The following is a 111357-nucleotide window of genomic DNA, read 5'->3' as shown; positions in this document are numbered from 1 at the left end:
GGCTTCCACGACCTGCTGTCGATGGTCACCATCGTGGTGGCGATCGCCGTCGGCCTGCTGCTCGGCTCGGTCCTCGCCCAGCGCCCGCGCCCCCTGCCGGAGTCCTGAACCGCCCGCCGGCCCTCCACCCCCGGCCTGTCTCCCTACCAGCCCCCGCCCCGGTAGTGGGGCAGGTCGAGCGCGGCCGGGTCCATCGCCGCCAGCCACTGGCCGCCGCGGCGCAGCACGGGCGTCAGCACGATCTCCGGCCCGCCCCCGTCCCGACCGTCCCCACCGTCCCCGCCTGCCCCGCCGTCCCGTACCAGGGCGTCGTAGCGGACGGGCCGGTGCGGGGCCGTCGCGGGCGTGGGGTGCTCGTGGCGGCGGGCGCGGGCCTGCGCGTCGAGGGCCCGGTAGGCGCGGTGCAGGTGGGGTTCCCAGCCGGGCAGGTGGTGCGGGTCGGCGGGGACGAGGTAGCGGGCGCCGCGGTCGATCAGCAGGGTGATCAGGCGGCCGAGCGCCTCGGTGCGGTCGAGTCCGTCCGGCAGTTGGTCGAGGGCTTCGGCGAGCGGGCGGGTGACGCGCAGCAGGGCCTCGTTGAAGTCGAGTCCGTGCTCGCCCTCGGCCTGGACGAGCAGGGCGCGCTGTTCGCCGGTGAGGTTGAGCAGGCAGGGGTAGGAGCCGCCGTCGGTGAGCAGTGCGGGCTGTCCGTGCCAGGCCACGGGGGTGTCGCCGAGTGCGGCCCATGCGGGCCAGCGCACTTCTCCGCCGGGCTCTTTGACGGCGTGGCCGAGCGGGTGCTCGCCGACGGTGAGGATCTCGATCCGGGCGCCGACGACCTGTCCGGGCGCGGGGTGCGCGGTCAGCCGCCGGGTGGTCTCGTCCCAGGCGAGGCCGCCGGTGCGGACGTCGACGGGTTCGGTGGCGGCGAGGGCGAGCGGGCCGTGCGGGTGGGTGTCGTGCAGGTGGGCCGGGGTGACGGGGACGAGGACGGCCGCGCGGAGGACGGCCTGCCGGTCGGGGAACGGCCGGGGCTGGGGCGTCTCGGTGGTGGCGTGCTCCGTCATGATGCGTCGTGCCCTTCCCGCGCCCGCGCGGCGCGCGCCCCGGCGGGCGCCGACGCGTCCGGTCGGCCGCCCCGCGGTCTGTCCCGCCGGCCGCTCGGGCGGCCGGGAGGGAACAGCGTACGGGTCGCCGGCCGGTGGGGGAACGCGGGCGACGGGGGCGGTGGCGAATCGTGACCACCGGCCCCGCCGGTCCGCGATCCCCTTGGGGTCAGCGGTCGTTGGGCGCGATCGCCCAGGCCAGCAGGACGACCAGGAAGGACGCGGCGCTGAACCCGGTGCACCACCAGGCGGTGGCGGTCTGGCCGCGCATCCAGGCGTTGGTCGCGGTGTTCAGCGCCCACAGTTGGCCGATCACGATGGTGACGGCCAGGCCGACCCGGGCGGACAGGATCGCCGACCGCTCGGGCTGCTGGTCGGTGCCCGCGCCGGGCCCGGGGCCGGTCGCGGAGACCCGCGGGTCGGCGTAGCCGGAGGTGGCCCGGATCTGCGGATACCGTTCGTGGACGGGCCGGTTGAGCCTCGGCTCGTCGCTGCCGGGGTGGTAGCCCTCCGGGTAGTGGCCCTCGGGAACGCTCATCAGGCACCTCCACAGGCGAATTGACCTGCCGTCAGTTCGCGGTCGGCCGCCCCGCCGAACGCCCTTTCCACCGGCTTCACTTGCCGCTCTTGCGGGTCGCGCAGCCGGCCGCTTCGGCGAGTGCGGGGTTGCGGTCGCGCAGGCCGCGGCAGAGTCCGGCCTCCTCGCTCTCGCCGGAGCGGGCGGTGCCGACCGCCCAGACCGCGCCCTGGGCGTCCTCGACCATCACCACCTTGGGCAGCGGGCGGGGCGGCGGGCCGCCGGTGACCTCGCCGGTGCGGGAGTCGAACTGCCCTTCGTGGCAAGGGCAGTAGAGGTCGCCGTCGGTGCCGTGGTCGCGCCGCCAGAGCACGCCGCAGGCCAGGTGGGTGCAGACCGTGGAGTAGCCGACCAGGGTGCCGTCGGGCAGCCGGATCGCCATCGCCCGGTCGTCCTCGCCGGGGTAGTCGAAGCTGACCGCCTCGCCGCGCTCCAGCCGGTCGGCGACCTTCAACGGGCCTGCGGTGCCGTCCCCGTGGCGGTGCAGCACGCCGGCCGAGACCACCGTGGAGCCGACCGCCAGGCCGCCGGAGACGGTGGCGACGATCCGCAGGTAGTCGCGCCGGGTGGTCAGCGAGTCGGCGCTGATCCGCTCCTTGAGCGCGGCCTGTTCGGCCCGGTGGTCGCCGGGGCCGCCGGGGTGGTCCGGGTGGTCCGGGTGGTCGAAGCCCTCCAGGCTCTCGGGGCCGCGGCCGCCGGAACCGGAGTGGCCGCCGGGGCCGGGGTGGCCGCCGCGGCCCTGGTCGCCGTGCGGATCAGGGGAGTTGACGGGGCTGGTCACGCCCTCGCTCCGTTCCCGGGCGTGGGCCGCCCGTTGACCTCGATCAGGTTCAGCATTCCGCCGGGGACGGGTGCCCGGCGCTCGGCCGGCACCACCATGGCGACGCCGGTGGAGACCACGGTGTCGCCGAACGCGAACATCGTGGAGACGTCCACGCCGGGCCGTTCGGCCTGGAGTTCCTCGACGGTGCCGTAGAACAGGGCACCGGTCGGGCAGACCGTGGCGCACATCGGCGCCAGGCCGTAGGAGGTGCGGTCGTAGCAGAGGTTGCACTTCATCTGGAGCTTGGCCTCCAGGTCGATCTTGGGCACGCCGAACGGGCAGGCGTTGACGCAGTTCGCGCAGCCGATGCAGCGGGTCGGGTCGGCTTCCTGCACCACACCGTCGGCGGTGATCAGGATCGCCTCGGCCGGGCAGACCTCGGCGCACGGGGCGACCGGGTCCTCGCAGTGCATGCAGACGGTCGGCAGCGAGGCGACGGTGTGGCCCTCGTCCGGGTAGTCCAGGTGGATCATCGACTTGCCGCGGTGCGAGTCGCACTCGCGGCAGGCCGACACGCAGGCCTGGCAGCCGATGCAGCGGCCGGGGTCGATGAAGATGGTGCGTCCCAGCATCCTCGGTCAGCCCCTCTCGGCGGTGCCGCGGCCCTGCGGCGAGGTCGGCGGCAGCGGGTCGGTGCGGGAGACCTGGGCCTCCGGGTAGGCCGCCCGGCCGGGCGGCACCGGCGGCGCGGGCACCGGGTCGATCCGCTCGGCCCGTTCGATCCGCACCGCGCACACCTTGTACTCGGGGATCTTCGAGCGCGGGTCGAGGGCGTCGATGGTCAGCGCGTTCGCGGCGACGGGGTACGGCCAGTGGTAGGGCACGAACACGTGGTCGGGGCGGATCGCCTCGGTCACCAGCGCGGGCAGCACCTCGCTGCCGCGCCGGGTCACCACCCGCACCGCCTCCCCGTTGCGGAACCCGTGCGAGGGGTGCACCTCGACCCACGGCCGGGGCGTCTGCTCGACCAGGCCGCCCAGGCGCCGGGTCTGGTTGCCGGACAGGAAGTGCGCGACGGTGCGCCCGGTGGTCAGCGTCATCGGGTACTCGTCGCTGTACGGGTCGGCCGGCGGGTGCCACTCCACCACCTGCATGTGCACCTTGCCGTCCGCGTGGTACGTCTTGCCGCCCTCGAACAGCCTTGGGGTGCCCGGGTGTTCGAGGCTCGGGCAGGGCCAGGCGATGCCGCCGGTCTGCTCCAGCCGCTCGTAGGTGATGCCGTAGTAGTCGATGACGGTGCCGGCCGAGGCGCGGCGCAGTTCGTCGAAGACGTCCTTGGAGCCCTCGAAGGCGAACTTGCTTCCCTCGCCGAGGCGTCGGGCGATCTCGCACATCACCCAGGTGTCGGTGCGCACGCCGGGCGGCGGGTCCTGGGCCTTGTTGTGCTTGACCACCCGGGCCTCGGCGTTGGCCATCACGCCCTCGTCCTCGGCCCAGGTGGTGACGGGGAAGACCACGTGCGCGTTGGCGGCGGTCTCGGAGAGGAAGAAGTCGAACTGGGCGTGGAACTCCAGCTTGTCGTAACCGTCCTTGACCACCGCGTAGTTGGGCAGCGAGACGAAGGGGTTGTTGCAGACTCCGATCAGGCCGCGGATCTCGCCGCGCTGCATCTGCCAGACCATTTCCATCATCGAGGTTCCGGCCTGCGGGAGTTCGGACTCCTCGATGCCCCAGATCGCGGCGACCTGGCGGCGGTGCGCCGGGTCGTTGATGGAGCGGCCGCCGGGCAGCAGGTCGGACTTCTGGCCGTGTTCGCGGCCGCCCTGGCCGTTGCCCTGGCCGGTGATGGTGCCGTAACCGGCGCCCGGGCGGCCGAGGTTGCCGGTGGCGGTGCACAGGTTGATGACGGTGAGGCAGTTCTCGACGCCCTGGGTGTGGTGCTCGATGCCGCGCGCGTGCCAGGCCATCGCCCGCTCCGCCCGCCCGAACACCCTCGCCACCTGGACGATCTGCTCCGCGGGGACGCCGCAGATCTCGGCGGCCCGGCTGGGCGGGTAGGCGGCGACGGTGGCCTTGACCTCGTCCCAGCCGGTGGTGTGCTCGGCCAGGAACGCCTCGTCGGTCAGGCCCTCCGCGACGATGACGTGCAGCACCGCGTTGAAGAACGCCGCGTCGGTACCGGACTTGAGCGCGACGTGGATGTCGGCGGTGCGGGCGACGGCGGTCTGCCGCGGGTCGACGATGATCAGGGTGGCGCCGCGGTCGCGGGCCCCCCACACGTACTGGGTCATCACCGGGAAGCACTCGCCGACGTTCGACCCGGCGATCAGCAGGCAGTCGGTCTGCAGGATGTCGGCGAACGGGTTGGCGGCCCGGTCGATGCCGAAGGCCAGCTTGTTGGCGCCGGCGGCGCTCACCATGCACAGCCGACCGTTGTAGTCGACGTGCCGGGTCTTCAGCGCGACCCGGGCGAACTTGCCCACCAGGTAGGTCTTCTCGGAGAACAGGCTGGCGCCGCCGAGCATCCCGAACGCGTCCCGACCCCGCTCGCCCTGGATCCGGCGGATCTCGGCGACGGTGTGGTCCAGCGCCTCCTCCCAACTCGCCTCGCGGAACGGCTCGTCGCGGCTGCGGCGGACCAGCGGCGCGGTCAGCCGGTCCGGGTGGTTGACCTGCTGGTAGGCGTTGATGCCCTTGGGGCACAGGCGCATCCGGTTGATGTCGTGGTTGCGCGGCTCGACGCCGAACACCTTGCCGTGGCCGTCCACCCGCAGGTACATCCCGCACTGCACGCCGCAGAAGCAGCAGTGCGTGGGGACGAGGGTCTGCTCGGTCTGGTCGGCCCGCCAGGCGGCGGCGGGCAGGCCGCCCGCGTCGCGGAAGTCGCGGGTGCCGAGCGGGGCGACGCTCGGGTCCAACGGGACGTGCTCGGTGCTCACTTGAACCCCCGCTTGACGTTCGACAGATAGGCGTTGCCGCGCAGCACCCGCTTGCAACGGGGGCAGTACTCCGCCCACTCGTCGAAGCCCAGCTTCAGGTCGCGCATGGTGGCCCGCAGGTTGTCCACCGCCGCGACGGTGTCGATCGGCTGGCCGCAGCGCTTGCACGCCTGGAGCTCCTGGGCGTCCGAACCCTTGCGCCGCGCCGTGTACTTGAACAGCTGCATGCCGACCGCGGCCGGGCGCTGCACGATGTGGAAGAACTTGCCGAACGGCAGGTAGACCAGGGTCAGGACGACCGAGGCCATGTGCAGGATGGCCAGGAACTCGTAGCCGCCGCCGTGCAGGAACATCTCGGAGAAGGTCAGCAGCAGGCCGGTGACCGAGATGGTGAGCAGGGCCAGCAGCGGCACGAAGTCGTAGCCGAAGCGCTGGCCGGTGGTGGCGGCGCGGTCGCGCATCCGCCGCCACAGGAAGTAGCCGGCGCCGCCGATCACCATCACGGCGGCCAGGTCGAGGCCGTGGTAGAGCGCCCAGCCGAGGAAGCTGCCGGAGTCGAAGCCGAACAGCTTGAAGCCCCACAGGCGCATCTCGTAGCCGGGGCCGGCCGCGCTGGAGGAGGTGAAGGTGAACCAGCCCCAGGTCAGCGGGAAGGTGATCGCGGCGGCCAGCAGGCAGCCCCAGAAGATCAGTTGGTGCGCGGCCCAGCGGGCGTGCGAACGGGCGCCGAGGAACTTCTGGAAGCCCAGGTAGGTGGCGATCATCTTGGGCAGCGCGGCGGGCGAGCGCTTGAGGTTCTCCCAGGAGAGCGCGGCCTTCCAGCCCTGCACGAAGAGCCGGCGGGCGGCCGGCGCGGAGACCCACACCACGTAGCGGTAGACCACGCCGAAGGTGAGGAACACGCTGGCCACCGCGTACGGGACCAGGGCCGAGTCGAAGTCCCGCAGCAGCCTGCTGCCCAGCACGATCGCGACCACCAGCAGCAGGCTCGCGGCAGCGGCGACGGCCGAGGCGCGGACCGCCGTCGACCTGGTCGCCGAGGCCACCACCCCGGCGACCCCGCCCCCGCCCGGACCGCCTCCGGTCGGACCGCCCCCGGTCGGGCTGCCCCCGGCCGGTCTGCCCTCCCAGGGCGGCGCTGTTCCGGTCACGCCCACTCTCCTCGGCGCTCGACAAGCACTTGGTCTGACGTTCTCTCAGCCGGACGTTAGCGATCGCCCCCGCCGTACGCCCGGCGCGCTGCCCCGCCTGCGGCGCGCCGCTGGGCCGGACGGGTGAGCGGGCGGCGCGCCCGGCCCGGCGGCACGGGGGTGGACTGATGGGGCGTCAGCGATTACGGTAGTGCTTCATGTTGAAGGACGTACATAATTCCGCCCCGGCCGAGGACACGGACGGCCACCTCTACGACCCCGGCGTGCGCGCCGCGATGGGCGCCTTCGCGCTCGGCGGCGACACGCTCGCCCTGGAGGCCGCCGCCTCCGTCCGCTCCGCCGCGCAGGCGATCGACCGGCTCCGCTCGCACGGCGCCGGCGGGCGCGGCCTCAGCTCCGGGGCGCTCGACGTGCTCGCCCGGCTCGGCAACGCCGGGGAGGCCGGGCTGAGCATCGGCGAACTGGCCCGGGCCGGCGGCGTCAGCTCGCGCAACGTGACCGGACTGGTCGACACCCTGGAGGGCGAGCGACTGGCCCTGCGCGCCCAGGACCCGGACGACCGGCGCTCCGTCCGGGTCACCATCACCCCCGAGGGTCACGCCTGGCTGGAGTCCTTCCGCGCGCCGACCCAGCGCGCCATGGCCGCGGTCTTCCGCAGCTTCACCCCCGGGGAACTGGCCGCCTTCCGGCACCTGTGCCTGCGCGTGGTCGCCAACCAGCGGCAGCTGGAGCAGTACCTGGGGCAGAGCCGGGCGCCGGAAACGGAGGTCTCCCCCACCTGACCGCACCGCCGCCTTGCCGCCACCCGGTTGACCCGCCACCCCGTTAATCCGTTGCCGGGCGCGCGTGCGCATCGGAATGATGTTTCACATGGCATCCCACGTGCACGACGCGCCCGGCCCCACACCCGCCCCGCCCGCCGACTGGGCGGAGATCAACCGCGCCAACTGGGACGAGCGGGTGCCCGTCCACGTCGGCGGGAAGTTCTACGACCTCCCGGGCTTCGTCGCCGGGGCGGACACCCTGCTCGACTTCGAGCTCGCCGAGGTCGGCGAGGTCACCGGCAAGCAGCTGCTCCACCTGCAGTGCCACCTCGGGCTGGACACCCTCTCCTGGGCCCGGCGCGGCGCCCGCGTGACCGGGCTGGACTTCTCCGCCCCCGCGGTCGCCGAGGCCGCGAAGCTCGCGGAGCGGATCGGCGCCGACACCGCCCGGTTCGTCGTGTCGGACGTGTACGCGGCGGCCGAGGCGCTGGCCGGGGAGAGATTCGACGTGGTGTACACCGGCCGGGGCGCGCTGCCCTGGCTGCCCGACCTGGCCCGCTGGGCGCGGACGGTCGCGGCGCTGCTGCGCCCCGGCGGCTTCCTGTACCTCGCGGAGTTCCACCCGCTGGCGGACCTGGTCGAGGAGGATCCCGGCGTCCTGGTGGAGGACTACTTCCAGCGGGCGCCCCAACTGGTGGAGGACTCGGGCAGTTACGCGGACCAGGACGCCGCGCTGGCCTCGTCCCGGACGGTGCAGTGGCAGCACGGCCTGGGCGACGTGGTCAGCGCCCTCGCGGCGGCCGGCCTGCGCCTGGAGTTCCTGCACGAGCACGCGCACGGCCACTTCCGCCTCCCGGCCGGCCCGCGCCTCCCGCTGGTCTACTCGCTGCGGGCCGTCCGCCCGTCCTGACGGCCCACCCGGTCAGCCGCCCGGTGGGAAGCCGCCCGATGGGAAGCCGTCCGGTCAGCCGATCGCGTCGACGGCGGCCCGGACGGCTTCCGGGTGGGCGAGCAGGTCGGTGCCGTCGGCCCACTGGTCGACCGCGCCGGTCAGCGGCCGGTCGCGCAACTCCGGCGCGGTGACGGTCTGTTGCAGGGCCCGGGCGAAGCGGTCGGCGTGCAGCACGAGGTACGGGCGGCCGTGGTAGCGGCGGCGGGCCGGGTCGAGCGGCGCGGTCAGGCCGAGCGCGTTGTGGGCGCGGGCGGCGGCCCGGTACGCGTCGCACAGGTGCCGTTCGCGGGCGGCCGGGTCGGCGGCGGCCAGCGCGGCGCGCAGGTGCGGGGCCAGCGCGGGGGCGGCGTCCAGGCGGTCGAAGGCGGTGCCGAGCCACTTGCCGTACGGGGCGTAGCGGCGGCTCATCAGGAAGGTGAGCCGGATCAGGTCGCGGACCAGGCGGGCGGTGGTCAGGGCTGCGCCGAGGTCGTCGCCGGCCTCGGCGCAGCGGCCGACGAAGGCTTCCTCCTGGGCGATCCGCTGCCACTGGCAGGCCAGCAGGTGGCGCCACACCTGGTCGGGGTACCAGCGCAGGCGGGCGCGGGCGGCGGTGAGGATGCCGGGGCCGTCGTGGAAGACCGCGCCGGCGGTGAACTCGGCGAGGCGCTGCTGCGGGAGGGCCAGCCAGTCGGTGGGGCCGGGGTCGGTGGCGGCCCAGGCGGCGGCGGGCGGGCCGAGGTGTCCGGCGAGCCAGGTCGGCAGGTCGTGGACGGTGACGCGGTGGTCGACGAGGCCGGCGGGGGCCGGTTCGAGGTGGCTGACCGGGTCGTGGGGGTCGCCGCTGCGGCGGTAGTGGGTGGACCAGCCGCGGATCCGTCCGGGCAGCCGCTCGGCGAGCAGTTCGCGGATCGCGGGGCCGTGTCGGCGGGCGTCCGCCGGGTCCAGGAAGAGTTGCAGGCGCGGCCCCCAGTCGTGGTCGGTGGAGCGCGCGGTGTCGAAGCCGAGCACCTCCGAGCCGGGGCCGATCCGGGCGGCCGCGTGCCGCAGCCCCGGGTGGGCGCGGGCCAGGATCGGGCGGACGGCCTCCTCGTACAGGGCCCGGGCCAGGTCGAGGCCGGGCACGAAGGGCGGATCGAGCGGGACGGGCGGGTCGGGCGGGTCGGTGGCGGTCATGCGGCCCACTGTGGCGGCGCGCGACGGGCGGGTCCACCGTTTATCGCCCGCCCGCCCGCCCGCCCGCCCCGCGCCGCGCCGTCCCGTTCCTCCCCGGTGGTCAGCCGACGGCGGCCGGGCGCCTGCCGAGGGCCTTCGGGGCGGCCGCGGTGGCGGGTGCGGCGGGGTGCGCGGGCGGGTCGGGGTGGTCGGGGCGGTGCCGGATCGGTACGGCGATCAGCAGGCCGAGGCTGACCAGGGCGTACGCGCTGCCGCCGAACAGGGTGCCGAGGTCGCGTCCGTCGGGGCGCCAGAGCCACACCATGCCGCTGGAGACGACGAGTTGGAGCAGCCAGCAGAGGGTGAGCCACCAGCGCCGGCGCCGGGTGCGGTCGAGGGCGGCGTCGGCGAGGACGACCAGGGCGGGCAGCATCCAGACCAGGTGGTGCACCCAGGTGATCGGGCTGACCAGGCAGCAGGCGAGGCCGGTGAGGCTGTACGCGGCGAGGCTGTCGCCGGCCCGGGTGGCGCGGTGCAGGCGGTACGCCCAGATCGCGAGGACGGCCAGCGAGGCGGCCACCCACAGGGTGCGGCCGGGGAGTTGGGGGCCGAGCCGGGCGATCAGCCCTTGCAGGGACTGGTTGGACATGTTGGCGAAGCCGCCGACCCGGTTGGTGTCCCACAGCGTGGCGGTCCAGAACTGGCGGGAGACCTCCGGGCCGATCAGGAAGCCGACGCCGGTGGCGCCGAGCGCGGTGGCGGTGGCGGTCGCGGCGGCCCGCCACTGGCGGGTGAGCAGCAGGTGGACGATGAACAGCGCCGGGGTCAGTTTGATCGCGGCGGCCAGCCCGGTGCCGACTCCGGCCAGCAACCGCCATCTGCGGCTGGTGATTTGACGGCTCGTCAACTGCCGGTCGGCGAAGACCAGGGCGACCAACAGCAGGTTGACCTGGCCGAAGCTGAAGGTGTCGCGGACGGGGTTGGTGAGGCCGCACAGGCAGGCCGCCAGGCCGTACGCGTACCAGCGGCACCAGCCGCGGCGGCGGGCGATCGGGTCGACCAGCCAGTACAGCAGCAGCGCGGTGGCGGCGGCGGAGAGCGCGACGCTGACGGCGATCGCCGGGTGCCAGCCGAACAGCCGCATCGGCAGCATGCAGACGGCGGCGAACGGCGGGTAGGTGAACCCGTAGACGGTGCCGGGCCGGACGTAGTCGTAGAGCCGGCCGGTGTCGGCCCAGTGCCGGACGGTGCCGTAGTACACGCCGACGTCGAACCAGCCGCGGTGGCCCGGGATGAACGCCAGGACGAGCGTGGTGGCGAGGACGGCGGTGGCGAGGACCGCGCTCCTGGCGGTGGTGGTGCCGCGGGTCAGCAAGCCGGCTGCCTTTCCTGGAACGACATCTGACGTTCGGTCAGCATGATGGTGGCCGCCCCGGCCGCGATGCCGCCGGCGGCGAGCACCAACTCGGCGGAGTCAGGCCCGAATCCGTCCGGCATGACGGTGAACGCCAGCGCGGCACAGCAGAGTTCGGCGGCGAGACGGGCGTGCGGGGTGCGCGCGGCGAACGCGGCGGGCAGCACGCACCACAGCGCGTACCAGGGCCGGAAGGCCGGGCCGAGCAGGATCACCGCGCCGAACCCGAGCGCCAGGGCCGCCGCCGGCTCGCTCCCCCGCCGCACCACCCCGGCCGCCAGTAGGCAGACCACGGCGGCCGCGACGGCCAGGCCGAGCAGCCGGACGGCGCCGACCAGCCGCTCCGGGTCGGCCCCGGCCAGGGCGGCGAGCAGCCGACCCAGGCTGCTGGTCGGCGACCAACTGCTGCTGGTGGCCGGGGTGGTGAGCGCGGCGACCCAGCCGTAGCCGGTGCCCGCGGCGGCGGTGACGGCGACCGTGGTCGCGGCGGCGGCCAGCAGCGACGTCCCGGCGGTGCGCAGCCTCGCCCGGCCCGGCGCGGGCGGGCCGGAGCCGGCGCGCGGGGTGCCGGCGCGCGGGGTGCCGGCGATCCACCAGGCGGCGGGGAGGGCGAGGGCGGCGGGGGCCTTGGTGAGGGCGGCGAGGGTGATCAGGGCGGCGGCGAGGTGCGGGCGGCGGTGGGTGGCGGCGAGCAGGCCGGCCAGCATCAGGGCGAGCGGCGCGGCGTCGTTGTGCGCGCCGGCCACCAGGTGCAGCAGGACCAGCGGGTTGAGCGCGCCCAGCCGCAGCGCGGCGGCGGGGTCGGTGCCGAGGCGGCGGGCGAGCGCGGGCAGCAGGGCGGTCAGCGCGGCGACCGCCAGGACGGCGGCCAAGCGCAGCAACAGCGTTCCGGCGTAGGGGTGTTGGGCGAGCGGGGCGACGGCCCGGGCCAGCAGCAGGAAGCCGGGCCCGTACGGGGCGGGGGTGTGCTGCCAGACCTGGGGTATCTGCTGGGCGGCGGGGCCGCCGAGCAGCGCGGGACCGTCCGCGTAGACGTCGAACCCGCCCGCCAGCATGGCGCCTTGGGCCAGGTAGCTGTAGACGTCGCGGCTGAACAGCGGGGGCAGCAGCAGGAGCGGGGCGGCCCACCAGGCCAGGGTGGCGGTCAGCCAGCGGGTGCCGGGCGGGCGCTGTCCGTCGGTGGGGCGGCCGAGCAGCAGCCAGGCGGCGGTGAGGACGGTCAGGCCGGCGAAGACCAGGACGGTGCCGGCGCCGCCGGAGGCGCGCAGGGTGGGGCCGGTGGCGGTGGCCGGCAGAGCACCGGAGGTGAGTCCGCCGGCGGCGAGGGCGAGCGAGCCCAGGAGTCCGAGCCACCGGTACCGGCTCGGGTAGGCGTTCGCGCCCGTGTTCGGCATGTCGGGAACGCTCGCAGAACGGCGTGGCCCGCGGGGGAAGAGTCGGCGTCCGCCGGGTGTCCGCGGGGCGTCCGGATCATGCCGTGCGCAGGCCGGGACGGGTGTGCCCGCCGAGACGCCGTGGCGGGGCCGAACCGGCCATTCAGCATGTGCACATCTGGTCTCCCACGGACGTCCACCCGGGGGTTGTCCGGGTCGGGGAGACATACGGGGGCCGCCCGTGGCCGGTGCCGCCCGACCGGCGGTCCGGGTACGAGCGCTCGTGTCGTTGCGTGTCGTCCCGTGCCGTCCGTCGCCACCCTATCGCGCCCCGAGAGACCGGAGAGTCCCGCCATGACCACCGCCCCCGCCCGCACCGGAAAGTTCCCCGCCCAGGCCGCCTCCCGGCTCTCGTCGAGCCGGCCGTCGGAGCCCCAACAGCCCACCTACCAGCTGGCGTTCGCCCGGACCGCGGAGGAGGTGCGGGAGGCCCAGCGGCTGCGCTACCAGGTGTTCGCCCAGGAGATGGGCGCGGTGCTGGACACCCCGCTGCCGGGGCTGGACGCCGACCCGTTCGACGAGTTCTGCGACCACCTGCTGGTGCGCGAGCAGCCCACCGGCGAGGTGGTCGGCACGTACCGGCTGCTGCGGCCCGAACAGGCGCGCCGCGCGGGCCGGTTGTACTCCGACACCGAGTTCGACCTGGCCCGGCTGGGCGGGCTGCGGGACGGCATGGTGGAGGTCGGACGGTCCTGCATCGCCGAGGCCCACCGCGGCAACGGCGCGGTGATCAACCTGATGTGGGGCGGCATCGCCCGCTACATGACCGCCACCGGCAACGCCTGGCTGGCGGGCTGCTGCTCGGTGCCGCTGGCCGACGGCGGCACGACGGCCGCCGGGGTGTGGGACGCCGTCTCCGCCAAGCACCTGGCCCCGCAGCAGTACCGGGTCGCGCCGCTGCGCCCGTGGTCGGCGGAGGGCATCGCCCGGCAGGGCCGCACCCCCGTCCCGGCGCTGCTGCGCGGCTACCTGCGGCTGGGCGCCTGGGTGTGCGGCGAGCCCGCGTACGACCCGGACTTCAACGTGGCGGACCTGTACGTGCTGCTGTCGCTGGAGCGCACCGACCCGCGCTACCTGCGGCACTTCCTGGCCGCGGCGGCGGACCTGCCGGTCTCCGCGGTCACCGGCGGGACGGGGGCCGGCCAGGACGCCGACCCGGCTTCCGGCGGCGGCACTCCGCTCGGGACTTCTCGGGGGACTTCGCCGGGGGCTTCGCGCGGAACGGCGACGGCGGCATGAGTGCCTGGCTGCCGACCGCGCCGTGCACGCCCGGCGACTGCGTGACGGTCGCCGGGCCCCGGGCCGGCCTGCCCCGGCGGGTGCTGCGGCTGGCCGCCTGCCTGGCGGTACTGGCCGCCGGACTGCTCGCGGTACCGCTGGTGCGGGCGCTGGCCTGGCTGCCGACGGAGCGGCTGGTGCGCTGCTGGGCGCGGCTGCTGCTGGCCGCGCTGGGCGTACGGGCGCGCGCGCTGGCCGTCCCCGGCCCCGCCCGGGGACGGGGACGGGACTGGGGACGGGGATGGAAGTGGACGCGGGGCCGGGACCGGGCGGCGGGGGGCTCGCTGGTGGTGGCCAACCACGTCTCCTGGCTGGACATCCTGCTGGTGGCCTCGGTCCGCCCGGGCCGGATGCTGGCGAAGACCGAGGTCGGCCGCTGGCCGGTGCTCGGCCCGCTGACCTCCTGGGGCGGCACGATCCTGCTCGACCGGGACCGGCTGCGGGCGCTGCCGGGCACCGTCGACGAGATCGCGGCGGCACTGCGCGCGGGCGGCCGGGTGGTGGTCTTCCCGGAGGGCAGCACCTGGTGCGGACACGGCGGCGGCCGGTTCCGCCCGGCGCTGTTCGAGGCGGCCGTCCGGGCCGACGCTCCCGTGCAGCCGCTGGTGCTGCGCTACCGCACCCCGGACGGGCGGCCCAGCACGGCACCGGCGTTCGTCGGCGAGGACGGCCTGCTGGCCTCGATGTGGCGGGTCGTCTCGGTCCGGGCACTGACCGCCGAGGTCGAGTTCCTGCCGCAACTGCCGCCCGCGCTGTTCCCGAGCCGCCGCCACCTCGCGGCGGCGGCCCAACGGGTGGTCGACCGGCGGCGCCACCCGGACGGCACCTCCGGCACGCGGGCCTGTCCGGGCTGCACCCACCCCGTCGAGGGGCCGGTGCGCGTCCCGGGCGAGGACCGGGCCCCCGCCACTACCGCCCTGCGAGTGCCGCACCGGAGCGGCACCGCCACTCCGGCTCCCTCCCCGACTCCTCCGGCCGTCCCGGTGCGGGCCGGGCGGTAACCGGACCGGTCGGCGCCGATCCGCTCGGCCGTCGCGCGCGGGGCCCGGGTGCCGCGACCGGGGGCGGTGGCGGCCGGGGCGGGCCCGCGGAGTGCCTCCCGTATGATCGGGCGAGTTCAGAAAAGGGCGAGGAGGTGCTCGATGCAGGTGGACGAGGAGGCCGTCGGCGCGGTGCTGAACCGGCTGCGCCGGGCACAGGGCCAGCTGGCCGGCGTGATCGCGATGATCGAGGCCGGACGCGACTGCAAGGACGTGGTGACCCAGCTCGCCGCCGTCTCGCGCGCGCTGGACCGGGCCGGGTTCAAGATCCTCGCCAGCGGCATGCGCCAGTGCCTCGCCGAGGCCGAGGAGGGCGGGGCACCGATGAGCGAGGCGGAGCTCGAAAAGATGTTCCTCACCCTGGCCTGATCCGTTCCGGCCTGGCCCCGCCCGGCAGACCCGCACGGGCTTCGCGTAGCGCACGTGACGCAACACGCATGACGCAACACGCATGACGCAACACGCATGACGCAACACGCATGACGCAACACGCATGACGCAACACGCATGACGCAACACGCATGACGCAACACGCATGACGCAACACGCACCGCGCTGGAGCGCGGTGCGTGTTGCGTCGCGGGTGGCTCAGGCGAGCGCCAGGAAGAGCTTCTCCAGCTCGGCCTCGCTCATCGGCGCGCCGCCTTCCTCCGCCTCGGCCATGCACTGGCGCATGCCGCTGGCCACGATCTTGAACCCGGCGCGGTCCAGGGCCCGGGACACGGCGGCGAGCTGGGTCACCACGTCCTTGCAGTCGCGTCCGGCCTCGATCATCGCGATCACGCCGGCCAGCTGGCCCTGTGCCCGGCGCAGCCGGTTCAGCACCGCGCCGACGGCCTCGTCGCCCACCTGCATCGGGTCTCCTCCTCGTCCTCGACGGGGCGGCCGGTCGCCGCCCGTCCCCGTGTTCCGTACCGGGCACGGAACACCCGGTGACGTTCTGCTCATACCCCCTCCCGTATCAACCTGACCGGCGGACGGCGCATTCCCCGCCCACCCGGCCCCGCCCGGCCCCACCCCGCACGCCCCCGCGCGATCCGTCCGGCGGTCAGGCCGCGGTTTCCCAGGCGCCGTAGCCGCCGAGCAGGTCGGAGGTCTGCGGGTGGCCGTGGTGGCGGAGCAGGCTGGCGGCGATGGAGGAGCGGTGGCCGCCGGCGCAGTGCACGACGACGGCGCGGTCTCGCGGTATCTCGGCGAGGCGGTGCGGGAGTTCGGCGAGCGGGAGGTGGACGGAGCCGGGGATGTGGCCGTCGGCGCGCTCGCCCTCGCCGCGGACGTCGAGGACCAGCGGGGGTTCGGCGTCGGTGAGTTCGGCGCGCAGGTCGGCGACGGTGCGGCGGGGGGCCTGGCGCATCTGCTCGGGGACGGCGCGGAAGGCGGTCTCGGGGTCGGCGAGGTAGCCGGCGACGCGGTCGAAGCCGATCCGGGCGAGCCGGGTGACGGTCTCCTGTTCCCGGCCCTCGGGGGCGATCACCAGCAGCGGCCAGGCCGGGTCGAGGACGGTGCCGGACTGTTCGGCGAAGCGTCCGTCGGCGGGGACGTTGATGGCGCCGGCCAGGTGTCCGGCGGCGAATTCGAGCGGGTCGCGAGCGTCGACCACGACGGTGCCGGTCTCGGCGCGGCGGCCGAGGAAGGCGTCGGCGTCCAGCGGGGCGGCCAGCGCGGCGGCGTCGAAGAGTTCGCGGTCGCGGCGGTTGAGGTCGGCGTCGTAGCCGAAGTAGCCGGGGGCGGTGGGCTGTCCGGCGGTGACGATCGCCACGAACTCGTCCTCGGTCATCGGCGCGCAGGCGTAGTTGGTGGCGCGCTGCTGCCCGATGGTGGACTGCCGCTCGGTGGAGAGGTTCTTGCCGCAGGCGGAGCCGGCGCCGTGCGCGGGGAAGACCCGGACCTCGTCGGGCAGTGCCATCAGCTTGTGCTGGACGCTGTCGTACAGCATCCGGCCGAGCTGGTCGGCGGTGACGCCGGCGGAGGCGAGCAGGTCGGGGCGGCCGACGTCGCCGATGAACAGCGCGTCGCCGGTGAGCACCCCGTACGGGACGGTGTCGTCGGCGCGCTCGCGGACCAGGACGCTGATCGACTCGGGGGTGTGGCCGGGGGTCTCGACGATCTCCAGGACGACGTCGCCGAGGCTGATCCGCTCGCCCTCGGCGAGCTTGCGGATCGGGTACTCGGTCTCGGCGCGGCGGCCGTAGCCGATCCAGGCGCCGGTGCGGTCGGCGAGTTCGAGGTGGCCGGAGAGGAAGTCGGCGTGGAAGTGGGTGTTGATGACGCCCTCGACCGTGAAGCCGCGGGCCTCGGCCTCCGCGAGGTACTCGTCCACGTCCCGGCGCGGGTCGACCACCACGGCGCGGCCGGTGGTCTCGTCCGCGATCAGGTACGAGGCCTGGGAGAGGCAGTCGAGGTAGTACTGGGCGAAGAACACGGGGGTCCTCTTCCTCTGGGTGGGCCGGGCGCGCCGCCGAGGCGTGCCGGAGGGGGTCCGCGGCCGGGGGCGTCCTGATCGGACGCCGCTCCCGGCCCGGGCGGGTTTCGATACCCCCGTAGGTATTATTACAGGCAGTTCGCGGCCATCGGCCTGGCCGGTCGATACCGGTGGGGGTATATGCTCGGTACCAACGATATACCCCCGCCGGTATCTTCCCCAGGACGGCCCGCCGTCCCGGAACCCGCCGGCACCCCACCCGCACCGCACTCCCACCCCCAGGAGGTCACCGTGGCCTGGACCCCTCAGCCGCCCGTGCCCGCGCAGATCGACCCCACCGAGGCGCACCGCCTGGCCGCCGCCGGCGAGGCGCTGCTGCTCGACGTCCGCGAACCCGAGGAGCACGCCGAACTGCACGCGCCCGGCGCGGTCCTCGTCCCGCTCGGCGACCTGGACGGCGCCGCGGGCCTGGAGACCGTACGGGCGGCGGGCGACGGACGGCTGGTGCTGGCGGTGTGCCGTTCCGGGAACCGCTCGCAGGCGGCCACCGAACTGCTCAACGCGCACGGGCTGCCGACCGTCAACGTGGCCGGCGGGATGCGCGACTGGCTGCGGGCCGGACTGCCCGCGCACGACGGCGCGTGTCGCTGCGGCGGCGCGGTATGAGCATCGCCCTGCTCGCGCTGGTCGCCGGCGCGGTGGTCGGCATGGCGCTGGGCGGGCTCGGCGGCGGCGGCAGCATGCTGGCCGTCCCCGCGCTGATCTACCTGATCGGGCTGACGCCCGGCACCGCGACCACCGCCAGCCTGCTGATCGTGGCCGTGACCTCGCTCACCGGCCTGGTCGCGCACGCCCGGGCCGGCCGCGTCCGCTGGCGCGAGGGGCTGCTGTTCGGCGCGGCCGGGCTCCCGCTCGCCGCGCTCGGCGGAGCGCTCTCCCGCCACCTGCCCGGCGCCGCCCTGACCGGCGCGTTCGCCCTGCTGGCCGCGCTGGCCGCCTGGCGGATGCTGGCGGGCGGACGGCGGGCGGCCGCGGAGGCGGACACCTCCGTGCGGCTCCCCTCCGCGCTCGGCTCGGCGCTCGGCTCGGCGGCGGTCGCCACGCTCGTCCCGTCCCCCGCGCTCGTCCCGTCCCCCGCGCTCGTCCCGTCCCCCGCGCTCGCGGGGGTGCCCGGCGGCGGCGCGGTCTCCGGCGGTGCGGCCGGGGCAGCGGCGGTGACGGAGACGGAGACGGAGACGACTCCCGCCGGGGTGAGCCTCGACGCGTGCCCGCTCCCGGTCGCGTCCGGGGCGGCGGGCCGGGTTCCGGTGTCGGCCCGGCGGTCCGCGCTGGCGGGCGCGGGGCTCGGGGCGGCGACCGGGGTGCTGGGCGTCGGCGGCGGGTTCCTGGCGGTTCCCGCGCTGGTGTCCTTCCTGGCCTTCCCGATGGCCGAGGCGATCGGGACCAGCCTGCTGGTGATCACCCTGAACTCGCTGGCGGCGCTGCTGCCCCGGCTCGGCGCGGCCGCCGAGATCCCCTGGACCACCGTCGGCCCGTTCGCGGCCGCCGCGGTGCTCGGCGCCTGGGACGGCAAGCGGCTCGCGTCGAAGCTGTCCGGCCGCACGCTGCAGCGCCTGTTCGCCGGCGCCCTGCTCGCCGTCGCCGCGCTGATGCTGGTGGACGCCGTGCTCTGACGCCCGCGCGCCCCCGGCCCCGAGCCGCCTCCCGCCCCCGTCCGTGGTGGCGCCGGTCACGGCCCGGTTCCCGGCCCTCCGGTTTCCGGCACCACTCGGGCATCCTTGGACATTCCCCCCACCTCCCCGCCCGGCCCGTCCACACGCGCCGGGTCCGTCTCCTCCCGAAGGGTTCGACCCGCTCCATGACCACTCCCCTCAGCGTCGACCAGCTCCAGCCCCGCCTGCATCAGCTGACCGTGATCGACGTCCGCTCCCCCGGCGAGTTCGCGGGCGGCCACATCCCCGGCGCCCACAACGTGCCGCTCGACCAGCTGGCGCAGGCCCTGCCCGCGCTGCGGGCGGCCGCCGAACGCGGCGAACTGGCGATCGTCTGCGCGTCCGGCGCCCGGGCGTCGAACGCCTGCGAGCAGCTGTCGGCGGCCGGCATATCGGCGCTGCTCGTCGACGGCGGGACGTCCGCCTGGAGCGCCAACGGCGGAGCGCTGAACCGGGTGCCCGGCCAGAAGGTCCGCTGGGCGATGGACCGGCAGGTCCGACTGGTGGCCGGTTCGCTGGTGCTCGCCGGCATCGTCGTCGACGTGGCCGTCCCGGGCGTGCGCTGGGTGTCGGCCGCCGTCGGCGGCGGCCTGCTGTTCTCGGCGGTCAGCAACACCTGCGCGATGGGCTCGCTGCTGGGCAAGCTCCCGTACAACCGCCCGCGCAACTCCGGTGCGGCGCTGGACGCGACGCTCACCGCGCTGCACAGCGGCGGCAAGTGACCTCCGACGGACGGTAGTTCGACCACCGGGCGAGCGCCGTTCCTGGCCCTCGGGGCCCGCTCGCCCGCATCACGGGCGGGCCGGCCCCGGAGGTGTTCGGCGCGGTCGGACGGGGCGCGGCGCGGGGGTCAGCGGCCGGCGGCCGCGCCCTGGGGGCTGGGGGTGGCCGTTCCCGCCGTCGGGGTGCAGGAAGCGGCGGGGGCCGCGGTGTTGTAGTGGCTGGCCAGCCAGAAGCCGGCCAGCAGGCCGACCGCGCCAAGTGCCTTGTGACGGTTGCGTTTCCACCACGAGGGCGTACCTGCGGCCATGAACCGCAGTTGGGTGAAGTCCGGATGTTCGCTCGGGGGTGCGTCCTTGAACATTCCCATCGCGGATGATCCTCCTCTCGCGTCGGGGAGTTCATGACCATACGCCCGGTTCCGCCCCGGCCGCAGGCAATTAATCCCGTTTCACGGGTCTGCGCGCGCCCCCGCGCGCCCCCCTCCGCGCCCGGCGATCGGCCCGACGGGCGTGTTCACCCGTCGGCCCGGCGATCGGCCCGGCAGGCGCGTTCACCAGTGCGCGGGGCGGGCTAGGCCGGCGCCCAGGCGGGTCGCCGAGTCGCCCTTGGCGGCGTTGAGTTGGGCCTGGGTGAGGTACAGCGCACCGGTCAGGTCGGCACCCCGCAGGTCGGCGTCGCGCAGGTCCGCGCCGATCAGGTCGGCGTCGCGCAGGTCGGCGCCGGAGAGGTCGGCCGCGATCAGGTAGGCGCCCCGCAGGTTGGCCCCGCGCAGGTCGGCTCCGCGCAGGCGGGCGCCGATCAGGTCGGCGCCGCGGTGGTTGCGCTTCTTGCCGGGCAGCGCGTTGCGGGTCAGTTCGCTGGCCTGGAGCAGGAGTTCACTGGTCTCGGCCCGGATCGCGGGCACGTCGGCGGCGATCAGCCCGGCGGCGTCCCGCAGGGTCAGCTCCTCGATCCGGTCGAACGCCCGGCGCAGCTCGGCGTGCACCGGCTTGGCCTTCGGCAGTTCCAGCGCCTCGGCCAAGTACCAGAGCAGTTCGTGCAGTTGGCGCATCACCGGGAACGCCTCGAACATCTGCCGGGCGCGGTCCGGGTCTTCGCGCCAGCTCCGCCCGTCGAAGGTGTGCCGGGAGATCTTCTGGCCGGCCCCGAAGCAGTCGAAGACCGTGCAGCCCTGGTAGCCGCGCTCGCGCAGGGCGGGGTGGATCCCGCAGCGGTAGTCGGTCTGGAGGTTGCGGCAGGGCGTGCCCGCGTTCTTGTTCGCCGCGAAGTCGGCGGACTTGGCGAAGGGCAGGGCGACACAGCACAGCCCGAAGCAGGCGGAGCAGTCGGCGAGCAGGTCGAGTCGACGGCCGGTCGGGGCGGAGTGCTGCTGGTCGGTCACGGTACGGGGTCTCCTGCGGCAGGTGGTGGTCGCTCCATTCTCCCTGCCCGGTCGGCCGCCCCCGACCTGTGCCGCGCTGGCGGTCCCCGACCGGGGCAGCCCGGGCGGCCGTGCCGCGCTGGCGGCCGTGCCGCGCGGGTGGCGTACCGCGCGGGTGGCGTACCGCGCGGGTTTACTGGAACACGAGGACAAGGATCGGCCAACAGACCCGCCGCGTCCGTCGTTCCCCCGTGTCGGGTTCAGCCGGGGCCGGTGCGCCGAGTAGGGTGTGCGGTCCCCGGGTGCGGATCACCCGGGCGGGTGGGACACCGAGCTGTGCGGTCCGGCGGTGTGCCGGGTCCGCCGACGGCCCCACGGGGGACGTGGTGAGGGAGGAGTCAGGGGTGCGGCCCGAATCGCCGGGCGGCGGCTCGACGGATTCGCTGCTCGCGGCTGCCTCCGCGGCGCTGCGGGTGGACCGCGACGCGCTGGCGGACGCCCTGCTCGACCAGTTGCCCGTCGCGTGGGCGGTGCTCGACGAGCAGTTGTGCTGGCGCTACCTGAACCCGCCGTTCCAGCAGGTCACGGGCGTGTCGCCGGCGTCCGTACTGGGGCGGCAGGTCGAGGGGCCGGACCGGGCGGTGTGGCGGGTCCTGGCGGACGGGCGGCCGCGGTCCGGGGTGTTCGCCGGTCGGCCCGCCGACTTCCGCCGGCTGGAGGTCGGCGGCGCGCCGACCGGGGTGCTGGTCGCCCTGCCGGGCGGCGCCGACCCGCACCGGGCCGAACTGGAGCGCGTCCGGGCCCGCTTGGCGCTGCTGGAGGCCGGGTCGGAGCGGATCGGCACCACCCTCGACCCGGACACCACCTGCGCGGAACTCGCCGCGTTCGCCGTCCCCGACTCCGCCGCCCTCGCCCTCGTCGACGTCCTGCCGCTCGACACGCCCGACGCCATCGGTGGCGCGGCCGCCGGCGGGAGCGCGACACGCCCGGACCCGTCCCCCGCCCCGACGGCCGACCCGGCCCGGCCCCGCCTGCGGCTGCGCCGGGCCGCCACCGCCTGCGAGAAGGGGCTGGCCGACTGCCCGACGTCCGGCCCGGCCGCCCCGTCCGGCCCGCCCGGCTCGTTCGGCGGGGCGGTGCGGCACCGTCCGGGGTCGGTCACCGCGCGGGCGCTCGCCGAGGGCCGGCCGGTGTCGGCGAACCTGTTGTCCGCCGAGGAGTTGACGGCGCTGGCACCGGACGAGGACGCGCTGGCCACCTGCCTGGACGCCGGGGTCGACTGCCTGCTCGCGATACCGCTGATCGCCCGCGGCCGACCGATCGGGGTGCTCACCCTGGCCCGGGCGCACGGCAGTTCGCTCGGGTTCACCGACGAGGACGCCGAACTGCTCGCCGCGGTCGCCGGGCGCGCCGCGCTCACCCTCGACCACGCCCGGCGCTACGCCCGCTCGCAGAACACCGCCCTGGAACTCCAGCGGGCCCTGCTCGCCGAACCCGGCAGCCCGCACCCCAACCTCGAACTCGACTCCCGCTACCTGCCGTCCGGGATCACCTCCGTGGTCGGCGGCGACTGGTACGAGACGGTGCGGCTGCCGTTCGGACGGACGCTGCTGGCGATGGGCGACGTGATGGGGCACGGGGTCGAGGCCGCCGTCGACATGAGCAACTACCGTTCGACGCTGCGCTACGTCGCCGCGATGGACCTGCCGCCGCACCGGATCCTGCGCCAGCTCGACACGCTGATCGCCGAGCAGGAGAACGCCCGTCCGGCGACCTGCGTACTGGCCCTCGCCGACCCGGCCCGCGCCCGCTGGACGCTCGCCAGCGCCGGCCACCTGCCGCCCGCGCTGCTCACCACGCACGCCACCGAACTGGTCGAAGTGCCGACCGGCCCGCCGCTGGGCACCGGCGTCGGCGGCTACGAGCAGACCACCCTGGAACTGCGCGCCGACCACGCCCTGCTGCTGTACACCGACGGCCTAGTGGCAATACCGGTGACTTTGGTCCAGTTGGGTCGTTGGGCTGGGTATGCCAAGGCCTGGACAGCTGAAGTCGTCGGTGGGTGACCGGTTCTCGGATCGGATCGCGTTGGGGGTGCTGACGCGCGCCTATCCGCCGGAGTTGATCGACGAGGTCGTTGCCGCGTGCGGTCGGACCGAGCAGCGGAGTCGACTGCTGCCCGCTCGGGTGGTGGTCTACTTCGTCCTGGCGATGTGCCTCTTCTTCGGCCAGGGATACGAGGAGGTGGCCCGGCTTCTCGTCCAGGGGCTGGAGCGGGAGAGCCGCTGGGCGAACGGTTGGCGGGTGCCGACGACGGCGGCGATCGGACGGGCCCGCCTGCGGCTGGGCCCGGAGCCGCTACGGGCCCTGTTCGCCCGGGTCTGCCGGCCGGTGGCGGCCGAGCATACGCAGGGCGCCTGGTACCGGCGGTGGCGGCTGGTCGCGGTGGACGGCACGACGTTCGATCTGCCGGACACGGCGGCGAACGCCGAGTTCTTCGGACGGCCCGGCACCAGCCGAGGGCAGGGCCGAAGCGCCTATCCGCAAGCGAGAGTCGCGGCGCTGGCCGAATGCGGCACCCACGCGATCTTCGCAGCGGAAGTCGCCTCGCTGTCCGTCCACGAGACCGCCCTGGCCGAGCGGCTGTTCCCCGCCCTGGCCGAGGACATGCTCGTGCTCGCCGACCGGGGCTTTTGCGGCCTGGACCTGTGGCGGTCCGCCCGGGCCGGCGGGGCCGACCTGCTGTGGCGGGTCAGGAGCGTCGCCGTGCTGCCGGTCATTGCCCCGCTCCACGACGGCTCCTACCTGTCCGAGATCGTCGCCGCCCGCGACAGGAACCGGCGGGAGGACCCGGAGCGGGTGCGGGTCATCGAGTACACGATCGGCTCGCGCGGTGGCGACGGCACCGTCTACCGGCTGATCACCAGCATCCTTGACCCGGCCGACGCCCCGGCGGGCGAGCTCGCCGCCCTCTACGCCCAGAGGTGGGAGATCGAGAACACCCTCGACGAGCTCAAGAACCACCAGGGCGCACCCGGGCTCGTGCTGCGTTCCCAGCACCCGCGCGGAGTCGAGCAGGAGATCTTCGCGTTCCTGCTCGTCCACCACGCCCTGCGCGACCTGATGCACCAGGCCGCCATGCGAGGCGGGCACGATCCCGACCGGATCTCCTTCGCCCGCACCCTTCGAGTCGTCCGCCGCCACGTCACCGGGCAGGCGGCCCTTTCCCCCCTCCCGACTGGCCCGGGCACTCACTCAGAGCCTGCGTGAGATCACCGAACGGCTGCTGCCCGCAAGGCGGTCACGTTCCAATCCCCGCGTCGTCAAACGCAAGATGTCGAACTGGGCACTCAAACGAGCCGAGCACTACAGCCCACCCCCACCCGCGGCCCCCACCGTCCGGCTTGTCGGGCCGACCAAGACCAGCCCAACCCGCCGGAAATCAACCTAAATCACCGGTATTGGGCCTAGTGGAGCGGCGCGGCGAGGACATCGACGTCTCGCTGGCCCGCCTCTCCGGCCTCCGGCTGCCCGCCGACGGACCGCTCGACTCACTGCTGGACGGCACCCTCGCCGCGATCGCCCCGCAGGACGCCGAGGACGACATCGCGCTGCTGGTGGCCCGGGTCCGGCACCGGCCGTCCTGAACCCGCGCGCCACCTCGGCGGCCGGGGCCCCGGTACTCCGGCGTTCCGGTACCCCGGCGTCACGGCGTCACGGCGCCCCGAATCGGGCGGGTCACACCGGCCAAGCGGGTCGCGGGCCGTCGTCCGCCGGGTGTGGCGCCGGGCGGCCCCGGCGCGCCCACGAGACCAGGGCGGCGGTCAGCACGCCGAACGCGACGCCCCAGACGACGAACACGGCCCCCGCCGACTCGTTGACGTGCCCGCCGTTGCCCTGCGGGGCGGGCGCACCGCCGGACACCACCACCGGCAGCAGGAGCAGGCCCGCGCCGGTGAGGGCCAGCAGCGGCCAGTTCAGGGACTTCGGCCGGGCGCGCCGGGCCGAGAACCGGGCGCCGGCGGTGAGCAGCAGCACGCAGACCAGCGCGGGCAGCACGGTGTAGGTCAGCCACTCGGCGAGCAGCGGCGTCCCGTACCACTCGGCGTCGGGGCGGGGCTGGTCGTAGTAGTACAGGGTCCTGGGCTGGGGCGTCCCGAGGAAGTCGCGGATGCTGCCCGGGGCGAGGCCGCCGAGCAGCGCGCCGACGGCCATCGGGGCGACGGGGCGGCGCTCCGGGGCGGCAGGCCGACGCTTCGGGGCGGCGGTCAGGCGGAGGGCCAGGGCCGCGCACCAGCCGGCCAGGGCGCCGAAGAGCACGCCCTTCGCGGCGCCGTAGCCGATCGGGGTCCAGGCGTTCCACGGGTAGTCGTCCGTGTGCGCGGCGCGCCAGGCGCCCGCGAGACCCCAGGCGAGCGCACCCGCCGCCACGCCCCACGGCACCACGCCCGCGATCGCGATCCGCTGCGGCGGCCGGGCCGCCCCGTTCGGGCCGTGCCCCGCCGAGCCGTGCTCCGGGGTGCCGGTCCCGGCACCGTCCACCGTCTCGGCCATCGTCGGCCCCACCTGCCCGTCCTGCCTGCCCTGCCGCGCCGGGGCGCGCTTTCGTGTCGTACCCGGCCGGTTGGCCGCGCTCGGGTACCCAGTAGCCGGGACGCGGCCGCCGATCACCCGGTTCCGAACGGTGCCGGACGGCGCGCGGGCGGTGCCGGGCTGCTACGCCTTGCCGGCGGGGGCGGGGGCGGGGGCTGCCGGGCGGGCGGCGGTGGGCCAGTCGCGGCGGTAGCCGGCCGAGAGCGGGCCGCCCGCCAGGTCGAGCACCTCGGCGGCGGCGGCCAGCAGGGCGGCGGGGTCGCCGGTCTCGGACAGGGCGCGGTGGGCGTCCAGGAGGCGGGCGCCGAGGTCGGGGGCGGCGGCGAGCAGGCGGCGCGGGAACCACTTGCCGGTGCCGATCCAGGCCAGGTGGTGGTCGCACAGCAGATCGGCGGCGGACCGGACGGTCTCGGTGCCGATCGCCAGCGCCTCCAGCCGGTCGGGGGTGTCGCCTAGATCCTCCAGCAGGTCGGTCAGCGCGTAGCGCAGGGCGTCACGGCGCTCGTCCCCCAACGGGGCCGGGCCGGCCAGCAGTTCGGCCCGGCAGTCGGCGGCGAGCCGGGCGGCGTGGCCGTCGCGGTCGAGCAGGACCAGCCCGGTCGCGTACATCTGCTGGATCACCACGCGGCGGGAGGCCGCGTCGAAGGCCCGCAGTTCGGCGAGTCCGGCCAGGGTGTGCGCGAACACCTCGACCAGCCGGCCCTCGTGGCGCAGCGTCTCGCGGTGGGTGGGGTGCCCGTCCGGCAGCAGGACGGCCAGGTCGAGGTCGCTGCCCGCCCGTTCGCGTCCGGCCGCGACGGATCCGGCCAGCACCACGGACCACGCCTCCGGGTAGCGCTCGGCGGTGAGCCTTCTGGCCTGGTCGATCAGTGCGTCTCGCATGCGGACAGCCTTCCACGGCGCGGCCCGGCTCCGGTATCGCTTTTACCAGCGCCGCCCCGGACTGCGGGCCGAGGGCTGCGAGCCGACAGCGCCGGGGCCGGAGTCGGCGCCACCGATTTGTCAGCCGCCCTGGCAAATCATCGGCCGGACGCGCCACCCGCCGACCCGCCCTTCGACCGCCCCTCCGGCCCTCGCGCCTCCTGCGGCTCCCGCCGCTCCCGGGGTCCGCGCGACCCGCGGGCCCGGCGGGCCCGGTCGGCGGCGTAGGCCGCGCCTGCGGCGAGGGCGACCAGCGCGGCGGTGGCCAGGCGTCCGCCGACCAGGTCGAGGCCGAGGAAGAGCACGAACAGGAAGGCGGCGACCGGGAGCAGCAGGGCGAGCAGGGTCTGGCCGAGGACGGCGATGGTGGCCGTGCGGGCGTACACCTCCTGGGGCGGCCGGCCCGCACCGGTCCGGTCGGCTTCCTCCGGCCAGTAGAAGGCGGTGGCGCGCTGGGCGAGCGCGGTGGTGCCGCGCACGTTGGCCCGGCCCATGACGGGGATCCACACCACGGGGAAGGCGAGCCCGAAGGCCACCAGGAGGGCGGTGCCGGTCCAGTCGAGGATCCGGCGGAACCGGCTCCGGTGGTCCTCGCCGATGGCGACCAGGCCGAGCAGGTAGATCATCCGTCGCACCATGTCGAACCGGGCGACCCGAGACGCCTTGGGCGGTGGCCCGGCCGGGCCTGCGGCCTCGGCGACCGCGGCGGCTTCCGCGACTCCCGCGGCTTCGGCGGCCACGGCGTCCTCGGCAGCGGTGGCGGCCAGGGCGGCGCGGGCGTCCTGGACGGTGGGGTAGACGCCTTGCAGGACGAGGAGTTCGGCGGCCCGGTCGTCCTGGTCGCCGTCCGCTCCGGCGAGGGCGGCGAGCGCGAGGACCATCCGGGCCTGGGCGAGCATCCCGGCGCAGAACGCCACGGGGACGAGGAGGATGAGCGGCCCGCCGACCACACAGCCCTCGACCAGGGTCAGCCGGATGCCGTGGGTGACGACGGCGGTGCGCTGCTCGGCGACCGTGCCGGAGAGCCTGCCGACGGCCTTCGCGGCCGGGCCCGACTCCTGGTGCACGGCGAGCACGGCCAGGTGCTCGGGCAGCCGCACCGGGTCGTGCCGGACGGCCCGCCACAGCTCGCCGGCCGTACCGCCGCGGATGCCGCCGTCGTCGATCGCACCACCGTCGGCGCCGAGGCCCCCGCCAGCGCCACCGAGGCCGCCGCCACTGCCACCGTCGCGGGACGCCGGTGGCTCATCGGCGGGCCGGGCCGCCTCCCCTCCCGCATGCTCCATTCCGCCAGCCTACTCGGGCAAAAAGTGACACAACACGCATAGCCTGCCATTTCCCCGCCGCACGGGCCTCCGCGCCCTCCCGGAGGGGCCGTCGCCGGGCCGGAGCCGGTCCATTCACACGCTCGTGCGGAAATGGCGGCAAACGTTCGCCTCCGGTAAAGATCCCTTTGACTGGCCGCACGCCCGGATTGGCAACAACGTTGGCATGCGAGTCGCCATCGTCACCGAGTCCTTCCCGCCCGAGGTCAACGGCGTGGCCCACAGCGTGCTGAGGGCTGCCGAACACCTCGTCCGGCGGGGTCACCAGCCCCTGGTGATCACCCCCGCCCCGGCCCGGGGCGCGCACTGCCCGCCGCAGTCCTTCGGCCCGGACCGGGAGCCGCTGCCGGTGGTGCGCGTCCCCTCCGTCCCGCTGCCGCGCTACCCGCAGGTACGCATCGCGCTGCCCAGCCGCAAGCTGGCCGCCGCGCTGACCGCCCACCAGCCGGACGTGGTGCACCTGGCCAGTCCGTTCATCCTCGGCGCGCGGGCCGCCCGGCTCACCGAGCGCCTCGACCTGCCGACCGTGGCGGTCTACCAGACCGACCTCGCGGGGTACGCGCAGGCGTACCGGATGGGCCGGGGGGTCGGTTCGGCGATCGCCTGGGCGCGGATCCGCTCCGTCCACCGGGCCGCCGCCCGCACGCTCGCGCCGTCGACCCCGGCCGCGCAGGACCTGACGGCGCACGGGGTGCGCCAGGTCCGGATCTGGGCGCGCGGGGTGGACTCGGTGCGCTTCCACCCCGAGCACCGCGACGAGGCGCTGCACCGCGCGCTGGCACCGGGCGGCGAGGTGCTGATCGGGTACGTCGGGCGGCTCGCCCCGGAGAAGCGGGTGGACCTGCTGGCGGAGGCGTCCCGGCTGCCCGGGGTGCGGGTGGTGGTGATCGGGGACGGTCCGAGCGCGCCCGCGCTGAAGGCCGCGATGCCCGGCGCGGTGTTCCTCGGCCGCCGCACCGGCGCCGAACTCGCCCGCTGCTTCGCCTCGTTGGACCTGTTCGTGCACACCGGCCCGCTGGAGACATTCTGTCAGACCATCCAGGAGGCGATGGCCAGCGGCGTCCCGGTGGTCGCCCCGGCAGTCGGCGGCCCGCTCGACCTGGTCGGCCACCGACGCACCGGGCTGCTGGTCGCCCCCCGGGACGCGGGCGCCGTCGCCCGCGCCGTCGCCGAACTCGCCGCCTCCCCCGAACTGCGCGCCCGCTACGGCGCGGCGGGCCGGGCGGACGTCACCGACCGCACCTGGGAGGCGGTCGGCGACCAACTGATCGAGCACTACGAGGAGGTACTGGCCGAGCACCGCAGCCGCGGCCGCGGCCGCTCCGCCGCCCCATCCCCCGCAGCGGCCGCCCTCGACGCCCTCGGTACGCCGCTCCCGACCGCACAGCCGCTGCTCGCCGGGATCCCCGCGCCCCGCCCGGCCGAGGCCCCGGACAGCCCCGCGGCTCCCGACTCGACCCCCGCCCCTACCACTCCCTCCGCCCTCGCACCCGCACCCGCACCCGTTCCGCTCTCGGTCGAGGAGCTGCCCGCGTGAAGCGTGAAACGGCCCGCTCGGACGGCGGGTTGTGCATCGTCCGGGTGGCGAACTTCGTCACCCCGGTGTCGGGCGGCCTGCGAACCGCGCTGCGGCACCTCGGCGCCGGATACCTGGCGGCGGGCCACCGGCCCGTCCTGGTCGTGCCGGGGCCGGAGCACCGCGACGAGTGGACCGAGCAGGGCCGGGTCGTCACCCTGCCCGGCCCGCGCGTACCGGGCACCGGCGGCTACCGGGTGCTCCGCGACAGGCGGCGACTCGCCGCGCTGCTGGAGGAGTTGGCACCGGACCGGCTGGAGGTGTCCGACCGCACCACGCTGCGCTGGACGGGCGCCTGGGCGCGGGCGCACGGGGTGCGGTCGATGATGGTCTCGCACGAGAGCGCCACCGGTGTGCTCGGCGCCTGGGGCGTGCCGGACGGCACCGCGCGGCGGCTCGCGGACCGGCTCAACTCCCGTACCGCGCGGGACTACGACACGGTGCTGTGCACGACGGCGTGGGCGGCCGAGGAGTTCGAGCGGATCGGCGCCCGGAACGTCGAACGGGCGCCGCTGGGGGTGGACCTCGCCGTGATGCGGCCCGAGTGCCACGACCCTTCGCTGCGCGCCGAGTTGGCCGATCCGCAGCAGGTGCTGCTGGTGATGTGTTCGCGGCTGTCCGGTGAGAAGCGGCCCGAACGGGCCCTGGAGGCGCTGGCCGAGCTGCGCCGCCGGCACCGGGTGCCGGCCGTGCTCGCGGTCGCCGGAACAGGCCCGCTGCGCGCCCGACTTGAGCGCCAAGCGGACGAACTCCGGCTGCCGGTCCGCTTTCTGGGACACCTGGCCGAACGCTCCGAGGTGGCAGCCCTGTTGGCCACGGCGGACGCGGTGATCGCCCCGGGCCCGGTGGAGACCTTCGGCCTGGCCGCGCTGGAGACCCTGGCCTGCGGCACTCCCGTCGCGGTCAGCCGCTCCTCCGCGCTGCCCCAGGTGATCGGCCGGGCCGGTCTCGCGGCGGCCGACACCGGGGACGGATTCGCCTCCGCCGTACGGGAGTTGCTGGACCGCCCGGAGGCGGAACGGCGGGCCGCCGCCCGTGCCCGGGCCGAGGAGTTCAGCTGGGACGCCGCCACCGCCGCCTTCCTCACCGCCCACCGGGCAGCCCGGCACTCTCCCGTCCCGGCCTCCACCCCCGCCCCCACCGACGCACCGGTCCCCACCGACGCACCCGTCCCGGCGGTGCCCGCAACCGGGTGACCAGCGACCCACCGACGCCCCCGCCTTGCTACCCCGCCGCCCCCACCATCCCCTGCCCGCAGTCCAGTTCCAGCACCTTCCCAGCCCCACCGGAGGGACGTGATGACGGTTCGATTCGCTGCGCTCGGCGACTCCCTCACCGAGGGTGTCGGTGATCCGGTACCCGGGGGGTGGCGGGGCTGGGCGGCACTGCTCGCGCCCGCCCTCTCGCCGGAGCCCGTCGAGTTCCGCAACCTCGCCAACAGCGGCGCGCTCTGCCGCGACCTGCTGGTGTCCCAACTGCCCACCGCCCTCGCGCTGCGCCCGGCGTTCGCGGGGGTGCTGGTCGGCGGCAACGACACCCTGCGGGCGTCCTTCAGGCTGGAAGCGACCGCCCGCCAATTCGCCTCCGCACTCAGCTCGTTGGCGTCGATCGGAACCGTCCCGCTGACCGCCTGCCTCCCCGATCCCGGGCGGCTGCTCGGCCTGCCCGCCCCGCTGGCGCGGCCGTTGGCCCGGCGGATGCGGGGCGTCAACGCGGTGGTGCACGCGCTGTCGGCGCACTACGGGGCGGTGCACCTGCACCTCGCCGAACTGCCCTGGACGGAGCAGCGGGCGCTGCTGAGCGTGGACCGGCTGCATCCGAGCGCGGCGGGGCACCAGTTGATCGCCCGGGAGTTCCACGCCCTGCTCGCCGGAGCCGGGCACCCGGTCGGCCGAGCGCCCGCCCCGCTGGCGGCGCGGGCCCCCGGCCGCGGGGCGGACCTGTGGTGGATGGCGACCCAGGGCACCCGCTGGGTGGCGGCCCGTTCGACCGACCTGCTGCCCGGCCTGGTCGCGCTGGCCGCCCTGGAGGCCCGCCACCTGCTGCGCGGCTCCACCCGGCGGCTCGACCTGGCCGAGGACCGGGCCACCGCCGCGCTCATCGCCCGCCTGACCGCCGAGCCACCCCCGAGCCCCACCCCGGGCCCGGGGCGGGAACCGAGCCCGCCCCCGGCCGGCACGGCGGCTCCCGTACCGACCGACGGACACGCCCAACAGCGCTGAGCGCCACGACCGTGCGACCGTGCGACCGTGCGACCGTGCGACCGCCAAGGCGACGGCGGTGGCACCCGAGACCGCCGACGCGGTCGGGGACTGCCCGACCGGGACGGTCGCGGTCACGCTGTCGCCGCCGGTCAGGCCGTAGGCCACCAGCGCGCCCTCGGGCCGGTCGACCAGTCGCTCAGTCGGCCGGGAACAGTCGTCCGAGGCGGTAGCGCAGGACGGCGGTCGCGTCCTGCGCACCGCGCTGGCCGAGCAGGACGCTGAGGCGGAGGCCGGCCGAGAGGGCCAGCAGGACGACGGTCTCCTGTCGGGCGTCCAGGCTGGGCGCGGTCTCAGTGCCCTGCCGGGCGGCGGTGAGCTGGGCCGCCAGGAAGGTCTCCATCTCGTTCGGCGCGGCGAGGAAGGGCTGCCCGGCGAGCGCCGGATCGGTGACGGACAGCACGGCGTACTCGGTGTAGACGAGGTGGAACGTCCGCCCCTCCTCGTCGGTGGGGACGGACTCCAGCAGGACCGCCTCGACGATGTCGCACGGACGCCCGGGAGAAGTTCCTCACCGCCTACGACCGCGCGATGGAACCGTGGCCGCGGCCCCGCCGCGCGCTCGACGTGGAGACCTCGTACGGCACCGTGCACGTCCACCACTACGGCCCGGAGGCCACCGGGCGGGGCGCCGGCGATCCGGTCGTCCTGCTGCACGGCCACGCCGGGCACGCGTCCAACTGGTACCCGCAGATCGCCGCGCTCGGCGCGCACCACCCGGTCTACGCGGTCGACACCCTGGACGACCCGGGACGCAGCGTGCAGCGGAAGGTGGCGACCGGGTCGGCGGAGAACGCGGCCTGGCTCGGCGAGGTGTTCGCCGGGCTGGGACTGGAGCGGATCCACCTGGTCGGAGTGTCGTACGGCGGCTGGCTGGCGCTGAACCAGGCGGTGCACGGGCCCGATCGGCTGGTATCCGTCACGGCGCTGGACCCGGGCGGGATCGAGAAGGTGCCGGCCCGGTTCTACGCGCACATGATCGGCGGCCTGTTCGGGATGCTCGCGCCACGACGGCTGCGTCCGGCGCTGGGGCGACTGCTGGCGAACCCCGCGCTGAGCGCGCCGCCGGAGATGATCGCCCCGCTGATGCTGGCGATGCGGACGTACAAGCCGAACGCCCGTCCGGCCGCCCGGCCGTTCGACGAGGGGGAGTTGGCGTCCGTCCGGGTACCGTCGCTGTTCCTGGTGGGCGCCCGCAGCGCGCTGCTGCGGCCGCGCCGGGTGGTCGAGCGGGTGGGCGCGCACGTCCCCGGGGCGCGGACGGAGATCGTGCCGGGCGCCGGACACGGACTCAACCTGGAGCGCCCGGAGTTGGTCAACGAGCGGCTGCTGGAGTTCTTCGCCTCGTGCCCGCAGGGGACGCCCCGCTGAGACCCGGCGAGGCGCCCCCGGTCGGCGTCGGGGTGCCCCCGATTCGGCCTCGGCTCACCACAGGTCGCCCTCGCGCCAGTCGCAGACCAGGTCGGCTCCGGTGTCCAACTCCCTCTCGCCGCCGAGGAGGTAGATCCCGCCGTCCTCCTCCTCGGTGCGCTGCCGCCCCTCCGGGCCGAGGGCCCAGGTGGGACCGGGCCAGGGGCGCCAGCCCCTGGCGAGGTAGAACGGGACGCCGGCCTCGCTGGCGCCGAGCGCGCCGAGTTCGTGGGCGGCGCGGACGATCCGCTCCGCCTCGTCCATCAACTGCCCGCCGATACCGTGCCGTTGGAGATCCCGGCGGACGACCACGCCCTCCAGGTAGCCGGTCCGCAGGACCCGGGCACCGTTCAGCAGGCGGCGCTGGACGACCGCCGCGTGCCCGACCAACTCGCTTCCGTCCCAGGCGAGTACGTGCAGCCCGCCGAGGCAGTGCGACCAGTCCTGCTCGGTCATGTCGTCCGGGCCGAACACCTCGAACAGCAGCGCCCGGGCCGCCTGCCGCTCCCCGGCGCCGAGGTCCGCCGTGTGCACCGTCCGCACCGTCACCATGCCGGGCATCCTCGCAGGACCGGCGGCACGGGGCGACACCGCGCGTCGCGTGGACGCTTCCGAGCCCCGGTCCGCCCGCGCCGTACCATCGCCCCCGAACCACCCAACGAGTACCACCGGACAAGATCCATCGGCGGGGCCGCCCGGACGCGGGCCCGCCGGGAGCTGGGAGGCAGTGCGCATGGACGTCGGTTTCATCGGCCTGGGAGGCATGGGGCGGGCGATGGCCCGCCGGCTGCTGGCGGCGGGCCACACGGTGCGGGTGTGGAACCGCTCGCCGGGGCCGGTGGCCGAGCTGGTCGCCGAGGGCGCCACGGCGGCCGGAACGCTCGCCGAGGCGTTCGGGGCGGAGGTCGTGGTGTCGATGCTCGCGGACGACCGGGTGGTCGAAAGCCTGCTGCTGAACGAGGAGCTGCTGTCCGGTGCGCGGGCCGCCGCGCACGTCAACATGGCCACCGTCTCGCCCGAACTGTCCCGTCGAGCCACCGAGTTGCACGTCCGACACGGCATCGGGTACGTCGCGGCGCCGGTGCTGGGCCGCACCGACGTCGCGGAGGCCGGGAACCTGAACATCCTGGCGGCCGGCCCGGCCGCCGAACTCGACCGGCTGGCACCGCTGTTCGAGGCGATGGGGCGCCGCACCTGGCCGCTCGGGGAGGATCCGGCGGCGGCCAACGTGGCGAAGATCAGCGCCAACTTCCTGCTGGTTTCGGCGATCGAGGCGTTCTCCGAGGCCGCCGCGCTCGCCGAGGCCAACGGGCTGGACCCGGCGGCACTGCTCGACGTGCTCACCAACTCCCTCTTCCCCGGCCCGGTGTACGCCGGCTACGGGACGATGATCACCCGGCAGAGCTTCGAACCCGCCGGATTCCGGCTGGCACTGGGCCTGAAGGACGTGAACCTCGCCCTGGAGGCCGGGACCGCCGCCCGCGTCCCGCTCCCGCTCGCCTCCCTGCTGCGCGACTCGCTCCTCCAGGCCGTCGCCCACGGCCGCGGCGAACAGGACCTGGCCGCGATCTCGACCACCTCCCGCACCCGCGCCGGAATCTGACGAGCCGTCACAACAGGCGCCGGGCGCCGGGCGCCGGACGCCGGACAGCCAACCGGCCAAACCCCCGACCCGGCGCCCACCCGACCCCCGACCCCCGCCCCGCCACCACCTGCCCGCCCCCCGCCGACCCTCTCCCCCACACCCCCTTTTCGTCGTATTGACGACAAGGGGCGCCTCCACTTATCGTCATAACGACGAAAAGAAAGGACGGCACGACTCCCATGGCCGACATCACCCGCCGCTTCGGCTTCCGCCACCTCCGCTCCAACCCCACCAGCCACATCCGCCACCTGCGCGGCGGCCAACTCGCCCACGAGGGCACCGGGCTGGCGTTCTGGTTCCGTCCGCTCAGCGCCGCGATATCCGAAGTGCCGGCGGACGACCGCGAGTTGGCGATGATGTTCCACGCCCGCACGGCGGACTTCCAGGACCTCGCGGTGCAGGCCACCGTCACCTACCGGATCAGCGACCCCACCACCGCCGCCACCCGGCTGGACTTCGGCATCGACCCGGACACCGGCGCCTGGCGCGCCGAACCGCTGGCCCAGCTCGGCACCCTGCTGACCGAGACCGCCCAGCAGCACGCGCTCCAGCTGATCGCCCGGACGCCGCTCGCCGACACCCTGGTGGACGGCGTGACGGCCGTCCGCGAGCGGATCGCCGAGGGCCTGGCGGCCGAACCCCGGCTGGCCGAGATCGGGTTGACGGTCCTCGCGGTGCGCGTCACCGCCGTCCGCCCGGAGGCCGAGCTGGAGCGGGCGCTGCGCACCCCGGCCCGCGAGCTGGTCCAGCAGGAGGCCGACCGGGCGACGTACGAGCGCCGGGCCGTCGCGGTCGAGCGGGAACGCGCGATCGCCGAGAACGAGCTCGCCAGCCAGATCGAACTGGCCCGCCGCGAGGAGGAGTTGGTCTCCCAGCGGGGCACCAACGCGCGGCGCGAGGCGGAGCAGAAGGCCGCCGCGGACGCGGTCCGCACCGACGCGGAGGCGGCCCGCCGCACCCGGATGGCGGTCGCCGAGGCCGAGGCCGCCGGCACGCTGGCCGCCCAACAGGCCGAGGCGACACGCTCGTTGGGCGAGGCTAAGGCCGCCGGCGAGGCCGCCTGGCTGGCCGCGCACCAGCAGGCCGGGCCGGAGGTGCTACAGGCACTGGCCCTGATCCGGCTGGCCGAGCACCTGCCGCGGATCGACAGCATCACCCTCACCCCCGACGTCCTCACCGGCCTGCTCACCCGCCTGACCGCCCCCGGTACCCCGCATCCCACCAACGCCGTTGCGGAGAACGGGCGGTGAGCCTCTCCCCGCGCGTGGTGCTGGTCCACCGGCGCACCGAGTACGAGGAGCTGATCGCCCGGCACGGCACCCGAGGCCAGGCCGAGTTCTTCCTCTCCCGGCGCGGCCGCTCGCTGGCCGAGGCCGAGCAGCGCCACCACCTGGCCCGCGCCGCGGTCGCGGCGGTGTCCGCGGCCGTGCCGCTGGACTGGCGGCAGACCCGGGTCGAGCGCACCGACCTGGACCGGTTCCTGTTCGGCCCGGAGGACGTGGTCGTGGTGGTCGGCCAGGACGGCCTGGTCGCGAACGCCGCGAAGTACCTGGCCGGGCAGCCGGTGATCGGCATCGACGCCGAGCCGGGCCGCAACGCGGGCGTCCTGGTCCGGCACCGGGCCGAGCAGGCCGGGGCGCTGCTGCGGGCGGCCGTGCTGCCGGGCGCGGAGCGGCGGCTGGAGTTGCGCACGATGGTGGAGGCGGTCGCCGACGACACCCAGCGGCTGCTCGCGCTGAACGAGGTCTACCTCGGGCAGCCCGGCCACCAGACCGCCCGCTACCACCTGGCGGCCCCCGGCGGCGCGGCCGAGTCGCAGGCCTCCTCCGGGGTGCTGGTCGGCACCGGCACCGGCGCCACCGGCTGGTGCCGCTCGGCCTGGCTGGAACGCGGCAGCCGGCTGGAGCTGCCCGCCCCGACCGCGCCGCGCCTGTCCTGGTTCGTCCGCGAGGCCTGGCCGTCCCCGGTGACCGGCACCTCCCGCGTCGAGGGCCTGCTGGACGCCGACCAGCACCTCGCGCTGACCGTCGAATCCGAACTGCTGGTCGCCTTCGGCGACGGCATCGAGTCGGACGCCCTGCACCTCACCTGGGGCCAGACCGTCCGGATCGGCCCGGCCGCCCAACGCCTCCACCTACTGGCCTGACCCCCAGACGCTCCCGCACGCCCCCGCCTGCACGCCCTGCTCGCACCCCCCGAACCGAACGGCCCCCGCCTTCCGGCCGCCGCCCGGGGCGCCAGCTCGCGACCGTCCGCCCCGGGCCCGCCTACGATGGAACGACGCCGATGCAGCCACGCCGACGGGAAGAGGGCCCGGCCATGACTCGACGATTCGCACTCACGTTCCCCGGGGAGACCGGCGGCCACGCCGAGCAGGACGTGGTGGTGGTCGAGGCGACCGGCACCCGGGGCCCGGGCGGCCATCCGGTGTACGCGGACCCGTCCGGCATCGTGCAGGCCGAGATCAGCGACCTGGGCGAGGTCCGGATGCTGGCCAGCGGCGGCCACCAGGCCCCGCGCACCCCGCTGCACGCCGAGCCGCTGCCCTGAGCGCGGCCGGGAAGACGACGGCGGGGCCGCCGCAACCGCGGGCCGGCACCCGCGCACGCGACCCCGCACGCACCGTCCAGCCGGCTACCAGCGCGAGTGCACCTGTGCGCGCAGCCGCCGGTCGTACAGGTCGCGGACGGCCCGCAGGGTCGGCTCCGGGAGCGGCGGCAGCGCCATCGTCTCGGCGTTCGCCCGCGCCTGCTCGGGGGTGCGGGCGCCGGGGATGACGGAGGTGACGCCGGGCTGCTGGACGATCCAGCGCAGCGCGGTCTGCGCGGAGCTGGCGCCGGGCGGGGCGAGCCGGGCGAACTCGTCGGCGGCCTCGACGCCGGTCCCGAAGTCGATGCCGGAGAAGGTCTCGCCCTGGTCGAACGCGGCGCCGTCCCGGTTGTAGGTGCGGTGGTCGTCCGCGCCGAACAGGGTCTCCTTGGTGTACTTGCCGGACAGCAGGCCGGAGGCCAGCGGCACCCGCGCGATGATGCCGACGCCCGCCTTCTCGGCGGCGGGCAGCACCGCGTCGAGCGGCTTGAGCCGGAACGGATTGAGGATGATCTGCACGCTGGCGACGCCGGGCCGGGCGATCGCGGTCAGCGCCTCGTCGCAGGTCTCGACGCTGACGCCGTACGCGGCGGTGCGGCCCTCCTCGACCAGGGTGTCGAGCGCGTCGAACACCTCGTCACTGGAGTAGACGGCGGTCGGCGGGCAGTGCAGCTGCACCAGGTCGAGCCGCTCGACGCCCAGGTTGCGGCGCGAACGGTCGGTCCACTCGCGGAAGTTGGCGAGGGTGTAGTTCTCCGGCAGCTGCGGCAGCCGACGGCCGAGCTTGGTCGCGACCAGCGGGAGGTCGCCACCGGCGGCCGCGCGGTCCTTCAGGAAACGGCCGATCAACTGTTCGCTGCGGCCGTCGCCGTAGACGTCCGCGGTGTCGAAGAAGGTCACCCCGGCGTCCGCCGCGGCGTTCAGCACCGCGAGCGCGTCGTCCTCCAGCACCACGCCCCAGTCCGCGCCGAGCTGCCACGTTCCGAGACCGATCACCGAGACCGGGCGGCCGGTCCTGCCAAGTACACGCTGTTCCATGCGCCGAGCCTGCCACAGCCCGCCGCGTCACCCGAACGCCGACACTCCCGAACCCCGCACCCGCGCCCACCCGCGCCCACCCGCCCGGCACGCGCACGAACCGCCCGGCACGCGCACGAACCGCCCGGCACGCGGACGGGCCGCCCGGCCACCCGCGCGCAGGCGTACGCGGGTGAGCGGGGCGGCCCGTGCGATGCAGCGCGGCCGATCGGACGATCAGACGTTGACGCCGTAGTCGAGCGCGATGCCCCGCAGGCCGGAGGCGTAACCCTGGCCGATGGCACGGAACTTCCACTCGCTGCCGTAGCGGTACAGCTCGCCGAAGACCATCGCGGTCTCGGTCGACGCGTCCTCCGAGAGGTCGTAGCGGGCGACCTCGCTGCCGTCGGCCTCGTTGACGACCCGGATGAACGCGTTGCGGACCTGGCCGAAGCTCTGGTGGCGGTTCTCCGCGTCGTAGATCGACACCGGGAAGACCACCTTGGCGACCTGCGGCGGAATGGCCGTCAGGTCGACCTTGATCTGCTCGTCGTCGCCGTCGCCGCCACCGGTCAGGTTGTCGCCGCTGTGCTCGACCGAGCCCTCGGGGCTGCGCAGGTTGTTGTAGAAGACGAAGTGCTGGTCGCTGAGCACCCGGCCGCCCTCGCCGCACAGCATCGCGCTGGCGTCCAGGTCGAAGTCGGCGCCCGTGGTGGCCCGGACGTCCCAGCCCAGGCCGACGATGACGTTGGTGAGCCCCGGGGCCTCCTTCGTCAGCGAGACGTTTCCGCCCTTGGCGAGCGAGACTCCCATGTGTGCCCTCCTGTGTTCTCCCCGTACCGGGCCCGGCAGTTCGGCCGGTTCCGGCGCGGCGGCGGTCACCCGGCCCCCTCGGTCGGGCTCGACCCCCGAATGAATCTACAGCACTGTAGATCCGGACGGAATCCGCCTCCGCACCACGGGTTTCCTTCCCCCCGGAACGCCACGCCACCCACACCGCGCCACCATCCCGACCACCGCCCGACCGGCCCACCGCCCCCGCCGCGCCGACCCGTCGCCCCAGCCCCACCGGCCGGGCGGCCCGCCGCGCCGGACCGGCTTCCGCCGCGCTCGCAGCGCCCCGGGCATACCCTGGCCAGGGAGGTTCCACGATGAGCGACGACACGACGATCCCCGGTATCGACCCCAGCGTCCCGCCGAGCGGCGACGGCTGCGTGGAGTGCCTGGCGGGCGAGGGCCAGGGCTGGTGGTTCCACCTGCGCCGGTGCGCCGCCTGCGGGCACATCGGCTGCTGCGACTCCTCGCCGTCCCAGCACGCCACCGGGCACGCCCGCACGGCCGGACACCCGTTCCTCACCAGCTTCGAACCCGGCGAGGACTGGTTCTGGAACATCGAGACCGAACAGTTCTACGAAGGCCCGCCCCTGGCCGGCCCGACCGCCCACCCGGTCACCCAGCCCGCCCCCGGCCCGGTCGGCCACGTCCCGATCGACTGGCAGCAGCGCCTGCGCTGACCGCGTGTCAGCCCCCGCCGGTACGGTCGGACCCGTCCGGCGCGCGGGCGGGCCGTCCGGCCCGCCCGCGGACGGCCGGCGGCGCGACAGGGTGGCGGTGCCGGGTGGACGAGCGGCAGTGGGAGACGGTGCGGCGACTGGCCGACTGGCTGGCCGAAGGCAGCACCCAGAGCCCGGAGATGCAGCGGGTGCTGCAGTGCCTCAAGCTCGGCGAGGAGGCCGGCGAGGTCGCCGAGGCGGTGATCGGCGCGCTCGGCCAGAACCCGCGCAAGGGCTTCTCGCACACCTGGGACGACGTCGCGGACGAACTGTGCGACGTGGTGATCAGCGCTCTGGTCGCCCTGGTCCGGATCCACCCGGACCCGCCCGCCGCGTTCGACGCCCACCTGGCGAAGGTCGCCCGCCGCGCCTTCCCGGCCGGGCGCCCCGAGAGCCGGGACCAGCGCTAGCGCGTCAGTGCCGGCCGCCGACCGCGAACAGCAGGATCACGAACCCGGCGAACAGGTGCGTCCCGGCGATGTAGATCAGCGCCCGGGTCAGCATCTGCTTGCGGCGCGCGCCCTCCTCGCGCACCCCTTCGCCGACCGCCGCCGCCTCGCCTACCGCGACCGCCTCGCCTACCGCCCCCGTGCCGGTCGCCACGCTGGTCGCCGCCGCCTCGCCGGCCATCGCCGTTCTCCCGTCCTCGCCCTGTCCCGCGCCGCTCCGCTCCGCCCGCCGGAGCCCTTGCAGGGTAGCGGCCGCAGGGCCGTGGCGGAGATCACGCTGCGCCACCGGGCACCTACGGTGGCGTAGGTCACTTCACAAGGTGAAACATCTGCTGCATGTCCGACTACCAGGAGACCCTTGACCTCGGTTCGTACGCCGCCCTCGGTGACAGCTTCACCGAGGGCCTCAACGACCCCGGCCCCGGCGGCCGGCACGCCGGCTGGGCCGACCGCCTGGCCGGGATGCTGGCGGAGCGCCGGCCGGAGCACGACTTCCGGTACGCCAACCTGGCCGTCCGGGGGCGGCTGCTCGACCAGATCGTCAGCGAGCAGGTCCCGAAGGTCCGCGCGCTCCGGCCCGACCTGGTGACCCTGTGCGCGGGCGGCAACGACATCCTGCGGCCGGGCAGCGACCCGGACCTGATCGCCGAGCACTTCGAGGCGGCCGTCCTGGAGCTGCGCGAGAGCGCCGGGACGGTGCTGATCTGCACCGGATTCGACACCCGCAACGTGCCGGTGCTGCGCCACCTGCGCGGCAAGATCGCCACGTACAACGCGCACCTGCGGGCGGTCGCCGACCGCAACGGCCTCGCGGTCGGCGACCTGTGGTCGCTGCGGGCGGTGCACGACCGGCGGGCCTGGTCCGAGGACCGGCTGCACCTCTCGCCGGAGGGCCACCAGCGGGTGGCGCTGCTGGCGGCGCGCGCGCTCGGCCTGCCCGTGGAGGCCGATCCGGAGGCCGCCTGGCCGCCCGCGCCCGTCCTCACCGCGGCCGACCAGCGCCGGGAGAACCTGCAGTGGGCGCGCACCTTCCTGCTGCCCTGGGTGGGCCGCCGGCTGCGCGGGGAGTCGTCCGGCGACCACGTGGAGGCGAAGCGCCCGGAGCTGCTCCCGCTCTGACCCGCCGCACGCCCGCCCGCACGCACAGGCCGCCGCTGCGGACGGACGGCCGCGGACAGCGCTGCGGGCCGCCTCCACCCCCACGTGGACGCGGCCCGCAGACCCCATGCGAGACCCCTGCCTCGCCTTATTCGACGATCAGCTCCACCGGAATGTTCCCGGCGGTGGCCTTGGAGTACGGGCAGACCTGGTGGGCCTGCTTGACCAGCAGCTCACCGGCCTCGCCGGCCAGCTCCTGCGGCAGCTCGACCCGCAGCACGACGGAGAGGCCGAAGCCGCTGTCGTCCTTGCCGATGGTGACCTCGGCGGTCACCGAGACCTCCGAGACGTCGACCTTCTGCTGCCGGGAGACCACGCCGAGCGCGCCCGCGAAGCAGGCCGCGTACCCGGCGGCGAACAGCTGCTCGGGGTTGGTGCCGACGCCGTCGCCGCCGAGCGCGGGCGGCGGGGAGAGCTGGAGGTCGAGCTTGCCGTCCGAGCTGACGGCGCGGCCCTCGCGGCCGTTCGCGGTGGCGACCGCGGTGTAGAGCGGGTTCATCCCGGTTTCCCCTTGCCTCTTCTGCTTCTGCTTCGTCTTCTGGTTCGTCCCGCCGGTGCCCGGCGAATCCTGTGTGCCGGTCGGCGCGCGGGCCCGGTTCCCGTCGGGGGTGCGTCTCCGTACGGGTCCGGGCTCCGCGTGCCGCCCTGTCCTGCTCACCACTACAACACACAATTGAGTTGCGCACAACTAAGTTGGGCACAACTCAATGGCTCGCACGACACCCGCTTGCTACCCTTGCCCCATGACCAGGCACGGCGCGAACCCCCGCCCCCCGCACGGCGAGGACGCGGACCTGCTGCTGCTCGACCAGCAGATCTGCTTCTCGCTGAACGCCGCCTCCCGCGCGTTCGGCGGCGTCTACCGCACCGCGCTCAAGGACCTCGGGCTGACCTATCCGCAGTACCTGGTCATGCTCGTGCTCTGGGAGGACGGGGCACTGCCCGTCAAGCAACTCGGCGAGCGCCTGCGCCTGGACTCCGGCACCCTCTCCCCGCTGCTCAAGCGCCTGGAGGCGGCCGGGCTGGTGACCCGCGAGCGCAGCCCGGAGGACGAGCGCTCGGTGATCGTCGACGCCACGGCGGCCGGACGCGAGCTGCGCGAGGGCGCGCTGGCCGTCCCGCGCCGGATCCTGGCCGCCGCCGGCCTGCCGCTGGACGACCTGCGGGCGCTGCGCGGACTGCTCGACCGCGTCACGGCCAACCTGGACGCCGCCGCCGGAGCCTGACGCCCGAAAGCGCCGGAAGGCGGCGGAAGGCGGCGGCCGGGGTCACGACTCGTAGCGCTCGACCTCGTCGACGCTGCGCACGCTCGCGCCGTCCGGGTCCTCGCCCGCGCGGACCCGGGCGCGGCGCTGGCGGAGCAGGTCCCAGCACTGGTCGAGCTGCTCCTCGATGTCCTTGAGCTCACGGTGCTCGGTCGACTGGTCGATGCGGCCCTCGGCGAGGGCGGCGCGCAGGCCGCGCTCAGCCTCGACCATCTCGTTGATCCGCTCCAGGATGCGGCGGTCGGCGCCGGCGCCCTGCCCACCGCCCCGCCCCCCGTGCTGCCCGTCGTCCTGCCCGCTGCCCGGGGACTCGCTGATCGAGCTCATCGGAAGGTCTCCTCGCGGTCGGTCCTTCCCTCCACCCTAGGCAGCGGCGGGGGCGGCCGCGAGCCGGGCGGCGCGGGGGTGTTGCACCGAACGGGGGAGGGTGTTTGACAGGGCGTCAGGGGAGCGCCAGGATCACTTATTGAAAACGAATCCCAGTATCACTAACTCGGAAGGTTCGGTTCCCCCCATGTCGCTGGACGTCTCCCCCTCCCTGCTGGCCCTGGCCGAGCGCGACGAGGTCGCCGACGCCGACTTCCTCGCCACCGTCCGCACCTCGCTGCCCTACGCGTACCGCCTGGTCAACGACCTGACCGCCGAACTGGAGATCACCGACGCCGAGTTCGCCGACAACACGGTGGCCCCGAGCGAGGCCGAGCGGGCCCAGTTGCTGCGCGCGCTGGCCAGCGACTCGATCCGCGGCGCGCTGGAGCGGCACTTCTCGGTGAAGCTGGCCTTCCAGAACTGCCACCGCCTCGCCGCCTTCCACCCGCACGCCGAACACACCGCCGCCTACCGGGAGTTCACCTCGCCGCGGGCGCAGCTGCTGAACCAGTCGCCGGAACTGCGCGACTGCTGAACCCCTGCGTCCACCCCGCCCGGCGGCTCGCGGTCAGCGGCCGGGCAGGGTGGCGAGGAAGGCGGCCAGCCGGCGGGCGAACTCCTCCGGCCGCGTCAGGTTGACCAGGTGGTCGGCCCCGGGCACCACCTCGGCCCGGGCCCGGGGCAGGCCGGCCGCCAGGCGGCGGAAGCAGCCGTGGCCGTAGGGGGCGTCGTGCTCGCCGACCAGCACCAGCGCGGGGGTGTCGATCCGGTCGAGGTGGGCGATGCCGGGGCGCTCGGGCTCCAGCGGCTCGTACGGCAGGCCGAGCAGGAAGCCCGGCGAGGCCCGGTAGTGGTCGGCGAGCGCCGCGGCCTCGGCGTTCAGCCTCACCAGGTCGACGGCGTGCAGCGTGCCGCCGGGCACCCGGGCGCGGAACTCCTCCCGCTGCCCCTCCTGCTGCGGCTCCGCTGCGGCATGCGGCACCCCGGACGGGCGTCCTCTGAGTGGAATGTCCTGCTGCACGAGCCGGGCCCGGACCGCCACGCGGTGTTCCGGACCCGGCTCGTACGGCGCCGGTCAGCTGCCGAGCAGCCGCCGCCCGCCTCCCGTCACACCTCGGCGCGCTCGGCCGCCGGAGCCGTGGCCGCAGTCGCGGCCGCGGCCACGACCGGGGTCGCGGCCCGGCGGGCCGGGACGAGCAGGGCGGCGAACGCGGCGGCCAGGCAGAACGCCGCGAGCAGCGCGAACCCCTGGGTGTAGCCGGTCTCGGCGGGGCGTCCGTCGGCCAGCAGGTGGCTGGTGACCAGGCTGCTCATCAGCGCGGCGCCCATCGAGCCGCCGATGGTGCGGATGTTGGCGTTCATGCCGGTGGCGGCGCCGGTCTGGGCGGCGGGGACGGCGTGCACGATGAGGTTGCTCATCGAGGCGAAGGCGAGTCCGATGCCGAGGCCGAACACGGCCGCGGCGACGGCCACGTCGGCGGGGCTGCCGTGCCGGGTGGCGAGCAGCGCGCAGGCGACGGCGCCGAGCAGGGCGCCGGTGGTGAGCTGGGCCTTGGCCGGGAAGCGGCCGGCCAGTCGGCCGCCGAGCACGCCGGCCACGAACATCGCGGCGACCATCGGCAGCATCAGCAGCCCGGCGCCGGTGACGTCGGCGCCGAAGCCGTAGCCGGTGCTGGACGGCGCCTGCACGAAGCCCGGCAGGAAGGCCCACACGGCGTACATGCCGGCGCCGAACAGCAGGGCGGCGGTGTTGGTGGTCCACACGGCGGGCAGCCGCATCACCCGCAGGTCGATCAGCGGGTTGCGGGAGCGGGACTCCTGGAACAGCCAGACCGCGAACAGCACGACGGCGACGGCGAGCAGGCCGAGCACCTTGGCCGAGCCCCAGCCCCAGTGGGCGGCCTGGCTGACCGGCAGGAGCAGGGCGACCAGCCAGCCGGAGAGCAGCACGGAGGAGAGCCAGTCCACGCCGCCCTCGCCGCGGGTGGGCGACTCGGGGACGTAGCGGTGGGCGAGCAGGATGATGCCGGAGAGCACGATGACGGGCAGCCAGAACAGCCAGCTGTAGTCGAGCGCGCCGACGATCGGCCCGGCCAGGACCATGCCCAGGCCGCTGCCGACGGCGATCACGGCGGACATGTTGCTGATGCCGCTGGAGACCCGTCCGGGCGGGAACTCGTCGCGGATGATGCCGAAGGAGAGCGGGAACAGCGCGCCGGCGATGCCCTGGATCACCCGGGCGACGATCAGCACGGTGATGTTCGGCGCCAGCGCGGCCACCAGGCAGCCGACCAGCAGCGCGACCAGCGCGCCGACCAGGGTGCGCTTCTTGCCGACCAGGTCGCCGATCCGGCCGAGGATCGGGGTGAAGACCGAGGCGGAGAGCAGGTAGGCGGTCATCACCCAGGTGACGGCGGACTGCGAGGTGTGCAGTTCCCGCTGGACGATCGGCAGGGCGGGCGTGATCAGCGACTGGAGCAGCGCGTACACGCCGGCACCGGCGGCGAGCACACCGAAGGTCAGGCGGGGGGAATGGCGGTTCATCGGACCCTCTCGGGGGTTCGGACGGGGCACGCGGGCAGCACGGGGCGCACCGCGGCGGCGTGGCGGCAGGACGGCGGAGCGGAGGAACGGTGGGACGGCAGGACGGTGGGACGGTGGGACGGATGTCGCGGAGGGTCGCCGCACGGGCGCCGGGCGTCGTCGCCGGGCGGGCGTGCGGGTCTGCGGCGTACGGGCGTGTGGGCGTACGGGCATGGTGGAGCGGCGGATTCCGCGGGGTGCGGACAGGCCGAAGTTCACGCCCCGGTGCTAAAGTCGAGGCATGCCTCCAGATTAGCGGAGGCACACCTCCGGTTCAATCCGGTTTCCCGGATCCACCCCCGCAAGCCCCCCGCAGGCTCCCGCGAGCCCCCGCAGGCTCCCGCCGACCCCGCCCAGCCCAAGCCCAGCCCCGCCCGGACGTGTCGAGAACGAGGTCCCCGTGTCGGATCAGATCGTGGTGAGCGAGTTCCTCGCCGCCCAGCGCCCGCGCCGCGCGGACGCCGCCCGCAACTTCGACGCGCTGCTGCTCGCCGCCCGCGAGGCTTTCGCCGCACACGGCGCCGAGGCCTCGCTGGAGGACATCGCCCGCCGGGCCGGCGTCGGCATCGGCACCCTCTACCGCAACTTCCCCACCCGCCGGCACCTGTTCGAGGCGGTGTACGCCGCCGAGGTCGACGACCTGTGCCGGGTCGCCGCCGAGGTCGCCCACCTGCCGCCGTGGGAGGCGCTGGCCGCCTGGCTGCGCCGCTTCGTGGAGTACGCGATGACCAAGCGGGCGATCCGCGAGGCCATGGCGGGCGAGGAGTCCGGCATCTTCCTGGCCTGCCTGCAGTCCATGTACGCGGGCGGCACCCCGCTGTTCGTCCGGGCCCAGCAGGCCGGCGAGGTCCGCGCCGACATGGGCATCGACGACCTGCTGCGGATGGTCTCCGGCATCACCTCGGTGAACTACCCGGACGAGGGCCAGCGCGACCGGGTGCTGGCCATCGCGCTGGACGGGGTGCGCGGCCCGCGCCGCTGAACCGGCGTCAGCGCCGCCCCAGCGGGTGGGCCGGGTCGCGGCCGACCAGGCCCAGCAGCCGGGTCGCGGCATCCGCGTCGGCCGGCACCGGCACCGGGGCGGCGAACACCCCGGAGGCAGCCAACGCATCGGTGTGCGGGGTGAGTTCGGCGAGCGCGAACTCGGCGGCGACCGGGTCGACGGTGGCGTCCGCGCCGATCCCCTGGGCCAGGTCCCAGGCGTGCACGACCGCGTCCACGGTCATCTCGCGGGCGTACCCGGCAGCCTCCCGGTCCCCGTACGAGAGGTGCACGGTGCGTTCCAGCGCGCCCGGTTCGGCGAGCGCGGCCAGCGCGCCGGTCGCGGCGGCGGCCCAGGCGGCGAGCGGGTCGGCGCCCAGCACGTCGCCGTCGAAGCGGTCGCCGACCTCGGCGACGGTGGCGCCGGCCAGCAGCGCGGGCACCCAGAGCTGTTCGGCCGCCAGGTGGTTGACCAGTTGCCGGACCGTCCAGTCGGTGCACGGGGTGGGCGCCTGCCAGGCGTCGTCGGGGACGGCGCGGACCAGGTCGCCGAAGTGCGCCAGGGCCCGGGCGTGCAGCGCGAGCAGGGCCGGTCCGTCGAGGTGATCTGCCATGGGGTACACGCTTGCCCGCCCGGGGCCGGGCGGGCAAGGCGACACCCCGGCGCGGGGCCGGTTACTCGACCGGGGCCTTCTCGCGCAGCAGCTTGACGAAGGCGCGCATCCAGGACGGGTGGTCCGGCCAGGCGCGGGCGGAGACCACCGTGCCGTCGACCACCGCGTCGCCGTCCACGAAGTCCGCGCCGCCCGCGGCCACGTCCGGCTCCAGCGCCGGGTAGGCGGCGGTGCGGCGGCCGGCCAGCGAGCCGGTCCGCAGGGTGATCAGCGGGCCGTGGCAGATCTGCGCGAGCGGCTTGTCCTCCTCGACGAACGCGGCGACGATCCGCTGCACCTCGGGGTCGTTGCGCAGGTACTCGGGCGCCCGGCCGCCGGGCAGCACCAGCGCCACGTACGCGGCGGGGTCGACGTCGGCGAACGCCAGGTCGGCGGGCCAGGTGTAGCCGGCCTTCTCGGTGTACGTGTCGTAGCCCGGGACGAAGTCGTGCACCACGAACTGCAGGGTCTTCTTGGTCGGCGCGGCGATGTCGACCTGGTAGCCCTCCTCCAGCAGCCGCTGGTACGGGTAGAACACCTCCAGCGACTCCGCCGCGTCACCGGTGATGATCAGGATCTTCGCTGCCATCCGGGGATTCCGTCCCTCTCGTCGTGCCAGAACACCGCCCGCGCCCCCGCGGGGCCGGGCGCAGCCCACCCTGCCCGCTGACACGGAGTCAATCAAGGGGCGCGCGGGGCACGGCGCGCCGCCGGGGCGTGCGCCCCCTGTGCGGGGCGACGGGTCCGCCCGGCCGGGGGTACTCCGGGGGCGACCCGCCCGGGGCGCGCCTACCGTGCTGGCAAGGTCCGCCCGTTCGCCGGGATCCAGCACCTGGGAGGCCGTCCCATGCAGCACTCGCACCTCGTGGACTCCGCCACCGTCGCCAACCTGCGCGACCTCGGCGGCATCGACCTGCCCGGCGGGGGCCGGGTCCGGCCCGGAATCGCCCTGCGCTCCGGCCAGTTGGACCGGCTCGACCCGGCCGCCGACCCGATGTTCGACGCGCTGGGCGTGCGCACCGTGGTCGACCTGCGCACCGCCGCCGAGCGGGCCGCCTTCCCCGACCGCGTCCCCGGCGGGGCGCACCTGCTGGTCGCGGACGTGCTCGCGGACGAGGCGGGCAGCGGCGCGACGGCCGCGCTGGCCGCGGCGCTGGCCGACCCGTCCGGCGCGGACCGGGCGCTCGGCGGGGGCCGGGCGGCGCAGGCGCTGCGCGCGGACTACCGGGCGTTCGTGACCTCGGCCTCCGCCCGGCGGGCCTACCGGCTGCTGCTCACCGCGCTCGCCCACCAGGGCGGCGGGCCGGTGCTGTTCCACTGCACGGCCGGCAAGGACCGCACCGGCTGGGGCGCCAGCCTGGTCCTGCTGCTGCTCGGCGCGGACGAGGAGACCGTCCGCACCGAGTACCTGTCGGTCGACCCGGCGGTCCGCGCGCGGTACGCCCCACTGGTGGAACGTTTCGTCGCGGCGGGCGGCGACCCGGAGGTCGCGGACGCGGTGCTCTCCGTCCGCGCCGAGTACCTGGCCGCCGCGCTGGAGGCGCTCGCCGAGCAGTGGGGCGACGCCGAGAGCTACGCCCGGGCCGGGCTCGGACTCAAGGACGACACCCTGGACAGCCTGCGCGAACGGCTGACCGCCTGAGCCTCCCTCCCCCGCTCCCCCGCGCTCAGCCCGCCGCGCCCGCCGCGCCGACGCACGCCTCGTTGCCCTCCGGGTCGGCCAGCACCCAGTGGTTCGGGGCGTGCTCGTCGGTGACCAGGCGGCCGCCGGCCGCGATCGCGGCGGCGATCCGGGCCTCGGCGAGGTCGTGCGGGACCCAGACGTCCACGTGCACCCGGTTGCGCTGCGGGCGGGGCTCGTCCATCTGCTGGAAGTAGAACGGGGCGCCGCGCCGGGCCGGATCGATCAGGTCCTCCGGGCTGCCCGCGCGGTCCCGGTAGCCGAGCAGCGCCCGCCAGAACGCGACCACGGCGGGCACGTCCAGCGCGTCGACGGTGACCTGGACGGTCTGCAGGCCGGCCGGATCGGCGACCGCGCCGAGCTCACGGGCGGCGGCCGAGACCAGCCGGGCCAGCTCGACGTGACGCTCGGTCAGGCCGTAGTACTCCCCGCCGGCCTCGATCAGCCGGACGGTCACGCCCTCCGGCCGCAGGTCGACGTCCGCGGTGCCGACGCCCTCCAGCGCCTCCCCGATCGCCCCGACCAGCCGGGCCCCGGCCCCGAACGACCCCGTCCGGAAGAACGCGCACGCCCCCTCCCCCAGCACCCGCCAGTCCTCGGTCCCACCCGCCGCGTGGAACGCCAACGGCCTGATCCTCACCACTTCGTGCACGTCAGTCATCCGCGCAGCGTAACGCCCCGCACTGACACCCCCTCACCGCGCCCCGCCACCCGAGCCCGCCACAGGCGCCCCCTCAGCCCGCCCCCGTCCACGCCAGCAGATGGTCCACCGACCACGCCGTCACCACCCGCTCCGCGTCCAACCCCAGAACCACCGCCCGCCCGCAGCCGTCGAGCTGCCCCCTCCCCTCCCCCCCTTCCCAAGCCCGCCGCAGGCGCCCCCTCAGCGCGCCCCCGTCCACGCCAGCAGATGGTCCACCGACCACGCCGTCACCACCCGCTCCGCGTCCAACCCCAGGGCCGCCGCCCGCCCGCAGCCGTCGAGCTGCCAGTCGAGTTGGCCGGGGGCGTGGGCGTCGGTGTCGATCGCGAAGAGGCAGCCGAGGTCGGCGGCGCGGGCCAGCAGGTCGTCGGGTGGGTCGCGGCGGTCGGGGTGGCAGTTGATCTCGACGGCGGTGTCGTGTTCGCGGCAGGCGGTGAAGACCGCGTCGGCGTCGAACTCGGCGGGCGGGCGGGGGTGTTCGCCGAGTCGGCGGCCGGTGCAGTGGCCGAGGACGTCGACCAGTGGGTTGCGGGCGGCGGCGAGCAGTCGGCGGGTGGTGGCGGCGGGGTCGTCGCCGGGGTCGGTGTGGACGGCGGCGACGACCACGTCGAGTCGGCGGAGCAGGTCCTCGTCCTGGTCGAGCGTGCCGTCCGGGAGGATCTCGCACTCGGTGCCGGTGAGCAGGCGGAACGGGGCGAGCCGGGGGTTGAGCTGCTCGATCAGGTCGAGTTGTTCGCGCAGCCGGTCGGGGGCGAGGCCGCGGTCGGTGAGGGCGGCCCAGTGGTGGCCGAGGGCGCGGGCGGTGCGGGCCATCCGCTCGGGCGAGGCGGTACCGACGGACCAGTCGGAGTGCAGGTGGCAGTCGCCCTGGAGTTTCTCGCGCAGGCGGATCGCGGCGGCGGTCGGGGCGGGTCCGGCGGCGGCGCGGGCCTCGGTCTCCAGCAGGTACTGGGGGCTGCGGCCGACCGAGGCGTCGGCGATCACCCGGGCGGTGACGGCGTCGACGCCGGGGAGGCGTGCGGCCTGGGCGGCGTCGATCGGTTCGGGCGGCAGCGCGGCGGCGGTCTCGGCGGCGGTGCGGAGCGCCTCGATCCGCTGCGGGTCGGCGAGTTCGCGTTCCAGCAGGAAGGCGATGCGTTCCAGGGCGGTGACCGGGTCCATGCGGCCAGTCTGCGGGGGGCCGGGCGGGGCCGCACCCGGGCGGGGGCGGGCGCTGATCTGCCCGAACCCCTTGTTGACACTCTGTCTCATTGGTTTACTCGTCCCGGAGCCCCTCGCCGCCCCCACCCTCCGGAGCCCGCCCGTGTCCGACACCGCCGCACCGTCGCAGCACCCCCTCCCGCCGCTCCCCGCCCGGCAGCGCAACGCCGACCGCGAGCTGAACGCCGCCCGCCTGCTGCGCGCCTCCGCGAAGCACTCGCACGACCCGCTCACCGAGATCGACTGGTCCGCCCCCGTCGACCCGGACCACTACGCGCTGCCCGCGCACCGCGTCGCGCTGTACGGCACCCCGCTGTGGGAGCGGCTGGACGAGCGCGGGCGGGCCCGGCTGAGCACGCACCAGTTCGCGTCCACCACGGCGGCCGGGATCTGGTTCGAACTGGTGCTGATGGAGGGCCTGATCCGGCACGTCTACGCGGGCGACCTGACCACCGGGCACGCCCAGTACGCGCTGACCGAGGTCGCGGACGAGTGCCGGCACTCCACCATGTTCGCCCGCTACATCACCGCGACCGGCTACCCCTCGGCCCGGCCGACCCGGCGCGCGGACCGGCTCGGCAAGCTGCACTTCCTGCTCAACGACACCACGATGACCTTCGCCGGGGCGATCTTCGTCGAGGAGTTCACCGACGCGATGCAGCGCGAGATGGTCCGCGACGAGTCGTTGCAGCCGCTGGCCCGCTCGGTGGCCCGGATCCACGTGGTCGAGGAGGCCCGGCACATCGGCTACGCCAAGCCCGAGCTGGAGCGCCGCTGGGCGGCGATGAGCCCGGCCCGGCGGGCGGTGTTCCGGCGGGCGCTGGCGCTGCTGGCCCGGCAGGCGGTGGACGAGGTCGTGCACCCCCGGGTGTACGCGCTGTCCGGGTTCGACCCGGCCGAGGCCCGGCGCGCCGCCGAGGCCAACCCGCACTGGCGGCGGGCCCGGATCGACTGGGCGCGCAAGGCGCTGGAGTTCTTCGCCGAGCTGGGGATCCTCACCCCGGCCACCGCCCGCGCCTGGCGCCGCGCCTCACTGCTGCCCTGACCGTTCCGTGCAGCCCTGGCCGTTCCGTCCGCGCGCCGGTCTGCCGTCCCCGGCCCCGCTGCCCGAGACTCGGAGCGTGAGCGACAACGGGAGCGGCGGCAGGAACGGCGGCGGGAACGGCGGCGGGATCCGCCTCGGCACGGGTCGCGGCCGGTGGGTGGTGGCGGCGACGGCGCTGGGCTCCGGCATGGCGATGCTGGACGGCACGGTGGTGAACGTCGCGCTGCCGCGGATCGGCGAGGAGCTGGGCGCGGACCTGTCCGCGCTGCAGTGGACGGTCAACGCGTACATGCTGACGCTGGCCGCGCTGATCCTGCTCGGCGGCTCGCTCGGCGACCGGTACGGGCGGCGGCGGGTGTTCCTGCTGGGGGTGTGCTGGTTCGCCCTCGCCTCGGCCGGCTGCGCGGCCGCGCCGAACGTCGAACTGCTGGTGCTGGCAAGGGCGTTGCAGGGGGTGGGCGGGGCGCTGCTGACGCCCGGCTCGCTGGCGATGCTGCAGGCGGTGTTCGCCGAGGAGGACCGGGCGGGCGCGGTCGGGGCCTGGTCGGGGCTGGGCGGCGTCGCGGCGGCGGTCGGGCCGTTCCTGGGCGGCTGGCTGGTGGACGGGCCGGGCTGGCGGTGGATCTTCCTGCTGAACGTGCCGCTGGCCGCGGTGGTGGTCGCGGTCACCGCCCGGCACGTCCCGGAGAGCCGCGACCCGGACGCGTCCGGCCGCTTCGACGTCCCGGGCGCGCTGCTCGCGGCGCTCGCGCTGGCCGGGATCACCTACGCGCTGACCGAGGCGGGCTCCGGCCTGACCCCGGGCGCGGTCGCGGCCGGGCTGGCGGGCCTGGCGCTGGCCGGGGCGTTCGTCCTGGTCGAGCGCCGCTCGGCGAACCCGATGCTGCCGCTGTCGCTGTTCCGCTCCCGGCTGTTCGCCTCGGTCAACCTGGTCACGCTCTGCGTGTACGGGGCGTTCAGCGCGGTGTTCCTGCTGCTGACCGTGCAGTTGCAGATCGTCGCCGGGTTCACCCCGCTGCTGTCGGGCGTGGCGCTGGTGCCGATCACCGTGCTGATGCTGCTGTTCTCCGGCCGGGCCGGGAAGCTCGGCCGGGCGGTCGGGCCCCGGCTGCCGCTGACGGCGGGGCCGCTGGTGGTGGCCGCCGGGGTGCTGCTGATGCTGCGGATCGGGCCCGGCGCGAACTACTGGCTGGACGTGCTGCCCGCCGTCACCGTGCAGGGCGCCGGGATGACCCTGCTGGTCGCCCCGCTGACCGCGACCGTGCTGGCCGCCGTGGACGTCCGCCGGGCCGGCATCGCCTCCGGCGTCAACAACGCGGCCGCCCGGGCGGCCGGCCTGTTCGCGGTCGCCGCGATCCCGCCGCTGGCCGGGCTGACCGGCGACGCCTACCGCGTCCCGGCCGAGGTCGACTCCGCCTTCACCACCGCGATGCTGATCTGCGCCGCGCTGCTCGCCACCGGCGCCGTGCTGGCCTTCGCCACCGTCCGCTCCGACGCCCTGGCCCCGCCGCACCCGGTCGCCGAACCGGACTGCGACTGGTACTGCGCGCCGACCACGCCCCCGATCCACCCGGGCGGGGCGGGTCCCGAGCCGGGGCGGGACGGTTCCTGAGCCGGGGCGGTCGTGCAGGGCGGTCAGGTGCCGGGGGCGTCGAGGCCGGCGACGGCGAGCCGGAAGGCGCGGTCCGCCCGCGCGGCCGGGTCGGCGTAGTCCTCGGTGGCCAGGGCGATCCCGACGACCAGCACGAGCAGGTCGTCGATGGTGACGTCCGCCCGGACCGTCCCGTCGTCGACGGCCTTGCGCAGCAGCGGGGCGGCGGCGGCGCCGATGGCCGGGGCACAGGAGTCCTGGGCGGCCCCGTCCTGGAGGGGTTCGTAGGAGAGGACGTCCGCCAGGCCGCGGGCGGCGAGCGCGTAGGCGAGCAGTTCGCGCAGCCACCCGACCAGCGCGGAGCGGCTGTCCGGTTCGTCGCCGAGCGCGCGGGCGCGCTCGCACAGGTCGTGGACGCGCTGCTGGAAGACGGCTTCGAGCAGGGCCTTGCGGGTGGGGAAGTGGCGCCGCACGGTGGCCGATCCGACGCCCGCGGTGCGGGCGATCCGCTCCAGGGACGCCGCGGCTCCCCGGGCGGCCACCTCGGCCTCGGCCACGGCGAGGATGTGGGCGCGGTTGCGGCGGGCGTCCGAGCGCTGGCCGGTCATGGTCTCTCCAGCATTGTCCGGTGGCGGGCCACGTCGTATCGTAGCGAGCACGAAACGGCGGACCCCGCCGTTTTCGCCGCCCGCGACCGCCAGGAGACGCCCGCATGAGCACTGCCGCCGCACCGGTCCTCGTCACCGGCGCCACCGGCCGCCAGGGCGGCGCCACCGCCCGCGCCCTGCTCGCCGGAGGGACGCCGGTGCGCGCCCTGGTCCGCGACCCGGACGCGCCGCGCGCGCGGGCCGTCGAACGGCTCGGCGCCGTCCTGTCCGTGGGCGACCTCACCGAACCCGCGACCCTCGAAGCGGCCCTGGACGGCGTGCGGGCCGTCTTCTCCGTGCAGATGCCCGCGCACACCGGGCGGGGGTTCGACTTCGACGGCGAGGTCCGGCAGGCGGAGCACCTGATGACGGCCGCGCGGGCCGCCGGGGTGGAGCAGTTCGTCCAGTCCTCCACCAGCGGCGTGGACCGGCACGTCGAGGCGCCCGGCTGGGCCGAAGGGCGGTGGGCGGCGCTGGAGGCCCCGCTCGGCGCGAAGGCGGCGATCCAGGCGCGGCTGCGCGAACTCGACTTCCCCTCCTGGACGTTGATCAAGCCGTCGTTCTTCATGGAGAACTTCGAGCCGTCCATGGGGTTCTACTTCCCGCGCGGCGTCGCGGGCGGCCTGGTCACGCTCGTCAAACCGGGCACCCACCTGGCCCTGGTCACCACCGAGGACGTCGGCCGGGCCGCGGCGGCCGCCTTCGCCGACCCCGCCGGGTTCCACCGGGTGGAACTGGAGCTGGCGGGCGACCACCTGACCATGACCGAGATCGCCGAGGTCCTCTCCCGCGCCCTCGGCGTCCCGCTGACGGCTCCGGACATGACCGAGGAGCAGGCCCGCGCCGCCGGCATGGGGGACATGGGCGCCACCCACGCCTTCATGGAGGCGTTCGACCAGCCGGCCCGGCCGCGGTTCGCCCGCGCGCTGGGCATCGACCCGACCGGCTTCGAGGAGTGGGCGCGCACCCGCCTGCGGACCGCCGCCTGAGCCGCCCCGGGGGCACCGCTCCGGGGCGCCGCTCCGGACAGACCGCGGCGGCCCGCCCCGGAGCAGTGCTCCGGGGCGGGCCGCCGTCAGCGCTGACGGATCGTCAGAGGATGTCGCCGGGCGTGTACTTGGCGGCCTCCGGGTGGGCGGCGGCCACCTCCTCGATGCGGCGGACCAGCTCGCCGACCTGGGCGGCCGCGGCCCCGGTGAAGGAGAGGCGGTCGGCCAGCAGGGCGTCGAGCGCGGCGTGGTCGAGCGGGATGCGCGCGTCGGCGGCCAGCGCCGGGACGAGGGTGTTCTCGCGGGCGCCCTCGCGCATGGCGAGCGCGGCGGCGACCGCGTGCTCCTTGATGACCTCGTGGGCGGCCTCGCGGCCGACGCCGGCCCGGACCGCGCCCATCAGGACCTTGGTGGTGGCCAGGAAGGGCAGGTAGCGGTCGAGCTCGGCCTCGATGACGGCGGGGAAGGCGCCGAACTCGTCGAGGACGGTCAGGAAGGTCTCCAGCAGGCCGTCGAAGGCGAAGAACGCGTCCGGCAGCGCGACCCGGCGGACCACGGAGCAGGAGACGTCGCCCTCGTTCCACTGGTCGCCGCCGAGCTCGGCGGTCATCGAGGCGTAGCCGCGCAGGATGACGGCGAGGCCGTTGACGCGCTCGCAGGAGCGGGTGTTCATCTTGTGCGGCATCGCCGAGGAGCCGACCTGGCCGGCCTTGAAGCCCTCGGTGACCAGCTCGTGGCCGGCCATCAGGCGGATGGTCTTGGCCAGGCTGGACGGGCCGGCGGCGAGCTGGACGAGGGCGGAGACCACGTCGTAGTCGAGCGAGCGCGGGTAGACCTGGCCGACCGAGGTGAAGACGTTCTCGAAGCCGAGGTGGCCGGCCACCCGGCGCTCCAGCTCGGCGAGCTTCTCCGTGCCTTGGCTGCCCCCTCCCAGCAGGTCGAGCATGTCCTGGGAGGTGCCGACCGGGCCCTTGACGCCGCGCAGCGGGTAGCGGGCGATCAGCTCCTCCAGCCGGACGTAGGCGACCAGGACCTCGTCGGCGGCGGTGGCGAAGCGCTTGCCGAGGGTGGTGGCCTGGGCGGCGACGTTGTGCGAGCGGCCGGCCATGACCAGCTCGCCGTACTGGGCGGCGAGGCGGCCGAGGCGGACCAGCACGGCCACCGTGCGGTCGCGGACGTGCTCCAGCGACTGGCGGATCTGCAGCTGCTCGACGTTCTCGGTGAGGTCGCGCGAGGTCATGCCCTTGTGGATCTGCTCGTGCCCGGCGAGCTCGGAGAACTCCTCGATCCGGGCCTTCACGTCGTGCCGGGTGACCTTCTCGCGGTTGGCGATGGACGCCAGGTCGACCTGGTCGACGACCCGCTCGTAGTCGGCGATCGCGGTGGCCGGCACCTCGATGCCGAGGTCCTGCTGCGCCTTGAGGACGGCCAGCCACAGGTGGCGCTCCAGGACCACCTTGTGCTCGGGGGACCACAGCTGGGCCAGGGTCGCCGAGGCGTACCGGGAGGCCAGGACATTGGGGATCTTGGGCTTCGCGCTCACGTTTCGCAAGCCTAACAGTCCAGGTCGGGCGAGGACGAAGCGCGTCCGGAAACCGGGATGAGCGCGGCGGACCCCGCGGGTTAGGGTCCGGGCATGACCAAGCGCACTTTCCGGATCATGGTCCGCGGCTCCTTCGACGCCCTGACCGACGAGCAGCGGGCCGAGCTGCGGGCCGCGGCCGCCGAGCACGACGTGCTGCGCGCGGAGTTCACCGAGGAGGGGCACCTGACGTACGACCTGGCGGCGCGCCCGTTCTTCACCTTCCGCTTCCTGGAGCACGGCGAGGCGGAGGAGGACGTGGTGGCGGCGTCGGTGCGGGCCGAGACCGCGGCGGAGCTGTGGCTGACCGACCGCGGCTACGGCTACAAGAACCTGAAGTCCCAGGCGCAGGACATGACGCTGGCGGCGCTGGGCGCGCGGCAGAAGCAGGAGGCCCGGAGGAAGAGCTGAGGGCCGCGGCGGGCCGCCCGCTCAGAACAGCGTGTCCTGTTCGGCGGCGGGCCTGGTCCTGGGGAGCAGGGCCAGGCCGTCGCAGCCGGCGGTGTCGGGGGCGGGGTGCAGGGTCCAGCCGGTGAGCAGGCGGGTGTCGAGCAGCAGCGGGGGGCCGTCGGGGCGGTCGACGAAGAGGTGGCCGCCGATCGGGCGGCGCAGCCGGCCGGCCAGGTGGGCGCCGTCGGTGAGGGCCTTGACCTGCTGGTAGTGGTCGGGGGCGCCGTCGGTGAGGCCGTAGAGCTCGACCTGGTCGACGACGGGGTGGTCGGTCAGCGGGGTGAGCCCGTCGTGGCCGCGCTCGGCGAGCAGCCGGTGGGCGCGGGCGCGGGCGGCGGTGAGGTCGGCCGCTCGCTGGCCGGGGGCGGGCAGGCTCCACCAGGCCGGGTACTTGGCGGCGGCCGGGATCCTTTCGCGGGCCAGCCTGGCGTGGGCGAGGGCGAGTTCGGCCCGGCGGACGGCGGGCAGCGGGCCGTGCGCGATGAACGTCCAGGCGAGGGCGGCCTGTTCGAGCAGGCGGACGGTGCCGCGCTCCTCGGCGGTGAGGCCGACCTTGAGCAGGCCGGGGGCGAACCAGGCGAGGTAGAGCCGGTAGGCGCGGCCGTCGTCGACGATCCGGTCGCGGGCGAGTTGCAGGCCGCGGTCGGCGTTCTGGCAGCCGGGGCACTGGCTGACGGTGCCCTCGGCCGGGACGGTGGCGCGGTGCGGGCAGGGGCGGTGGCCGCGCTCGGTGTGCGCGCCGGTGCAGCGGCGCGGGCCGGTGATCCGCCAGGCGACGGGGGTGCCGTCGGCGAGCGGCCGGTCGTGCCGCTCGCGGCCGTCGGTGGCGGTGAGCCGGGGCGCGCCGTCCTGCCAGCGCAGCCCGGTGGCGGTCCAGCCGCCGCTGCCCTGCTCCTGCTCCTGGTGCATCCGGTGAGCGTACGGCACGCGACTGACGGTCACGGGCGGAGCAGCAGCGGCAGCACCTGGTCGCAGAGGCCGGCCAGGGCGGTGCGCTGCTCCGGGTCGAGGCTGTCGAAGGCGGTGCGGGCCCGGGTCATGTCCTCGCGGATCCGGTCCAGGACGTCGCGGCCCTGGTCGGTGATGGCGGCGATCTTGACCCGGCGGTCGGTGGCGGCGGGCTCGCGGCGGGCGTAGCCGAGTGCTTCGAGGCGGTCGACGATGCCGGTGACGTTGGAGGCGTCGCAGCCGAGCCGGCCGGCCAGGGCGCGCATCGGGACGGGTTCGAGGACCTCCTTGAGGGCCTTGGCCTGCGAGGAGTTGAGGCCGTGGCGGGCCGCGGCGGCGGCGAAGTCCTGGAAGTAGGCGGTGCCGACGGCGGCGACGCGTTCCATCAGTTCGTGGGTGGAGGGTGCGGTGCCGGCGGCGGCGCCGGTGCCTGTGCTGCTGCCCATGGCGGTCAGGGTACGCCCATTCGTTTCGGTGGCTCCAGGGTCGGTTCCGGCACGTGGTGCGCCGGTGCGGGCCGGGGGCCGTCCCGGGACGGCCCCCGTCGCTCAGAGCACCAGCCGGTCGAACAGGTGGTGCAGTTCCGCGTCCGGGTCGGCGGTCAGCCCGGTGTGCACGGGGCCGGGCTGGACGACGGCGCTGCGCGGGGCGGTGAGCCAGCGGAAGCGCTGTCCGGCGCCGTCCCGGGCGGCCGGTCCGGCGGCCTCGCCGCCCGCGCAGACCGCCTCGATGCCGCGCAGCGCGCGCCGCACCCCGGCGACGTCGGCGAGCGCGTCCAGGGCGAGCAGCCGCCCCTGGTCGAGGTGGGTGCGGGCGCCCAGGTACTCGGCGTTGCGGCAGTAGAGCAGGACGCCGATGTTGACGCACTCGCCGCGCTCGACCCGGGGGACCGCCCGGATCAGCGCGTACTCGTAGTCGTGGCGGGGCTGTTCGTGGTCGGGCCCCATCAGGACGCCACCTCCGGGAGCCAGTCGCGGGGCCCGGCGAGGCGGGCGGTGAGCTGTGCGGTGTACGCGGCGCGGACGTCCGCGGGGGTGGCGAAGCCGGGCTCGTCGGCCAGCCAGACGTCGGGGACGGCGGCGACGGCGGCGGGCAGCGCCCGTTCGGCGAGCGCGGCGAGTTCGGCGTCGACGGCCGGCAGCAGGCCGGCGGCGTGCCGCAGCGCGTGGTCGGAGGCGTCGTACGGCTTGCGGCGCCACTTCTCGGCGCCCGGCCAGCTGTGGTGGAAGACCAGGCTGGCGCCGTGGTCGATCAGCCGCAGGCCGCCGGGCGCGACCAGCAGGTTGGGGTTGCGCCAGGAGCGGTCGACGTTGCTGATCAGGGCGTCGAACCAGAGCACCCGGGCGGCGAGGTCGGTGTCGACGTCGAAGCAGAGCGGGTCGAAGTTCAGCGCCCCGGCGACGTGCGCCATGCCGAGGTTGGTGCCGCCGCTGGCCCGCATCTGCTCCTGGATCTGCACCTCGGGCTCGCTGCGGGCGAGCACCGGGTCCAGGTCGACCAGGGCGAGTTCGGGCACCGGCAGCCCGAGCCGGCGGCCGAGTTCGCCGGCCAGCACCTCGGCCACCAGCGCCTTGCGGCCCTGGGCCGCGCCGACCCACTTCAGGACGTAGAGGCGGCGGTCGTCGGCCTCGATCAGGCCCGGCATCGAACCGCCTTCGCGCAGCGGCGCCGCGTAGCGGACGGCTGTCACTTCGGAGAGCATCCGGACAGCCTAGCGGCCCCGCCGGCGGGGCCCGGGCGGGGTGCGCGCTCCGGCGGCGGGCGGGGCATGGTCGGGCGGCGGGCGGGCAGGCGCGTGGCGGACGTTGGAGATGCACCCGCCGTTACCCCGTGCGAGTGTGTCCAACAGTCGTCCTTGCTACTCACGGACCTGCACGGACCCGCACACCGTAGGGGATGAAGATGGAACGACCTCGGATCCTGATCGTCGGCGGCGGCTTCGCCGGACTGGAGTGCGCGCGCCGTCTGGAACGCAAGCTCGCTCCCTCCGAGGCGGAGATCTCCCTGGTCACGCCGTTCTCGTACCAGCTGTACCTGCCGCTGCTGCCGCACGTCGCGGCCGGGGTGCTGACCCCGCAGTCGGTGGCGATCTCGCTGCGGCGCTCGCTGCGGCGCACCCACATCGTGCCGGGCGGGGCGATCGGCATCGATCCGCGGTCGAAGGTCGCGGTGGTCCGCAAGATCACCGACGAGGTGGTCGCGGAGAAGTACGACTACCTGGTGCTCGCGCCGGGCAGCGTCACCCGGACCTTCGACATCCCCGGGTTGACGGACTACGCGCGCGGCATGAAGACGCTCGCCGAGGCCACCTACATCCGCGACCACGTGATCGCCCAGCTCGACCTGGCGTCCGCGTCGATGGACGAGCAGGAGCGGGCCTCCCGGCTGCAGTTCGTGGTGGTCGGCGGCGGCTACGCGGGCACCGAGACGGCGGCCTGCCTGCAGCGGCTGACCACGGCGGCGGTCAAGCGCTACCCGCGGCTGGACCCGCAGCTGATCAAGTGGCACCTGATCGACATCGCGCCGAAGCTGATGCCCGAACTCGGCGACAAGCTCGGCACCACCGCGATGGAGATCCTGCGCAAGCGCGGCGTGGACGTCTCGCTGGGCGTGTCGGTGGCCGAAGTCGGCCCGGAGAACGTCAAGTTCACCGACGGGCGGTCGCTGCCCTGCCGGACCCTGATCTGGACGGCCGGGGTGGCCGCCTCGCCGCTGATCGGCACGCTGGACGCGGAGACGGTGCGCGGGCGGCTCGCGGTGACGGCGGAGATGCGGGTGCCGCAGTTCGAGGGCGTGTTCGCGCTCGGCGACGCGGCGGCCGTCCCGGACCTCGCCAAGGGCGACGGCGCGGTCTGCCCGCCGACCGCGCAGCACTCGGCCCGGCAGGGCAAGCGGGTCGCCGAGAACCTGGTCGCGGCGCTGCGCAACCAGCCGCTGGAGCCGTACTTCCACAAGGACCTGGGCCTGGTCGTCGACCTCGGCGGCAAGGACGCGGTCTCCAAGCCGATGGGCGTCGAACTGCACGGCGCGCCCGCCCAGGTGGTGGCCCGCGGCTACCACGTGATGGCGATGCGCACCAACAGCGCGAAGTACCGGACGGCGGCGAACTGGCTGCTCAACGCGACGGCGGGCGACGACTTCGTCCGCACCGGCTTCCTGGCCCGGCAGCCCGCCCGGCTGCGGGACTTCGAGTACACCGACGCGTACCTGTCCCGCGACCAGGTCCGCGAGCACGCGCAGGCGCTGCTGGCCAAGGGCTGAGCGACGCGCCCGCGCGGAAGGGCCCCCGGCCGGAAGGCGATCCGGTCGGGGGCCCTTCCGCGCCGTCGGCCCTGGCCGCGCCGTCAGCCCTGGCGGGCCTTGAAGCGCGGGTCCTTCCGGTTGATCACGAAGGTGCGCCCGCGCCGGCGGACCACCTGCGCGCCGGGCTTGGCCTTCAGCGAGCGGAGCGAGTTTCGGATGCGCATGGACGGGTCCTCTCCTGGTCGTTGCCTGGTCGTTCGGCCCCCGGGGACTGGAACCGGGGTGGGCCACCGGTTATTCCGCGCGGACCCGGCCCGGGCGCGCCCGGCCCGGGTCAGGTGAGCCGGGAGCCGGCCGCCGGGGCGTGCAGGACGGCGGCGACGGCGGCGGCCAGGGCGGGGGCGTCGGCGGGGTCGAGGGTGGAGACGGTGATCCGGATGCCGGGCGGGGAGTCCTGCCGGAAGCGGGCGCCGGGGGCGGTGACCCAGCCGCGCTGGAGCAGCGCGGCGGCGGCGGCGGTCTCGTCGGGGACGGGGATCCAGACGTTCAGCCCGCTGACGCCGTGCGCCCGGACGCCGTGCGCGGCGAGGGCGGCGAGCAGGGCCTCGCGGCGGGCCCGGTAGACGGGGGCGGGGGCCGGGCGGTGGCGGCGCAGTTCGAGGACGGCGCGCTGGAGCAGGTGGCTGACCCAGCCGGCGTCGAGGCGCTGGCGGCCCAGCACCCGGGCGACGGTGTCGGCGTCGCCGACGCAGACGGCGACCCGCAGGTCGGGGGCGAGCTCCTTGGCGGCGGAGCGGACCAGCGCCCAGTGCGTGACGGTGCCGGTGGCGAGGGACTGGAAGGGCTGGTCGACCATGCCGTGCCCGTGGTCGTCCTCGATCAGGACGGTGGCGGGGCGGGCGGCCAGCACGGCGCGCAGGGCGGCGGCGCGCCCGGGGGTGAGGGCGGCGCCGGTGGGGTTCTGGGCGCGGCTGGTGACGATCAGCGCGCGGGCGCCGTGGTCGAGCGCGGCGGCGACCGGGTCGGGCAGCGGGCCCTGGTCGTCGACCGGGACGGGCACGGCGCGCAGGCCGAGCGCGGGCAGCAGGTCGAGCACGCTGCCCCAGCCCGGGTCCTCGACGGCGACCGCGTCGCCGGGGCGCAGGTGGGCGCTGAGGACCCGGGCGATGGTGTCCAACGCGCCCGAGCAGACCGCGAGTTCGCCCTCGGGGGCGCCGTCGGCGCGGAACTCGGCGCGGTAGCCGGCGAGCAGTTCGGGCTCGGCGACCGGGTCGCCGTACAGGACCGGCGGACCGGCGGCCGCGGCGGCCAGCGCGGGGCCGAGCGGCGGCAGCAGGGCGGGGTCGGGGTTGCCGGCCGAGACGTCCCGGGCGCCGGGCGGGACGGGCAGCCGGGCCTGGTCGCGGGGGGCGGTGACCGGCCGGGGGCGGATCCGGCTGCCGCGCCGCCCGGCGGTCTCGATCACGCCGCGTTCGCGCAGCAGGCGGTAGGCGGCGGCCACCGTGTTCGGGTTGATCCCGAGCTCGGCGGCCAGGTCGCGCAGCGGGGGCAGGGTGGCGCCCGGGGCCAACTCCCCCGCTGCGACGGCGCGTTCGACGTCGGCGGCGATCTCGCTGGCCCGCCGACCGGTGATCCGATACTCTCCTAGCACAAAGAAGATTATGCACTAGTGCAGAGGATCTGTCATGTCGGACCGCACCGGCGGGTCGTACACCCGCGACGAGCTCACCACCCCCACCCGCTCCAAGGAGCGCGCCGCCTGGGACGAGGAGACGGTGCACGCGATCCTGGACGCCGGCTACCTGTGCCACCTCGGCTTCGTCCGGGACGGCGCCCCCGTGGTGCTGCCCACCCTGTACGCCCGGGTCGGCGACCGCCTCTACCTGCACGGCTCCACCGGCAGCCGGCCGCTGCGCGGCGCGAAGGACGAGCGGGGCCTGCCGGTCTGCGTGACCGTCACCCACGTGGACGGGCTGGTGCTGGCCAAGTCCGCCTTCCACCACTCCGCCAACTACCGCTCGGTGGTGGCCCACGGCACCGCGTACCAGGTCACCGACCCCGCGGAGCTGCGCCTGGCGCTGGACGCGATCGTCGACCAGGTGGTGCCGGGCCGCTCCGCCGACTGCCGCCCGGGCAACGCCAAGGAGGTCGCGGCCACCGCGGTGATCCGGCTGGAGCTGGACCGGGTCTCGGCCAAGACCCGCACCGGCGGCGTCAACGAGGAGCCCGAGGACCTCGACCTGCCGTACTGGGCGGGCGTCGTCCCGGTCGCCCCCGCCTACGGCCCGCCCGCCGCCTCGCCGCACACCGCGGCCGGCACCGAGCCGCCCGCCTACCTGTCCGCGCTGCGCTAGCCGGCCCGCCCCGACCGGCCGGGGCGGGGCGGGCGCTGCGGCGGATGGCGGTACCGGCGGCGGGCGGTGGGCGTTCGTCGGACTGACGGTTCATCGGCTGCGGGCGTGTCGGACGCGGACGACGGGGTAGCCGCTGGTCGAATTACCTCCGGATATTTCCGCCCTTACCGGGACGGATCGTCACGTAGGGAGAGACCACTGGGTACCCACTCCGCCACCAGGGACGAACACCTCGGGCACGTGGTGTTCATCTCCGCCGCCGCCGCGATGGGCGGCTTCCTGTTCGGCTACGACAGCGCGGTGATCAACGGGGCGGTCACCGGCATCCAGAAGCACTTCGGCGTCGGCAACGGCGAGACCGCGTTCGTGGTCGCGATCGCGCTGCTCGGCTCGGCGGCCGGTGCCGTGGCGGCCGGCTGGCTGGCCGACCACTACGGGCGGGTGCGCACCATGCTGCTCGCCGCGGTGCTGTTCGCGATCAGCGGCGTCGGCTCGATGTTCCCGCCCAGCATCGAGGTGCTCGGGGTGTGGCGCGTGCTGGGCGGCATCGCGATCGGCATCGCCTCGGTGATCGCCCCGACCTACATCGCCGAGGTCGCGCCGACCGCGTACCGGGGCCGGCTGGCCTCCTTCCAGCAGATGGCGATCGTGCTCGGCATCACCGTCTCGCAGCTCGTCAACTGGGCGCTCAACCAGGCGGCCGGCGGCGAGTCCACCAACCACCTGGCGGGCGTCCAGGCCTGGCAGTGGATGCTCGGCGTGGAGGCCGTGCCCGCGATCGTCTACGGCCTGATGGCGCTCTCCATCCCCGAGTCGCCGCGCTACCTGATCTCCGACGGGCGGGAGGCGCAGGCCCGCAAGGTGCTGGCCGAGGTCGAGGGCGCGGACGTCGACCTGGACGCCCGGGTCGCCGAGATCCGGCAGGTGCTGCACAGCGAGCACAAGCCGCGGCTGAAGGACCTGCTGGGCGGGCGGTTCGGGCTGCTGCCGATCGTCTGGATCGGCATCGGCGCCTCGGTGTTCCAGCAGTTCGTCGGCATCAACGTGATCTTCTACTACTCGTCGTTCCTGTGGCAGTCGGTCGGCATCGACGAGTCCAACTCGCTGCTGATCTCGCTCTCCACCTCGATCGTCAACGTGGTCGGCACCGTGGTCGCGATGCTGTTGGTCGACCGGATCGGCCGCAAGCCGCTGGCGCTGGCCGGCTCGGCCGGCATGGCCGTCTCGCTCGGCCTGGCCGCCTGGGCGTTCTCCTTCCGGCAGGGCACCGGTGACAGCGCGACCCTGGACGACGCGTACGCGACCACGGCACTGGTCGCCGCGCACGTCTTCGTGTTCTGCTTCGCCTTCTCCTGGGGCGTGGTGGTCTGGGTGCTGCTCGGCGAGATGTTCCCGAACCGGATCCGGGCGCTCGCCCTGTCGGTCGCCGCGTCCGCGCAGTGGATCGCCAACTGGGCGATCACCGTCACCTTCCCCAACCTCTCCGACTGGAACCTGTCGGCGACGTACGTCATCTACGCCTGCTTCGCGCTGCTGTCGATCCCGTTCGTGGCGTTCTGCATCAAGGAGACCAAGGGCAAGTCCCTGGAGGAGATGGGCTGAACGGCACCCGTCCGACTGCTGACCGGCAGTCGACGGGTCGGGCGGAGGCGGGTGGCGGGCGTGGATGCCGCCACCCGCTGCGCATAGAGTGCGCCCGGAACGTCCGGAACGTTCAGTCGAACCCGCTGCCCGCCGCGCGCCGCCACCCGCTGCCGCGAGCGGCCGTCCCGACGGAGAGGCCATGGGCGCCGCCCGCCAGAACACCAGTTTCCCCGGCCCCGCCGGCACCGGGAGCACCCTGCACGGCCACCTCGCCCTGCCGCCCGCCGGCCTCGGCCCCGGCGTCCTGGTGGTCCAGGAGTGGTGGGGCCTGACCCGGCACGTCGCCGACCTCACCGACCGCCTCGCCGCGGCCGGCTTCACCGCCCTCGCGCCCGACCTGTACGGCGGCACCGTCACCCACGACCGGGACGAAGCCGCCCGGATGAAGCGGGAACTGCCGGTCGAGCACGCCGCCGAACAGCTCGCCGCCGCCGTCGACCACCTGCTCGCCCACCCCGCGACGGTCGGCGACGCGATCGGCGTCGCCGGCTTCTGCATGGGCGGCGGCCTCGCCCTCCGGCTCGCCGTCCGGGAGGGCGACCGGATCGCCGCCGCCGTCCCCTTCTACGGCCTGCCCGACCCGGACTACCGCTACGACGGCCTCACCGCCCACGTCCTCGGCCACTTCGGCGAACAGGACGCCTCCCTGCCCGTCCCGGTCGTCGACGAAGCCGCCGCCCGGATCGGCGAGGCGACCGGCCGCCGCCCCGAGATCCACTTCTACCCGGCGGGGCACGCCTTCCTCAACGACGAGAAGACCCCCAGCACGTACGACCCGCTGCAGGCCGAGATCGCCTGGCGGCGCACGCTGAGCTTCCTGTGGGGCCACCTGGGCTGAGGCCCGGCCCCGAACCGGCTCCGGCGGAACCGGCTCCGGCGGGGAAATCGGTGGTGCGGGTGGGGCGCGCGGTGCTAGGAAATGTCACATGCTACTTGGTGAGAAGGTTGTGCTGCGGGCCCGGGTCGAGAGTGACGTGGCGGTGCTGCACGAGGAGTTGTACGGGGACGTGGAGACGCGGGCGGGGGCCGATTCGCGGGCCTGGCGGCCGGTGCCGGTGGAGTCGGGGCAGTCGCCGTACCGGGTGGAGGGGCCGGTGGAGGACGCGGCGGTGTTCTCGGTGGTGGAGCGGGCCGGGGGCGAGCTGGTCGGGGAGGCGGTGGTGTGGGGGATCGATCAGCACAACCGGGTGGCGCACCTGGGGCTGGCGCTGCGGCCGGCGTTCCGCGGGCGCGGGCTGGGGGCGGACGCGGTGCGGGTGATGTGCCGGTACGGGTTCGAGGTGCGGGGGCTGCAGCGGCTGCAGGTGGAGACGCTGGCGCGCAACGCGGCGATGATCGCGGCGGCGGAGCGCTCGGGCTTCGTCCGGGAGGGGGTGCTGCGCCGGTCGGCGTGGGTGCTGGGGCGGTTCGAGGACGAGGCGGTGCTGGGGCTGCTGGCAGCCGAGTGGAGCGGCGGCCGGGGATAAAACCGCTGGACAGCGGGGGTGCGGCGGGTCCATGGTCGGGCGGTGAGCTTCCTCGATCCGGCCTGGGCCGGCCGCAACTACCGCATCCAGACGGCGGCGACGGTGGTGAGCGGGCTGGGCAACGCCGCCGCCCCGATCGCCACCGCGTTCGCCGTCCTGCACTCCGGCGCGGGCTGGGGCGGCACCGAGGTCGGCTACGTCGCCCTCGCCCGGACGGTGCCGCTGGTGGTGCTGCTGCTGGTCGGCGGCGCGGTCGCGGACCGGCTGCCGCGGCACCTGGTGATGGTCGGGGCGAACCTGTTCAACGCCGGTTCGCAGGCCGTGCTGGCCGCGCTGGTGCTGTGCGGGCAGCCGAGCCTGTGGGCGCTGGTGCTGCTCTCGGCGGCGGGCGGCGCGGGGCAGGCGTTCTACGCGCCGGCCGCCGAGGGCGTGATCCTGCAGGCGGTGCCGCCCGAACACGCGGCGAAGGCGTTCTCGGTGTTCCGGATGGCGATGAACGGCGCCTCGATCGCGGGCGCGGCGCTCGGCGGCGTGCTGGTCGCGGTGGTCGGGCCGGGCTGGGTGCTGGCGGCGGACGCGGCCTGCTTCGCCGTCGCGGCGGCGCTGCGGGTCGGCCTGGAGGCGTCGGCCGTCGAGCGCGGCCCGGCCCGGCCCGGCCTGGTGCGTGAACTGCTGGTCGGCTGGCGGGAGTTCACCGCCCGCCGGTGGCTGTGGGCGATCGTGGCGCAGTTCTCGGTGCTGAACGCCTGCGTGCTCGCCGTGGAGGCGGTGTACGGGCCGGTGGTGGCCGAGCGGCGGATGGGCGGCGCCGGGGCGTGGGGCGTGGCGATGGCCGCGCTGAGCGTCGGCATGGTGGCGGCCGGTCCGCTGATGTCGCGCTGGCAGCCGCGCCGGCTGCTGCTGGTCGGCAACGGCGGGGTGTTCCTGTTCGGGCTGCCGCCGCTGGCGCTGGCGCTGGGGTGGCCGCTGCCGCTGGTGGCGGCGGCGATGTTCCTGGCGGGCGTGGGCACCACGGTGTTCCTGGTCGGCTGGATGGTGGCGCTGCAGCAGGAGGTGCCGGAGGAGCTGCTGTCGCGGCTGTCCGCGTACGACTCGCTCGGCTCGTTCGCGCTGCTGCCGCTGGGCACCGGACTGGCCGGTCCGGCGGCGGCGGTGTTCGGCCTGTCCGGGGCGCTGTGGGGGTGCGCGCTGGTCTGCGCGGCGCTGGCCGTCCTGGTGCTGCTGGTGCCGGAGGTGCGGCGGTTGGAGCGGGCGGTTCCCGAGGCGTCCACGCGGGGCCGCGAACCGGAGTCCGTCACTTCCGGGTGACAGCGGCTGACAGCTTGCAACCTCCCGGGGCCTCGGTTCGTCCGATCAGGTAACTGGCCGCGACCCCCGGGAGTTTGGCGCATGGGCAAGCCTCTGCTGTACCTCGACGTCGACGGGGTGCTGAACCCGGTGTTCCCGCACCCCGACGACGATTTCGACACCCACACGCTGCTGGGCTACTCCGTGCTGCTGTCACCTCGGCACGGCGACTGGCTGCGCGAACTGGCCGACCGCTACGAGATCGTCTGGGCCACCACCTGGGAGGACAAAGCCAATCTGCACATCGCGCCGCTGCTCGGACTGCCCGAGCTGCCGGTGGTGGTGTTCAGCGGGTACGTGCCGCAGCCCGGGGACCCGCGGGTGCCGCTGATGGAGCTGTTCTCGGCAACCAAGTGGGCGCCGATCCTGCGGCACGCGCAGGGCCGCCCGTTCGCCTGGGTGGACGACTGCATCCCGCCGCGGCTGGTGCGGCGCAGCGTGCTGCGGGCGGACCGGCTGCTGGTGCCGGTCGATCCGGCGCAGGGGTTGCAGCGCGAGCACGTGGACCGGCTGCTGCGGCGGCCGCCGTCGCGGGCCTGGCCGAACCCGTGGGCCTGCTGAGGGCGGGCCGGGCGGGTTCAGTCCTGCGGGGGCGCGGGGCGGTCGGCGATCTCGACCCAGACCCGCTCCCAGCGGGCGTTGTCGCTGTGCCCGAAGCGGTCGCCGAGGCTGAGGACGCGGAGCACGGCGAGGGCCTGGGTGGCGTCGGGCTGCTCGGAGACCCGGACGGAGAGCCGGGTGGCGCCGGTGCGGGTGCGGTCGACGACCGGCGGGCGGCCGGTCAGCTTGTGCAGCGCGTCCGCGATCCGGCTGACCCGCTCGCCGTGCTGGGCCGACTGTTCGTCCATGCCGCCCTCCCCCGTTCACCGTACGCCCGTACCGCCGTTGTCGGAGGCCAGCCTACCGCCGGTCGGTGACACCCCGTCAGGCGTACCCCCGGCGCGGGGGCCGGTGTCACGGGGGCCGGTGCTACGGGAGCCAGCTGACGTGGCCGGCCAGCAGGGCGTAGCCGACGAAGGCGGTGGTGTCGATCAGGGCGTGGGCGGCGACCAGCGGGCCGACCCGCTGCCAGCGGCGGTAGAGCAGGCAGAAGACCACGCCCATCACCATGTTGCCGACCAGGCCGCCGACGCCCTGGTAGAGGTGGTACGAGCCGCGCAGGACAGCGCTGGCGGCGACCGCGGCCGGCCAGCCCCAGCCGATCTGCTGGAGGCGGCGCAGCAGGTAGCCGAGCACGATGACCTCCTCCACGATGGCGTTCTGCCAGGCGGAGGCGATCAGGACGGGGATCCGCCACCAGACCTCGGGCAGGCCGGAGGGGGCGACGGCGAGGTTGACGTCGGCGGCCTGGGCGATCAGGTAGAGGGCCAGGCCGGAGCCGCCGATGGCGGCGGCGACCAGGGTGCCGCGGCCGAGGTCGGCGAGCTTGTGGCGCAGGTCGAAGCCGAGCACCCGGAGCGTGGTGCCCTCGCGGACCAGCAGGTAGCCGACCAGGACGACCGGCATCAGGCCGCGGGCGACGTAGTAGAGCTGCCAGGCGAGGTCGAGCCAGGGCCGGCCGGGGGCGCGGGAGGCGTTCAGGGTGGCGACCTGGCTGCCGAGGTGGGCCGGTTCGGTGAGCGAGCCGAGGAAGCTGATCAGCGAACTGACGCCGCTGGCGCCGAGGGAGAGCCCGAGGACGATCAGCAGTTCGGCGGCGAGCAGCCGGCGCGAGGGGGTCCTGGGGGTGGTGGCGGGTTCGGCCGAGGCGGTGGTCACGGGTCTCCCGGGGGGCGGACGGTCGGCCCGGGGCCTTGCTGCCGCCCCGGGCCGATCATCCTTTCACAGGAAGATGAGGCGTCCGTGAAACGCCGCAGGTGGTGCGGGGACAGGCGCGGGCGCCCGCGCGGGCGCCGGTGCCGCGGGCAGGGGCAGGGGCGGGGGCGGGGGCGTCAGCCGACCGGCCAGGTGTGCACGGGTTCGCCGCCGCGCATGTGCTCGACGTAGCGGCGGGTCATCGCGGCGATCGCCTCGTTCGGGCCGAGGCTGTGCTGCTCGCGCAGCCGGTGCACGGTGGCGGCCTGCCAGGCGGCGCCGTTGGTGCGGCGCAGGCAGCGCTGCTCGATGATGCCGAGGTAGTGGTCCCGGTCGCGGGCCTCGATGCCCCACTCGTCCAGGCCCTGGTGGGCGAGCGGCAGCAGTTCGTTCAGCACCAGGTCGGTGGCGGGGAGTTCGACCAGGCCGCGGCCGCCGCGGCCGGGCCGCGGCCACCACTGGACGGCCTCGATGCCGTGCCGGGCGCCGTGCTGGAAGTTCTGGTCGGCCTTGTCGAACGGGAGCCTGCCCCAGATCGGGCGGGGCTGTTCGGCGAGCACCCGCACTAGGCCGTAGAAGAAGGCGGCGTTGGCCAGGGTGTCGGCCACGGTCGGGCCGGCGGGCAGGCAGCGGTTCTCCACCCGCAGGTGGGCGACGCCGTCGGCGACGTCGTACACCGGGCGGTTCCAGCGGTAGATGGTGCCGTTGTGCAGCCGCATCTCGCCGAGCCGGGGGACGCCGCCGGAGGAGAGCACCTTGACCGGGTCCTCGTCGTCGCAGATCGGCAGCAGCGCGGGGAAGTACCGCAGGTTCTCGGCGAACAGGTCGAGCGCGGAGTCGACCCAGCGCTCCCCGAACCAGGTGATGGGGCGCACGCCCTGCGCCTTGAGCTCGGCCGAACGGGTGTCGCACGCCTGCTGGAACAGCACCGGGCGGGTCTCCCGCCACAGCTCGCGGCCGAACAGGAACGGCGAGTTGGCGCCGAGCGCGAGCTGGACGCCGCAGATCGACTGGGCCGCGTTCCAGACCGAGGCGAACCGGGCCGGGGTGACCTGCAGGTGCAGCTGCACCGAGGTGGCGGCGGCCTCGGCGACCATCGAGACCGAGTCGACGGACAGCCGTTCGACGCCGTCGATGTCGAGCGCGATGTCCTCGCCGCGGGCCGCCAGGATCTGGTCGTTGAGCAGGCCGTAGCGGTCGTTGCTGCTCATCGCGTCCAGCCCGGCGTGCTCCAGGTCGAGGGTCGGCAGGATGCCGACCATCACGATCCGGGCGCCGGCCTCGGCGGCCCGCCGGTCGGCGTAGCGCAGGCCGGTGTCGAGCTCCTCGCGCAGGTCCTCGAAGACGTGGCCGGTCAGGCGGCGCGGGGCGATGTTCACCTCGATGTTGAACCGGCCCAGTTCGGTCTGGAAGTCCGCGGAGGAGATCGCGTCCAGCACCCGTTCGTTGCCGAGCACCGGCAGGCCCTGGTCGTCCGCCAGGTTCAGCTCGATCTCGACGCCCATCATGGCCTTCGGGCGGTCGAACCGCTCCTCCCCGAGCATCCGTTCCAGTACGTCCAGACAGGACTGGAGCTTGCGGCGGTACAGCTGCCGGTCGGCCAGCTCCGCCCTGGTCGCCACGACCTTCTCGCCCACGGGTGCCTTCCCTCCCCTCGGTCGACAGTGCCCAGGCATCATGCCCCGGCCGAAGATCGATAGCCCACGATGCGAACACCAGGACGAGGCACGGTTTCTGACGGAAAGTCAGCGACTCCTCGACTTGTGCGACGCAACCGAACGTGATATGAAGGTCACCCTGCGCACCTGTTCGAATGGAATTCGCACGCGCTCAGGCCCGGTCCAGGCCGTCCGAGACGCCCACGATGTCGAGGGATCTCGTCGACGACCCGCCCACCCCATTCGGCGCCCATGCACAACCGGACACGGCCAGACCCCCCTCAGAGTCGACGCCGTGCCGGTATGCCGCATCGACCCGCCGATCTCGCACGGAGAGGCGACTCTGCCATGACCCTGCACCTGTCCCCGCCCCCGGCCGGCGCCCTGCGCGCCGTGCTCTCCGCCCTCGCCTCCGGAGCGGCACTGCCGCCACCGGCGACCGCCGGACCGGGCCGGCCCCGCCCGCTGCTGGCGCTGCCCGTCCACGCCCTGCGCGGGCCCGCGCCCCGGCTGGCCGGCGCCGAGTGCACGGGCTGGCGCTTCCTGCTCTCCGAGCGCGCCGACCCCGCCGCGCCCGCCCCCTGCGGGCACGGCGGCTGCGGCGCGAACGGCGCGAACGGCGGGGGCGGCGGTGACGAGGCGCGGGAGTACGGGCCGCTGGCCGTCGGCGAGTTCACCGCGGACGGGCTGGACGGGGTGATAGCGGCAGCCGAGGTGGTCAACGGCCCGGACGGGCCGGTCTTCTCGCACCTGAGCGCCGGGCCGTTCCTCGACTCCACCGTCCGGGCGCTGCGCGAAGCCTGGCAGCTGGCCCGCGGCGGGCCGACGCGCTACCAGCCCCGACTGCTGCCGCTGCCCGAGCACTACGCCTCGGCGCTCTGGCTGCACGGCGGCCGGCCCGGCGACGACCTGCTGATCCCGCTGGCCCCCGCCCCGCTCGGGGTGGCCGCCCACCAGGCGCTGCCGGCCGCCGAGTTGCTGGCCCGGCTGGAGCGTTCGCCGGCCGCCCGGGCGACCGCGCTGATCGGCTGAACCGGGGCCTCCGGCACCCGTACCACCCAGGCGGGCCATGCCGCACTGATCCGAACCGGTCAGTGCGGCATGGCCCGTCCGTGCGCGGATCGGGCCCCGGCCCGCCCGGTCGGGTGATCTCGGCGCTCGTTCTGTGGCGCATGTCACCAAATGGCTGCGCGAACGGCCGCGGAGTCGGACACTGGTGACGGTCGGGTGAAGGACCAATCGTCCTACCCGGCTGACGCCGTTTCACACCTGATCCGGTGCAATATTTCAGCGAAGCGAGGTACAAGGATGTGCCAGCACCGAACCGAGTGTCCGTCCGCCGAGTCGGCCGACCACGAAGCCGCCGTCCCGGTCGCGTGCCACCCCGAGCAGGGCTGGAGCCTGCTCTGCAACGGGGTGCTGCTGTTCGACGACACCGGTGAGCTGCTGCCGGACGGCCGGGTGGTCGCCCCGCGCCGGAGCCTGCTGATCGCCGCCTGAACTCCCGCCTCGCGCCTGCCCGTTCACTCCCCCTCGTACCGTCCCGATGCCCGCCCGGAGCCCGTGCTCCCGGCGGGCATCGGCGCGTCCGGACGGCTGCCGCGAGGTCAGGAACCGCCGGGCGGGCGGCCGGTGGGGGTGGCGGGGTCGTACCAGAGACTGGCCATCGGGGAGCGGAGCGTCCAGCCGAGGGCGGCGTACAGGGCGCGGCCCTCGGTGGTGCCGACCAGCAGGGCGGTGCGCGCGCCGGCCGCGTGCGCCTCGTGCTGGAGGGTGCGCATCAGCAGCGAGCCGAGGCCGCGGCGGCGGTGCTCGGAGGCGGTCTCGATCTGGTCCGCGACGGCGATCAGCGGGGCGTCGACCCGGCCGCCCAGCGGGGTGCCGGGACCGAGCCCGACCTGGCCACGGGCGGCGAACTCGCCCGCGGTGGTGCGGACCAGAGCCCGGACGGTACCGCCGCGGTGCCAGGTGGTGATCCGGTAGCCGGCCGGGACGACGGGGTGCTCGGGGCGCAGCGGGAGGGTCATCAGGAAGCCGGGGCCGTCCTGGTGCCAGCCGGGGCCGACCCAGGGCAGCACCCGTTCCTCCTCGCCGAACAGCTTGAGCCACGTCCAGGGCGCGGCGGGGCCCTCGGTGAGCTTGCGGACGTCCGCCTCGGTGGGGGCCGGCAGGACGTGGCGCCAGACCTGGCGGGCCTGGCCGACGTCGACGCTCCAGCCCCAGGGCTCGGGGACGGGGTCGGCGGCGCCCCGGGAGGTCGTCCAGCCGCTGATCCAGGCCCGGACGAGTTCGGGGACGGTGGCGTCGTCGGGCATGGGCGCACTCCTGGGCATGTAATGGTCTCTACTGGCTTCTGAAGCTTACCTCCCGGGTTTCGTCGGTGTCACCGGGGTGTGCGGCGGCGGCGCGGACCGCCGCGCGCAGGGCGGCGGCGAGGGCGGGGACGTCGACCGGGCCGGTGGTGTCGACGCGGTGCACCGGGCCGAGGACGAGCGGTCCGGCGGTGAGCGCCCAGGCGTCCCAGCGCGGGTCGGGCTCGCCGGGGCGCTCGGGGTGCACGGGGTGCCGGTGCGGGACGCGCTCCTCGAAGCGGCGGCGGGCCAGCGCGACCGGGACGTCGCACCAGACCTCCTGCGGCACGCCGACCCCGGCCGAGTCCAGTTCGGCCCGGACGATCCGGCGCAGCGGGTCACCGAGCCAGGGCGCCTCCAGCACGGCGGCGCCGCGGGCGTCGCGCAGCAGCGTCCAGAGCGTCTCGCCGGCGGCGGCGCCGAGCAGCCGGCTCCACTCCCAGCGGTCGGCGGGGCACAGCGGGGCGAGCCGGTCGGCCAGGGTCTCCTTCACCGCGTCCTTGCCGAACAGCGGGAGGCCGAGCTCGGCGGCCAGCGCGCGGGCGAGGGTGCTCTTGCCGGCCCCGGGCAGGCCGTTCACCAGTACGGTCATCATCCTTCCAACATAACGGCGCTGACGTCCCGTCCGGGCGGGGGACGTCCGGCCCATGGTGGTGCCCATGCGGGAGAACCGGGCGTTCGGCCACTACTTCGGCACGCTGTCCGGCGCACGCGGCCCCGCTCCCGCCGTGGCGGTTTCCGGGGGCGGGGGTCGGGTGGATTGGCGGATCCGGGCGGGCTACAGTCCTGCGCATGCTGATCACGGAGGCCTTCAACGTGCTGTCCTCGCCCGAAGGCCGGCGCGATCCCTACCCCGGGTACGCCGCGTTGCGCGCGCACGGGCCGATCGTGCGGCTGCGGCCCGGCTTCTACGTGGTGACCGGGTACGACCTGATCAGCAGGCTGTTGCGGGACCCGCGGCTGGAGGTGCGGGGCTGGCCCGAGGGGGCGGCCTCCCGGCTGGTCGGGGACTCGATGCTGAAGGCGAACGGCGCCGACCACGCCCGGGTCCGGCAGTGCGCGCGGGACGCGTTCTCGCCGCGCAACGCCGACCGTCTGCGCGGGGTGGTCACCGAGCAGGCCGCCGTCCTCGTCGAGTACGTCGCCCACCTCGGCCGGAGCGATGAACCCGTCGATCTGATGGACGAGTTCGCCTACCCGCTGGCCGTCCGGGCGGTCAGCGCGCTGCTCGGGATCCCGGTCGCCGAGCAGCAGTGGTTCCGCGAGCGGGCGCAGGAGCTGACCGGCGCGCTGGAGCCGTTCCGGGCGCCCGGTCCGTCCACGGCGGCCGACCGGGCGGCCGGCGAACTGGAGGAGTACGTCACGGCCCTGGTCCGGCGCCGCCGGGCCGAGCCGGGCGAGGACCTGGCCAGCGCGCTGGTGCGGGCGCACGACCGGGAGGCGGGCGCGCTGTCCGCGCGCGAACTCACCGCGAACCTGGTCCTGTTGACCCTCGCGGGCTTCGAGACGTCCGCGAACCTGATCGGCAACGGCCTCGGCCTGCTGCTGGACCGTCCCGACCTCGCCGCGGACCTGCGCGAGGACGACGGCCTGGCGGACCGCTACGTCGAGGAGGTGCTGCGCTTCGACGCGCCGCTGCAGCTGACCAGCCGCTGGGCGACGGAGCCGGTGGTACTCGACGGGATCGGCACGGTCGAGGCGTCCAGCCACCTCCTGCTCCTCCTCGCGGCGGGCAACCACGACCCCGCCCGCTTCACCGACCCGGAGCGCTTCGACCCGTTCCGGGAGTCCCCGCCGCCGCTGTCGTTCGGGGCCGGCGCGCACTACTGCCTGGGCGCGGCGCTGGCCCGCACGGAGGCCCGGATCGCGCTGCCGCTACTGCTCCGGCGCCTGCCCGGCATGCGGCGCGCGGGCGAGGCACGGCGGCGCGACCGGCTGACCTTCCGCGGCTTCAGCAGCCTGCCGGTGACCTGCGGCGGCTGAGCGCGGAGCGATCTTGTGCCGGGCCGCTCGGCGCTGAGAGGATGCGACGCGCGCCGCACGCCAGTGCAACCAGCCGTCCGCCACTTGAGGGGGAACCCATGAGCACCGCCAGCACCGCCACCGGCCTGCCCGCCGACGCCCGGGACACCGAGTCGCTGCTCGCCGACATCGAGCGGATCGAGTCCTTCCTCAACGGCACCGAGCCGGTCCGGGCCGCCGACGCCACCGCCGCCGACGCCGCTGCCGCTGGTGGCGACGCAGGCGCCACGATCCCCTGCGCGTCCTCGGACGACGTGACGATCCTCATCGGCGGCACCTACTGCTGACCCGGGCTCCCGAGCCGCAGCACCATGAGCGACGAGTCGGCCGCCGAGCCGGTCATCCCCACCGCCGGCCCGGCCCTTCCCGCCGACACCGTCCTTCCTGCTGACACCGTCCTTCCCGCCGCCGCCTGGTCCGAGCGGGCCGACCGCCTGGCCCGGGCGGCGGTGGCGGAGACCTGCCGGGACCACCCCGGCCCGCTGCCGGACGGGATCCACGCGCTCCTGGACCGCTACCCCGGCAGCGTCCAGTGCCGGCTGTTCGCCCCGGCCGTGGCCGGGGCCCTGTCGGCCCCGCCCGAGGACGCCCTGCCGGTCGCCGCCGCCTCCCGGCTCTGGTGGGCCGGCGCGCAGATGCTGGACGACCTCGCCGACGGCTCCACCGGCGACGCGCCGACCGCCCGGACCGGCGCCGAGCGCGTCCTGCTGGCGATGGCCTGCGGCACGCTGCTGCCGTTCGCCGTCATCGACCGGCAGCCGCTGCCCCCGGCCACGGCCGCCCACTGGCGGGCCGCCCTGCTGGACGCCTCCCTGCTCGCCACCGCGGGCCAACTCGCCGACCTCGCCTCGGCGCAGGGCCCGCCCACCGCCGCGAGGGTGATGGCCGGCTACCGCGGCAAGAGCGGCGCCCCGTACGGGCGCGACGCCGTGATGGCGGCCCGCCTCGCCACCGACCACCCGACGCACCTGCGCGGCTGGCGCGCCTTCGGCGAACTCTTCGGCGTCCTACGGCAGTTGGCCAACGACGCGCCGTACGAGGACGCCGTCCTCGACACCGACCTGGGCAACGGGACGCTCACCCTGCTGCTGGCCGACGCCCTGGAGGGCGCCGACCCGTCCGGACGCGAGCGGCTGCTGCGACTGCGCGAGCGCGCCCGGCTGGAACCCGACGCGCGCGCCGAACTGCGGGCCGCCCTGCGGGACTCCGAGACCGCCCGCACCTACGCGGACCGCGTCACCACGCTCCGGCAGCGGGCCTGCGCACTGCTCGACCGGCTGGCCGGCGCCTCCGCGTACCGCGACCTGCTGCACGCGCTGCTCCACGAGTCGGCGGCCCAGGCCCTCGGCCCCGCACCGGCCGCCTGAACGCCGCTCTCGCCCCGCCGGGGAGGCGGATCGTCGACGGTGCGGACGGCGGCGGCGCGGACGGCGGTGGCGGTGACCGTCAGGCGGAGCGGGTGTAGAACGGTGGCTGCTCCGGGGGGCGGGCCAGGAAGGCGAGCTGGAGGCCCTGGTCGAGGCGCAGCCGCAGGGCCGGGTCGGCGGCGAGGGCCGGGCCGAGGCGGGCGGCGAGGGCCTGGAGGGCGGCGGGGTCGGTGGCCGGGCCGGCGAGGACGAGGGCCAGGGTGGCGTCGGCGTCCGGGGCCGGGGCGAGGTGGGCGGCGCTGACGGCCGGTTCGGCGGCGAGCAGGTCGCGCAGGGCCTGCTGGACCTCCGGGTCGCGGTGCGGGGGCAGGTAGCGGCGGTTCTCCGCGACGGCGCGCAGCCGGGCGCCGGACAGCTGGTAGGCGACCGGTCCGGCCGGGTCGACCAGCAGGGTGTCGGCGCGCTCCCCGAAGGCGACCATCGCGGCCTGCGGGGCGGCGACCGGCGCCGGGCGGGCGTCCGCGCGCCAGCGGGCCATGGTGGCGAGCGAGGTGAACGCCGGCAGCGCGCGGCGCCCGTCCGGGGCCTCCACCACCGGGACGGCCATGTCGCTGGTCTTCTCGTGCCGGTGCCCGTTCGCGTCGACCTCGACCTCGCCGAGCAGCGCCACGATCGGCACCATCAGCCGGCTCGGCGTGAGGGCGGCGAGCAGCTCGGGCTCGGCGGCCGGGTCCTGCTGCCAGGCGGCGAGGGCCGCGACCAGGACGGGATCGGCGGTGCCGTCGTCCTCGGCGAACCCGGGATTGGGGATGTTCTTGCGCTCCACCCCGTGAGCGTATGCCACGTTTACTCCGGGAACGGCAACGGAGCTGGAGGTCACGCGGTGGAGCGGCGCGGACGGTTGGCGGTGGCGGCCGAGGCGGAGCGGCGCGGACGGTTGGCGGTGGCGGCGGTGGTGCCCCGGACGGGGGCGGCGGCGGTGCGCGGCGGTGGGCGGTTCGTGACCGCGAGCACGGTGAAGGTCGACCTGGTCGCGGCGCTGCTGCTGCGGGCGGGCGGCGTGGAGCGGCTGACCGGCGCAGAGCGGGAGTCGGCGCGGGCGGCGATCGTCCGCAGCGACAACGCGTCGGCGAGCGAACTGTACGAGCGGGTCGGCGGCGCGGACGGGCTGGACGCGGCCTACCGGGCGCTCGGCCTGCCGGAGACCACCGCCGGACGGGACGGCTACTGGGGCCTGACTACGACCACCGCCGGCGACCGGGTCCGCCTGCTGCGCCGGATCTTCACCGCCGGGGACCCGCGCGCGCTCCCCGGGCGGGCCTGGCTGGCCGGACTGATGCGGGAGGTCGTGCCCGCGCAGGTCTGGGGCGTCTCGGCGGCGGGCGCCACCGCGCTCAAGAACGGCTGGCTGCCGCGCACCGCGACCGGCCTGTGGGTCGTCGACAGCTTGGGCGCCCGCCCGGACGGGACGCTGGTCGCGGTCCTCTCCGACGGCTGGCCGGACCTGGCGGCGGGCGTGTCGGCGGTGGAGGCGGCGGCCCGCCGGGCGGTGGCGGCGATCGGCGGCCCGTCGGGCAGTGGCGGGAGCGGCGAGGGCGGCGGGGCGGCGGGGCCGGAGGGGGGCGGGGCGGATTCGGGGGCCTTCGGATCTACCGCCCGGTAGGGGGATGTGGCAGTCTGCGGCCATGGCACTCCTCGACACCCCCGCGACCAGCGGCACTGTCTCCGACCGGGCCCGTTACGACCGGGCGACGGCGCACCTGGACGCGCCGCTGGCCGTCGTCGACCTGGCGGCGTTCGACGCGAACGCGGCGGACCTGGTGCGGCGGGCGGGCGGGAAGCCGATCCGGGTGGCGTCGAAGTCGGTGCGGTGCCGGGCGCTGCTGGAGCGGGTGCTGGGCATGGACGGGTTCGCGGGGCTGATGAGCTTCACGCTGGCGGAGTCGCTGTGGCTGGTGGAGTCGGGTCTCACCGACGTGCTGCTGGCGTACCCGTCGGCGGACCGGGCCGCGTTCGGTCGGCTGACCGCCGATCCGGAGCTGGCCCGGCAGGTGAGCGTGGTCGTCGACGACGTCGCCCAGCTGGACCTGATCGACGCGGCGCGCGGGGGTTCGGCGACCGTGCGGGTCTGCCTGGAGCTGGACACCTCGCTGCGGCTGCTGGGCGGCCGGCTCCGGGTCGGGGCGCGCCGCTCGCCGCTGCGCACGCCCGAGCAGCTCGGCCGGTTCGCCGAACTGGTGAACGCCCGGCGGGGGTTCGAGGTGGTCGGCCTGATGGCGTACGAGGGCCACGTGGCGGGTGTCGGGGACGCGGTGCCGGGCCGGCCGGTGCGGTCGGCGGCGGTGCGGCTGATGCAGGCGAAGGCGCGGGCCGAGCTGGCGGTGCGGCGGGCCGAGGTGGTGCGGCGGGTGCGCGAGGTCGCCGAGCTGGAGTTCGTGAACGGCGGCGGCACCGGCAGTGTCGAGTCGACGGTGGCGGAGCGCGCGGTGACCGAGGTGGCCGCCGGTTCGGGCCTGTTCGTTCCCCGGCTGTTCGACAACTACCGCGCGTTCCACGGCCGTCCGGCCGCGCTGTTCGCCCAGCCGGTGGTCCGGCGGCCCGGCGTCGGCGTGGTGACGGTGCTCGGCGGCGGCTATCCCGCCTCCGGTCCGGCGGGCGCGGACCGCTCCCCCGTCCCGTACCTGCCGGCCGGGCTGCGCTACGACCCGCAGGAGGGCGCGGGCGAGGTGCAGACCCCGCTGCTGGGCTCGGCCGCGGACGACCTGCTGATCGGCGACCGGGTGTGGTTCCGGCACGCGAAGGCGGGTGAACTGTGCGAGCGCTTCGAGCGGTTGCACCTGATCGAGGGCGACGCCGTCACCGCCACCGTCCCGACCTACCGGGGCGAGGGGCACACCTTCCTCTGACCCCGGCCGGCCGCCCGACCTCGGTGTCCTACCGGCGGCGGAACAGCGCCGTCCACAGGAACGGCACGCCGAACAGCTCGGCTTCGTCCGGCAGTTCGCGCATCCGGCGGAGTTCGACCTCGGTGAGGTCGCCGAAGATCCGGCGCAGCGCGGCGGGGGTGTAGGCGAGGCCGCCGGCCAGGTCGCGGGTGCGGTAGAGGTCGGCGTCGGGGAGTTCGGAGCCCATGCCGCCCTCGCCGGCGGCGAAGCAGGTGAGGGCGAGGTGTCCGCCGGGGGCGAGGACGCGGTCGAGCAGGGCGAGGTAGCTGATCCGGCGGTGCGGGGGCAGGTGGTGGAAGCAGCCGGAGTCGACGACCAGGTCGTACGGGCCCTCGAACGCGCCCGCGGGCAGGGCGAAGGCGTCGCCCTGGTGCAGCCGGACGGTGGCGCCCGCCGCGCGGGCGCGTTCGGCGGCCCAGGCGAGGGCGACCGGCGAGAGGTCGACGGCGTCGACGGTGAACCCGCGGGCCGCGAGGTGGAGCGCGTTGCGCCCGGCGCCGCAGCCGAGGTCGAGGGCGTGGCCCGGGGCGAGCAGGCCGCTGTCGAGGTGGGCGGCGAGGTTCTCGTCCGGTTTCGCGGCGAAGAACGGGACGGGGCGGGAGCGGTCGCTGTAGAAGCGGTCCCAGAAGTCCCGGCCGTCACCGGTACCGAGCCGCCCGCCCGCGGCGGGCGGTGGCGCGGGTTCGGTGTGGAACAGGCCGTCCAGGAGTGTGAGGACGTCCTCGACGGTGCGTGCGGTCCGGTCCATCCGGCCCCCCTTCCGAATCCCCTCGATCCTAGGGAGGATGGAGGAATAAGGCCAGGTCAGCGAGTGTGCGGCGAGGTGCTGGGCGGGCTCGTGGCGGCTGCCCGGGGCGCGGGTGGGGCCGAGGGGTCCGGCGGTGGGGTCCGGGGCGGCCGGGGGCCGTGGGGGGCCGGGGTGGGGCTGCTCCGGGCGGGGGCGGCGGAACTTTTTCCGAGGAATTTCGCCGGACCGTGTCGAGAACCCGGCAGCGGCTCCGTCCCAGGGGTGTGAGCGGCCAGAATGGGCCGCATCCGCACGGAGGAGTGAGACCGATGGCCAAGTACCTGCTGCTCAAGCACTACCGCGGCGCGCCGGAGCCCGAGGGCTTCGTCCCGATGGACCGCTGGACGCCCGCGGAGGTCACCGCGCACATCCGGTACATGCGCGACTTCGCCGCGAAGCTGGAGGGCACCGGCGAGTTCGTGGACGCCCAGGGGCTGGCGCCGGAGGGCACCTGGGTGCAGTACGGGGGCGAGGGGAAGCCGCCGGTGACGGACGGGCCGTTCGCCGAGACCAAGGACCTGATCGCCGGCTGGATGATCATCGACGTGGACAGCCGGGAACGGGCCCTGGAGCTGGCCGGCGAGCTGTCGGCGGCGCCCGGCGCGGGCGGGGAGCCGATCCGCGAGTGGCTGGAGCTGCGTCCGGTCATGTCCGAGCCGCCGACCGTCACCGAATGACCGGGCCCGCCCGGCCCGGCGGGGTCGACGAGGCGCTGCTGCGCGTGCTGACACCGCAGGTGCTGGGCGTGCTGGTGCGGCGCGGGGCCGACTTCGCGGCGGCCGAGGACGCCGTCCAGGAGGCGCTGCTGGAGGCGGTCCGGCACTGGCCGGACGAGCCGCCCCGGGACCCGAAGGGCTGGCTGGTGACCACCGCCTGGCGGCGCTTCCTGGACGCGGCGCGGGCCGACAGCGCGCGCCGCCGCCGGGAGGACGCCGTCGACGAGCAGCCCGCGCCCGGACCGGTCCCGGACAGCGACGACTCGCTGCGGCTGTACTTCCTGTGCGCGCACCCGTCGCTGACGCCGTCCTCGGCGGTGGCGCTGACGCTGCGCGCCGTCGGCGGGCTGACCACCCGGCAGATCGCCGCCGCGTACCTGGTGCCGGAGGCGACCATGGCGCAGCGGATCAGCCGGGCCAAGCGCACCGTCGCGGGCGTCCGGCTGGACCGGCCCGGGGACGTCGCGACCGTGCTGCGGGTGCTCTACCTGGTGTTCAACGAGGGCTACTCGGGCGACGTCGACCTGGCGGCGGAGGCGATCCGGCTGACCCGGCAGCTCGCCGCCCTGGTCGACCACCCCGAAGCCGCCGGGCTGCTCGCCCTGATGCTGCTGCACCACGCCCGCCGGGCCGGCCGGACCGGGCCCGACGGCAGCCTCGTCCCGCTCGCCGAACAGGACCGCACCCGCTGGGACACCGCCGCCATCGCCGAGGGCGTCGCCGTCCTGCAGGCCGCGCTGACCCGCGACCGGCTCGGCGAGTACCAGGCCCAGGCCGCGATCGCCGCCCTGCACGCGGACGCGCCGACCGCCGCCGAGACCGACTGGGTCCAGATCGTCGAGTGGTACGACGAGCTGATCGCCCTGACCGGCAACCCGGTGGCCCGCCTCAACCGGGCCGTCGCCCTCGGCGAGGCGGACGGCCCCCGCGTCGGCCTCGCCGCACTCGCCGCACTCGACCCCGCGCTCCCCCGCCACACCGCCGCCCGCGCCTACCTCCACGAACGCGCCGACGACCTTCCGACCGCCGCCGCGCTGTACGCGGCAGCGGCCCGCGAGGCCGGCACGGCGGCCGAACGGGACCACCTGATCCGGCAGGCGGCCCGGCTCAACACGCTGCTGCGCGGGGGTGAGAGCGGGGGCGGGGGCGGGGGCGGGTAGGGGGGACGGACGGGAGCGGCCCGGCGCTCCGCGCCCCCGAGTGGGCGGTGCGCCGGGCCGCGGTCCGGTGTGGGCGGGGGTGGCTCCCGGTGCCGGTCCCGGTCAGGTGGTGGTGCCGGCGCCGCCGGTGCCGCCCTTGAGGGTGCTGGGGTCGACCTTGGTGATGCCCTTGACGATGGTGTCCATCTGGTCGGGGCCCGGGGCCTTGTCGGCGATGTCGAAGCCGAAGTGGACGGCGGTCAGGGCCTTGCCGTCGGCGGTCGGGAAGACGACCGTCTCGACGTAGCCGGGGTTGCCCTTGGCCGCGTCGACCTTCCAGCGGACCAGGTAGCCGGACTGGCCGGCCACCGTGACGGCCTCGCTCTTCAGCTCCTGGTGGCCGTTCAGGTCGCCGTACGCCTCCTTCGCGGCGGTCGCGATGTCGTCCTGGGCGGCCTTCTTCGCGTCGTTGCCCTTGAGCTGGCCGGTGGAGACGCCGCCCAGCGAGCAGCTGTCCGAGCCGTCGACGCAGGTGTAGCTGCCGATGGAGAGGGCCGCGTAGCCGGCGGCGGTGGTGCCGCCGTCCCAGCCGCCGGGGATCGGCAGCGAGATGCCGTTGACCATGTCGACGGCGGCCTGGGCGTTCTTGCCGGTGCCGGTGCCGCCGCCGTTGCCGTTGCCGTTCCCCTTGCCGTTCTTGCCGGTGCCGCCGCCGTTGCCCTGGCCGTTGCCCTGGTCGTTCTTGCCGCCGTCGCCGAAGCCGAACGGGTCGCTGTTGCCCCCGCCGCTCCCGTTCCCGCCCTTGCCGCCGTTGCCGCCCTCGCCGCCCTCGCCGTCGCCGAAGAGGCCGCCGCCGAAGCGCTGCCCGTCCGAGCTGCGGGAGGCGGTCTTGGTGTCGTCGTGGCGGCCGTCCATCGCGAGGTAGGTGACGCCGGAGCCGATCGCGAGGCCGAGCACGGCGGCGACCGAGGCGGCGACCAGGACGGGCTTCGGGGCCCGGTCGCGGGTCGGCTTGGCCCCGTACTGCCCGGTGTACGGGGGCAGCGGGGGGTAGCTGACGGTCTGCCCGGAGGCGTCCAGCACGGTGCCCTCGAGGACGGCGGTGTCCTCCGTGGAAGGCGTCCCGGGGGACGTTCCAGGGGACGTCCCGGCGGGCGCCGCCGGAGGCGGGGCGTCGGTGGGGGCGGCCTCCGGCTGCGGCGCGGGGGCCGGGCGGGTTTCGGCCGTCCAGCCGGTGCCGTCCCACCAGCGCTGGGGGCGGGGGTCGCTGTCGGTGTCGACGGGGTCCGGGTACCACCCGGCCGGAATCTGCTGCTCGCTCACGGTAGAGACCCTAGGGGGCTGCGGATAAGCGGGAAATCAGGGCGGGGCCGGAAACGGGGGTCCGGCGATGAGATTCCGGTGAGAATCGGACGTCAGTCCCCCCTCCCGGGTGCTTCCGGGGCACCACCGGGGCGCGCGCCGTGCTCCACGCGCCTGATGGGGCGCACGAGATGGGTGGGTCACCCGGCGGCGCGCGGGGGCGCACGGCAGAATGCGCGCCATGACCTCTCGTCCTCCCGTGACCCGTCCCGCGCCGGGCCCCGCCTCCGGTCGTCCCGCGGCCCGGCCCGTGATCGGCATCAGCACCTACCTCGGCGACGCCGCCTGGGGGCGCTGGGACCGCCTGCGCTCCGTCCTGCTGCCCGTGCGCTACCCCGAGCTGGTGCGCGCGGCCGGCGGCATCGCCGTGATGCTGCCGCCGGACGCCCCGGAGCACGCGGCGGCCGTGGTGTCCCGGCTGGACGGCCTGGTGATCTCGGGCGGCGAGGACGTCGACCCGGTGCTGTACGGCGAGCGCCCGCACGAGAAGACGATCGCCAACGCCCCCGAGCGCGACCTGTGGGAGGCCGCGCTGATCCGCGCCGCGCTCGCCGCCGGCACCCCGCTGCTGGGGATCTGCCGGGGCATGCAACTGCTGAACGTGGTGTGCGGCGGCTCGCTGATCCAGCACCTGCCGGACGTGGTCGGCGAGGAGCTGAGCCACATCGGCGGGCCCGGCGAGTACGGGCGGCACGCGGTGCGCCCCGTCCCCGGCACGCTGCTGGCGGACCTGCTGCCGGAGGAGTCGGTGGTCGTCCCGACCTTCCACCACCAGGCGGTCGCCCGGCTCGGCGAGGGCCTGACCGCCAGCGCGTACGCCGAGGACGGCACGATCGAGGCGGTCGAGGGCGCGGGCTTCACCGTCGGCGTCCAGTGGCACCCCGAACAGGGCGAGGACCTGCGGGTGGCCCGCGCCCTCGTGCACGCCACCCGGCTCGCCCCGCTCACCACCCCGAACAGCCCCGAGGAGGCCGCCCTCCCAGCGTTCTAGGAGAACGGCGTTCTGGGCAGACGGCTCAGGGCAGCGCGAGGCCGGCCGCGGCGGCGAGCACGCCGAGGCCGGCCGCGCCGAGCAGGCAGGGGACGACGCCCCGGCGCAGCACCAGCAGCCAGAGCGCGGCGAGGCCCAGCACGGCGTACTGCCAGGGGCGGCCGAGGGCCAGCGCGAGCGGGAGGGCGGAGCCGGCGATCGCGCCGATGACGGCAGGGCCGGCGCCGGTCAGGAAGTCCTGGACGGCGCGGTGGGCGCGCAGTCGGTCGAAGTGCGCGGCCCCGAACAGCACGAACAGGAAGGACGGGGCGAAGGCCACCGCCGCGGCGAGCAGCCCGCCGAACACGCCCGCGGCGGCGTAGCCGACCACCGCGACGGTCTGCACCACCGGGCCCGGGGTGATCTGGCCGAGCGCGACGGCGTTCAGGAACTGGCCGTCGGTCATCCAGTGGTAGCGCTCGACGGCGTCCTGCTGCATCAGCGGGATGATCACGAAGCCGCCGCCGTAGGACAGCGCCCCGACCTTGAACGCGACCCAGGCGAGCGCACCCAGCCCGCCGGTCGCGGCCAGGCCGGGAACCAGCAGCGGCAGCGCCCGGCGCGGACGCCCGCCGGGGCGGTCCTCCCCCGCGCCGTCCTCGTCCGCGCCGGCCTGCCCCGCGCCGGCCTCGTCCGGTCGGCCGAGCGCGCTGTCCCCCGTACGGCTGGTTTCGTCGTCGGCACGGACAGCGGGGGCGGCGGGGCTGGCGGCGGGGCGGGCCTCGCGGCGGCGGAAGGCGATCTCGGCGGCGCCGGTGGCGAGCAGGACGAGGACCAGCCAGGGGCCGGTGAGGACCGCGGCGGCGGCGCCGAGCAGCAGGTAGGCCGTCCAGCGGGTGCGGGCCGGGCCGGGGCCGGAGCGCCGCAGGCTGGGCGGGACGAGGGAGGTGGCGGCCTGGACGGCGACGGCGGCGACCGCGCCGCCCGCGCCCGCGGCGGCGCCGAGCACCCAGCGCGGCGGGTTCCCGGTCAGGAACAGCGCGGACAGCAGCAGGATCAGCGCCAGCCCGGGGAGGATGAACGCCGCGCCGCCGACCAGCGCCCCGGCGGTGCCGCGCAGCCGCCAGGCGGTGAAGATCGCCAGCTGGGTGGAGGCCGGTCCGGGGAGCAGGTTGGTCGCGGCGATGCCGTCCTCGAACTCGCTCGCGGCGAGCCAGCCGCGCCGCTCCACGCAGAGCCGGCGCAGCAGCAGGATGTGCGCGGGCGGCCCGCCGAAGCCGAGGACGCCGATCCGGCCCCACTCCCGGGCGATCACCGTGAGCGGCACCCGCTCCGCCGCCCGTCCGTCCGCCCGCTCTCCGGTCCGCTCCGTCACTCCGGTTCCGCTCCCCTGCCGAACTGCCGCGCGAGCCGCGCGGATGCGGGGCGCACCCTACCCGACCCGGATGGCGCAACGGGGAACGACAACGGTCACCACCGCCGCCTTTGGATCTTCGTCCGTTCCGGGGTTCACTTCTGGTGCGGACACCAGAGCGGAGGGATCCCGATGGCCGGGCACGACCACGACCACGACGACGACCACAAGGGGCACAGCCACGCGGTGGCGGCGGACGCGGACCGGAAGTGGCTGTGGAGCGCGCTGGTCCTGCTGTCGGCGTTCATGGTCGGCGAGGTGGTGGTCGGCTTCGCCGCGCGGTCGCTGGCGCTGATCTCGGACGCCGCGCACATGCTGACCGACACGGCGTCGATCGCGCTGGCGCTGGTCGCGATGCGGCTGGCGGCGCGGCCGGCGCGCGGCGGCTACACGTACGGGTTGAAGCGGGCCGAGATCCTCTCCGCGCAGGCGAACGGGGTGACGCTGCTGGTGCTGTCGGCGTGGCTGGGCTACGAGGCGGTGACCCGGCTGGTCTCGCCGCCGGAGGTGGCGGGCGGGCTGGTGCTGGTGACGGCGCTGGTGGGCGTGGTGGTGAACGTCGCGGCGACCTGGTGCATGTCGAAGGCGAACCGGTCGTCGCTGAACGTCGAGGGCGCGTTCCAGCACGTGCTGACCGACCTGTACGCGTTCGTCGCGACGGCGGTGGCGGGCGCGGTGGTGCTGCTCACCGGGTTCGTCCGGGCGGACGCGATCGCCTCGCTGGTGGTGGTGGCACTGATGCTGCGGGCCGGGATCGGGCTGGTCCGGGACTCGGCGCGGATCTTCCTGGAGGCCGCGCCGGCCGGCGTCGACCCGGACGAGGTGGCGGACCGGATGGTCTCCGCGCCGCAGGTCGAGGAGGTCCACGACCTGCACATCTGGGAGATCACCTCGAACGAGCCGGCCCTGTCCGCGCACGTCCTGGTCACCCCGGGCGGCGACTGCCACGCGGTGCAGCGCGAACTCCAGCGCCGGCTGCGCGAGGAGTACCGGATCACCCACGCCACCCTCCAGGTCGACCACGTCGGCGAGGACGGCGAGGACGGGCTGCTGCAGATCGCCCCGAGCAGCGCGGCGGCGGCAGCGGCGGCGGAGCAGGCGAAGACGGCCGGGGACGCGGGCCGCGACCACTGCGGGGACGTGCACGGCCCGGTGCACCGCTCGGGCCCGCACCCGCACTGAGCGCCCGTCAGCCCGGGCTTGTCGGCGGGATGCGGCATGATCGGGGGGTGACCGCACCGACCGCCTCCGCCGCGCCCCGCCTGATGCTGCTGGACACCGCCAGCCTCTACTTCCGCGCCTACTTCGGCGTCCCCGATTCGCTCCGCTCCCCGCAGGGCGAGCCGGTGAACGCGGTGCGCGGCCTGCTGGACTTCATCTCCCGGCTGGTCCACGACCACGGCCCGGACCAGCTGGTCGCCTGCATGGACGCCGACTGGCGCCCGCAGTGGCGGGTCGACCTGATCCCGACCTACAAGACCCACCGGGTCGCCGAGGCGGCACAGGCCGGCGAGGAGGAGGTACCGGACACGCTGGCCCCGCAGGTCCCGGTGATCGAGCAGGTCCTGGACGCCCTGGGCATCGCCCGGGTCGGCGTCCCCGACTACGAGGCCGACGACGTGATCGGCACCCTGGCCACCCGCGCCACCGGCCCGGTCCGGATCGTCACCGGCGACCGGGAGACTGCAGATTACCAACCCGCGCGCGTCCTGATCGTGACAGGCGACAGAGACCTCTTCCAGCTCGTCGACGACGCGCGCGGCGTGCAGGTCATCTACCCGATCAAGGGCGTCGGCAACGCCGAGGTCATCACCGAGGCCGTCCTCCTCGACAAGTACGGCGTCACCGGCGCCGAGTACGCCGACATGGCCGCCCTGCGCGGTGACCCGAGCGATGGCCTCCCCGGTGTCAAGGGCATCGGCGAGAAGACCGCCACCCAACTCATCCGCGAGTACGGCGACCTCGCCGGCATCCGCACCGCCGCCGCCGACCCCCTCTCCAAGCTCACCCCGGCCCGCCGCAAGAACCTCCTCGAAGGCGCCGCCTACCTCGACGTCGCCCCCACCGTCGTCCGCGTCGCCACCGACGTCCCCCTCCCCGCCTTCGACCCCACCCTCCCCACCGAACCCCTCGACCCCATGACCCTCGAAGCCCTCACCACCCGCTGGGGCCTCGGCACCTCCCTCACCCGCCTCCTCGACACCCTCGCCCAAGCCCGGAAGACCGCGTGAGATTGCACGGCCAAGGGCGGCAGAGCTGCACGTGAGGGGAGAGAACCATCACTCCTCTACGGGGTCGGCTGGGTGGCGGTGCGGCGTCGCGACCAGGAGCTGGGGGTTGGCAGGTTCGCGTTGACGACGATAGCTGCGACCAAGGATGGGGCTTCTGGGTTGGCGAGCCCGTGGAGAGCTGGTTCCAGGGTGAACAGGTAGTTCTCTGGGACGCCAACGGGTGAGGTTTTGCGGCTCATGTCCAAGATGCACAGGATCGACAGGCGTGCGCCGTCGGCCGCCGCGTACTGGGTTGGCTGGCCCATGTATTTGGGTGCCGTGGCCTTGGTGACGGGGGTCTTGCGTTCGACTTTCAGCTCCGCGGTGATCTTGTCGTGGCGTACGTCGAGGTAGCCGAGCGCAAGGGGCGTTCCGCGCTGGAGCCGGCCGCCGAGCTCGGGTTCGGCCTGCAGGTCCGCGTACAGGTCGTCGTGGAACTTCCGCTCGGTAACGCTGGTGCCGCGTTTGTACTGCTTGTTCCAGGTCATCCTCAGGCCGATGCGGCAGATCGCGGTGAAGAGGCGGCAGAACGCCTGCAGGTGGTCCTCGTCGTAGCCGCTCTCGTGGAGCCGCTCGTACAGGGCCAGCAGGCGCTCGTCGAAGACTGGGAAGTCGGTCAGGAAGTCCCGGGAGGCGTCGAAGGGCCGGCAGCGGATCTCGCGGTGTCCAGCGACGTCGAGGTCCTCGACGACCTCCCGGCCGTCCTTGATGCCGCGCCAGCGCAGGCGGACCAGGAACGGCGGAGAGGGGCGGCCTGCCGGCAGGCCGAACCTCAGGATGAGTGTTCCGTCCTCGCTGAAGGTCTCCTGACCGGGCTGAGCCGGTCGCGGCCATACATAGGCGGGGGTTTGCGCCTCGGTAGGGGTGAAGTGGCTCAACAGGTCCGCCTCGAGTGTCTGAGCCCAGTCCGGCCAGGGGCCGGGCTGCACGTCCAGCCGGAGCTCGTAGACCGTGGACGGGCGCAGGACCTGGGGGCCGGTGACAAGCTGGTCGTCGATGCTGGCCAGGACGACAGCCACGTCAGGGTCCGGGACAGGTTCGTCGGCCTGCGCCGGGCGGAGCCGGTGGGGTAGGCGTCGCGGTCCGGCGACGACGGGGACGGGCAGCGGCAGGCGGGCCCACGCGGTCAGGGTGTCGGCGACCGCGCTGCCGTCGGTGACCTCCCCGGCCTGCTGGACGGCCGCCACCAGAGCGCCGGCGAGGGGGTCGAGCTCGTCGAAGCGATCGCGCAGTTCGTCCGCGAGGAGCGCGGCGCGGCGGCCGACCGCAGCGGTGAGCGAGGCGACGGTGGTGTGGTCGGCGTCGAGCTCGGCGGCGTCCAGCAGGAGCAGCCGGTAGGCCAGGTCGCACAGGTCCGCGTAGCCGCGCAGGTAGGCGGCGGTCGTGGTGGCCTGCATGGACGCTGACTTCAGTCCTGCGGCGGCCTCCTGGAGGAGGGCTGCACGCTGGCGCAACGCGGCCGCGGGGTCGCTTCCCTGGTCGGCGGGTCGGCTCCCGGCCAGCAGGTCCCGCAGTCGGATCCGGAGCCGGGCCTGCTGGGCCAGGCTCGAACCCCCGCCATCTGCGGCGTCCAGCGCGGCGGCCGCGGCGGCCAGTGCCGTGGCCTCGGGCGCGGTACCGGGGCGGGCCCAGGCGTCGTCTTGGGCGGCGGCCGCGGCCAGCAGGCTCACCAGGGCGCGGTGGATCCGATAGGCAGGGGTGTCCGGCGTGGCGGCCAGGACGGCCGTCAAGATCGTGGCCGCGTCGGCGGAACGTGCGGCGCGCCAGGCGACTTCGGCAAACTCGGCAGCGGCCAGCGGCCGGTCCGGTCCCAGTTCCAGGGCGGCGGTCTCGAGGTCAGCCGTGGGCAGCGCCGCCAGGCCAGCTCCGCAGTCCAGCAGTGCGCACAATTCCTCGTCGTCGCCCTGGTTGAAGCGGTCGTTGATTTGCTGGTCGCGGGCCTGGCGCAGGCGGAGGGCAGCCATCGTGGGCGAGGTCGTGGTCGCCGGCTGCCAGGTGCGGCGCAGCGCATCGCGCAGGTCGTATCCGTCGAGTTCTGTGGCACGTTGCACGATGGTCTGCTCGATGGCGGCCTGCTGGGCGTCACCGTCCGAGCGGGTCAGCACCGCGAGCGCGGCCATGGCCTTCTTGAGGGTTCCTGTGTGCTTGCGGGCGTCGGCCTCGCGGCAGACCGTGAGGGCGTGGAGGAGGAGCCGGATCCGTTCGTTCTCGCCCCACTCCAGGCTTATCGCGGCGCCGAGGACAGCGTCGATCACCACGATGTGGGCATCATCGGTCAGCACGGGCAGGAGGTCAGAGACGCTGGAGGGCAGCCGGTGGCGGGTGCCGATCGTGGCCCAGGCGGTGAGGGCCACCGCGCGCAGGGACGCGTCGGCGTCGACGAGGTAGGTGTGCAGGGTCGGCACGATCGTGTGCAGGACCTGCGGCTGCTGGCCGTGCTGCGCGCCGATCTGCCCCAGACTGCGGAGCAGGTACCAGGTGACGGTGTCGCCCTGCTGGCTGGCCCGATCGTTCGCCACCGCCTCGACGACAGCCTGGCAGACCGAGGCTGCGTCGGCTTGCGCGGTGTGCTCGACGGCGCGGACCAGCGTCTGCACGGTGGAGCCGAGGAGTGTTTGATGGTTCATCCGCTCCAGCGCCTGCAGCACGACGGGCATGGTGCCCGTGGTGGTCAGGGCCGCGGCGGCCGAAGCCTGCGACACTTGCTCCAGGTCGGCGACGGCGAGCAGGGCGCCGCCCAGGATCGCGGGAACCTTGGGCAGGGCCCAGGCGGGGTGCTCCTGCGCCAGGGTTTCGATCAGGCGTGCCGCCAACGCCCGGCACTCGGTGCCCCAGTCCCCGCCGGCGCGGGTCAGCGCGGTGGTCAGCAGGTAGTCGAACAGGCCCTGCCGTCGGCTGGCGTCGAGGGCCACCTCGCGGGCGGTGCGACGGCGGTCGTCGCTCTGTAGGACACTCGCTGCTCGGTCCAGGACACCGATCAGGCGCTCACGGACTTGCTGTCCTGCGCCCTGCCCGGCAGCCTCCACCTGCACGGCCACCAGGTTGTCGCCGAGGACAAGGATGGCGGCCAGCGCGTGCTGTGTGGTCCCGATCGGCTCCAGGTCATAGGAGTCGGCGCTGTCCACCCCGAGACTGAGCAGCAGCGGTGCCGCCAGAGGCGTCACAGTGTCCAGGTGGGTCTGCGCCAGCGCGGCGATCGCGCTGGCCGCGGCGCAGCGCCGGCCGTCACCGTCCGCCTCCTGCGGTACGGCGCTGCTGCCTGCCGGGAGCAGCAGCCCGGCGGGGGCGGCGGGCCTGGGCAGCATGCCGTCCAGTACAGCCGCCACCCGCTCGGGCGCGATGTCGGCCGCCGCGCGCAGCCCGCTCGCGTCCCCGGCTCCCCCGGGCCGGGGGACGGCGAAGCTGTCCTGCGGCGGCTCGGCCAGGTAGACCAGCGCTTCGACCACGTTGTCGTCCAGCCCTACCTGGTCCGCAGTGGGCAGGAGGTCGGCCAGGCACCGACCGGCATCGGGCACGGGGGCCCGACGCAGGACCGCCATCGCGGCCTCCAGGACCGCCGGGGCGTGCTCGGGGCGGTTGCGGGCCAGGTGCCGAAGCGGCGTCAGGAGGCCGATGACGTTGTGCTGGCCAGCCAGGTCCACGGCCAGGTCGATCACCGGGGCGGTGAACAGGGCGGCGCTGCGCTGCGCGAGGGCGGCAAGACGCCGACGGGCCCCGGCCGCGCCCCCGTCCGGCTGCGCGGCGGGGTCGGCGTCGAGGACCCCGATGTCGTCCAACGCGCCCGCCATGGCGGGGTCGGCCGTCACGCGCAGGGCACGCCGGCGCTCGGCCCGCTGCGCCCACTCGGCGTGCCGTTGCTGCATGCGCTCGGCAGAGGTTTCCCGGGCCGCGGCGGCCGCGGCCTTGTTCTCCTCCATGAGGGTGGCCAGGTTCGGCACGTCCCCGGTGGGCTGGCGCAGTTCGCAGCCCACACAGTGCTTCTCGTAGAAGTCCCCCACAACCGGGGCCAGGTTCATGCTCGCGTTGCCGAGGGCCACCGGGCAGCTGACCCGCCTCATGTTGATCGGTAGGCCAGTGGCCTCCTCCGCGAGACCCTGCCCGCCGAACGGGATGAACTCCATCCGCAGGCAATGACGCCGGGCCATCTCGATCATGTGGGCGTTGCTCCGCCCCGTGCGCACTGCGCTGTCGAACAGCTTGTCCGTGTCTGGCACGATGACATCGTCTCAGCCGCCCCTGACACCCCCAGCTGACCCAGATCGTGGCGGGCGCGCCGTCGTCGATGACGCCCCTGCGGGGCGAGGGCGCTCTGATGCTGTTCCTGCGCGCCGAAGTAGCTAGACTCACCGCCTCGTGCCGCAGTCCTTCGACACCCGGGAGCAGCGGTTACAACACCCTTAGCCCGGCTTGGACCGGGCTTCGTGATCTCGGCGGACGATGACTCGCAGCGTCGATCGCCCTGGGCGGAAGCCGGGCGAGGTCTGTTCGCGCCTCGATGAGTTGGCCGCTTTCTGGGCCCACGTGCGCGACGCCGAGCCGTGGATAGACCCCAACACGGCCGGGCTCGGAATGTGATGGCCCAACCCCCGTACAGGGGCTCTACTCCTGAGCAGCCGAGCCCTGAAGGTCGGGGCAGCCCGGCCGCTTCGAACGGAGTAGTGTCTGCGGCCGAGCGCACGCCCCGCCAGCGCGATCGGCGGGCGACAGCCGGGGCCACTTAGCGAGGAAGGCGTCCAGCCGTGACGCAGGAGAAGTTCGACCACGAGGACGAGGCGCTGCAGGCCCTCGTCGACGGACTGGTCGCACGCGGCCACGCGGTAACCCTGGCCGCGCACCCTGACCGTGATCCGGGCCATCCTCTGACGGTGGATGGAATCTTCTTGGTCGACAGCATCGAATGGGCCGTCGACCACTGCCTCCTCTCACAGGACAGCAGGCTGATCCCTGCCCTGGACGAGGCCGTCACGAAGCTGACAGATGACCTGGAGGCGGTTGCCCAGGAGTTCAAGTGTGCACTTGTGGTCTCCTTCCAACCGCAGGACCGTGAGCTGGGCCGAGCAGCGATCGATGCCTACTACGAATCGGTCGTAGAGCTGAGCCGCCAAGCGGCCGCCGCCGGCGACTCGAAGTTCAACGATGACGGCTTCACCTCCGCGCAGGTCGTGCCGGGCGCGGCCGGGGTCGACCTGATCACCCTGGCAAGCATCACCGGGAACGCCCGTCTCGACTCGCAGATCACCCAGGGCATCGGCGAGGCGCTGAAGAAGAAGCTGACCAAGCAGCTCAAGAAGGCCAAGGACGCTGGCTTCCCGGTAATGCTGCTGCTCGATCAGCATCCGCGTCCAGGCAGTCGCAACGGCACCGTCTGGCAGACGAGCCACGGCAACACAGTCCTCGCAGCAGTGAAGCCGATCCTGGACCTGCATCCCGGGGTCGTGGATCAGCTCTGGTACCGGCCGCTCGTCGGCCCGGTCCAGCTGCTGCACGAGACCGCGCCAAAGGCGAGGCCTTGAGCGGTTCACATGCCGACGTTGAGCTGGACTTCACCGAGTAAGGGAACCGAAGCAAACCCAATGATCATTCTCGACACGTCAGCACTGACGAAGCAGGGCCCCAACAGTCCGCTCTGGGAGGTGTTCGCCGCGCTCCGCAGTGGCGGGGTGCAGCTGGCGATCCCCGAGGTGGTGCTGTACGAGCTGCTCGCACAGCGCGAACGGGACTACCGCTCGGCTCTGGACGCGGCGAGGTCGGCGTACGACACACTGTGGGCCCTGCAGTTCACGGACGAAGACGGCGTCGCCTACTGGCCGGCCGTGCCCAACGTGGAGCAGCACGTGGACGAGTGGGAGCAGCGCTACCGAGGTTCTCTGACGGTTCTGCCCCTCACGCTCGACGCCGCGCGTGAGGGCCTGCGGCGTGAGGCCTACCGGCTGCGCCCGGCGCGCTCGAGCGGCAAGACCGCGATCGGCAGCCGAGACGCAGCGATCTGGATGACGGTGGTGGAGCAAGCGCGCCGAGGCGGCGAGCCGGTGCATTTCGTGAGCCTCAACAGCAACGACTTCGGGCCCGATGGCAACCTCTTCCCCGACCTGCGCAAGGAGGCGGACGAGGCCGACGCCGAGATCGCCTACTTCAACGACCTGAACAAGGTCCTGGAGAAGTTCTCGTCCACCGACTCGGTGGACGCTGGCGACACCGATCTCGATGCCAAGGTGACTGCGCCTGCGACGGCGGCGTGGCTGCACCAGTACGTTGTCTCGCAGGTCGCATCAGGGCAGTTCAGCGCCGCGGCCGTCAACTTCGATGACCACGAGGGCGTCTTCCTGAACTGGGAGGACTACTTCGAGTTGCTCTCCAGCCCCGAGGTCCAGGTGCTCCGCTGGACCAACGGGGCGCGCTACGGCCTCGCAGACGGCACACACACTTGGGCCGCGACAGTTCGGCTGCTGGTGGTGGCCTATGCCCGCGAGCTTCGGTACCCGCAGGACTCCGCTCTGACGGCCTTCGCCGTCGATGTGCGGCTGCTGTTCGGCGCCGATGCCCTGACCGCGCTGTCGGCCGGCAGCACTCAGGATGTGGCCGACGACGACTACACAGTCGCCTACGAAGCCGCGTGGCGGTACGCCGACCGGTTCCGGGGAGAGATGCCGGCCCCGGCGCACCCAAGCAACCTGCGGCGCGTCATGCAGCGGCCTCCCGGGTCGAGGCTGCCGGACGGAAGCTGATGGCGAGCCAGGGCGGACTCCGGTGAGGCTACTGAACTTGATTGGGTGATGTCGGAGCTGTTCACCCGACAGGGCCGAACTGGTTCCGGTAGCCCTGGGACATGAGGTATGCGCAGGGCGGTGGGTTGACCGACGCCGGGAGGGCCGCGCGGGAGCGGTTGCGGCTGCAGGCTGTGGAACGCTTCGAGGGCGGGCAGAAGAACGGGGAGATCGCTGCCGGGCTGCGGGTGAGTGAGCGGTCGGTGGAGCGGTGGCGCCGGGCCTGGCGCGAGCGTGGGGAGGCCGGGGTCCTGTCCAAGGGATCGCCCGGGCGCCCGAGGCTCAGTGACAAGCAGATCGCCAGGCTGGAGCGGGAGTTGGAGCGCGGCCCGCTGGTCCACGGCTGGGCCGATCAGCGGTGGACGCTGGCGCGGGTGAAGACGCTGATCGGCCGGCTGTTCCACGTGTCGTACACGGTGGAGGGCACCTGGCGGCTGTTGAAGCGGCACGGCTGGTCGTGGCAGCAGCCGGCCCGCCGGGCGATCGAGCGCGACGACGCGGCGGTGGAGTTGTGGAAGAAGGAGACCTGGCCGTTGGTAAGAGCACCGCGGCGGCCCTCGGCGCCTGGGTCGTCTTCGAGGACGAGGCCGGGCAGTCGATGACTCCGCCGCGCGCCAGAACCTGGGGCCGCATCGGGCGCACGCCGGTGGTCCGCGTGCGCGGACGGGGATCCGGCCGGGTCTCGATGGCGGGCATGGCCTGCTACAAGCCGGGCGAACGGTCCCGGCTGATCTACGCGATCCGCGAGTACCGGGGACGCAAGGGCGAGCCGAAGGGCTTCGGCTGGCGCGACTTCCGCGACCTGGTCGTCCGCGCCCGCGTCCAGCTCGGCGGCCCGCTCGTCCTCGTGTGGGACAACGCCCGCATCCACCTCGTGCCACCGCTCAGGGCGTTCTTCGAGGCCAACGCGCACTGGCTGACCGTCTTTCAGCTGCCCACCTACGCGCCCGACCTCAACCCGCAGGAGGGTATCTGGTCGCTGGTCAAACGCGACATCGGAAACCTCGCGGCCGCCGACCTCGGCCAGCTGACCCGGGCCGTCAAGCGCAAGCTCAAGATGATCCAGTACCGTCCCCACCTCGTCGACGGCTGCCTCGTCGGGACCGGCTTGATCATGGATGGCTGACCGACATCACGAGTTCAAGTTCAGAAGCGCCCACATCAGCACCGGAATGCGCTGGAAGTGGGACGACCGATCCGGAACCGTACCAGAGGTGGCGCCGGACGAGACCTGGGCTCGCCCATGGAACGCTGGGGCCGGCCGGTTTCACAGTGCCTCGGTGACAGCTTCGAAGTGACTCAGAGCAGCCTTCAGCTTCTCCGTGATCTCGGCAGCAATGACTCCTGGTGGCCGACTGTCGGGGACGGGCGGTTCCAGCGGCGGGCACACGAGGTCGAGATTGGTGTCCTCGCGCTTCATGAGTTCGTCGTAGATGAACGGCCTGAACCGGTGGTCGGCGCTTTCCTGCCGTGAGCTGCGGTCGCCCATGCGAAGTACCTGAAGGATCTCGGCGGAGCCTTCGGTGTCCAGGTGGCCACCACCAGTCGGTGAGGACCCCGTGCGCAGGTCGTAGACCCACAGCGGGCCTCCCGGCCCCCTCCGCTCGGTGGGCTGCCTGTCGAAGAGGAGGATGCTGGTGCGGACGCCGCGGGCGGTGGGGAAGGCACCGGCAGGGAGCCGGATCAGGGTGTGGACGTCAAAGGTCTGCAGAAGCAGACGTCGTACGTCCCGTGCGGCTCCCGTAGCGAACAGCACGCTGTCCGGCACGATCACTCCGGCCCGTCCTCCTGGCAGGAGGACCGACATGATGTGCTGGAGGTAGTCGAGCGCTTTGCTGCTCGTCCGGACCGGAAGGTCGGCGCGCGACTCGACCACGGACTTCTCCCCGCCCTTCATCGTGCCGAAGGGCGGGTTGGCGATCACGACCGTCGCCCCTGGCATCGGTGGGAGGGCGAAGGGGCTCTCGTTCGTCACGCCCGGGCAGTCGGCGTGCTCGGTGATGCCGTGCAGCAACAGGTTGGCACCGGCGAGGCCGATGAGGGCGGACTCGTTCCCTCTGATGCGCCCGCCTGCGGACCGGGGTTCGGTGCCGGGATCGTGCTCACGGATGTACCGGTGCGCCGCGATGAGGAAGCTGCCAGCCTTGCACGCCGGGTCGGTGATAGTGTCGTCCGGGCCCGGTCGCACCGTGGCGACCACGAGGTCGACGAGGGCACGCGGCGTGTAGTAGTCGGGGTCGCTGCCCCGCAAATGCTGCAGGGCTCGTTCCAGGAGGTCGGACAGGACTTCGCCCTCGTCGTCGGCTGACACGCTGCCGGCATCCCGGGCGAGGCCCTCGTCCAGGACAGCGATGAGCTCCCGCAGCACGACCGGGTCGTCGATGCTCTGGTGTGCGTCGACGAACACGGCGCCCAGCGCCGTCTCGGGGGCGGCGCTCAGATCGTGCAGCAACCGCCGATAGGTTCCGTAGGTGTCGGCGCTGGTAGTGAGATCAGCCCATGCCTCAGCTAGCGCAGCCAACGCAGCCGGGCCCGCAGCAGTCGCCTCGGCCGCTCTCCTGGCGAGTCGGCGGTGGGCTTGCCGGAACAACAACAGGTGCGCTGCGGTCTGCAGGTGAGCACGGCCGAGACGGAGGCCCCCGTCGTTGACCTGCTCCAGGCGACCCCACAAGCGGTCCGCCAGCGAGGGCGCCGCGTCAAGAGGCAAGTTCTCGGGCACAGGACGGTTTCCCATCAGAAGTCGAACTCCTGCTGCTCGTACAGGGCATCGGCTGACACTCCGGACGCGTGGCCGGCCACTGGCCTGGGCCGGGTAACACCCGGTGTGCTCACGGTGCAGAGCTGCCCGTCACCGTCTGCCGCCGTCCCGCCCGGGGCGAGGCGGCCAGAGAACGCCCGGGCGAGAACGGACAGACGAAGCGCGGCAGCTGCCCGGCTCGCGTTATCGAGCAGCGCACCGACCGCGTCCACATGCCCTTTCCAGCGGTCAGCGGCCCGGACCAGTTCCGCCTGGGCCGCAGCGCTTGGGACGCGTACCCGCACGGCCCGGATGTCGTCCAACCTCAGTGTTCGGCTACCCGTGGTCGACGTGGCAAGCGGACGGAGCGGGCGCAAGGTGCTGGGGGCGTTCCAGACCAGCTCGAGGTATCTCGAGTCGATGCCGTAGGGCCTGATGCGAGCCAGGTGGTTCTGGATGAGGATGTCGGGCAGCTGCCCGTGCCAGAGTGCGGCCTGGCCCAGACGGTCAGGGCTGCCGTTCTGGCGTACGACCACGAGGTCGTCCTTCTGCAGAAGGTGGTGCTGGAGGAAGCACACTCTTTCCCTGGGGATGGTGAGGTGCTTGACCTGGTCGAGGTCGACGGTTTCGGGCGCGATGTTGGCGACACGCAGGTAGGTGTGACGGACACCGTCCTCCACTGTTCGGGGCGCCTGGACTCCGCCGACGACGGAAGCGACCTCGTGGATGCGGTGGTGCGAAGCGCTTTCCGGCGGCCGGTTGTCGAGAGTCCCGTCAGCCACGGCGTCGAGGACGCTGTCCCACAACATGCGCAGGTCACTCCGGGTGGCTGCTTGCAACGCCTCACCTGCGTTGATGTCCGCCAGCATGCCTTCGACGGCTGCGCTGATGCGTTGCTGCACCGGCAGCGGCGGAACGGGCACGCGCCACGCTCGCACTGTTCCGGTGTCGAGATGCTTGAGACGCGAGTTCCCCTTCAGCTGCCCGGCGAACGCACCGCAGAGCGCGTCGTAGTACAGGACTCGGTGAAGGTAACCGGGATGCACACCCCGGCCTGGACGCACGCGGATGAGACTGCCGTTCAGGCAGCAGCCCTCCACCTCGCCGCTCCACAGCGCGGAACGCCCCACCAGATGGGGACTCCCTGACTTCCCGGTCATCACGATGTCACCTGGCGCCAACCGGTGCCGGGTCGCCTGATGGCGCGTCAACCACGTCTCCGCGAGCATCCGCAGATCCAGACCGGCCCAGCTGACGTTCGCCGACGTCAGCTGGGCATGGAGTGCGATACCGGGACCGGGGGGACGGACGCTGCCGCTGCCGGCCTGCACCTGGGCGATTTGGTCGATCCGCAGGTGAGACCAGCCCGGTGGGAGGTCCAAGGGAGCGGGCATGCCCGATCTCGTTTCCGCTAGATGATTGATGCGAAGGGTTAGTGGTCGTAGGCGGTCAGCGAGCGCATGACGGGTTGGCCGGTGCGGTCGTTGTGCCAGATCGCGGTGGTCAGGGCGAGGATGCGTTGCAGGACGCGGACTGTCACCCCGGTCGGGGTGCGGCCCTGGTGGCGTTCGAGGTCGAGTTGGGCCTTGAAGGTCTGGTTGACGGACTCGATGACCTGTCGCAGGGGCTTGAACAGGCTGGATCCGGCCCGTGGGGGCTCGCCCTTGCGGGCCGGCCGCAGCAGGTGGAGTCCCCATTCGGCCAGTTCGCGCTCGAATGCGGCGCCGTAGTAGTGCCGGTCGGCGATGAGGGTCTGGCCCGGGAGGGTGCGGACGAGGTCGGATTCGGCGTGGAGCATGCCGAGCAGGGTCTGGCGTTCGTCGGCCTTGGCTCCGGTGAGGGCGAAGGCGACGGGCAGGCCGTGCAGGGTGCACACCAGGTGCGGGCGAAGGCCCCAGAAGTATCGGGAGTGGCTGGCACAGTAGCCGTGCTCGGCCCATCCGGCCAGGTCGGAGCGCTTGGCGGTCTCCCGGGAGCGGCCGCACTCCACCGGTGTGGAGTCCACGACCCACACGCTGTCGCTCCACAGCGAGGTGTCCCTCGCGAGCAGGCGGTTGACGTGGGCGATGAGGTCGGCGGCCTTGCGCAGCCGCCGGTTGTAGCCGGACTGCCCGGGCAGGTAGGGGAACAGGTGCCGCAGGTGGGACGAGGCATGGCGGAGCCAGCGGCGTTCGGAGGTGAAGCCGAGCAGGGCCTGCATCACCGCGAGGGTGACCAGTTCGGCGTCCGTGAGCCGGGGCTTGAGGCCGACCGCGGGCCGCCAGGGTGCCAGATGCGGCGATTGCTTCAGCAGGTCGTCGGTCTTCACGTAGAGTGCGGTCGCGAGGGAGTCCAGGTCAGGCGTCACAACCGACCTTTGGACTCCCTCGCTTCATCTCATGCGCGCCAGCAAGCCCTTCGCATCAATCATCTAGACGCTTCGCCGTCCGCCCAGGGCGGGCAGGGTTGTGGGACATCTGTGGCACGGCCACGGGGGACACGGGCGTTTGCGTACCCGACTCACCATCATGAGGCGCCGGACCGACAAGCCGCCCCGAGCAGCACGGCAACGGGCAGCAACCGGCCGCACCGCCTGCGACGGTACCTTTCCGGTACCTGGCGACACGTCAGGAGATCGACAGTGCAGGAGAGACGAAGTGGTGTCAGGGACGGGGAGCGTGATTCGATCTGATGGGCACCCTTGCTCGAGGGCTTCGGCCCTTCCGGGACGGGCCCGTACGCGACCGGCAGTAGGGGACCTTGCCCTCGCCGGCTGGGTGACGGTCTACGACGCCGTCCCCTCGTCCGTGGCGAGTGGCAGGACGTACTCGCCGGCCAGGCGCGCGAGATGGAGCGGGAGGGGGAGGGCCAGCGGCGGGTAGTCGTCGTGGTAGCGGAGTTGATGGGTCAGGGTGGCCCATTCCGCCGGGCGGTCGGGCACGGCATCGGCGCGCCCGGAGCGTGCCAGGGCCTGCTCCGAGAGACAGCCGAGCACGGTCATCTCCAGGAGCGCCGGGTTCCAGGCGGTTTTCCCGGGGGCGGTCCGGGACTTGGCGGTCGGCACCAGCTTGATCAGGTCCTTCGGCGAGCCCGCCGCGGTGTGCGGTCGGCGCGCGGTGCTGGCGAAAACCCGGTTGTCCGGGGCCTCCGACGCCCAGACGCCCTCGGCGAAGCCGACCTTGGTGAGCGAGTCGTGCGCGTACCAGTCCGCCACCTCGCCCCGTCCGTTGGCGTCCCGTACCAGGACGACCCGCAGATCGGCCCCGTAGACCGCGGCCCGCTGGTCCGGTCCCGTTCCGAAGCCCAGCGTGTCGCGGCTCAGGGCGCCGTTGCGCAGCCTCGGCCAGCACTGGCGGAGGTTGCCCGAACTCACCAGCAGCAGGGTGGGCCGTTCGCGGAGTTGGAAGAGGACGGCACGGATCTGGCGTTCCGCTTCGGCCTGCCAGCGCTGCTCCGCACCACGCTCACCGGACTCGCGCTCCTCCTTGTGCCGCGGGTCCGCCTCGCGGGAGGGGTCGGCGAGTGCCAGCAGCAGCTGCGGGTACGGCACCCACTCGGCCCGCTCGGTGTCCCAGCCCTCGGCGGCCCCGCTCTCGCGGCCCGGCCTCATCCGCACGGCAACGATCCGGCGCGCCGGGCACTTCGTCGGCCCCTTCCGGGTGTGGCGCACCGTCCAGAGTCCGACGTACTGGAGGTCTCCGGGGATGCCGGCCCCGACCCGGTGCGCGGGCGGGCTGATCGCGCCGAGTTGGCGGAACGCGTCGAGCCAGGTCCACTTCGCCCGGTGTTCCAGGCCGGCCTGGCCGGCCTGGCCGTCCTCCGGGAGGTTGATGAACTGGACCAGGCGTCCTTGGCGGGCCCAGGCGATCCGCAACGCGTGCTTGGGATCGGTGTCCGGTGCGGCGGCGTACCGGTCCTTCCCGGCGATCTCCGCGATCACGACACCGACACCGGTCGGCCGTGCACCGACCTGACCGGTCACCAGGGCGCAGCGGCCGGCGACCGCCTCGGCCAACCGGAGGGCCCGGCGCCGGTTCCGGTTCGCGGAGACCGGCAGGGCGTCGACCAGTTCTCCGGCGGGCCGGGTGCGCACCCTGATCAGGACGCCGTCGGCCTCCCATCGGTGACCGTCGTCCGTGGCGGTCCCACCGCCGGGGGGCAGTCCGATGACGCCGGGCAGGGCCGAAAGCAGGGCGTCCCGGGTCCGTGGCGTCTGCCAGACGATCTCGATGTCCAGCGGGCGGCCGTGGAGGGCTCGGGCGAGCGCCGTCCGGCGCAGCATGGCCTTCTGCGCCTCACGGGTGTCGGGTTCCGTCCGCTTGACCGAACGCGGCAGCAGGGAAGGGGTGTTGTGCCTGGTGACCCTGGTGAGGTCGCCCGCCCTGCGCAGCATCGGCCGCAGTCCCGCTTCCACCCAGGCGTCCAGCTCCGACCGTTCCCGCGGCATCAGCCCGGGGCCGACCTCGTGCGGGCCGAGCACCGGGTGGTAGACGATCCCGGCGGCCAGTCCGCGGTGTCCGGTCAGCCATTTCTCCGGCGACTCGAACAGCTCGCCCGGTTCCGGGTACCTCCGGATGATGTCCAGTTCGGGCAGCAGCAGCGCGGGACTGCGGCGGCGCCAGACGAGTCGTTCGGCCCGCCGGTCGAACCCGAGGGCGTTCTCGGCGATGCGGTGGCCGCGGTCCTGGTTCTCGGGCCACGGCAGCGGGGCGTCCAGCAGCACCGTGGCGCCGTTGAGCGCGCGGGGCGCCGCTTCCAGGTGGGTGGCCCATCGACGCACGCCGGTGGCGACGTACACGCGGAACCGCGGGGCGAAGGGCACGGTCTGCACCGTGACGGTCAGCCGGGCCGAGTAGTACCAGGTCCGTCCGCGCCGCTCGTATTGTTGCGGTGGCCAGGAGACCAGTTCGACGCCCTTTCCGGAGCTCACGACGCGGAAGCGCAACGAGGTGCCGCCGGTCCGGTACGGGCTCTCGGCGAGGCGGAAGGCGACGGCCTCCGGGAGGAGGTTGTAGAGCCGTTGCCGGGGCTCGGCGGTCCCCCCGGCCGAGATCACGGTCTCGGTGAGGTCCACGTGTTCGCGTTCCCAGGGCGGCAGCGACACCGCAGCGGCCGCCGGGTCCGCCAGCAGTTCCTCCTCCAGCGTCCCGTCGTCCTCACCGTCGGGGCCGGTCAGCCCGGCGGCCCAGGTGCCGAGTACCGGGGCCAGTACCTCCGGTGGCACCACCTGCCGGGCGTACAGCCAGGGCAGTCGACCGTCGACGCCGGCCTCGCGCCCGGTCGCCAGCACGCCGGGAGCGGTCGCCCGCAGCAGGGAGTTGAGGTGCCGCACGGGAAGCCGGGCCGGCCGGTCCTCCCCGTGGGCGGGCGGCCGGCGGCGGAGGAGCTCGGCGTGGAGGCCGTCTCCGAGGCGGAGCACCCGCAGTGGCTCCTGCCATGCTCCGTGCGCGGGATCCGGTTCGTACGCCACGGTGCGGATCGTTCGGTACATGGGAGTCCTTTCTCCGACTGATCGGGGGATGGCCCGGCGGTCACGCCGCCGGCAGGGGTCGGGCCAGGCAGCGGCCGAGCATGCTTCGCAGCGGCGCGTAGAGGGCCCGGGCGATGAACTGTTCGTCCGCGGGTCGTGCCCCGTCCTCGAAGTAGGGGTCCAGGACGGCGAGGATGCTGTGCAGCAGGCTGCTCTCCGGGCTGTCCGCGACCGGGGGTTCGGCCGCCCGGCCGGGGGCGAAGGCGGCATCGACGAAGACCACCCGGGCCGGCACCCCGCCGCGGACCAGGCGGCCGATCACCTGCCACATCAGCACCAGGACGTCCCAGGTGATCTGCTCGCGGTCGTCGCCCAGGCGGCTCCAGGCCGTCGAGCGCCGCAGCAACCGGTACCAGCGCGACCTCGCGCGGCGGCGCACCTCCTCGGCGCCGGCCTCGATCGTCTCGGCCGAGGCGACCCACCGCGCGAAGTCACCGTCCTGCTGGGCCCGGACGATCCAGTCGTTGACGGCGTGGACCGCGAGGAACAGGTCGTCGGGGTGCGGGTTCGGCCGGGCCAGGAAGTAGACGGTCCCGATCGCCGCCACGGCGTCGTCGTTGAGGATGTTGTGGCCGCGTTCGACGGCCAGGAGTGGTGCGACCAGCACGTCCGCGTTGAGGTCCTTGAGGTGCTCGACGTCCCCGCGCCGCAGCACCCGGGCCCGGTGCGAGGACGGGGCCTCGGCGTCCTCGTCGATCTCCTGGTCGTCCGAGACCAGGCGCAGCACGCGGTCCCGCCAGCGGGGGTTGAGGTTGTGCAGGGTGTCGGCGACCGCTGCGGCCTCCTCGTAGCTGCCGACCAGCAGCAGGATCTGGTCACGGCCGGGCGGCAGGGACAACAGCTCCTCCTCCAGCGGGCCGCCGTTCTCCGCCTCGTCCGCCCCGGCGCCGAGCCGGCCGATCAGGCGCCGGAGCTTGGCCGGCCGGTCCTCCGGATCGGTTCCGGAGATCCTCATCCTCTCGTCGCCGTCGTCGACGAACTCGAAGCGCATCTCGCTCTCGACGGCGATCCGTTCGGTCACCGCCGGCACCGGTTCGATGATCACGCCGACGGGTACCGCGACGTGGTACCGGCTGGACCGGCCCGCCCAGCTGCTGCCGGACATCAGGAGCACGTGGGCACCCGGTCGGCAGTCGACCGAGGACAGCGCGGGCATCGCCCTCAGCAGTTCCCGTCCGACACCGCTGCAGCGGAAGAAGACCAGGTCGCCGCCGCGCACGCCCTCACCGTCCTCCCCGGTGACCCGGAACTGGAAGCCGAGCACGTTTCCCATCGGCGCTTCCGGCACCATCGGGCCGTAGTCGAACGGCCTGCGGTACATGTCGTTGAAACCCAGGCCGAGTGCCGCCTCGACCGGGGGCCACATGGTGTTGACGAGTGCGAGCCGCCGTTCGAGGGCGCTCAGGATCAGTGTGAACTCAAGGCGGTCGGCCAGGTCCTCGAACCACTGCTCCGGGGTCCGCGGCGGCCCGTCGACCGCCTTCCCGCGCCTGCCGTTCCCGTGCCCGCGCTCCGCGCTCTCCTCCTGCCACTGCGCCACGCGCTCCTCGTACTGCTGCCGCTGCCGGGTCCGGAAGCGTTCGTCGAGTCGGAAGCGGTCCTCCATCACTTCCAGGAGCGATTCCCTGGTCTTCTCCGGGTTGCCGGTGTGCAGGAGTTCGTTGAGCAGCGCCGTGAGGTCGGCGAAGTCCTCTTCGGTGTGTCGGGTGCGGTCACCGAACGGGTTGTCCCGGAACGCGTCGAAGAGGTCCCCGAGCGCCTCCCGCGGGGTTCGGTCCGATCGGGCCGCTCCGTCGTCCCCGCCGGGTGGGTACCGCTCGTCGAGGAGGGCGAGTTGCAGGGTCCAGGCGCTGAAGAACCCGAACCTCGTCCACCGGCGCAGGCGGTACTGGCTGACGAGCATGGCGTGCAGCCTGTCCGTGGCCGCGACGACGGTGTTGAGCGCGCCGCAGAAGACCGCGACGTCCCGGTCGGAGAGTTGGGTCCTGCCGCCGGCCGTGAGCTCACGGATCTTGTGCTTGTTGAGCCGGTCGATGAATCCGCGCTGCTCGTCGGCGGCGAGCAGGACGGCCGGAGCGAATGCCCGGTCCAGATTCATCTGCACCCGGTCGGCCTCGTCGACGATCACCAGATCGCTCCGACGACAGGCGAGTTCGAGGTAGCGGATGCGTTCCCCGTTCTGCGGACGCGGCGGGGACGAGTCGAGCAGGCTCGGCATCGTCGCCACCCAGATGAGAGCGCCGACCAGCGCCCTGGCCCCGTGGTGCCGGGGGCAGACCGACCAGTAGGGACAGGCGAGCGACTGCTTCTGCCACTCCGACCGCAGCGATCGTCCGGCCCCGCGCGCGGACGGGGCCGGAGGGCGCAGCCGGGAGCACGGGGCCTCGCCGAAGGCCAGGGGCTCGCCGGAGGGTCCGCCGAGCATGGTGTTCAGCAGGCACGACGTCCCCAGGTAGGCGAAGGCCGGGTCATCGTGGGCCAGTAGCCGCTGCTCGCCCCGCCCGGCCAATCTGCGGTGCAGGCTCTGGGCGTGGCGTTCGCGCCCGCCGGCGCCGAGGACGGGGGCCGCCGCGCCCTCGGTGTACAGGTTGTACGACTCGACCAGCTTCAGCACTTCGGCGACATCGGGCACGACGACGGTCGTCCGCTTCCCGAGGCGGGCCAGGTGGACCGCGATCACGTCCCGCAGCGTGCTCTTGCCCGCTCCGACGATGCCGAGCAGGTGCTGGATGCCGTCGACCGTGAACTCGTCGGCCGGTTGGAAGGTGCCGATCTGTGCGTTGGACAGTTCGAAGTTCCGGAGCCTCCGCTCCCATTCCGGTGCTTTCCCGGAGCCGGTCCGTGCGTGGATGGCGTCCATCTCGGCCGCGGTGCTCCTGAGGTCGTCCATCCGGAAGGTCAGGCCCTCGCCTCCCCCGGCCGGCCCGAGGTCCAGGTCATGGCTGGCCGGTGGGCCCTCGGGGACCTCCGGCAGCTCGACGACAGCCATCGCCCGACTGACCGGGAACCCGTGACGGCCCGCACCGGCGACTCGCTGCCGGGAGCCCGCCAGTGGCGGGGCCGTTCGCAGCAGGCCGTCGTAGACCTGCCAGCGCTCCCGCCCGATCCCGGTCTCGCACCGTACGGGCGGGCGTCCGGGGTCCGGGACCTCGTAGCCGCGGAGTGCGGGATCGACTCGCCGGTAGTGCTCCAGGGCGTCCCGCCAGGCCCGGTTCCGGCCCAGGGTCCAGAGTGAGTGGCGGGCGATCCGCAGAACCCGCTCGACGTCCTCCGGCGGGTCGGCCAGGTACGCCTTCGCGAAGCCGTAGCCGCTGAAGAACACCCAGGCGTGCGCGGCCGGGGCGTCCGGCGTCAGACGCTGCTGGAGGTACAGGCCGAGTTCGATCTGGCAGAGGTACTCGGCTGCCGGCCCCCGCAGCCGGGGGCCGGCGAACTGTCTCATCTCGCTGGTCAGTCGGTGCAAGGGCGGGGTGAGGCTACGCATGGGCTCCCTTCCTGCGGCCGGTGTGATGCTGGTGGATCCGTCGCGCCAGCTCCTGCGGGGCGCTGATCAGCGTCCTTGCCCTCAACTCGTCGGGAAGCGCCGCTGCGAGAGCCCTGCGGAATTCGGTGGACCCGGCTGATCGCCGGGGGAGGACCAGGACGGGCGTCCCCGGCAGCCGGTCCACCAGGTCGGTGAACCTATCGGCCAGCAGGACCGGTTGGACCCGGTCGTAGAAGTGGACCGTGTACGCGCCCAGGCCGGGCAGTCGGTACGAGCCGAGTTCCTCCGGGACCGCCTCGTGAACGAGTCCGTGTGCGGCCAGGGTTTCCAGCCCCGCGTGCTCGACGGCCGACGGGAGCGCGAGGAACATCCGCAGCGCACGCCGCAGCAGCAGCACCCGCTCCGGGTCGCGGACCAGTTCCATCCGCTCCCCCGCGGGGCAGCGCTCGCCCTCGCACCACGTCTGCGGGCCCGCGACCGGCGCGCCGTGCTCCGGGGCTCGCCGTCCGCCGAGCAGGGCCGGCAGTCGGCAGGTGCCGCACCGCAGGAACTTCCCGGCGACCACCAGGAATTCGGGCACTGGCTGGTACAGCTCGCGCACCCGCACCCAGACCTCCTTGTCCCATCCCCGTTCGAACCGGTCCTTCTGGTGGACCGCGACGTGCCGGACGAGGAACCGTCGGCTCCGCCGGTACTGCTCGGTGTTCCTGCACCGCCTCGCCAAGTCGGCCAGCAGCGCCCGGGCCTCCTGCTCGATCCCTCCCCGCCGTTCGTGGGAGGCGAGTTCCAGGCAGGTGCGGGTGGGCGTGACTCCCACCGGATGGACCAGCCTCGCCCCGGCGTCCAGCAGGCCGGGGGGCACTCCGAAGACCCGGTCCCCCGCCGGGCGCCGACGGCACCACTCCAACAGTCCCGGCACGCTGAGCGGCGGCTCCTCTCCCAGGTCGAGGCAGCGCAGCACCATCCGGTCGAGCGCTCGCTGCGCCGGGGGTGGGTAGGGCAGCGCGAACGACCGGAGGCTTCCCCGTTCGCCCGCCGAGGCGACGACGGCAGCGAGCCCGCGGTACGCGCCGGGATCCCGCTCCTCCATCACACCCCCTGCCGGGGGGCCGACTTCGAGCACCAGCGCGACATCTCGCAGCGCGCGCAGCCGCGGCCGGGGTTCGCCGGGTACTGATCGTCCTGGAGCCACCCCTGCACCAGTTCCCGCACGATCCGCTCCGCCGCGGCGCGGGTCTCCGCCGCGAAAGGATCGATCACCTCCAAGTCCGCGCCGTCCGGCCGCAGCACCTCCAGTTCGATTCTCGCCCGGTCCGGCGCGCCACCGAGGTCGCCTCGGACCGACATCAGCGTCGCGAGGGCCAGTTGCGGGTACTGCTCCAGCAACGGGAGGTTCGAAGCGCGCCGCCGGGACGAGGTCTTGGTCTCCCGCCACACCCAGGAGCCGGCGTCCCGGTAGAGCAGGTCGGGTGCGGCGATGACGATCACGTCCGCGGCACTGTCGTGGCGGACCACCCGGGCTTCGGGGCGCACGTCGCTGCCGTCCCGGGTGAGTCGCAACGGGCAGACCGCCGCGTGGTGGCGCAGCAGCCGGGCGCCGAGCTCGCGTTCGCCCGCCGACAGGTCGTATCCGGGTGGCACCCACGATTCCGGCACCTCCACCGTGCACGGACGCGCCGACCCGCTTCCGTGGCACCGGGCCAGGTAGGCGTGCAGCGCCCGGCCGCGTTCCGCGGTCGGGTCGTGCTCGACCGCGTCCAGCGCCGGCAGGTGGAGCCGGCGCATGTGGTCCCGGGCCGGGCAGGCCCGGTAGGTACGCCCGTTGGTGACCGACCAGCTGCGCCGGGGCCGCCCGTCCGATCCGACCCCGAGCAATCCGGGCGCACGGCGCAGGGCGGGGCAGACGGCGAGGAACGGGCACTCGACGCAGGAGGAACCCGGGCGGTACTCCTGGCCGTCCAGCACGGAGGCCAGGGCCGCGCGGCCCCCGGCCCGGTACAGGGCGCGGGCCTCCTCCGGGGTCCCGTCGAACAGGGTGCGCGAGGCACCTCCCAGCAGGGCGAACTCGACGATCCGCACCCGCTCCGGAGCGGGCCCCGGCCCGCCCTCCGCGAGGACCAGCGCCGCCGCGGCCACGAAGCCGGCGGGCGGTTCCCCCGCCCGGAGCCTGGTGGCCGGCAGCCGGAGTTCGCGCAGCTTGCCGTCGGTGGACCGGAGGCGTCGCCCCCACACCGTCAGCCGGTACTCCCGCGCCTGCCACGGATCGCCGTCGCGCGGCCGGTGGCGGTAGATCCACGGTTCCACGTCCTCGTGCAAGGAAGCACCGTCGGGGTCCGCGGGGAAGGCTTCCCGGTAGCTCGCCAGTCCGTGCGCGGACCACTGCCGCAGGCCGTCGTGCAGGCGCCGTTCGGTGCCGAGGGCCGCCTCGGGAGGTCCCCCGGCGCCGCGGCCGCGCGCGTCGAGGGCGGCCATGAAAGGCCCGAAGGCGAAATGCTCCAACGATTCACGCTGGCGTTCGACTTTCCGGATCGGCCGGTATCCGCGCGCCTTGAGGGCGTCTGCGGCCGGGCAGCGAAAACCTCCTCCTTTGAACATGCCGACGGATACTGTGATGACATCGGACACCCGACGGACTCCGTCGGGCGGTTGCCACGAATCGATCACTCGTTCCTCCTCTTGGAAGAGCCGGCCGCTGTCGCCGACTCGGACGAATCAATCACGCAGGGAAGGGCGCCACCGCCCGACCGGGGAGTTGCCATGACGGGGCGCTTCGAAGACCCCTTCGACATCGAGTCGCACTACGAAGTCCTGGACCAGATCAGTTTCGACACCGGCCAGGGCGACCTCTACACCGGTCGGCACCGGAAGACCGGCGAGAAAGTGGCCCTCAAGGTCCAGAAAGAGCGCCAGTTCGAATCGACGAGGCATTTCATCGCCCTGGGCCGCGACCTCACCGACGAGGGCGAGTGCACCTCCACCCTGTCGGAGGTCCCGGGCATCCCGAGGCTGATCGGCCAGGGCGTATTCCGCGGAGGACAGTGCCTCGTCATGGAATACGTCGACGGTGTCCCCCTGTACGACGTGGTGTCCCTGTTCCGACCGGTCCGGGACACCAGCACCGTGGCGTCCGTCATCGGCCAGTTCTGCGAGGTCCTGGACGACGTGCACCGGCGCGGCTACGTACACCGGGACGTCAAACCCGACAACGCGATGCTGGAGCACTCCGGCCGTCTCAGGCTCCTCGACCTGGGGCTGGCGACACCCGCCCGCCGGCGGACCGAGTACGGGTGCGGGAGCATCGGGTACGCGCCTCCCGAGCAACTGCGTTCGAGCGACGACGGTGTGACCCCGCGGGCCGACGTCTTCTCGCTGGGCTGCGTCCTCCTGGAGATGACCGTCATGCGGCTCCCGTACGACGGCACACGCGGTGGCCTCACGGCGGAGAACCCGGTGGTGCTGCCCCGTGACCGGATCGACGCGATCCCGAAGGAGTTCGCCGAAGTCGCCCTCGCCATGGTCGAACTGCGGCCGGAGAACCGTCCGGCCTCGGTGCGCGAGGTGTACGAGGCGCTGCGTTCCCGCGTCCCCCCGGTCGACTCCCCCGCCCCCAGGAAGCCCTTGCGACCGGATCCCACGGAGTACTACCGGACCGTTCCGCACCGGTGGTGACCCGCCCCGGCCGCGTCATCGCAGCGGCTCGATCCGCCGACGCGCCTCGGGGACGCCCTCGCCCCCCATGTGCTCCCGCAGGACCACCACCCGCTCCAGGACCGCCACCGCCTCCTCCCGCCGACCGGCCGCCACCAGGGCGTCCGCATAGGTCCACAGCACCTTCGCCTCGTTCGGCCAGTGCTCCTGCCTCCGGTAGATCCCTCCCGCTTCCTCGAACAGGGGAAGCGCCACGGGACGCTCCCCCCGCACGAGGTGGACCTTGGCAAGGGTGTAGAGCACGTCCGCCAGACCGCCCTGGTCCGAGGTGGGCTCGACGACGAGCCGGGCTTCACGGCAGACGGCGAGGGCTTCGTCCAGTTCACCGCGATCGAGGTGGATCGTGCCGATGCCACCGAGCGCGGCGGCCTCCCC

At 74.4% G+C, this 111357-nt stretch carries 108 protein-coding genes and 1 pseudogene (2 of these 109 only partly in view); 54 read left to right on the top strand and 55 right to left on the bottom strand.

Annotation, left to right across the window (positions count from 1 at the left end):
* Window positions 1-108: the 3' portion of a threonine/serine exporter family protein gene (locus KSE_RS33960; RefSeq protein WP_231873257.1), read on the top strand. Its footprint begins 1233 nt before the window's first position; the window shows 108 of its 1341 coding nt (coding positions 1234-1341); its start codon lies beyond the left edge, outside the window; its stop codon occupies window positions 106-108.
* A gap of 35 nt (window positions 109-143) precedes the next feature.
* On the opposite strand, the gene KSE_RS33955 is transcribed toward KSE_RS33960, so the two are convergent.
* The 6 genes from KSE_RS33955 to KSE_RS33930 form a co-directional block, all read right to left on the bottom strand.
* Entirely contained in the window at window positions 144-1046 is a 903-nt protein-coding gene (locus KSE_RS33955) for a hypothetical protein (protein ID WP_014139918.1), read from the bottom strand.
* 208 nt (window positions 1047-1254) lie between these two features.
* On the bottom strand, window positions 1255-1623 hold the full coding sequence (locus KSE_RS33950) for a hypothetical protein (protein WP_014139917.1): 369 nt from the start codon (window positions 1621-1623) through the stop codon (window positions 1255-1257).
* Window positions 1624-1699: 76 nt separating this feature from the next.
* A complete protein-coding gene (locus KSE_RS33945) occupies window positions 1700-2338 on the bottom strand; it encodes a QcrA and Rieske domain-containing protein (RefSeq protein WP_051056037.1) in 639 nt (212 codons plus the stop codon).
* 101 nt (window positions 2339-2439) lie between these two features.
* A complete protein-coding gene (locus KSE_RS33940) occupies window positions 2440-3057 on the bottom strand; it encodes a 4Fe-4S dicluster domain-containing protein (RefSeq protein ID WP_014139915.1) in 618 nt (205 codons plus the stop codon).
* Window positions 3058-3063: 6 nt separating this feature from the next.
* Window positions 3064-5364 carry a molybdopterin oxidoreductase family protein gene (locus KSE_RS33935; RefSeq protein WP_014139914.1) on the bottom strand — a complete coding sequence of 767 codons (2301 nt, stop codon included), beginning with the start codon at window positions 5362-5364 and terminating at the stop codon, window positions 3064-3066.
* On the bottom strand, window positions 5361-6515 hold the full coding sequence (locus KSE_RS33930; protein ID WP_407927458.1) for an MFS transporter: 1155 nt from the start codon (window positions 6513-6515) through the stop codon (window positions 5361-5363). Before KSE_RS33930 ends, KSE_RS33935 begins: the two co-directional genes overlap by 4 nt.
* Before the next feature lie 197 nt (window positions 6516-6712).
* Between KSE_RS33930 and KSE_RS33925 the strand changes: the two genes are divergently transcribed.
* Window positions 6713-7297, top strand: coding sequence for a MarR family winged helix-turn-helix transcriptional regulator (locus KSE_RS33925; RefSeq protein ID WP_014139912.1), 585 nt, complete (start codon window positions 6713-6715; stop codon window positions 7295-7297).
* Window positions 7298-7385: 88 nt separating this feature from the next.
* Entirely contained in the window at window positions 7386-8189 is an 804-nt protein-coding gene (locus tag KSE_RS33920) for a class I SAM-dependent methyltransferase (RefSeq protein ID WP_033260190.1), read from the top strand.
* A 54-nt stretch (window positions 8190-8243) separates the two neighbouring features.
* Here the strand turns inward: KSE_RS33920 and KSE_RS33915 are convergent, their stop codons facing one another.
* From KSE_RS33915 to mptB, 3 genes are all read right to left on the bottom strand, one after another.
* Window positions 8244-9386, bottom strand: a complete 1143-nt coding sequence (locus KSE_RS33915; protein WP_014139910.1) for a DUF4037 domain-containing protein — start codon at window positions 9384-9386, stop codon at window positions 8244-8246.
* A 100-nt stretch (window positions 9387-9486) separates the two neighbouring features.
* A complete protein-coding gene (locus tag KSE_RS33910) occupies window positions 9487-10740 on the bottom strand; it encodes a glycosyltransferase 87 family protein (protein ID WP_014139909.1) in 1254 nt (417 codons plus the stop codon).
* Entirely contained in the window at window positions 10734-12173 is a 1440-nt protein-coding gene (mptB, locus tag KSE_RS33905) for a polyprenol phosphomannose-dependent alpha 1,6 mannosyltransferase MptB (RefSeq protein WP_014139908.1), read from the bottom strand. The genes KSE_RS33910 and mptB overlap by 7 nt, the downstream gene beginning before the upstream one ends.
* Window positions 12174-12506: 333 nt before the next feature.
* On the opposite strand from mptB, the gene KSE_RS33900 reads away from it, so the two are divergent.
* The 3 genes from KSE_RS33900 to KSE_RS33890 all read left to right on the top strand — a co-directional run bounded on the left by KSE_RS33900 (window position 12507) and on the right by KSE_RS33890 (window position 14899).
* Entirely contained in the window at window positions 12507-13451 is a 945-nt protein-coding gene (locus KSE_RS33900) for a GNAT family N-acetyltransferase (protein ID WP_014139907.1), read from the top strand.
* Window positions 13448-14491 carry a lysophospholipid acyltransferase family protein gene (locus KSE_RS33895; RefSeq protein ID WP_014139906.1) on the top strand — a complete coding sequence of 348 codons (1044 nt, stop codon included), beginning with the start codon at window positions 13448-13450 and terminating at the stop codon, window positions 14489-14491. Before KSE_RS33900 ends, KSE_RS33895 begins: the two co-directional genes overlap by 4 nt.
* Window positions 14492-14632: 141 nt before the next feature.
* Window positions 14633-14899 carry a metal-sensitive transcriptional regulator gene (locus KSE_RS33890; RefSeq protein WP_014139905.1) on the top strand — a complete coding sequence of 89 codons (267 nt, stop codon included), beginning with the start codon at window positions 14633-14635 and terminating at the stop codon, window positions 14897-14899.
* A 219-nt stretch (window positions 14900-15118) separates the two neighbouring features.
* On the opposite strand, the gene KSE_RS33885 is transcribed toward KSE_RS33890, so the two are convergent.
* Together KSE_RS33885 and KSE_RS33880 are read right to left on the bottom strand one after the other, a co-directional pair.
* The gene (locus KSE_RS33885) at window positions 15119-15385 is read right to left on the bottom strand and encodes a metal-sensitive transcriptional regulator (RefSeq protein ID WP_014139904.1); all 267 of its coding nucleotides are present in this window, start codon (window positions 15383-15385) and stop codon (window positions 15119-15121) included.
* A 193-nt stretch (window positions 15386-15578) separates the two neighbouring features.
* On the bottom strand, window positions 15579-16952 hold the full coding sequence (locus tag KSE_RS33880) for an MBL fold metallo-hydrolase (RefSeq protein ID WP_014139903.1): 1374 nt from the start codon (window positions 16950-16952) through the stop codon (window positions 15579-15581).
* Window positions 16953-17243: 291 nt separating this feature from the next.
* Here KSE_RS33880 and KSE_RS33875 point away from each other — a divergent pair, with 291 nt between their 5' ends.
* The 3 genes from KSE_RS33875 to KSE_RS33865 all read left to right on the top strand — a co-directional run bounded on the left by KSE_RS33875 (window position 17244) and on the right by KSE_RS33865 (window position 19386).
* Window positions 17244-17618 carry a rhodanese-like domain-containing protein gene (locus KSE_RS33875; RefSeq protein ID WP_014139902.1) on the top strand — a complete coding sequence of 125 codons (375 nt, stop codon included), beginning with the start codon at window positions 17244-17246 and terminating at the stop codon, window positions 17616-17618.
* The gene (locus tag KSE_RS40520) at window positions 17615-18625 is read left to right on the top strand and encodes a TSUP family transporter (protein ID WP_014139901.1); all 1011 of its coding nucleotides are present in this window, start codon (window positions 17615-17617) and stop codon (window positions 18623-18625) included. The genes KSE_RS33875 and KSE_RS40520 overlap by 4 nt, the downstream gene beginning before the upstream one ends.
* Before the next feature lie 185 nt (window positions 18626-18810).
* The gene (locus KSE_RS33865) at window positions 18811-19386 is read left to right on the top strand and encodes a rhodanese-like domain-containing protein (protein WP_014139900.1); all 576 of its coding nucleotides are present in this window, start codon (window positions 18811-18813) and stop codon (window positions 19384-19386) included.
* A 128-nt stretch (window positions 19387-19514) separates the two neighbouring features.
* Here the strand turns inward: KSE_RS33865 and KSE_RS41680 are convergent, their stop codons facing one another.
* Window positions 19515-19754, bottom strand: coding sequence for a hypothetical protein (locus KSE_RS41680; RefSeq protein WP_148283206.1), 240 nt, complete (start codon window positions 19752-19754; stop codon window positions 19515-19517).
* Between the two features lie 183 nt (window positions 19755-19937).
* Window positions 19938-20768, bottom strand: a complete 831-nt coding sequence (locus KSE_RS33855) for a pentapeptide repeat-containing protein (RefSeq protein ID WP_014139899.1) — start codon at window positions 20766-20768, stop codon at window positions 19938-19940.
* Window positions 20769-21151: 383 nt separating this feature from the next.
* Between KSE_RS33855 and KSE_RS33850 the strand changes: the two genes are divergently transcribed.
* The 3 genes from KSE_RS33850 (at window position 21152) to KSE_RS42455 (ending at window position 24394) form a co-directional block, all read left to right on the top strand.
* Complete coding sequence (locus tag KSE_RS33850) at window positions 21152-22813, top strand: PP2C family protein-serine/threonine phosphatase (RefSeq protein ID WP_014139898.1); 1662 nt, start codon at window positions 21152-21154, stop codon at window positions 22811-22813.
* Complete coding sequence (locus KSE_RS33845; RefSeq protein WP_014133439.1) at window positions 22776-24017, top strand: IS4 family transposase; 1242 nt, start codon at window positions 22776-22778, stop codon at window positions 24015-24017. Before KSE_RS33850 ends, KSE_RS33845 begins: the two co-directional genes overlap by 38 nt.
* A 191-nt stretch (window positions 24018-24208) precedes the next feature.
* Window positions 24209-24394, top strand: coding sequence for a PP2C family serine/threonine-protein phosphatase (locus tag KSE_RS42455; protein WP_148283205.1), 186 nt, complete (start codon window positions 24209-24211; stop codon window positions 24392-24394).
* Window positions 24395-24485: 91 nt separating this feature from the next.
* On the opposite strand, the gene KSE_RS33840 is transcribed toward KSE_RS42455, so the two are convergent.
* The 3 genes from KSE_RS33840 to KSE_RS33830 form a co-directional block, all read right to left on the bottom strand.
* Window positions 24486-25301 carry a hypothetical protein gene (locus tag KSE_RS33840; RefSeq protein WP_014139896.1) on the bottom strand — a complete coding sequence of 272 codons (816 nt, stop codon included), beginning with the start codon at window positions 25299-25301 and terminating at the stop codon, window positions 24486-24488.
* Between the two features lie 162 nt (window positions 25302-25463).
* Window positions 25464-26222 (bottom strand): nucleotidyltransferase domain-containing protein, encoded by a 759-nt coding sequence (locus KSE_RS33835; protein WP_014139895.1) that lies wholly within the window; start codon window positions 26220-26222, stop codon window positions 25464-25466.
* Between the two features lie 137 nt (window positions 26223-26359).
* Window positions 26360-27547: a hypothetical protein gene (locus KSE_RS33830; protein ID WP_014139894.1), complete on the bottom strand. Its 1188-nt coding sequence runs from the start codon at window positions 27545-27547 to the stop codon at window positions 26360-26362.
* Between the two features lie 205 nt (window positions 27548-27752).
* Between KSE_RS33830 and KSE_RS33825 the strand changes: the two are divergent.
* The 3 genes and pseudogenes from KSE_RS33825 to KSE_RS33815 form a co-directional block, all read left to right on the top strand.
* Window positions 27753-28889, top strand: a pseudogene (locus KSE_RS33825) (glycosyltransferase family 4 protein); the annotation flags it as partial.
* 230 nt (window positions 28890-29119) lie between these two features.
* Window positions 29120-30358 carry a glycosyltransferase gene (locus KSE_RS33820; RefSeq protein WP_197540726.1) on the top strand — a complete coding sequence of 413 codons (1239 nt, stop codon included), beginning with the start codon at window positions 29120-29122 and terminating at the stop codon, window positions 30356-30358.
* Window positions 30359-30460: 102 nt separating this feature from the next.
* Entirely contained in the window at window positions 30461-31384 is a 924-nt protein-coding gene (locus KSE_RS33815) for an SGNH/GDSL hydrolase family protein (protein WP_014139891.1), read from the top strand.
* A gap of 178 nt (window positions 31385-31562) precedes the next feature.
* Here the strand turns inward: KSE_RS33815 and KSE_RS33810 are convergent, their stop codons facing one another.
* On the bottom strand, window positions 31563-31889 hold the full coding sequence (locus tag KSE_RS33810) for a TetR family transcriptional regulator C-terminal domain-containing protein (RefSeq protein ID WP_231873458.1): 327 nt from the start codon (window positions 31887-31889) through the stop codon (window positions 31563-31565).
* A 65-nt stretch (window positions 31890-31954) separates the two neighbouring features.
* Here KSE_RS33810 and KSE_RS33805 point away from each other — a divergent pair, with 65 nt between their 5' ends.
* A complete protein-coding gene (locus tag KSE_RS33805; RefSeq protein ID WP_014139889.1) occupies window positions 31955-32794 on the top strand; it encodes an alpha/beta fold hydrolase in 840 nt (279 codons plus the stop codon).
* Between the two features lie 54 nt (window positions 32795-32848).
* On the opposite strand, the gene KSE_RS33800 is transcribed toward KSE_RS33805, so the two are convergent.
* Complete coding sequence (locus KSE_RS33800) at window positions 32849-33385, bottom strand: GNAT family N-acetyltransferase (protein ID WP_106437787.1); 537 nt, start codon at window positions 33383-33385, stop codon at window positions 32849-32851.
* A gap of 181 nt (window positions 33386-33566) precedes the next feature.
* On the opposite strand from KSE_RS33800, the gene KSE_RS33795 reads away from it, so the two are divergent.
* The 4 genes from KSE_RS33795 to KSE_RS33780 all read left to right on the top strand — a co-directional run bounded on the left by KSE_RS33795 (window position 33567) and on the right by KSE_RS33780 (window position 37028).
* Window positions 33567-34436 carry an NAD(P)-dependent oxidoreductase gene (locus KSE_RS33795; RefSeq protein WP_014139887.1) on the top strand — a complete coding sequence of 290 codons (870 nt, stop codon included), beginning with the start codon at window positions 33567-33569 and terminating at the stop codon, window positions 34434-34436.
* 221 nt (window positions 34437-34657) lie between these two features.
* Window positions 34658-35728 (top strand): SPFH domain-containing protein, encoded by a 1071-nt coding sequence (locus KSE_RS33790; protein ID WP_014139886.1) that lies wholly within the window; start codon window positions 34658-34660, stop codon window positions 35726-35728.
* Window positions 35725-36624 carry an NAD(+)/NADH kinase gene (locus tag KSE_RS33785; protein ID WP_014139885.1) on the top strand — a complete coding sequence of 300 codons (900 nt, stop codon included), beginning with the start codon at window positions 35725-35727 and terminating at the stop codon, window positions 36622-36624. Before KSE_RS33790 ends, KSE_RS33785 begins: the two co-directional genes overlap by 4 nt.
* 173 nt (window positions 36625-36797) lie before the next feature.
* Window positions 36798-37028, top strand: coding sequence for a DUF6296 family protein (locus KSE_RS33780; protein ID WP_033259218.1), 231 nt, complete (start codon window positions 36798-36800; stop codon window positions 37026-37028).
* Window positions 37029-37112: 84 nt separating this feature from the next.
* On the opposite strand, the gene KSE_RS33775 is transcribed toward KSE_RS33780, so the two are convergent.
* Both KSE_RS33775 and KSE_RS33770 read right to left on the bottom strand, forming a co-directional pair.
* Window positions 37113-38105 (bottom strand): aldo/keto reductase, encoded by a 993-nt coding sequence (locus KSE_RS33775; protein ID WP_014139883.1) that lies wholly within the window; start codon window positions 38103-38105, stop codon window positions 37113-37115.
* A gap of 216 nt (window positions 38106-38321) precedes the next feature.
* On the bottom strand, window positions 38322-38897 hold the full coding sequence (locus KSE_RS33770) for a TerD family protein (protein WP_014139882.1): 576 nt from the start codon (window positions 38895-38897) through the stop codon (window positions 38322-38324).
* Window positions 38898-39235: 338 nt separating this feature from the next.
* On the opposite strand from KSE_RS33770, the gene KSE_RS33765 reads away from it, so the two are divergent.
* Window positions 39236-39598 (top strand): UBP-type zinc finger domain-containing protein, encoded by a 363-nt coding sequence (locus KSE_RS33765; RefSeq protein WP_014139881.1) that lies wholly within the window; start codon window positions 39236-39238, stop codon window positions 39596-39598.
* 104 nt (window positions 39599-39702) lie between these two features.
* Window positions 39703-40047, top strand: a complete 345-nt coding sequence (locus KSE_RS33760; RefSeq protein WP_014139880.1) for a MazG-like family protein — start codon at window positions 39703-39705, stop codon at window positions 40045-40047.
* 4 nt (window positions 40048-40051) lie between these two features.
* On the opposite strand, the gene KSE_RS43140 is transcribed toward KSE_RS33760, so the two are convergent.
* A complete protein-coding gene (locus KSE_RS43140) occupies window positions 40052-40267 on the bottom strand; it encodes a DUF6126 family protein (RefSeq protein WP_033259219.1) in 216 nt (71 codons plus the stop codon).
* A 155-nt stretch (window positions 40268-40422) separates the two neighbouring features.
* Here KSE_RS43140 and KSE_RS33750 point away from each other — a divergent pair, with 155 nt between their 5' ends.
* The gene (locus KSE_RS33750; protein ID WP_014139878.1) at window positions 40423-41205 is read left to right on the top strand and encodes an SGNH/GDSL hydrolase family protein; all 783 of its coding nucleotides are present in this window, start codon (window positions 40423-40425) and stop codon (window positions 41203-41205) included.
* A 127-nt stretch (window positions 41206-41332) separates the two neighbouring features.
* Here KSE_RS33750 and KSE_RS33745 read toward each other — a convergent pair whose 3' ends face one another.
* Entirely contained in the window at window positions 41333-41743 is a 411-nt protein-coding gene (locus KSE_RS33745) for an organic hydroperoxide resistance protein (protein ID WP_014139877.1), read from the bottom strand.
* Between the two features lie 244 nt (window positions 41744-41987).
* On the opposite strand from KSE_RS33745, the gene KSE_RS33740 reads away from it, so the two are divergent.
* On the top strand, window positions 41988-42470 hold the full coding sequence (locus KSE_RS33740) for a MarR family winged helix-turn-helix transcriptional regulator (protein WP_014139876.1): 483 nt from the start codon (window positions 41988-41990) through the stop codon (window positions 42468-42470).
* 42 nt (window positions 42471-42512) lie between these two features.
* Here the strand turns inward: KSE_RS33740 and KSE_RS46045 are convergent, their stop codons facing one another.
* Complete coding sequence (locus KSE_RS46045; protein WP_014139875.1) at window positions 42513-42836, bottom strand: DUF2630 family protein; 324 nt, start codon at window positions 42834-42836, stop codon at window positions 42513-42515.
* A 187-nt stretch (window positions 42837-43023) separates the two neighbouring features.
* Between KSE_RS46045 and KSE_RS33730 the strand changes: the two genes are divergently transcribed.
* Window positions 43024-43413: an SCO5389 family protein gene (locus KSE_RS33730; RefSeq protein WP_014139874.1), complete on the top strand. Its 390-nt coding sequence runs from the start codon at window positions 43024-43026 to the stop codon at window positions 43411-43413.
* 33 nt (window positions 43414-43446) lie between these two features.
* Here KSE_RS33730 and KSE_RS43720 read toward each other — a convergent pair whose 3' ends face one another.
* Window positions 43447-43860 carry an alpha/beta fold hydrolase gene (locus tag KSE_RS43720; RefSeq protein WP_014139873.1) on the bottom strand — a complete coding sequence of 138 codons (414 nt, stop codon included), beginning with the start codon at window positions 43858-43860 and terminating at the stop codon, window positions 43447-43449.
* A gap of 125 nt (window positions 43861-43985) precedes the next feature.
* On the bottom strand, window positions 43986-45422 hold the full coding sequence (locus KSE_RS33720) for an MFS transporter (RefSeq protein ID WP_014139872.1): 1437 nt from the start codon (window positions 45420-45422) through the stop codon (window positions 43986-43988).
* 439 nt (window positions 45423-45861) lie between these two features.
* Here KSE_RS33720 and KSE_RS33715 point away from each other — a divergent pair, with 439 nt between their 5' ends.
* Window positions 45862-46443, top strand: coding sequence for a TetR/AcrR family transcriptional regulator (locus KSE_RS33715; RefSeq protein ID WP_033259220.1), 582 nt, complete (start codon window positions 45862-45864; stop codon window positions 46441-46443).
* A 7-nt stretch (window positions 46444-46450) separates the two neighbouring features.
* Here the strand turns inward: KSE_RS33715 and KSE_RS33710 are convergent, their stop codons facing one another.
* A complete protein-coding gene (locus KSE_RS33710; RefSeq protein ID WP_014139870.1) occupies window positions 46451-47056 on the bottom strand; it encodes a TIGR03086 family metal-binding protein in 606 nt (201 codons plus the stop codon).
* 61 nt (window positions 47057-47117) lie between these two features.
* Window positions 47118-47684 carry a DJ-1/PfpI family protein gene (locus tag KSE_RS33705; protein WP_014139869.1) on the bottom strand — a complete coding sequence of 189 codons (567 nt, stop codon included), beginning with the start codon at window positions 47682-47684 and terminating at the stop codon, window positions 47118-47120.
* Window positions 47685-47942: 258 nt separating this feature from the next.
* Here KSE_RS33705 and KSE_RS33700 point away from each other — a divergent pair, with 258 nt between their 5' ends.
* Window positions 47943-48737, top strand: coding sequence for a tyrosine-protein phosphatase (locus KSE_RS33700; RefSeq protein ID WP_014139868.1), 795 nt, complete (start codon window positions 47943-47945; stop codon window positions 48735-48737).
* 25 nt (window positions 48738-48762) lie between these two features.
* On the opposite strand, the gene KSE_RS33695 is transcribed toward KSE_RS33700, so the two are convergent.
* On the bottom strand, window positions 48763-49437 hold the full coding sequence (locus tag KSE_RS33695; protein WP_033259221.1) for a VOC family protein: 675 nt from the start codon (window positions 49435-49437) through the stop codon (window positions 48763-48765).
* A gap of 222 nt (window positions 49438-49659) precedes the next feature.
* Complete coding sequence (locus KSE_RS33690; protein ID WP_014139866.1) at window positions 49660-50640, bottom strand: PHP domain-containing protein; 981 nt, start codon at window positions 50638-50640, stop codon at window positions 49660-49662.
* Window positions 50641-50782: 142 nt separating this feature from the next.
* Between KSE_RS33690 and KSE_RS33685 the strand changes: the two genes are divergently transcribed.
* On the top strand, window positions 50783-51724 hold the full coding sequence (locus tag KSE_RS33685; RefSeq protein WP_014139865.1) for an AurF N-oxygenase family protein: 942 nt from the start codon (window positions 50783-50785) through the stop codon (window positions 51722-51724).
* A gap of 76 nt (window positions 51725-51800) precedes the next feature.
* Window positions 51801-53336 carry an MFS transporter gene (locus KSE_RS33680; RefSeq protein WP_014139864.1) on the top strand — a complete coding sequence of 512 codons (1536 nt, stop codon included), beginning with the start codon at window positions 51801-51803 and terminating at the stop codon, window positions 53334-53336.
* 23 nt (window positions 53337-53359) lie between these two features.
* Here the strand turns inward: KSE_RS33680 and KSE_RS33675 are convergent, their stop codons facing one another.
* The gene (locus KSE_RS33675; RefSeq protein WP_014139863.1) at window positions 53360-53923 is read right to left on the bottom strand and encodes a TetR/AcrR family transcriptional regulator; all 564 of its coding nucleotides are present in this window, start codon (window positions 53921-53923) and stop codon (window positions 53360-53362) included.
* Between the two features lie 104 nt (window positions 53924-54027).
* On the opposite strand from KSE_RS33675, the gene KSE_RS33670 reads away from it, so the two are divergent.
* Entirely contained in the window at window positions 54028-54951 is a 924-nt protein-coding gene (locus KSE_RS33670) for an NmrA family NAD(P)-binding protein (protein WP_014139862.1), read from the top strand.
* A gap of 103 nt (window positions 54952-55054) precedes the next feature.
* On the opposite strand, the gene purB is transcribed toward KSE_RS33670, so the two are convergent.
* Entirely contained in the window at window positions 55055-56494 is a 1440-nt protein-coding gene (gene purB, locus KSE_RS33665) for an adenylosuccinate lyase (protein ID WP_014139861.1), read from the bottom strand.
* A 93-nt stretch (window positions 56495-56587) separates the two neighbouring features.
* Between purB and KSE_RS33660 the strand changes: the two genes are divergently transcribed.
* On the top strand, window positions 56588-56944 hold the full coding sequence (locus tag KSE_RS33660; protein ID WP_014139860.1) for a DUF6204 family protein: 357 nt from the start codon (window positions 56588-56590) through the stop codon (window positions 56942-56944).
* Between the two features lie 21 nt (window positions 56945-56965).
* On the opposite strand, the gene KSE_RS33655 is transcribed toward KSE_RS33660, so the two are convergent.
* From KSE_RS33655 to KSE_RS33640, 4 genes are all read right to left on the bottom strand, one after another.
* The gene (locus KSE_RS33655) at window positions 56966-57892 is read right to left on the bottom strand and encodes a DUF2797 domain-containing protein (RefSeq protein WP_014139859.1); all 927 of its coding nucleotides are present in this window, start codon (window positions 57890-57892) and stop codon (window positions 56966-56968) included.
* 29 nt (window positions 57893-57921) lie between these two features.
* On the bottom strand, window positions 57922-58377 hold the full coding sequence (locus tag KSE_RS33650; protein ID WP_014139858.1) for a MarR family winged helix-turn-helix transcriptional regulator: 456 nt from the start codon (window positions 58375-58377) through the stop codon (window positions 57922-57924).
* Between the two features lie 102 nt (window positions 58378-58479).
* Window positions 58480-58878: a DUF3037 domain-containing protein gene (locus KSE_RS33645; RefSeq protein ID WP_014139857.1), complete on the bottom strand. Its 399-nt coding sequence runs from the start codon at window positions 58876-58878 to the stop codon at window positions 58480-58482.
* Window positions 58878-59633, bottom strand: a complete 756-nt coding sequence (locus KSE_RS33640) for a HipA family kinase (protein ID WP_014139856.1) — start codon at window positions 59631-59633, stop codon at window positions 58878-58880. Before KSE_RS33640 ends, KSE_RS33645 begins: the two co-directional genes overlap by 1 nt.
* Window positions 59634-59833: 200 nt before the next feature.
* Between KSE_RS33640 and KSE_RS33635 the strand changes: the two genes are divergently transcribed.
* On the top strand, window positions 59834-61192 hold the full coding sequence (locus tag KSE_RS33635; RefSeq protein ID WP_033259230.1) for an NAD(P)/FAD-dependent oxidoreductase: 1359 nt from the start codon (window positions 59834-59836) through the stop codon (window positions 61190-61192).
* Between the two features lie 83 nt (window positions 61193-61275).
* Here the strand turns inward: KSE_RS33635 and ykgO are convergent, their stop codons facing one another.
* Together ykgO and KSE_RS33625 are read right to left on the bottom strand one after the other, a co-directional pair.
* Window positions 61276-61398, bottom strand: coding sequence for a type B 50S ribosomal protein L36 (ykgO, locus tag KSE_RS33630; protein WP_014139854.1), 123 nt, complete (start codon window positions 61396-61398; stop codon window positions 61276-61278).
* 110 nt (window positions 61399-61508) lie between these two features.
* On the bottom strand, window positions 61509-62825 hold the full coding sequence (locus KSE_RS33625; protein ID WP_014139853.1) for an aminotransferase class I/II-fold pyridoxal phosphate-dependent enzyme: 1317 nt from the start codon (window positions 62823-62825) through the stop codon (window positions 61509-61511).
* A 34-nt stretch (window positions 62826-62859) separates the two neighbouring features.
* Between KSE_RS33625 and KSE_RS33620 the strand changes: the two genes are divergently transcribed.
* From KSE_RS33620 to KSE_RS33595, 6 genes are all read left to right on the top strand, one after another.
* Window positions 62860-63528 carry a pyridoxamine 5'-phosphate oxidase family protein gene (locus KSE_RS33620; RefSeq protein WP_014139852.1) on the top strand — a complete coding sequence of 223 codons (669 nt, stop codon included), beginning with the start codon at window positions 62860-62862 and terminating at the stop codon, window positions 63526-63528.
* Window positions 63529-63726: 198 nt separating this feature from the next.
* A complete protein-coding gene (locus tag KSE_RS33615) occupies window positions 63727-65130 on the top strand; it encodes a sugar porter family MFS transporter (protein ID WP_033259231.1) in 1404 nt (467 codons plus the stop codon).
* A 181-nt stretch (window positions 65131-65311) separates the two neighbouring features.
* Entirely contained in the window at window positions 65312-66010 is a 699-nt protein-coding gene (locus KSE_RS33610; protein WP_014139850.1) for a dienelactone hydrolase family protein, read from the top strand.
* An 88-nt stretch (window positions 66011-66098) separates the two neighbouring features.
* Window positions 66099-66638, top strand: coding sequence for a GNAT family N-acetyltransferase (locus KSE_RS33605; RefSeq protein ID WP_033259223.1), 540 nt, complete (start codon window positions 66099-66101; stop codon window positions 66636-66638).
* Between the two features lie 42 nt (window positions 66639-66680).
* Window positions 66681-67946 (top strand): MFS transporter, encoded by a 1266-nt coding sequence (locus KSE_RS33600; protein ID WP_014139848.1) that lies wholly within the window; start codon window positions 66681-66683, stop codon window positions 67944-67946.
* Window positions 67947-68027: 81 nt separating this feature from the next.
* Window positions 68028-68546, top strand: a complete 519-nt coding sequence (locus tag KSE_RS33595; protein ID WP_014139847.1) for an HAD domain-containing protein — start codon at window positions 68028-68030, stop codon at window positions 68544-68546.
* Between the two features lie 17 nt (window positions 68547-68563).
* Here the strand turns inward: KSE_RS33595 and KSE_RS33590 are convergent, their stop codons facing one another.
* The 3 genes from KSE_RS33590 to KSE_RS33580 form a co-directional block, all read right to left on the bottom strand.
* Window positions 68564-68833, bottom strand: a complete 270-nt coding sequence (locus tag KSE_RS33590; RefSeq protein WP_014139846.1) for a hypothetical protein — start codon at window positions 68831-68833, stop codon at window positions 68564-68566.
* Window positions 68834-68954: 121 nt separating this feature from the next.
* The gene (locus KSE_RS33585) at window positions 68955-69743 is read right to left on the bottom strand and encodes a CPBP family intramembrane glutamic endopeptidase (protein WP_014139845.1); all 789 of its coding nucleotides are present in this window, start codon (window positions 69741-69743) and stop codon (window positions 68955-68957) included.
* Between the two features lie 173 nt (window positions 69744-69916).
* On the bottom strand, window positions 69917-71416 hold the full coding sequence (locus tag KSE_RS33580) for a glutamate--cysteine ligase family protein (protein ID WP_014139844.1): 1500 nt from the start codon (window positions 71414-71416) through the stop codon (window positions 69917-69919).
* Window positions 71417-71785: 369 nt separating this feature from the next.
* Here KSE_RS33580 and KSE_RS43135 point away from each other — a divergent pair, with 369 nt between their 5' ends.
* Both KSE_RS43135 and KSE_RS33570 read left to right on the top strand, forming a co-directional pair.
* On the top strand, window positions 71786-72469 hold the full coding sequence (locus KSE_RS43135) for a hypothetical protein (protein ID WP_014139843.1): 684 nt from the start codon (window positions 71786-71788) through the stop codon (window positions 72467-72469).
* 276 nt (window positions 72470-72745) lie between these two features.
* Window positions 72746-72937 carry a DUF5999 family protein gene (locus KSE_RS33570; protein WP_014139842.1) on the top strand — a complete coding sequence of 64 codons (192 nt, stop codon included), beginning with the start codon at window positions 72746-72748 and terminating at the stop codon, window positions 72935-72937.
* A 107-nt stretch (window positions 72938-73044) separates the two neighbouring features.
* Here KSE_RS33570 and KSE_RS33565 read toward each other — a convergent pair whose 3' ends face one another.
* Both KSE_RS33565 and KSE_RS33560 read right to left on the bottom strand, forming a co-directional pair.
* A complete protein-coding gene (locus KSE_RS33565) occupies window positions 73045-73752 on the bottom strand; it encodes a GNAT family N-acetyltransferase (RefSeq protein WP_014139841.1) in 708 nt (235 codons plus the stop codon).
* A gap of 28 nt (window positions 73753-73780) precedes the next feature.
* Window positions 73781-74383, bottom strand: coding sequence for an AAA family ATPase (locus KSE_RS33560; RefSeq protein WP_051055509.1), 603 nt, complete (start codon window positions 74381-74383; stop codon window positions 73781-73783).
* Window positions 74384-74580: 197 nt separating this feature from the next.
* Here KSE_RS33560 and KSE_RS33555 point away from each other — a divergent pair, with 197 nt between their 5' ends.
* The 3 genes from KSE_RS33555 (at window position 74581) to KSE_RS33545 (ending at window position 77177) form a co-directional block, all read left to right on the top strand.
* A complete protein-coding gene (locus KSE_RS33555; RefSeq protein WP_014139839.1) occupies window positions 74581-75771 on the top strand; it encodes a cytochrome P450 in 1191 nt (396 codons plus the stop codon).
* 98 nt (window positions 75772-75869) lie between these two features.
* Window positions 75870-76097 (top strand): hypothetical protein, encoded by a 228-nt coding sequence (locus KSE_RS33550; protein ID WP_014139838.1) that lies wholly within the window; start codon window positions 75870-75872, stop codon window positions 76095-76097.
* A gap of 24 nt (window positions 76098-76121) precedes the next feature.
* On the top strand, window positions 76122-77177 hold the full coding sequence (locus KSE_RS33545) for a polyprenyl synthetase family protein (RefSeq protein WP_014139837.1): 1056 nt from the start codon (window positions 76122-76124) through the stop codon (window positions 77175-77177).
* Window positions 77178-77256: 79 nt separating this feature from the next.
* On the opposite strand, the gene KSE_RS33540 is transcribed toward KSE_RS33545, so the two are convergent.
* Window positions 77257-78003, bottom strand: coding sequence for an SseB family protein (locus KSE_RS33540; RefSeq protein WP_014139836.1), 747 nt, complete (start codon window positions 78001-78003; stop codon window positions 77257-77259).
* A 57-nt stretch (window positions 78004-78060) separates the two neighbouring features.
* On the opposite strand from KSE_RS33540, the gene KSE_RS33535 reads away from it, so the two are divergent.
* Window positions 78061-78840 carry a serine hydrolase gene (locus KSE_RS33535; protein ID WP_014139835.1) on the top strand — a complete coding sequence of 260 codons (780 nt, stop codon included), beginning with the start codon at window positions 78061-78063 and terminating at the stop codon, window positions 78838-78840.
* Window positions 78841-78862: 22 nt separating this feature from the next.
* Window positions 78863-80083 (top strand): alanine racemase, encoded by a 1221-nt coding sequence (locus KSE_RS33530; RefSeq protein ID WP_014139834.1) that lies wholly within the window; start codon window positions 78863-78865, stop codon window positions 80081-80083.
* 28 nt (window positions 80084-80111) lie between these two features.
* On the opposite strand, the gene KSE_RS33525 is transcribed toward KSE_RS33530, so the two are convergent.
* Entirely contained in the window at window positions 80112-80870 is a 759-nt protein-coding gene (locus KSE_RS33525; protein WP_014139833.1) for a class I SAM-dependent methyltransferase, read from the bottom strand.
* A gap of 308 nt (window positions 80871-81178) precedes the next feature.
* Between KSE_RS33525 and KSE_RS33520 the strand changes: the two genes are divergently transcribed.
* Together KSE_RS33520 and KSE_RS33515 are read left to right on the top strand one after the other, a co-directional pair.
* Complete coding sequence (locus tag KSE_RS33520; RefSeq protein WP_014139832.1) at window positions 81179-81586, top strand: YciI family protein; 408 nt, start codon at window positions 81179-81181, stop codon at window positions 81584-81586.
* The gene (locus KSE_RS33515) at window positions 81583-82785 is read left to right on the top strand and encodes an RNA polymerase sigma factor (protein WP_014139831.1); all 1203 of its coding nucleotides are present in this window, start codon (window positions 81583-81585) and stop codon (window positions 82783-82785) included. The genes KSE_RS33520 and KSE_RS33515 overlap by 4 nt, the downstream gene beginning before the upstream one ends.
* A 102-nt stretch (window positions 82786-82887) precedes the next feature.
* On the opposite strand, the gene KSE_RS43895 is transcribed toward KSE_RS33515, so the two are convergent.
* Entirely contained in the window at window positions 82888-84087 is a 1200-nt protein-coding gene (locus KSE_RS43895) for a DUF2510 domain-containing protein (protein ID WP_014139830.1), read from the bottom strand.
* 220 nt (window positions 84088-84307) lie between these two features.
* Between KSE_RS43895 and KSE_RS33505 the strand changes: the two genes are divergently transcribed.
* On the top strand, window positions 84308-85117 hold the full coding sequence (locus tag KSE_RS33505) for a gamma-glutamyl-gamma-aminobutyrate hydrolase family protein (protein ID WP_063747464.1): 810 nt from the start codon (window positions 84308-84310) through the stop codon (window positions 85115-85117).
* A gap of 25 nt (window positions 85118-85142) precedes the next feature.
* On the opposite strand, the gene KSE_RS45240 is transcribed toward KSE_RS33505, so the two are convergent.
* On the bottom strand, window positions 85143-86471 hold the full coding sequence (locus KSE_RS45240; protein ID WP_014139828.1) for a chromate transporter: 1329 nt from the start codon (window positions 86469-86471) through the stop codon (window positions 85143-85145).
* Between the two features lie 171 nt (window positions 86472-86642).
* Between KSE_RS45240 and KSE_RS33495 the strand changes: the two genes are divergently transcribed.
* Together KSE_RS33495 and KSE_RS33490 are read left to right on the top strand one after the other, a co-directional pair.
* On the top strand, window positions 86643-87692 hold the full coding sequence (locus KSE_RS33495; RefSeq protein WP_014139827.1) for a cation diffusion facilitator family transporter: 1050 nt from the start codon (window positions 86643-86645) through the stop codon (window positions 87690-87692).
* Between the two features lie 83 nt (window positions 87693-87775).
* Window positions 87776-88741 carry a 5'-3' exonuclease gene (locus tag KSE_RS33490; RefSeq protein WP_033259238.1) on the top strand — a complete coding sequence of 322 codons (966 nt, stop codon included), beginning with the start codon at window positions 87776-87778 and terminating at the stop codon, window positions 88739-88741.
* A 56-nt stretch (window positions 88742-88797) separates the two neighbouring features.
* Here KSE_RS33490 and KSE_RS33485 read toward each other — a convergent pair whose 3' ends face one another.
* A complete protein-coding gene (locus KSE_RS33485; protein WP_033259224.1) occupies window positions 88798-92994 on the bottom strand; it encodes a hypothetical protein in 4197 nt (1398 codons plus the stop codon).
* Window positions 92995-93519: 525 nt separating this feature from the next.
* Here KSE_RS33485 and KSE_RS33480 point away from each other — a divergent pair.
* The 3 genes from KSE_RS33480 (at window position 93520) to KSE_RS46520 (ending at window position 96670) form a co-directional block, all read left to right on the top strand.
* Entirely contained in the window at window positions 93520-94293 is a 774-nt protein-coding gene (locus KSE_RS33480) for a hypothetical protein (RefSeq protein ID WP_014139824.1), read from the top strand.
* 60 nt (window positions 94294-94353) lie between these two features.
* Window positions 94354-95505, top strand: a complete 1152-nt coding sequence (locus KSE_RS33475; protein ID WP_014139823.1) for a PIN domain-containing protein — start codon at window positions 94354-94356, stop codon at window positions 95503-95505.
* A 101-nt stretch (window positions 95506-95606) separates the two neighbouring features.
* Window positions 95607-96670 (top strand): IS630 family transposase gene (locus KSE_RS46520; RefSeq protein ID WP_456236163.1). Its coding sequence is split into 2 segments (ribosomal slippage): window positions 95607-96054 and window positions 96054-96670, totalling 1065 coding nucleotides; the frame shifts between segments, so codons are not numbered across the junction.
* Window positions 96671-96811: 141 nt separating this feature from the next.
* On the opposite strand, the gene KSE_RS33460 is transcribed toward KSE_RS46520, so the two are convergent.
* From KSE_RS33460 to KSE_RS33430, 7 genes are all read right to left on the bottom strand, one after another.
* Entirely contained in the window at window positions 96812-98278 is a 1467-nt protein-coding gene (locus tag KSE_RS33460) for an HsdM family class I SAM-dependent methyltransferase (protein ID WP_081539741.1), read from the bottom strand.
* Window positions 98278-99675, bottom strand: a complete 1398-nt coding sequence (locus tag KSE_RS33455; protein ID WP_014139821.1) for a restriction endonuclease subunit S domain-containing protein — start codon at window positions 99673-99675, stop codon at window positions 98278-98280. Before KSE_RS33455 ends, KSE_RS33460 begins: the two co-directional genes overlap by 1 nt.
* Before the next feature lie 38 nt (window positions 99676-99713).
* Window positions 99714-100628: an IS982 family transposase gene (locus KSE_RS33450; RefSeq protein WP_014135069.1), complete on the bottom strand. Its 915-nt coding sequence runs from the start codon at window positions 100626-100628 to the stop codon at window positions 99714-99716.
* A gap of 417 nt (window positions 100629-101045) precedes the next feature.
* On the bottom strand, window positions 101046-103751 hold the full coding sequence (locus tag KSE_RS33445; RefSeq protein WP_014139820.1) for a pPIWI_RE module domain-containing protein: 2706 nt from the start codon (window positions 103749-103751) through the stop codon (window positions 101046-101048).
* A 40-nt stretch (window positions 103752-103791) separates the two neighbouring features.
* On the bottom strand, window positions 103792-107274 hold the full coding sequence (locus KSE_RS33440) for a pPIWI_RE_Z domain-containing protein (protein ID WP_051055500.1): 3483 nt from the start codon (window positions 107272-107274) through the stop codon (window positions 103792-103794).
* Complete coding sequence (locus KSE_RS33435) at window positions 107267-108364, bottom strand: pPIWI_RE_Y domain-containing protein (protein WP_148283202.1); 1098 nt, start codon at window positions 108362-108364, stop codon at window positions 107267-107269. The genes KSE_RS33440 and KSE_RS33435 overlap by 8 nt, the downstream gene beginning before the upstream one ends.
* Window positions 108364-109590 (bottom strand): PD-(D/E)XK nuclease family protein, encoded by a 1227-nt coding sequence (locus KSE_RS33430; protein WP_197540725.1) that lies wholly within the window; start codon window positions 109588-109590, stop codon window positions 108364-108366. Before KSE_RS33430 ends, KSE_RS33435 begins: the two co-directional genes overlap by 1 nt.
* Before the next feature lie 51 nt (window positions 109591-109641).
* On the opposite strand from KSE_RS33430, the gene KSE_RS33425 reads away from it, so the two are divergent.
* Window positions 109642-110943, top strand: coding sequence for a serine/threonine-protein kinase (locus KSE_RS33425; RefSeq protein WP_197540724.1), 1302 nt, complete (start codon window positions 109642-109644; stop codon window positions 110941-110943).
* Between the two features lie 15 nt (window positions 110944-110958).
* Here the strand turns inward: KSE_RS33425 and KSE_RS33420 are convergent, their stop codons facing one another.
* Window positions 110959-111357 carry the final stretch of an AfsR/SARP family transcriptional regulator gene (locus KSE_RS33420; RefSeq protein ID WP_014139815.1) on the bottom strand. It continues 2373 nt past the right edge of the window, so only the last 399 of its 2772 coding nucleotides appear in the window; its start codon lies beyond the right edge, outside the window; its stop codon occupies window positions 110959-110961.

The organism is Kitasatospora setae KM-6054 (assembly GCF_000269985.1).
GTDB classification, from domain to species: domain Bacteria; phylum Actinomycetota; class Actinomycetes; order Streptomycetales; family Streptomycetaceae; genus Kitasatospora; species Kitasatospora setae.
The sequence above is the reverse complement of the archived record's forward strand: the minus strand, read 5'-3'. Positions and strand labels throughout refer to the sequence as shown.

Coding starts and splice junctions, on each gene's coding strand:
- KSE_RS33550 (WP_014139838.1), top strand. CDS start 75,870: ATGAGCACCGCCAGCACCGCCACCGGCCTGCCCGCCGACGCCCGGGAC.
- KSE_RS33460 (WP_081539741.1), bottom strand. CDS start 98,278: ATGGGAAACCGTCCTGTGCCCGAGAACTTGCCTCTTGACGCGGCGCCC.
- KSE_RS33490 (WP_033259238.1), top strand. CDS start 87,776: ATGCTGCTGGACACCGCCAGCCTCTACTTCCGCGCCTACTTCGGCGTC.
- KSE_RS40520 (WP_014139901.1), top strand. CDS start 17,615: ATGAGCATCGCCCTGCTCGCGCTGGTCGCCGGCGCGGTGGTCGGCATG.
- KSE_RS33915 (WP_014139910.1), bottom strand. CDS start 9,386: ATGACCGCCACCGACCCGCCCGACCCGCCCGTCCCGCTCGATCCGCCC.
- KSE_RS33670 (WP_014139862.1), top strand. CDS start 54,028: ATGAGCACTGCCGCCGCACCGGTCCTCGTCACCGGCGCCACCGGCCGC.
- KSE_RS33560 (WP_051055509.1), bottom strand. CDS start 74,383: ATGATGACCGTACTGGTGAACGGCCTGCCCGGGGCCGGCAAGAGCACC.
- KSE_RS33640 (WP_014139856.1), bottom strand. CDS start 59,633: ATGCTCTCCGAAGTGACAGCCGTCCGCTACGCGGCGCCGCTGCGCGAA.
- KSE_RS33440 (WP_051055500.1), bottom strand. CDS start 107,274: ATGCGTAGCCTCACCCCGCCCTTGCACCGACTGACCAGCGAGATGAGA.
- KSE_RS33435 (WP_148283202.1), bottom strand. CDS start 108,364: ATGGAGGAGCGGGATCCCGGCGCGTACCGCGGGCTCGCTGCCGTCGTC.
- KSE_RS33710 (WP_014139870.1), bottom strand. CDS start 47,056: ATGGCAGATCACCTCGACGGACCGGCCCTGCTCGCGCTGCACGCCCGG.
- KSE_RS33700 (WP_014139868.1), top strand. CDS start 47,943: ATGCAGCACTCGCACCTCGTGGACTCCGCCACCGTCGCCAACCTGCGC.
- KSE_RS33830 (WP_014139894.1), bottom strand. CDS start 27,547: ATGGAGCATGCGGGAGGGGAGGCGGCCCGGCCCGCCGATGAGCCACCG.
- KSE_RS33590 (WP_014139846.1), bottom strand. CDS start 68,833: ATGGACGAACAGTCGGCCCAGCACGGCGAGCGGGTCAGCCGGATCGCG.
- KSE_RS33520 (WP_014139832.1), top strand. CDS start 81,179: ATGGCCAAGTACCTGCTGCTCAAGCACTACCGCGGCGCGCCGGAGCCC.
- KSE_RS33555 (WP_014139839.1), top strand. CDS start 74,581: ATGCTGATCACGGAGGCCTTCAACGTGCTGTCCTCGCCCGAAGGCCGG.
- KSE_RS33895 (WP_014139906.1), top strand. CDS start 13,448: ATGAGTGCCTGGCTGCCGACCGCGCCGTGCACGCCCGGCGACTGCGTG.
- KSE_RS33840 (WP_014139896.1), bottom strand. CDS start 25,301: ATGGCCGAGACGGTGGACGGTGCCGGGACCGGCACCCCGGAGCACGGC.
- KSE_RS33815 (WP_014139891.1), top strand. CDS start 30,461: ATGACGGTTCGATTCGCTGCGCTCGGCGACTCCCTCACCGAGGGTGTC.
- KSE_RS33610 (WP_014139850.1), top strand. CDS start 65,312: ATGGGCGCCGCCCGCCAGAACACCAGTTTCCCCGGCCCCGCCGGCACC.
- KSE_RS43135 (WP_014139843.1), top strand. CDS start 71,786: ATGACCCTGCACCTGTCCCCGCCCCCGGCCGGCGCCCTGCGCGCCGTG.
- KSE_RS33950 (WP_014139917.1), bottom strand. CDS start 1,623: ATGAGCGTTCCCGAGGGCCACTACCCGGAGGGCTACCACCCCGGCAGC.
- KSE_RS33620 (WP_014139852.1), top strand. CDS start 62,860: ATGTCGGACCGCACCGGCGGGTCGTACACCCGCGACGAGCTCACCACC.
- KSE_RS33770 (WP_014139882.1), bottom strand. CDS start 38,897: ATGGGAGTCTCGCTCGCCAAGGGCGGAAACGTCTCGCTGACGAAGGAG.
- KSE_RS33660 (WP_014139860.1), top strand. CDS start 56,588: ATGACCAAGCGCACTTTCCGGATCATGGTCCGCGGCTCCTTCGACGCC.
- KSE_RS33515 (WP_014139831.1), top strand. CDS start 81,583: ATGACCGGGCCCGCCCGGCCCGGCGGGGTCGACGAGGCGCTGCTGCGC.
- KSE_RS33835 (WP_014139895.1), bottom strand. CDS start 26,222: ATGCGAGACGCACTGATCGACCAGGCCAGAAGGCTCACCGCCGAGCGC.
- KSE_RS43140 (WP_033259219.1), bottom strand. CDS start 40,267: ATGGCCGGCGAGGCGGCGGCGACCAGCGTGGCGACCGGCACGGGGGCG.
- KSE_RS33545 (WP_014139837.1), top strand. CDS start 76,122: ATGAGCGACGAGTCGGCCGCCGAGCCGGTCATCCCCACCGCCGGCCCG.
- KSE_RS33525 (WP_014139833.1), bottom strand. CDS start 80,870: ATGGACCGGACCGCACGCACCGTCGAGGACGTCCTCACACTCCTGGAC.
- KSE_RS33505 (WP_063747464.1), top strand. CDS start 84,308: ATGACCTCTCGTCCTCCCGTGACCCGTCCCGCGCCGGGCCCCGCCTCC.
- KSE_RS33730 (WP_014139874.1), top strand. CDS start 43,024: ATGTCGCTGGACGTCTCCCCCTCCCTGCTGGCCCTGGCCGAGCGCGAC.
- KSE_RS33570 (WP_014139842.1), top strand. CDS start 72,746: ATGTGCCAGCACCGAACCGAGTGTCCGTCCGCCGAGTCGGCCGACCAC.
- KSE_RS33925 (WP_014139912.1), top strand. CDS start 6,713: ATGTTGAAGGACGTACATAATTCCGCCCCGGCCGAGGACACGGACGGC.
- KSE_RS33920 (WP_033260190.1), top strand. CDS start 7,386: ATGGCATCCCACGTGCACGACGCGCCCGGCCCCACACCCGCCCCGCCC.
- KSE_RS33765 (WP_014139881.1), top strand. CDS start 39,236: ATGAGCGACGACACGACGATCCCCGGTATCGACCCCAGCGTCCCGCCG.
- KSE_RS33720 (WP_014139872.1), bottom strand. CDS start 45,422: ATGAACCGCCATTCCCCCCGCCTGACCTTCGGTGTGCTCGCCGCCGGT.
- KSE_RS33890 (WP_014139905.1), top strand. CDS start 14,633: ATGCAGGTGGACGAGGAGGCCGTCGGCGCGGTGCTGAACCGGCTGCGC.
- KSE_RS33790 (WP_014139886.1), top strand. CDS start 34,658: ATGGCCGACATCACCCGCCGCTTCGGCTTCCGCCACCTCCGCTCCAAC.
- KSE_RS33565 (WP_014139841.1), bottom strand. CDS start 73,752: ATGCCCGACGACGCCACCGTCCCCGAACTCGTCCGGGCCTGGATCAGC.
- KSE_RS33475 (WP_014139823.1), top strand. CDS start 94,354: ATGATCATTCTCGACACGTCAGCACTGACGAAGCAGGGCCCCAACAGT.
- KSE_RS33955 (WP_014139918.1), bottom strand. CDS start 1,046: ATGACGGAGCACGCCACCACCGAGACGCCCCAGCCCCGGCCGTTCCCC.
- KSE_RS33745 (WP_014139877.1), bottom strand. CDS start 41,743: ATGAACCCGCTCTACACCGCGGTCGCCACCGCGAACGGCCGCGAGGGC.
- KSE_RS33885 (WP_014139904.1), bottom strand. CDS start 15,385: ATGCAGGTGGGCGACGAGGCCGTCGGCGCGGTGCTGAACCGGCTGCGC.
- KSE_RS33865 (WP_014139900.1), top strand. CDS start 18,811: ATGACCACTCCCCTCAGCGTCGACCAGCTCCAGCCCCGCCTGCATCAG.
- KSE_RS33695 (WP_033259221.1), bottom strand. CDS start 49,437: ATGACTGACGTGCACGAAGTGGTGAGGATCAGGCCGTTGGCGTTCCAC.
- KSE_RS33800 (WP_106437787.1), bottom strand. CDS start 33,385: ATGGTGACGGTGCGGACGGTGCACACGGCGGACCTCGGCGCCGGGGAG.
- KSE_RS33530 (WP_014139834.1), top strand. CDS start 78,863: ATGGCACTCCTCGACACCCCCGCGACCAGCGGCACTGTCTCCGACCGG.
- KSE_RS33775 (WP_014139883.1), bottom strand. CDS start 38,105: ATGGAACAGCGTGTACTTGGCAGGACCGGCCGCCCGGTCTCGGTGATC.
- KSE_RS33740 (WP_014139876.1), top strand. CDS start 41,988: ATGACCAGGCACGGCGCGAACCCCCGCCCCCCGCACGGCGAGGACGCG.
- KSE_RS33495 (WP_014139827.1), top strand. CDS start 86,643: ATGGCCGGGCACGACCACGACCACGACGACGACCACAAGGGGCACAGC.
- KSE_RS33750 (WP_014139878.1), top strand. CDS start 40,423: ATGTCCGACTACCAGGAGACCCTTGACCTCGGTTCGTACGCCGCCCTC.
- KSE_RS33900 (WP_014139907.1), top strand. CDS start 12,507: ATGACCACCGCCCCCGCCCGCACCGGAAAGTTCCCCGCCCAGGCCGCC.
- ykgO (WP_014139854.1), bottom strand. CDS start 61,398: ATGCGCATCCGAAACTCGCTCCGCTCGCTGAAGGCCAAGCCCGGCGCG.
- KSE_RS33780 (WP_033259218.1), top strand. CDS start 36,798: ATGACTCGACGATTCGCACTCACGTTCCCCGGGGAGACCGGCGGCCAC.
- mptB (WP_014139908.1), bottom strand. CDS start 12,173: ATGCCGAACACGGGCGCGAACGCCTACCCGAGCCGGTACCGGTGGCTC.
- KSE_RS33845 (WP_014133439.1), top strand. CDS start 22,776: ATGCCAAGGCCTGGACAGCTGAAGTCGTCGGTGGGTGACCGGTTCTCG.
- KSE_RS33690 (WP_014139866.1), bottom strand. CDS start 50,640: ATGGACCCGGTCACCGCCCTGGAACGCATCGCCTTCCTGCTGGAACGC.
- KSE_RS33605 (WP_033259223.1), top strand. CDS start 66,099: ATGCTACTTGGTGAGAAGGTTGTGCTGCGGGCCCGGGTCGAGAGTGAC.
- KSE_RS33705 (WP_014139869.1), bottom strand. CDS start 47,684: ATGGCAGCGAAGATCCTGATCATCACCGGTGACGCGGCGGAGTCGCTG.
- KSE_RS46045 (WP_014139875.1), bottom strand. CDS start 42,836: ATGAGCTCGATCAGCGAGTCCCCGGGCAGCGGGCAGGACGACGGGCAG.
- KSE_RS33645 (WP_014139857.1), bottom strand. CDS start 58,878: ATGGGGCCCGACCACGAACAGCCCCGCCACGACTACGAGTACGCGCTG.
- KSE_RS33455 (WP_014139821.1), bottom strand. CDS start 99,675: ATGCCCGCTCCCTTGGACCTCCCACCGGGCTGGTCTCACCTGCGGATC.
- KSE_RS33940 (WP_014139915.1), bottom strand. CDS start 3,057: ATGCTGGGACGCACCATCTTCATCGACCCCGGCCGCTGCATCGGCTGC.
- KSE_RS33595 (WP_014139847.1), top strand. CDS start 68,028: ATGGGCAAGCCTCTGCTGTACCTCGACGTCGACGGGGTGCTGAACCCG.
- KSE_RS33650 (WP_014139858.1), bottom strand. CDS start 58,377: ATGGGCAGCAGCACAGGCACCGGCGCCGCCGCCGGCACCGCACCCTCC.
- KSE_RS33805 (WP_014139889.1), top strand. CDS start 31,955: ATGGAACCGTGGCCGCGGCCCCGCCGCGCGCTCGACGTGGAGACCTCG.
- KSE_RS41680 (WP_148283206.1), bottom strand. CDS start 19,754: ATGGGAATGTTCAAGGACGCACCCCCGAGCGAACATCCGGACTTCACC.
- KSE_RS33795 (WP_014139887.1), top strand. CDS start 33,567: ATGGACGTCGGTTTCATCGGCCTGGGAGGCATGGGGCGGGCGATGGCC.
- KSE_RS33635 (WP_033259230.1), top strand. CDS start 59,834: ATGGAACGACCTCGGATCCTGATCGTCGGCGGCGGCTTCGCCGGACTG.
- KSE_RS33655 (WP_014139859.1), bottom strand. CDS start 57,892: ATGCACCAGGAGCAGGAGCAGGGCAGCGGCGGCTGGACCGCCACCGGG.
- KSE_RS33445 (WP_014139820.1), bottom strand. CDS start 103,751: ATGTACCGAACGATCCGCACCGTGGCGTACGAACCGGATCCCGCGCAC.
- KSE_RS33675 (WP_014139863.1), bottom strand. CDS start 53,923: ATGACCGGCCAGCGCTCGGACGCCCGCCGCAACCGCGCCCACATCCTC.